The sequence below is a fragment of the Asanoa ishikariensis genome, from assembly GCF_900107455.1.
Classification (GTDB): Bacteria; Actinomycetota; Actinomycetes; order Mycobacteriales; family Micromonosporaceae; genus Asanoa; species Asanoa ishikariensis.
In genome coordinates, this window is the sequence record NZ_FNQB01000005.1 from 286,052 (window position 1) to 400,439 (window position 114,388).

The 114,388-nt window shown below is 70.4% G+C and carries 104 protein-coding genes, 1 tRNA gene and 5 pseudogenes (2 of these 110 cut by a window edge); 66 read left to right on the forward strand and 44 right to left on the reverse strand.

All coding sequences use genetic code 11. From position 1 onward, the window contains the following. From BLV39_RS38225 to BLV39_RS38235, 3 genes are all read right to left on the reverse strand, one after another. Positions 1-145, reverse strand: the 5' end (the start) of a protein-coding gene (locus tag BLV39_RS38225; RefSeq protein WP_143050064.1) for a hypothetical protein. Its footprint begins 1,718 nt before the window's first position; only the first 145 of its 1,863 coding nucleotides appear in the window; its start codon is at positions 143-145; the stop codon falls past the left edge of the window. Positions 146-179: 34 nt separating this feature from the next. Next, positions 180-653, reverse strand: a complete 474-nt coding sequence (locus tag BLV39_RS38230; RefSeq protein WP_176985297.1) for a peptidoglycan-binding domain-containing protein — start codon at positions 651-653, stop codon at positions 180-182. Between the two features lie 66 nt (positions 654-719). Continuing rightward, entirely contained in the window at positions 720-1,289 is a 570-nt protein-coding gene (locus BLV39_RS38235; protein ID WP_090803501.1) for a dihydrofolate reductase family protein, read from the reverse strand. A 172-nt stretch (positions 1,290-1,461) separates the two neighbouring features. Here BLV39_RS38235 and BLV39_RS38240 point away from each other — a divergent pair, with 172 nt between their 5' ends. Next, on the forward strand, positions 1,462-3,303 hold the full coding sequence (locus BLV39_RS38240; RefSeq protein ID WP_090803504.1) for a laminin G domain-containing metallophosphoesterase family protein: 1,842 nt from the start codon (positions 1,462-1,464) through the stop codon (positions 3,301-3,303). A gap of 42 nt (positions 3,304-3,345) precedes the next feature. Here BLV39_RS38240 and BLV39_RS38245 read toward each other — a convergent pair whose 3' ends face one another. Then, positions 3,346-4,779 carry an alpha-amylase gene (locus tag BLV39_RS38245; protein ID WP_090803507.1) on the reverse strand — a complete coding sequence of 478 codons (1,434 nt, stop codon included), beginning with the start codon at positions 4,777-4,779 and terminating at the stop codon, positions 3,346-3,348. A 102-nt stretch (positions 4,780-4,881) separates the two neighbouring features. Between BLV39_RS38245 and BLV39_RS38250 the strand changes: the two genes are divergently transcribed. Together BLV39_RS38250 and BLV39_RS38255 are read left to right on the forward strand one after the other, a co-directional pair. Continuing rightward, positions 4,882-5,415: a hypothetical protein gene (locus BLV39_RS38250; RefSeq protein ID WP_090803509.1), complete on the forward strand. Its 534-nt coding sequence runs from the start codon at positions 4,882-4,884 to the stop codon at positions 5,413-5,415. 4 nt (positions 5,416-5,419) lie between these two features. Further along, a complete protein-coding gene (locus tag BLV39_RS38255; protein ID WP_090803512.1) occupies positions 5,420-6,688 on the forward strand; it encodes an MFS transporter in 1,269 nt (422 codons plus the stop codon). On the opposite strand, the gene BLV39_RS38260 is transcribed toward BLV39_RS38255, so the two are convergent. Together BLV39_RS38260 and BLV39_RS43400 are read right to left on the reverse strand one after the other, a co-directional pair. Continuing rightward, positions 6,681-11,597 carry a carbohydrate-binding protein gene (locus tag BLV39_RS38260; RefSeq protein WP_176985298.1) on the reverse strand — a complete coding sequence of 1,639 codons (4,917 nt, stop codon included), beginning with the start codon at positions 11,595-11,597 and terminating at the stop codon, positions 6,681-6,683. The two genes, BLV39_RS38255 and BLV39_RS38260, sit on opposite strands and share 8 nt — an antisense overlap. 17 nt (positions 11,598-11,614) lie before the next feature. Beyond that, positions 11,615-12,307, reverse strand: coding sequence for a hypothetical protein (locus BLV39_RS43400; RefSeq protein ID WP_176985299.1), 693 nt, complete (start codon positions 12,305-12,307; stop codon positions 11,615-11,617). A 164-nt stretch (positions 12,308-12,471) separates the two neighbouring features. On the opposite strand from BLV39_RS43400, the gene BLV39_RS38265 reads away from it, so the two are divergent. The 3 genes from BLV39_RS38265 (at position 12,472) to BLV39_RS38275 (ending at position 16,343) form a co-directional block, all read left to right on the forward strand. After that, positions 12,472-13,851, forward strand: coding sequence for an O-antigen ligase family protein (locus BLV39_RS38265; protein WP_143050065.1), 1,380 nt, complete (start codon positions 12,472-12,474; stop codon positions 13,849-13,851). A 17-nt stretch (positions 13,852-13,868) separates the two neighbouring features. Further along, a complete protein-coding gene (locus BLV39_RS38270) occupies positions 13,869-14,258 on the forward strand; it encodes a hypothetical protein (RefSeq protein WP_090803520.1) in 390 nt (129 codons plus the stop codon). Between the two features lie 75 nt (positions 14,259-14,333). After that, positions 14,334-16,343, forward strand: a complete 2,010-nt coding sequence (locus tag BLV39_RS38275; protein WP_090803522.1) for a S9 family peptidase — start codon at positions 14,334-14,336, stop codon at positions 16,341-16,343. Positions 16,344-16,349: 6 nt separating this feature from the next. Here BLV39_RS38275 and BLV39_RS38280 read toward each other — a convergent pair whose 3' ends face one another. After that, positions 16,350-17,660 (reverse strand): NAD(P)/FAD-dependent oxidoreductase, encoded by a 1,311-nt coding sequence (locus BLV39_RS38280; protein WP_090804092.1) that lies wholly within the window; start codon positions 17,658-17,660, stop codon positions 16,350-16,352. Positions 17,661-17,767: 107 nt separating this feature from the next. After that, the gene (locus BLV39_RS38285; protein ID WP_090803524.1) at positions 17,768-18,241 is read right to left on the reverse strand and encodes a cyclophilin-like fold protein; all 474 of its coding nucleotides are present in this window, start codon (positions 18,239-18,241) and stop codon (positions 17,768-17,770) included. A gap of 101 nt (positions 18,242-18,342) precedes the next feature. On the opposite strand from BLV39_RS38285, the gene BLV39_RS38290 reads away from it, so the two are divergent. The 3 genes from BLV39_RS38290 to BLV39_RS38300 are packed head-to-tail and all read left to right on the forward strand — an operon-like array spanning position 18,343 to position 20,576. After that, positions 18,343-19,194 (forward strand): helix-turn-helix transcriptional regulator, encoded by an 852-nt coding sequence (locus tag BLV39_RS38290; RefSeq protein WP_090803526.1) that lies wholly within the window; start codon positions 18,343-18,345, stop codon positions 19,192-19,194. 26 nt (positions 19,195-19,220) lie between these two features. Next, positions 19,221-20,171: a quinone oxidoreductase family protein gene (locus tag BLV39_RS38295; RefSeq protein ID WP_090803528.1), complete on the forward strand. Its 951-nt coding sequence runs from the start codon at positions 19,221-19,223 to the stop codon at positions 20,169-20,171. A 48-nt stretch (positions 20,172-20,219) separates the two neighbouring features. Further along, positions 20,220-20,576, forward strand: a complete 357-nt coding sequence (locus tag BLV39_RS38300) for a PRC-barrel domain-containing protein (RefSeq protein ID WP_090803530.1) — start codon at positions 20,220-20,222, stop codon at positions 20,574-20,576. Positions 20,577-20,639: 63 nt separating this feature from the next. On the opposite strand, the gene BLV39_RS38305 is transcribed toward BLV39_RS38300, so the two are convergent. Further along, a complete protein-coding gene (locus BLV39_RS38305; RefSeq protein WP_090803532.1) occupies positions 20,640-22,442 on the reverse strand; it encodes a sigma-54-dependent Fis family transcriptional regulator in 1,803 nt (600 codons plus the stop codon). Positions 22,443-22,594: 152 nt separating this feature from the next. On the opposite strand from BLV39_RS38305, the gene BLV39_RS38310 reads away from it, so the two are divergent. Next, positions 22,595-22,831 (forward strand): hypothetical protein, encoded by a 237-nt coding sequence (locus BLV39_RS38310; protein WP_090803534.1) that lies wholly within the window; start codon positions 22,595-22,597, stop codon positions 22,829-22,831. 143 nt (positions 22,832-22,974) lie between these two features. Here BLV39_RS38310 and BLV39_RS38315 read toward each other — a convergent pair whose 3' ends face one another. Then, positions 22,975-24,117, reverse strand: coding sequence for an RNA-guided endonuclease InsQ/TnpB family protein (locus tag BLV39_RS38315; RefSeq protein ID WP_204082970.1), 1,143 nt, complete (start codon positions 24,115-24,117; stop codon positions 22,975-22,977). 159 nt (positions 24,118-24,276) lie between these two features. Here BLV39_RS38315 and BLV39_RS45210 point away from each other — a divergent pair. From BLV39_RS45210 to BLV39_RS38380, 14 genes and pseudogenes are all read left to right on the forward strand, one after another. Next, positions 24,277-24,361, forward strand: a pseudogene (locus BLV39_RS45210) (transposase); the annotation flags it as partial. A gap of 63 nt (positions 24,362-24,424) precedes the next feature. Beyond that, positions 24,425-26,077 (forward strand): ferritin family protein, encoded by a 1,653-nt coding sequence (locus tag BLV39_RS38320; protein WP_090804097.1) that lies wholly within the window; start codon positions 24,425-24,427, stop codon positions 26,075-26,077. A gap of 9 nt (positions 26,078-26,086) precedes the next feature. Next, a complete protein-coding gene (locus tag BLV39_RS38325) occupies positions 26,087-27,130 on the forward strand; it encodes an FAD-binding oxidoreductase (RefSeq protein ID WP_090803536.1) in 1,044 nt (347 codons plus the stop codon). Next, complete coding sequence (locus BLV39_RS38330) at positions 27,130-28,299, forward strand: ferritin family protein (RefSeq protein WP_090803538.1); 1,170 nt, start codon at positions 27,130-27,132, stop codon at positions 28,297-28,299. Before BLV39_RS38325 ends, BLV39_RS38330 begins: the two co-directional genes overlap by 1 nt. Beyond that, complete coding sequence (gene mimD, locus BLV39_RS38335) at positions 28,296-28,670, forward strand: propane 2-monooxygenase effector subunit MimD (protein ID WP_090803540.1); 375 nt, start codon at positions 28,296-28,298, stop codon at positions 28,668-28,670. Before BLV39_RS38330 ends, mimD begins: the two co-directional genes overlap by 4 nt. A gap of 5 nt (positions 28,671-28,675) precedes the next feature. Continuing rightward, positions 28,676-29,725: an amidohydrolase family protein gene (locus tag BLV39_RS38340; RefSeq protein WP_090803542.1), complete on the forward strand. Its 1,050-nt coding sequence runs from the start codon at positions 28,676-28,678 to the stop codon at positions 29,723-29,725. Beyond that, positions 29,722-30,414, forward strand: coding sequence for an iron-sulfur cluster assembly protein (locus tag BLV39_RS38345; RefSeq protein WP_090803544.1), 693 nt, complete (start codon positions 29,722-29,724; stop codon positions 30,412-30,414). Before BLV39_RS38340 ends, BLV39_RS38345 begins: the two co-directional genes overlap by 4 nt. Then, complete coding sequence (locus tag BLV39_RS38350) at positions 30,411-31,436, forward strand: NAD(P)-dependent alcohol dehydrogenase (protein ID WP_090803546.1); 1,026 nt, start codon at positions 30,411-30,413, stop codon at positions 31,434-31,436. Before BLV39_RS38345 ends, BLV39_RS38350 begins: the two co-directional genes overlap by 4 nt. A gap of 13 nt (positions 31,437-31,449) precedes the next feature. After that, positions 31,450-33,141: a chaperonin GroEL gene (gene groL, locus BLV39_RS38355; protein WP_090803549.1), complete on the forward strand. Its 1,692-nt coding sequence runs from the start codon at positions 31,450-31,452 to the stop codon at positions 33,139-33,141. A gap of 10 nt (positions 33,142-33,151) precedes the next feature. Further along, on the forward strand, positions 33,152-34,507 hold the full coding sequence (locus BLV39_RS38360; RefSeq protein ID WP_090803551.1) for an Nramp family divalent metal transporter: 1,356 nt from the start codon (positions 33,152-33,154) through the stop codon (positions 34,505-34,507). A gap of 23 nt (positions 34,508-34,530) precedes the next feature. After that, on the forward strand, positions 34,531-35,286 hold the full coding sequence (locus tag BLV39_RS38365) for a methyltransferase (RefSeq protein WP_090803554.1): 756 nt from the start codon (positions 34,531-34,533) through the stop codon (positions 35,284-35,286). Between the two features lie 139 nt (positions 35,287-35,425). After that, the gene (locus BLV39_RS38370) at positions 35,426-36,088 is read left to right on the forward strand and encodes a hypothetical protein (protein WP_090803556.1); all 663 of its coding nucleotides are present in this window, start codon (positions 35,426-35,428) and stop codon (positions 36,086-36,088) included. Between the two features lie 13 nt (positions 36,089-36,101). Further along, on the forward strand, positions 36,102-38,198 hold the full coding sequence (locus BLV39_RS38375) for a sensor histidine kinase (protein WP_090803558.1): 2,097 nt from the start codon (positions 36,102-36,104) through the stop codon (positions 38,196-38,198). A gap of 5 nt (positions 38,199-38,203) precedes the next feature. After that, entirely contained in the window at positions 38,204-38,860 is a 657-nt protein-coding gene (locus tag BLV39_RS38380) for a response regulator transcription factor (protein ID WP_090804100.1), read from the forward strand. On the opposite strand, the gene BLV39_RS38385 is transcribed toward BLV39_RS38380, so the two are convergent. Beyond that, a complete protein-coding gene (locus BLV39_RS38385; protein WP_090803561.1) occupies positions 38,857-39,093 on the reverse strand; it encodes a hypothetical protein in 237 nt (78 codons plus the stop codon). The genes BLV39_RS38380 and BLV39_RS38385 overlap by 4 nt on opposite strands. A 183-nt stretch (positions 39,094-39,276) precedes the next feature. Between BLV39_RS38385 and BLV39_RS38390 the strand changes: the two genes are divergently transcribed. The 3 genes from BLV39_RS38390 (at position 39,277) to BLV39_RS38400 (ending at position 42,442) form a co-directional block, all read left to right on the forward strand. Beyond that, complete coding sequence (locus BLV39_RS38390; protein ID WP_090803563.1) at positions 39,277-39,777, forward strand: RDD family protein; 501 nt, start codon at positions 39,277-39,279, stop codon at positions 39,775-39,777. A 31-nt stretch (positions 39,778-39,808) separates the two neighbouring features. Next, positions 39,809-40,513 carry a DUF4184 family protein gene (locus BLV39_RS38395; protein ID WP_090803565.1) on the forward strand — a complete coding sequence of 235 codons (705 nt, stop codon included), beginning with the start codon at positions 39,809-39,811 and terminating at the stop codon, positions 40,511-40,513. 102 nt (positions 40,514-40,615) lie between these two features. Continuing rightward, positions 40,616-42,442 (forward strand): ABC transporter ATP-binding protein, encoded by a 1,827-nt coding sequence (locus BLV39_RS38400; protein ID WP_090803569.1) that lies wholly within the window; start codon positions 40,616-40,618, stop codon positions 42,440-42,442. Here the strand turns inward: BLV39_RS38400 and BLV39_RS38405 are convergent. Together BLV39_RS38405 and BLV39_RS44920 are read right to left on the reverse strand one after the other, a co-directional pair. Then, positions 42,419-44,869: an excinuclease ABC subunit UvrA gene (locus BLV39_RS38405; protein WP_090803572.1), complete on the reverse strand. Its 2,451-nt coding sequence runs from the start codon at positions 44,867-44,869 to the stop codon at positions 42,419-42,421. The two genes, BLV39_RS38400 and BLV39_RS38405, sit on opposite strands and share 24 nt — an antisense overlap. Before the next feature lie 73 nt (positions 44,870-44,942). Further along, complete coding sequence (locus BLV39_RS44920) at positions 44,943-47,228, reverse strand: SDR family NAD(P)-dependent oxidoreductase (protein ID WP_090803574.1); 2,286 nt, start codon at positions 47,226-47,228, stop codon at positions 44,943-44,945. Positions 47,229-47,355: 127 nt separating this feature from the next. Between BLV39_RS44920 and BLV39_RS38415 the strand changes: the two genes are divergently transcribed. The 4 genes from BLV39_RS38415 to BLV39_RS38430 all read left to right on the forward strand — a co-directional run bounded on the left by BLV39_RS38415 (position 47,356) and on the right by BLV39_RS38430 (position 51,446). Further along, a complete protein-coding gene (locus BLV39_RS38415; RefSeq protein ID WP_090803577.1) occupies positions 47,356-48,609 on the forward strand; it encodes a prolyl oligopeptidase family serine peptidase in 1,254 nt (417 codons plus the stop codon). Between the two features lie 236 nt (positions 48,610-48,845). After that, positions 48,846-49,409 (forward strand): hypothetical protein, encoded by a 564-nt coding sequence (locus tag BLV39_RS38420; protein WP_143050067.1) that lies wholly within the window; start codon positions 48,846-48,848, stop codon positions 49,407-49,409. A gap of 60 nt (positions 49,410-49,469) precedes the next feature. Further along, positions 49,470-50,801, forward strand: coding sequence for a hypothetical protein (locus BLV39_RS38425; protein ID WP_090803582.1), 1,332 nt, complete (start codon positions 49,470-49,472; stop codon positions 50,799-50,801). A 78-nt stretch (positions 50,802-50,879) separates the two neighbouring features. Further along, a complete protein-coding gene (locus BLV39_RS38430; protein WP_090803584.1) occupies positions 50,880-51,446 on the forward strand; it encodes a dihydrofolate reductase family protein in 567 nt (188 codons plus the stop codon). Between the two features lie 62 nt (positions 51,447-51,508). On the opposite strand, the gene BLV39_RS38435 is transcribed toward BLV39_RS38430, so the two are convergent. Beyond that, positions 51,509-52,435 (reverse strand): ribokinase, encoded by a 927-nt coding sequence (locus BLV39_RS38435; protein ID WP_176985300.1) that lies wholly within the window; start codon positions 52,433-52,435, stop codon positions 51,509-51,511. A 131-nt stretch (positions 52,436-52,566) separates the two neighbouring features. Here BLV39_RS38435 and BLV39_RS38440 point away from each other — a divergent pair, with 131 nt between their 5' ends. The 8 genes from BLV39_RS38440 to BLV39_RS38475 all read left to right on the forward strand — a co-directional run bounded on the left by BLV39_RS38440 (position 52,567) and on the right by BLV39_RS38475 (position 62,120). Further along, the gene (locus BLV39_RS38440; RefSeq protein WP_090803588.1) at positions 52,567-53,586 is read left to right on the forward strand and encodes a LacI family DNA-binding transcriptional regulator; all 1,020 of its coding nucleotides are present in this window, start codon (positions 52,567-52,569) and stop codon (positions 53,584-53,586) included. A gap of 37 nt (positions 53,587-53,623) precedes the next feature. Then, positions 53,624-54,652 (forward strand): ABC transporter substrate-binding protein, encoded by a 1,029-nt coding sequence (locus BLV39_RS38445; RefSeq protein WP_176985301.1) that lies wholly within the window; start codon positions 53,624-53,626, stop codon positions 54,650-54,652. A 3-nt stretch (positions 54,653-54,655) separates the two neighbouring features. Continuing rightward, positions 54,656-55,222, forward strand: a complete 567-nt coding sequence (locus tag BLV39_RS38450) for an AAA family ATPase (RefSeq protein WP_090803594.1) — start codon at positions 54,656-54,658, stop codon at positions 55,220-55,222. Next, on the forward strand, positions 55,219-56,007 hold the full coding sequence (locus BLV39_RS38455; protein WP_090803597.1) for an ABC transporter ATP-binding protein: 789 nt from the start codon (positions 55,219-55,221) through the stop codon (positions 56,005-56,007). Before BLV39_RS38450 ends, BLV39_RS38455 begins: the two co-directional genes overlap by 4 nt. Further along, positions 56,004-57,569 (forward strand): ABC transporter permease, encoded by a 1,566-nt coding sequence (locus tag BLV39_RS38460; protein ID WP_090803600.1) that lies wholly within the window; start codon positions 56,004-56,006, stop codon positions 57,567-57,569. The genes BLV39_RS38455 and BLV39_RS38460 overlap by 4 nt, the downstream gene beginning before the upstream one ends. A gap of 135 nt (positions 57,570-57,704) precedes the next feature. After that, entirely contained in the window at positions 57,705-58,859 is a 1,155-nt protein-coding gene (locus BLV39_RS38465) for a DUF1996 domain-containing protein (RefSeq protein WP_143050068.1), read from the forward strand. Between the two features lie 554 nt (positions 58,860-59,413). Next, positions 59,414-61,663, forward strand: a complete 2,250-nt coding sequence (locus BLV39_RS38470) for a molybdopterin oxidoreductase family protein (protein WP_239084035.1) — start codon at positions 59,414-59,416, stop codon at positions 61,661-61,663. Position 61,664: 1 nt separating this feature from the next. Continuing rightward, positions 61,665-62,120: a hypothetical protein gene (locus BLV39_RS38475; RefSeq protein ID WP_090803608.1), complete on the forward strand. Its 456-nt coding sequence runs from the start codon at positions 61,665-61,667 to the stop codon at positions 62,118-62,120. 76 nt (positions 62,121-62,196) lie between these two features. On the opposite strand, the gene BLV39_RS38480 is transcribed toward BLV39_RS38475, so the two are convergent. Next, positions 62,197-62,961, reverse strand: coding sequence for an SDR family NAD(P)-dependent oxidoreductase (locus BLV39_RS38480; protein WP_090804103.1), 765 nt, complete (start codon positions 62,959-62,961; stop codon positions 62,197-62,199). A 12-nt stretch (positions 62,962-62,973) separates the two neighbouring features. After that, a complete protein-coding gene (locus BLV39_RS38485; RefSeq protein WP_090803610.1) occupies positions 62,974-63,978 on the reverse strand; it encodes an NADP-dependent oxidoreductase in 1,005 nt (334 codons plus the stop codon). Between the two features lie 180 nt (positions 63,979-64,158). Here BLV39_RS38485 and BLV39_RS38490 point away from each other — a divergent pair, with 180 nt between their 5' ends. Then, entirely contained in the window at positions 64,159-64,572 is a 414-nt protein-coding gene (locus BLV39_RS38490) for a winged helix-turn-helix transcriptional regulator (RefSeq protein ID WP_090803613.1), read from the forward strand. Here the strand turns inward: BLV39_RS38490 and BLV39_RS38495 are convergent. Next, the gene (locus BLV39_RS38495; protein ID WP_204082972.1) at positions 64,569-65,072 is read right to left on the reverse strand and encodes an HPP family protein; all 504 of its coding nucleotides are present in this window, start codon (positions 65,070-65,072) and stop codon (positions 64,569-64,571) included. The genes BLV39_RS38490 and BLV39_RS38495 overlap by 4 nt on opposite strands. 203 nt (positions 65,073-65,275) lie before the next feature. Between BLV39_RS38495 and BLV39_RS38500 the strand changes: the two genes are divergently transcribed. The 4 genes from BLV39_RS38500 (at position 65,276) to BLV39_RS38515 (ending at position 69,820) form a co-directional block, all read left to right on the forward strand. Beyond that, positions 65,276-67,303, forward strand: a complete 2,028-nt coding sequence (locus tag BLV39_RS38500; RefSeq protein WP_143050069.1) for a PBS lyase — start codon at positions 65,276-65,278, stop codon at positions 67,301-67,303. A 126-nt stretch (positions 67,304-67,429) separates the two neighbouring features. Next, a complete protein-coding gene (rpmF, locus tag BLV39_RS38505) occupies positions 67,430-67,609 on the forward strand; it encodes a 50S ribosomal protein L32 (RefSeq protein WP_090803619.1) in 180 nt (59 codons plus the stop codon). After that, the gene (locus BLV39_RS38510; protein WP_090803622.1) at positions 67,606-68,727 is read left to right on the forward strand and encodes a GTP-binding protein; all 1,122 of its coding nucleotides are present in this window, start codon (positions 67,606-67,608) and stop codon (positions 68,725-68,727) included. The genes rpmF and BLV39_RS38510 overlap by 4 nt, the downstream gene beginning before the upstream one ends. Beyond that, entirely contained in the window at positions 68,717-69,820 is a 1,104-nt protein-coding gene (locus BLV39_RS38515) for a GTP-binding protein (protein ID WP_143050070.1), read from the forward strand. The genes BLV39_RS38510 and BLV39_RS38515 overlap by 11 nt, the downstream gene beginning before the upstream one ends. Before the next feature lie 1,523 nt (positions 69,821-71,343). Here BLV39_RS38515 and BLV39_RS38520 read toward each other — a convergent pair. After that, complete coding sequence (locus BLV39_RS38520) at positions 71,344-71,604, reverse strand: hypothetical protein (RefSeq protein WP_143050071.1); 261 nt, start codon at positions 71,602-71,604, stop codon at positions 71,344-71,346. A gap of 180 nt (positions 71,605-71,784) precedes the next feature. Here BLV39_RS38520 and BLV39_RS38525 point away from each other — a divergent pair, with 180 nt between their 5' ends. Then, complete coding sequence (locus BLV39_RS38525; protein WP_090803630.1) at positions 71,785-72,015, forward strand: GntR family transcriptional regulator; 231 nt, start codon at positions 71,785-71,787, stop codon at positions 72,013-72,015. Positions 72,016-72,086: 71 nt separating this feature from the next. Here BLV39_RS38525 and BLV39_RS38530 read toward each other — a convergent pair whose 3' ends face one another. Further along, entirely contained in the window at positions 72,087-72,272 is a 186-nt protein-coding gene (locus BLV39_RS38530; protein ID WP_090803633.1) for a hypothetical protein, read from the reverse strand. Positions 72,273-72,281: 9 nt separating this feature from the next. After that, a complete protein-coding gene (locus BLV39_RS38535) occupies positions 72,282-73,013 on the reverse strand; it encodes a GntR family transcriptional regulator (RefSeq protein WP_090804106.1) in 732 nt (243 codons plus the stop codon). A gap of 129 nt (positions 73,014-73,142) precedes the next feature. Between BLV39_RS38535 and BLV39_RS38540 the strand changes: the two genes are divergently transcribed. From BLV39_RS38540 to BLV39_RS38565, 6 genes are read left to right on the forward strand one after another with little or no spacing between them, the layout of a single operon-like run. Then, complete coding sequence (locus tag BLV39_RS38540; RefSeq protein WP_090804109.1) at positions 73,143-74,147, forward strand: Gfo/Idh/MocA family protein; 1,005 nt, start codon at positions 73,143-73,145, stop codon at positions 74,145-74,147. Between the two features lie 54 nt (positions 74,148-74,201). Beyond that, positions 74,202-75,188 (forward strand): sugar ABC transporter substrate-binding protein, encoded by a 987-nt coding sequence (locus BLV39_RS38545; RefSeq protein ID WP_090803636.1) that lies wholly within the window; start codon positions 74,202-74,204, stop codon positions 75,186-75,188. Continuing rightward, entirely contained in the window at positions 75,185-76,225 is a 1,041-nt protein-coding gene (locus BLV39_RS38550) for an ABC transporter permease (RefSeq protein ID WP_090803637.1), read from the forward strand. The genes BLV39_RS38545 and BLV39_RS38550 overlap by 4 nt, the downstream gene beginning before the upstream one ends. After that, on the forward strand, positions 76,222-77,010 hold the full coding sequence (locus BLV39_RS38555; RefSeq protein WP_090803638.1) for an ATP-binding cassette domain-containing protein: 789 nt from the start codon (positions 76,222-76,224) through the stop codon (positions 77,008-77,010). Before BLV39_RS38550 ends, BLV39_RS38555 begins: the two co-directional genes overlap by 4 nt. Continuing rightward, positions 77,007-77,948, forward strand: coding sequence for a Gfo/Idh/MocA family protein (locus BLV39_RS38560; protein WP_090803641.1), 942 nt, complete (start codon positions 77,007-77,009; stop codon positions 77,946-77,948). The genes BLV39_RS38555 and BLV39_RS38560 overlap by 4 nt, the downstream gene beginning before the upstream one ends. Before the next feature lie 8 nt (positions 77,949-77,956). Further along, positions 77,957-78,532, forward strand: a complete 576-nt coding sequence (locus BLV39_RS38565; RefSeq protein ID WP_090803643.1) for an O-methyltransferase — start codon at positions 77,957-77,959, stop codon at positions 78,530-78,532. Here BLV39_RS38565 and BLV39_RS38570 read toward each other — a convergent pair. Beyond that, the gene (locus tag BLV39_RS38570) at positions 78,526-78,936 is read right to left on the reverse strand and encodes a RidA family protein (RefSeq protein ID WP_090803646.1); all 411 of its coding nucleotides are present in this window, start codon (positions 78,934-78,936) and stop codon (positions 78,526-78,528) included. The two genes, BLV39_RS38565 and BLV39_RS38570, sit on opposite strands and share 7 nt — an antisense overlap. 122 nt (positions 78,937-79,058) lie before the next feature. Between BLV39_RS38570 and BLV39_RS38575 the strand changes: the two genes are divergently transcribed. The 3 genes from BLV39_RS38575 to BLV39_RS38585 all read left to right on the forward strand — a co-directional run bounded on the left by BLV39_RS38575 (position 79,059) and on the right by BLV39_RS38585 (position 80,752). After that, positions 79,059-79,142: transfer RNA gene (locus BLV39_RS38575), tRNA-Leu, on the forward strand. Between the two features lie 114 nt (positions 79,143-79,256). After that, on the forward strand, positions 79,257-79,727 hold the full coding sequence (locus BLV39_RS38580; RefSeq protein WP_143050072.1) for a hypothetical protein: 471 nt from the start codon (positions 79,257-79,259) through the stop codon (positions 79,725-79,727). Beyond that, on the forward strand, positions 79,724-80,752 hold the full coding sequence (locus BLV39_RS38585; RefSeq protein WP_090803652.1) for a tyrosine-type recombinase/integrase: 1,029 nt from the start codon (positions 79,724-79,726) through the stop codon (positions 80,750-80,752). Before BLV39_RS38580 ends, BLV39_RS38585 begins: the two co-directional genes overlap by 4 nt. A 633-nt stretch (positions 80,753-81,385) precedes the next feature. On the opposite strand, the gene BLV39_RS38590 is transcribed toward BLV39_RS38585, so the two are convergent. From BLV39_RS38590 to BLV39_RS38600, 3 genes are all read right to left on the reverse strand, one after another. Continuing rightward, the gene (locus BLV39_RS38590) at positions 81,386-82,870 is read right to left on the reverse strand and encodes a PepSY-associated TM helix domain-containing protein (protein ID WP_090803654.1); all 1,485 of its coding nucleotides are present in this window, start codon (positions 82,868-82,870) and stop codon (positions 81,386-81,388) included. 78 nt (positions 82,871-82,948) lie between these two features. Continuing rightward, on the reverse strand, positions 82,949-84,889 hold the full coding sequence (locus tag BLV39_RS38595) for a bifunctional copper resistance protein CopD/cytochrome c oxidase assembly protein (protein WP_090804112.1): 1,941 nt from the start codon (positions 84,887-84,889) through the stop codon (positions 82,949-82,951). Positions 84,890-84,942: 53 nt separating this feature from the next. After that, positions 84,943-85,488, reverse strand: a complete 546-nt coding sequence (locus BLV39_RS38600) for a copper resistance CopC family protein (protein ID WP_090803656.1) — start codon at positions 85,486-85,488, stop codon at positions 84,943-84,945. Positions 85,489-85,623: 135 nt separating this feature from the next. Here BLV39_RS38600 and BLV39_RS38605 point away from each other — a divergent pair, with 135 nt between their 5' ends. Beyond that, a complete protein-coding gene (locus BLV39_RS38605) occupies positions 85,624-85,977 on the forward strand; it encodes a hypothetical protein (protein ID WP_143050073.1) in 354 nt (117 codons plus the stop codon). A 3-nt stretch (positions 85,978-85,980) separates the two neighbouring features. Here BLV39_RS38605 and BLV39_RS38610 read toward each other — a convergent pair whose 3' ends face one another. Next, positions 85,981-86,217, reverse strand: coding sequence for a hypothetical protein (locus tag BLV39_RS38610; protein WP_239084036.1), 237 nt, complete (start codon positions 86,215-86,217; stop codon positions 85,981-85,983). A gap of 233 nt (positions 86,218-86,450) precedes the next feature. Beyond that, positions 86,451-87,035, reverse strand: a complete 585-nt coding sequence (locus BLV39_RS38615) for a sigma-70 family RNA polymerase sigma factor (protein ID WP_090803663.1) — start codon at positions 87,033-87,035, stop codon at positions 86,451-86,453. Between the two features lie 46 nt (positions 87,036-87,081). On the opposite strand from BLV39_RS38615, the gene BLV39_RS38620 reads away from it, so the two are divergent. Next, positions 87,082-87,828 (forward strand): zf-HC2 domain-containing protein, encoded by a 747-nt coding sequence (locus BLV39_RS38620; protein WP_176985302.1) that lies wholly within the window; start codon positions 87,082-87,084, stop codon positions 87,826-87,828. 8 nt (positions 87,829-87,836) lie between these two features. Here BLV39_RS38620 and BLV39_RS38625 read toward each other — a convergent pair whose 3' ends face one another. Further along, positions 87,837-88,400, reverse strand: a complete 564-nt coding sequence (locus tag BLV39_RS38625; protein WP_176985303.1) for a copper resistance CopC family protein — start codon at positions 88,398-88,400, stop codon at positions 87,837-87,839. 159 nt (positions 88,401-88,559) lie between these two features. Here BLV39_RS38625 and BLV39_RS38630 point away from each other — a divergent pair, with 159 nt between their 5' ends. From BLV39_RS38630 to BLV39_RS38670, 9 genes and pseudogenes are all read left to right on the forward strand, one after another. Beyond that, positions 88,560-89,114, forward strand: a complete 555-nt coding sequence (locus tag BLV39_RS38630; protein WP_090804118.1) for a copper chaperone PCu(A)C — start codon at positions 88,560-88,562, stop codon at positions 89,112-89,114. Next, the gene (locus tag BLV39_RS38635; protein ID WP_090803671.1) at positions 89,111-90,352 is read left to right on the forward strand and encodes a Dyp-type peroxidase; all 1,242 of its coding nucleotides are present in this window, start codon (positions 89,111-89,113) and stop codon (positions 90,350-90,352) included. Before BLV39_RS38630 ends, BLV39_RS38635 begins: the two co-directional genes overlap by 4 nt. 333 nt (positions 90,353-90,685) lie before the next feature. Next, positions 90,686-91,318, forward strand: coding sequence for a metal ABC transporter ATP-binding protein (locus BLV39_RS38640; RefSeq protein ID WP_090803674.1), 633 nt, complete (start codon positions 90,686-90,688; stop codon positions 91,316-91,318). A gap of 4 nt (positions 91,319-91,322) precedes the next feature. Then, positions 91,323-92,204: a metal ABC transporter permease gene (locus BLV39_RS38645; protein ID WP_218137114.1), complete on the forward strand. Its 882-nt coding sequence runs from the start codon at positions 91,323-91,325 to the stop codon at positions 92,202-92,204. A 49-nt stretch (positions 92,205-92,253) separates the two neighbouring features. Continuing rightward, positions 92,254-92,916 (forward strand): metal ABC transporter substrate-binding protein, encoded by a 663-nt coding sequence (locus BLV39_RS38650; protein ID WP_218137115.1) that lies wholly within the window; start codon positions 92,254-92,256, stop codon positions 92,914-92,916. Between the two features lie 17 nt (positions 92,917-92,933). Further along, a pseudogene (locus tag BLV39_RS45005) lies at positions 92,934-93,959 on the forward strand (FAD-dependent monooxygenase); the annotation flags it as partial. 39 nt (positions 93,960-93,998) lie between these two features. After that, on the forward strand, positions 93,999-94,544 hold the full coding sequence (locus BLV39_RS45010; RefSeq protein ID WP_342342487.1) for an aromatic-ring hydroxylase C-terminal domain-containing protein: 546 nt from the start codon (positions 93,999-94,001) through the stop codon (positions 94,542-94,544). Positions 94,545-94,733: 189 nt separating this feature from the next. Beyond that, positions 94,734-95,333, forward strand: a complete 600-nt coding sequence (locus BLV39_RS38665; RefSeq protein WP_204082973.1) for a DsbA family protein — start codon at positions 94,734-94,736, stop codon at positions 95,331-95,333. Further along, a pseudogene (locus BLV39_RS38670) lies at positions 95,333-95,971 on the forward strand (vitamin K epoxide reductase family protein). The gene BLV39_RS38665 and the pseudogene BLV39_RS38670 overlap by 1 nt, the downstream one beginning before the upstream one ends. Here the strand turns inward: BLV39_RS38670 and BLV39_RS38675 are convergent. From BLV39_RS38675 to BLV39_RS38700, 6 genes are read right to left on the reverse strand one after another with little or no spacing between them, the layout of a single operon-like run. After that, positions 95,898-97,184 carry an MFS transporter gene (locus BLV39_RS38675; protein WP_090803680.1) on the reverse strand — a complete coding sequence of 429 codons (1,287 nt, stop codon included), beginning with the start codon at positions 97,182-97,184 and terminating at the stop codon, positions 95,898-95,900. The pseudogene BLV39_RS38670 and the gene BLV39_RS38675 overlap by 74 nt on opposite strands. Further along, entirely contained in the window at positions 97,165-97,848 is a 684-nt protein-coding gene (locus BLV39_RS38680; protein ID WP_239084037.1) for an ABC transporter ATP-binding protein, read from the reverse strand. The genes BLV39_RS38675 and BLV39_RS38680 overlap by 20 nt, the downstream gene beginning before the upstream one ends. Next, positions 97,845-98,765, reverse strand: coding sequence for an ABC transporter ATP-binding protein (locus BLV39_RS38685; protein ID WP_090803686.1), 921 nt, complete (start codon positions 98,763-98,765; stop codon positions 97,845-97,847). Before BLV39_RS38685 ends, BLV39_RS38680 begins: the two co-directional genes overlap by 4 nt. Next, the gene (locus BLV39_RS38690) at positions 98,762-99,625 is read right to left on the reverse strand and encodes an ABC transporter permease (protein WP_090803689.1); all 864 of its coding nucleotides are present in this window, start codon (positions 99,623-99,625) and stop codon (positions 98,762-98,764) included. Before BLV39_RS38690 ends, BLV39_RS38685 begins: the two co-directional genes overlap by 4 nt. Beyond that, positions 99,618-100,604 (reverse strand): ABC transporter permease, encoded by a 987-nt coding sequence (locus tag BLV39_RS38695; protein ID WP_090803692.1) that lies wholly within the window; start codon positions 100,602-100,604, stop codon positions 99,618-99,620. Before BLV39_RS38695 ends, BLV39_RS38690 begins: the two co-directional genes overlap by 8 nt. Further along, the gene (locus tag BLV39_RS38700) at positions 100,601-102,184 is read right to left on the reverse strand and encodes an ABC transporter substrate-binding protein (protein ID WP_090803695.1); all 1,584 of its coding nucleotides are present in this window, start codon (positions 102,182-102,184) and stop codon (positions 100,601-100,603) included. Before BLV39_RS38700 ends, BLV39_RS38695 begins: the two co-directional genes overlap by 4 nt. A gap of 264 nt (positions 102,185-102,448) precedes the next feature. Between BLV39_RS38700 and BLV39_RS38705 the strand changes: the two genes are divergently transcribed. Then, positions 102,449-103,015: a GNAT family N-acetyltransferase gene (locus tag BLV39_RS38705; protein ID WP_143050074.1), complete on the forward strand. Its 567-nt coding sequence runs from the start codon at positions 102,449-102,451 to the stop codon at positions 103,013-103,015. Positions 103,016-103,029: 14 nt separating this feature from the next. Here the strand turns inward: BLV39_RS38705 and BLV39_RS38710 are convergent, their stop codons facing one another. The 11 genes and pseudogenes from BLV39_RS38710 to BLV39_RS38765 form a co-directional block, all read right to left on the reverse strand. Then, on the reverse strand, positions 103,030-103,935 hold the full coding sequence (locus tag BLV39_RS38710) for a HoxN/HupN/NixA family nickel/cobalt transporter (protein ID WP_090803700.1): 906 nt from the start codon (positions 103,933-103,935) through the stop codon (positions 103,030-103,032). Between the two features lie 191 nt (positions 103,936-104,126). Then, positions 104,127-104,741 carry a superoxide dismutase gene (locus BLV39_RS38715; RefSeq protein ID WP_090803703.1) on the reverse strand — a complete coding sequence of 205 codons (615 nt, stop codon included), beginning with the start codon at positions 104,739-104,741 and terminating at the stop codon, positions 104,127-104,129. 90 nt (positions 104,742-104,831) lie between these two features. Continuing rightward, positions 104,832-105,848 (reverse strand): annotated as a pseudogene (nicT, locus tag BLV39_RS44570) (Nickel transporter NicT). Positions 105,849-106,724: 876 nt separating this feature from the next. After that, entirely contained in the window at positions 106,725-106,943 is a 219-nt protein-coding gene (locus BLV39_RS38730) for a sigma factor-like helix-turn-helix DNA-binding protein (protein ID WP_090804127.1), read from the reverse strand. A gap of 70 nt (positions 106,944-107,013) precedes the next feature. After that, positions 107,014-107,379 carry a hypothetical protein gene (locus tag BLV39_RS38735; RefSeq protein WP_090803706.1) on the reverse strand — a complete coding sequence of 122 codons (366 nt, stop codon included), beginning with the start codon at positions 107,377-107,379 and terminating at the stop codon, positions 107,014-107,016. A 60-nt stretch (positions 107,380-107,439) separates the two neighbouring features. After that, positions 107,440-108,246, reverse strand: a pseudogene (locus tag BLV39_RS38740) (ECF transporter S component); the annotation flags it as partial. Then, on the reverse strand, positions 108,243-109,856 hold the full coding sequence (locus tag BLV39_RS38745) for an ABC transporter ATP-binding protein (protein ID WP_090803708.1): 1,614 nt from the start codon (positions 109,854-109,856) through the stop codon (positions 108,243-108,245). The pseudogene BLV39_RS38740 and the gene BLV39_RS38745, both read right to left, overlap by 4 nt. Continuing rightward, positions 109,853-110,950, reverse strand: coding sequence for an energy-coupling factor transporter transmembrane component T (locus tag BLV39_RS38750; RefSeq protein WP_090803710.1), 1,098 nt, complete (start codon positions 110,948-110,950; stop codon positions 109,853-109,855). Before BLV39_RS38750 ends, BLV39_RS38745 begins: the two co-directional genes overlap by 4 nt. Continuing rightward, positions 110,950-111,864, reverse strand: coding sequence for a hypothetical protein (locus BLV39_RS44575; RefSeq protein WP_373315427.1), 915 nt, complete (start codon positions 111,862-111,864; stop codon positions 110,950-110,952). The genes BLV39_RS38750 and BLV39_RS44575 overlap by 1 nt, the downstream gene beginning before the upstream one ends. A gap of 2 nt (positions 111,865-111,866) precedes the next feature. Next, positions 111,867-112,730, reverse strand: a complete 864-nt coding sequence (locus BLV39_RS38760) for a hypothetical protein (protein ID WP_204082979.1) — start codon at positions 112,728-112,730, stop codon at positions 111,867-111,869. Further along, positions 112,727-114,388: the 3' portion of a hypothetical protein gene (locus tag BLV39_RS38765; protein WP_143050075.1), read on the reverse strand. 906 nt of this gene lie beyond the right edge of the window; only the last 1,662 of its 2,568 coding nucleotides appear in the window; the start codon falls outside the window, past its right edge; it ends in the stop codon at positions 112,727-112,729. Before BLV39_RS38765 ends, BLV39_RS38760 begins: the two co-directional genes overlap by 4 nt.

Consider the following 114,388-nt stretch of genomic DNA (forward strand, 5'->3'; position numbering starts at 1 on the left):
CGTCGAAGGTCAGGTAGCCCCGGCTGGTGATGCTGGCCCGCCAGACCAGGCTGGCGGCGATCAGCCCCGCGGCCAGCAGGTGCACAGGCACCCGCCGGCCTGAAGCGACCGACGGGTGCACTGTTGGCGCGGGGGTGCCTGACATGGAGGGCACCTTAGCGGCGCCGGGCGTGGGCCGACTAGTAGAGCCGGCCGCAGGTGCCCGCGCCCTCGTTGGTCGCGAGACCGTGGTGGTACAGGGTCCGGCGGCTCTGCTGACCGTACGACCCGTCGTCCTGGATGCCGTGCGACCGCTGCGCCTTCGCCAGGGCGTCGCGGGTCTTGGTGCCGAAGTCACCGTCGGCCACGAGTTGGGCGCCGATGATATTCCAGTAGCAGTTGTTCAGCGTCTCCTGGAGGATCCGCACCGCGGTGTTGTTGTAGTGGCCCACCTTCAGGGCGCAATCCAGCGTGTAGCCCGGTTCGCCCGTCTCGCGCCAGACCGGCACGCGGGCGGAGACGCTGCCGTAGATGTTGTACGCGTCGCGGTAGGCGAAGGAGTTGCAGGTCGGCAACGCCGCCTGCGCGGCGGCGGCCGGCGCGACCGCCACACCCAGGCCCACCGCGACGGCCAGCACCGCGCCGGACAGGCGCGATCGGAACAACCTTGACATATGAGTCCCCCTCAGCTCAGTTGATCGAGAGGACTCTATCGCAGGCATTCAGCTCCGGTGATCCCTTTACGCGGCGGTCCGATAGGTCGCGATGAGTACGCCTGTCGTGGTCGGGATCGCCTCGACGAGCTCCATTGTGGTTGGTGGCGCACCGAACAGCCTGGTGCCCGTGCCGAGCGTCAGTGGATGGATGGACAGCGTGAGCACGTCGACCAGGCCGGCCTCCAGGAGCGAGCGCACCAGGACGCCGCTGCCCAGCACCACGAGGTCGCCCTCGACCTCCTTCTTCAAGGCGGCCACGTCGCCGCTCAGCAGGGTCGAGTTCTGCCACTTGAGCGGTTCGGCCAGGGTGCGGGAGGCCACGTACTTCTGCCGGCGGTTGAGCACGTCGGTGTACGGGTTGCCATCGGTCCGATCGGCCCAGACGCCGTGGAAGTGCTCGTAGGTGCGCCGGCCGAGCAGCAGCGCGCCGTCGGCCCGCATCCCCTTGCCCATCGTCTCGGCCATGACCTGGTCCAGGTAGGGAACGGCCCAGCCACCGCTGGTGAACCCACCGCGCGTGTCCTCGTCGGGAGCGGCGGGTGCCTGCATCACCCCGTCGAGCGTCACGTTCTCGACCACGACAACCTTGCCCATGATTTCTCCTCTGCCTGGCTTACCTCTACCAGCTATACGAACGACCCATCCGCGGATCGACATCGTTTCGAGGTTCACGGTGTGTTCGGTCGGCGTTCGCACGCTCACGTGATCGTTGTTCGCGGTTTCCGCGCCTACTGGGCCTTGATCAACCGCGAACAAGGAGTGACCAATGGGAGAGACACCGAGCCGGCGTACGTTCCTGGCCGGGGCCGGTCTGGTGGGTGCCGGGCTGGTGGGCGCCGGCGCGCTCGTGCCGACGGCGGCCAGCGCGCACGGCGGCGGCAACCCTGGGCGTGTCGACCTCGAGCACCCGAGGTTCACGCTCGCCGTCATCCCCGACACCCAGTACCTCTTCGACACCGACCGGGGTGACTCGGCGCCGTTGACCGCGACGTTGCGCTGGATCCAGGACCACCAGGCCGACGAGAACATCGTCTTCACCGCCCACCTCGGCGACATCGTCGAGAACGCGCTGGCGTCCGAGCTGACCGACGCGGGCAAGGTCTTCGAGATCTTCGACAAGCGGCGTACGCCGTACAGCGTGCTCGCCGGCAACCACGACATCAACGCGAGCACGACCGACCAGCGCGGGCCCAGCCCGTACCTGGATGTCTTCGGTCCCAAGCGGTTCCGCCCGTTGGCCACCTACCGGGGTGCCACGCCGGACGGCTACAACACCTACCACGTGTTCCGGGCGGCCGGCCGCGAATGGCTGGTGTTCGCGCTGGACTGGCGGCCGTCCGACGCCACTCTGGCCTGGGCGAAGAACGTGCTCAAGGCGCACCCGCGTACCCCCGTCATCCTCACCACCCACGACCTCGCCTTCGCGGGCGACGCCGGTGCCGCGCAGCTCTCCGACCACGGCCGGCGGCTCTGGGACGGGCTGATCAACGAGAGCGACCAGATCTTCCTGACGCTGAACGGCCACTACTGGCCGCCGGCGTCGACCGTGCTGCCCAACGCCGCGGGTCGGGACGTGCACGTGCACATCACGAACTACCAGGACCGCTACTACGGCGGTGGCGCGATGCTCCGGCTCTACCACTTCGACCTGGCGCGCAACACGATCGACGTCGAGACGATCTCACCGTGGATCCTCGACCAGGAGCCGGAGAAGCGCAACGAGCTCGAGCAGCGGGAGCTCGAGCTGACCGACACGACCAACCGGTTCGGCATGCCGATCGACTTCGCGGAGCGGTTCGCCGGTTTCGCACCGGTCGCGCCCCGGCCGCCGCGCGGGCCGGCCGCCGTGCTGACCAAGGGCACGGTCGCGTACTGGCGGTTCGACCAGGGCCGCGCTGACGGCACCGCGGTGCCGGACGGTTTCCGGATCATGGACCTGTCCGGCCAGGGCAACCACCTGGAGCGGGTCACCTTCGCGGGCAGCGCGCCCGAGACGATGCGCTGGTCGGCCGAGCACCACGACGACCAGCCGGCGCACGCCAGCCTCTTCTTCGACGGTGGCAAGAAGCCGGCGCGCGGCGGCTACCTGCGCACGATCAACGGCGCCCGGATCAACGACGCGACGTTCGCGAACGGCTACACGATCGAGGCGTTCGTGAAGCTGCCTTCCGACGTCCGCTCGACGAACCACGCCTGGATGAGCATCGTCAGCCGATTCGGTGCGGGCGCCGACGCCGGCAAGACCGGCGACGACCCGGCCGAGCCGATCGCTACCCTGGGCATGTCGGACGGCATGGCGTTGCAGTGGGCGATGTACCCGCTCAACCGCGACGCGATGTCGACCAACTGGGGCCACGAGATGCGCTCGGGCGAGTGGTTCCACGTCGCGGTCGTCAACGACGGCCGCGTCACCACCCTCTACGTCGACGGCGCGGAGCTCTTGCGCAACCCGTCGACCCCGGCCAAGGGCATCGCCACCTCGCACGAGCCGTGGTTCGTCGGCGCGTACCACTACAACCGACTCGTGGAGAGCGGCTTCTACGGCTGGATCGGCGACGTCAGGATCGTCGACCGGGCACTGCCGGTCGACAAGTTCCTGCGCGCCTGACCGGGACAGGGGTTCGCGGTGCCGGCCGCGAACCCCGCCGGGTCACGGCAGTTTGGCGCCGATGTGCAGGGCCACCGCGTCGTGGGCGGCGACGTTGGCGGTGAACCAGCCGCCGCTGCCGACGGTGATGACCGGGCCGGTGCAGGTGCTGCCGGTGCGTTCGCCGTGGATGACGTCGCAGTAGCGGCCGGCGGGTAGGTCCGAGTCGTACGAGCGACCGTTGATCGCACCGTCCTCGTCGTTGATCGTCAGGTAGCCGGCCGTGCCGCGACCGAAGGCGATGTGGTTGTTGCCGTTGTCGTACCAGTTGACGACCGAGGTGCCGTTGACCGCGTTGCGGAACCCGACCATGTTGGCGATCACCTGCCAGCGGTGCTCGCAGCGCCAGCCGCCGGAGAAACACGTGGCGTTGTTCGTCAGGCCGGCGCTGTTCGACGGCGGGCCCTGGTCGCGGTTGCCGAACTCGTAGCTGGACATCACCGTGGGCGACCCGTACGGCCAGGCCAGCATGAACGCGTTGGCCAGGGCGTAGATGCCGTTGTCGCGGTACGTCAGCACCCCGGGGTCGTCGCGCTGCGTGTCGTGGTTGTCCGTGAACACCACTGCGGACGCGGAGGGCAGATAACCCCAGGCCACACCGAAGTCGCGCAGGTACGCGAGGCGCTCCGAGCGGAACATCCGGGCAAGGTCCTTGCCGTAGCGGAACTCGTGCACGTCGCCGTTGCCGGTGTACTCGCCCGGCGTGATCGGCTCGCCAGCCCCGAAGATGACCTCCTGGACCATGTAAGCGGAGCGGGACAGCCGGGACTTGATGTTGGCGATGTCGGCCGCCGGCATGTGCTTGCTCGCGTCCATCCGGAAGCCGTCCACGCCGAGGCTGAGCAGGTCGTTGAGGTACGCCGCCAGCCGGCCGCGCGCGTACGACGCGCCCGTGTCGAGGTCGGCCAGGTTGACCAGCTCGCAGTTCTGGACCTCGTACCGGTCACCGTAGTTGCGGATGTCGTCATTGCCGTTGCGCCCGCAGTGGTGGAAGTCCTGCGCCTGGTAGGTGCCCGGATAGTTGTAGTGGCTCCAGGCCGAGCCGGCCCAGCCCGGCCCCGTCTTGTCCTCGTTGGCCATGTGGTTGACGACGGCGTCGACGATCACCTTGACCCCGGCGGCGTGGCAGGTGCTGACCATGCTGGCGAACTGCGCCCGGGTGCCCTTGCGCGACTCGATCCGGTAGCTCACCGGCTGGTAGGCCACCCACCACTCCTGGCCGCGGACGTGCTCCTGCGGGGGAGAGACCTGGACGTAGCCGTAGCCGCGTGGCCCGAGGAAGCTCGTGCACTCGCTGGCGACCGAGACCCAGTTCCACTCGAACAGGTTCGCGATGACCTGCTTCGGGCCGGCGGGCGCCGCGCCGGCCGCCGTGGGCACGCCGAGCAGGGACGATGCCAGGACCAGAACCGCCGCCGTGTACGCCAAGCGTCTCATCGCCAACCTCCGCATATCGACAGCCGCCAGTGTGGGTGGTACGCGGGGCGGCCGCAACCGGGCTGGTGGCTAGGGTGGCGGGGACCCGAAACGGAGGACGTCATGCGATTGATCAGGTTCGCGACCCTCGTCGTCGTCGCGGCGCTGGTCGGCTGCTCGGACAACCCGTCGAGCACCGCACCGGCACCGAGCGCCAGCGCGCCGGCCTCGCCCGTGGCCGGGTGTGGGTTCCACCGCTTCGAGGACGCGGCGGCGGTCCTGAACGCCCCGATGAACCCGACGCCGAAGACCGACGACGTCGAGCCGGGCGCGAAAGACACGCGCTTTCTCTCGTGCGTGTGGTGGACCGCTGACGACAAGAACTACGCCAACGTGGGCTACCGGGAGGCCCTGACGCCGGCCGGTGCCGAGGACAACAAGGTCCAGTTCGCCAACCAGCAGACCGCGGACGCGGTGACGATCAATGGCCTCGGCGACGCCGCCTACTGGGACACCCCGAACGGCCAGATCCTGGTTTTCGTCGGCGAGAACCTGCTGCTGGTCACCACCGGCGTACGCGACGGGAAGGGCACCGAGCGTAGCCAGGCCGACACCACCAAGCTCGCCACCCTGGTGGTGTCACACCTCGGCGGCTGACCGGATGCGGTTCGCGGCGCTGCGCCAGCGCGACTTCGGGCTGCTCTGGTGGGCGGGGCTCATCTCGCTCACCGGCAACTGGGTGCTGTCCGTCGCCCTGCCGATCTACGTCCTGCAGCTCACCCGGTCGCCGGCCGCCGTCTCCCTGATCGTCGCGGCCGGTCTCGCCGGCAACCTGCTGTTCGGCGCGTTCGCCGGCGCCTACGTCGATCGGTGGGACCGCCGCCGCATCCTGGTCCTGGTCAACGTGCTCCAGGCGCTGCTGCTCACGCCGCTGCTGCTGGTCGACTCGGCGGACCGGGTCTGGATCGTGGTCGTCGTCGCGTTCGGCGAGCAGGCGCTCGAACAGTTCTCGAAACCGGCGGAGAACGCGCTGCTGCCGCGGCTGGTCACCGGCGAGGACCTGGCCGCCGCGAACGCGCTGAACGTGCTCAACAACAGCGTCGCCCGCCTCGTCGGGCCGGCACTCGGTGGTGTCGCCGCCGTGACGATCGGGCTCCACGGCGCCGCACTGCTTGACGCCGCGTCGTTCGCGTTGGCCGCGGCGCTGTGTGCGCTGATCCGGGGTCGTCACCGGGCCGACGCGATCGGGTCGCGCCATCTCGGGCGGGAGCTCGCCGAGGGCGTGCGCTATGTCGGCCGCAACCGCTACGTGCTGGCTGTCTTCCTCATCATCGCGATCTCGTCGGTCGGCGAGGGCATCATGGGCACGCTGTTCGTCTTCTACGTGGTCGACGGCCTGGGCGCCGGCGGGCGTGAGCTCGGCTGGCTGATGTCCGCGCAGGCGGTCGGGGGCATCCTCGGCAGCCTCGTCGCGGCGCGCGTCATCGCCCGGTTCCGGCCCACAGCGCTGATCATGACGAGCTGGGTCTTCTTCGGCCTGGTCGACGTGATCATCTTCAACTACCCACGCTGGGACACCACGGTGTGGCCGGTGGTCGCCCTGTTCGTGCTCGTCGGCATCCCGGTCGGCATCCACGTCAGTGCGATGTGGACACTCTTCCAACTCGAGACCCCGGACCGGCTGCGGGGGAGGGCCTTCAACGTCATTTGGATGGGAGCGGCGCTGGCCGGCATCCTCGGCACGGCGATCGCCGGCCCCTTCGGCGAACGCATCGGCGTGCTCAACCTGCTCACGATCCAGGGTGCGGGCTGCGTCGTCGCCGGCCTGCTCTTCCGTCTGGTGGCCGGCCGCGGACCGGCGTCGCTGCGTCCGGCCGAACCGGACCGGCCGGCGTCCACGGTGGACGCCGGCCGGAGCACGGTCAGCTGATCAGCTTCCAGGGCCCGTTCTTGTCACCGGGCGCCTGGTTGCGGCTGAACCACCTCGCCTCGTAGACCTTGCCCTGGTAGGTGGCGCGGTCGCCGGCCTCGTACACCGTGGTCGGGGTCCAGGCCGCCGGTCCGCCGTTGGCCGGGGGAGGGGCGATCTCCTCCCACGGGCCGTTCGGGTTGCCGGGCTGCTCGTGGCGGGTGTACCAGCGAGCCTTCCACTTCTTCCCGTCCTGCATGGCGATGTCACCGGCGTTGAACACGCGCGACGGCGTCCAGATCGCGACGCCTTCCTCGGTCATCGCCAGCTCCTGCCACGCCCCGTTCACGTCACCGGGCTTGTCACCCTTCGCGTACCAGGAGGCCACGAAGACCTTGCCCTGGTACGTGACCCGCTGGCCGTTGTTGTAGACCGTGGAGGCGCTCCACGCCGGCGGCAGGTTGACGGTCACCGTGACCGCGCCCTGGGCCGAGACCAACGAGTCGCTGCCGGAGTACGTTGCCGTCAGCGCGTGGGTGCCGCCGGCCAGGCCGACCGGCAGCGTGAACGTCGCCGCGCCGTTGGCCAGCGTGGCCGACCCTCGAACCGTGTCACCTTCGCGGAGCGTGACGGTCCCGGTCGCCGCGACCGGTGCCGCGTCGACCTTCACAGTCACCTTCGCCGCCGTACCCCAGGCGACCGGGGTGGAGGTGGCGGTGACGGTCGGGATGCCCTTGGCGGTGCGGAACACGGCCGGTTGGGCCACCGCCACACCACCGTCGGCGGTCCGAGCGTCCACGACCCACGCGTACGAGGTGGCGGGCGCCAAGCCCGTCCACTTCACCGACGCCGTGCCGTTCGCGGCGATCGAGTCCGTGCCGATGGCGCCGGCCGGCACGTACGCGGCGAGCGAGTCCGTGGCGAACGACGTCTTGCGGGTGGACAGGTCGACGGGGAGGGTCAGGTTGTCCTCCGCGCCGTTGTAGCGGGGCTTGGGCTGGCTGCCGTCGGCCCGCACGTCGTACTCGGTGGCGCCGAAGTTGTCGAGCAGCGGCGAGTACGTGTCGATGTGCATCTCGGCCCGGTCCACGTCGAACTGGAGCAGGCGCAGGAAGCTGGCACCGAACTGGAGCCGGTCGGTGGCCTTGTGGTCGGGCTTGCCGTCACCGTTGAGGTCGATGTTGCCGGCTGCGTCGGCCCGGCCGGGCCAGAGCTCGCCCGCGGACACCGTGTAGAACTGGTAGTCCGCCAGCAGCTCGACCACGTCGTGCGAGACCGTGACGCCGACCTTCGACTTCACGTTGGTGCCGACACCGTGCTCGTGGCCGGCGAGCACCAGGAACACGTTGGGGTTCGCCTCGACCACCATCTTGAACAGCGGCGAGCCGTCCGGCGCCGAGAAGGCCGCACCACGGCCGTCGGGGCTGGTCGACGGGCGCAGGTAGTCGTGGGAGAGCAGGACGCCGTTGCGGTCCTTGTAGCGCTTGAAGACCGAGTCGGCCCACCGGGCCTCGTCCGGCGTGACACCGTACGAGAGGCCGACCGCGACGAAGTCGAGGCCGCCGGCGGAGAACAGGACGTAGTTGTTCTGGTTGTCCTTGCCCGGCGTGACGCTGCCGTCGGCGTTGGTCACCTCGTCCCAGGCGTGGTACTCGGCGCCGGCCGGCCACGACGAAGCGACGCCGTAGTAGCGGTCCGCACCGAACGTCTTGCTGAAGCGGGACTCGGGGCCGGTCTCGGCACCTAGCTGGTTGTCGTGGTTGCCGGCGATGACCTGGTTGACGACGCCCCGGTCGTCGAGCACCCGCTGGTACTCGGAGGCGCGCTCGAACTCCCGCGAGACCTGCGCGTCGAGGCCGGGCCGCAGCAGCGAGCCGTCGGGGTTCTTCGCGAGCGGGTCGTAGTAGTCGTTCTCGATGATGTCGCCGGTGTGCGCGGTGTAGGCGATCTTGCGACCGGCCGCGTTGTCGGCGATCCACTGGGTCTGGTCACGGTAGGCGGCCGCGAAGATCGCCTGCTCCTCGGCGACCTGGATGTCGGACGGCTCGGCCTTGCCGTCGAAGTCGTCGTACGTGCCGCCGGCCGCGCCCTCGGTCACGTACTGGGTGTCGGTGAAGTGGGCGAGCGCGAAGTCGTACGAGTTGGGGTCCTCGAACCGGTCCTTGTCGTTCTGTGCCGAGGAGTCGCGCGGGGACAGGTCGTCGGCGAACGGGTCCTCGCCGGTGACCAGGACGTGCACGGTGCCACCGTCGCGGTAGCCGTCGGTGAGCCCGGCGGTCAGCACGGTGTTCTTGCCCGCGAGGCCGCGGGCGCTGGTCAGCACGTCCCACTTCGCGCGGTCCGGGTCCCAGACCCGCAGCGCGACGACGCGGGCGGGGTCGATGGTGCCTTCCCAGCGCAGCGTCGGCGTCTTCCGTTCGGCGGTGAGCGCCAGGTCGTACCGCTGGAAGACCACGTCGCGGCTGGAGGTGGTGTCGACCGTGCGGCCGTCGAGCGGCCGCAGCGAGGTGACGTCGACGCTGCCCTCGTGCTTGACGTCCAAGGTGGTCGGCACGGCGGCGGACACGCCCTGGTAGCCGGCGGTCGGTGCGACCACGTCGGCCTTGGTGAACGTGGCGGACAGCGCCACGCCGTCCTCACCGGGGATCTTCGCGGACAGGGTGGCCGACAGCGCGTTCGTGCCGGTGACCGCGGAGTCCAGGTCGACCGGCACGTCCGGGATGCTGGCGCTGCTGAACCGCACCTCGCGGGTGGCGGTGTTGCCGAGCGTGTCGGTCGCGGTGACGGCGAGCGTGTGCGCGCCCGCCGGCAGGCCGTGGCCGATCTGGTCGCCCTGCTTGACCGCCTTGCCGTCGAGGGTCAGGGTCGGCGTGCCGGCGACGCCGGTGGCGTCCTTGACCCGCACGTCGAGCGCGATCGTCGCGGTCAGCCGCTGGCCCTCGGCGGGCACGCTGCTCTGCACGACCGGGGCGGCGTTGTCGACGGTGAACGCGCGGGTGGCCGTCCGGTCGCCGCTGGTCGCCGCGACCGTGTGCTTGCCGTCCTCGAGGGTGGTGGTGTCCACGTCGGCCCGCAGGCCCTTCGCGGCGCCGTCGACCTCGAACAGGATCTCCTTGTGCAGCGTGCTGTTGTACGTGCTGCCACAGGTGCCGTCACCGATGAACGTGGTGACCTGCGAGCCCGGCGGGTACGACGACGACCCGATCGTCACGGTCGTCTGCGCGACGTGGCGGGTCAGCAGGGTGGCGGTGCCGCCGGCCGGCAGAAGCTCGTAGTCGCGCATCGTGAAGTCGTCGAAGTTGCCGGTCGGGCAGTCCGCCGCGACCGTGGTCGGGTTGATGCCGGCCACGAAGTCGATGACGTTGACGCCCGGCACGAGCCACTCGTTCGGGAAGGAGAGGAGGGCGGTCTCCTTCTCCCAGATGCCCATGGGCAGCGGGATGCCGTTGACCAGCACCTTGTTGTCGTAGCCACCGTCGCTGCCGTTGCCGCCGACGAACAGCCGCAGCCGCGCGTCACCGCCACTGCCGAGCGTGGCGATCGTGCGCGCGGTCTCCGCGCCGGCGATGGTGAAGGCGAACTCCGCGTCCTTGTTGGCACCGCAAGTGCCGTCGCCGAGCGCGAGCGTGGCGTCGACGGTCTCGGTCGCGATATCGGCGGTCACGTAGGACACGCGGTCGAGGTTCGCCGTGCCGGTGCTGGTCGCCAGGCCGACCGTACTCCGGGTGATCTTGAAGTCGTCGTGGTTGGCGCAGAGGGTGGCGCCGCTGCCGGAGTTGTAATCGCCGGTGACGACCCGGACGGTGTTCGCGCCCGGGCGCAGGAACCGGTTCGGCAGCTTGACGGTGACCGCCTCGGCGGCCGTCGCGCCGAAGTCGCCACCGAGGTCGACGCGGTTGCCATTGACCAGCAGGTAGTTGTGGTAGCGGGCCTCGATCGAGTTGCCGGCCGCGACGGTGAAGGTGAACGTCGAGGTGCCGGCGGCCAGCGTCTCCGCGTTGCGCGCGGGCTTGTCGTCCAGGGCGATCGCGTCGACGCCCGTGTCGCCGTCCCGCGGCGCGGCCGCGATGATCGGCTGGGTCTGCCGGACCAGGGCGCCCTCGGCGGGGGTGACCTTGGCCGAGCCGGCCGGCGGGTTGTTGACGGTGACCGTCACGCCGGTGCGTGCGCCGGACTCGGTGAACGCCTCGACGGTGTGGCTGCCGTTGGACAGCGACCGGGTGTCGAGGTCTACGCGCGCACCGCCGGTGCTGCCCGGCTCGCCCGAGAGCACGAACGTGAGCGTCTGGGTCAGCCGAGGCGTCGAGCTGCCGCACGTGCCGTCGCCGAAGCTGTAGCTGAACAGGTTCTGCTCGCCGTCGATGACCACGCCGAGCAGGCTCAGGCTGATCCCGCTCAGCGGGAAGTCGTCGAAGTTGGGGCAGCGCCCGCCCTCACCGTTGGGCAACTGCTCGTAGCCGACCGCGGCGGTGTTCGTCGAGTCGACCCAGTTCGCGCCGGCCTGGACGGTGACCGTGTTGGCGCCGGGGCGCAGCCACTCGCCGGGGAAGTCGAGCACGCCCGGGTTGCCGCCCGGGATGTCGGGGAAGTAGACGCGGTCGGCCTCGGTCGTGCGGCCGTTCACGGTGATGTAGTTGTGGTAGCGGGCCTCGGTGCCGTTGCCACCCATGTCGAAGGCGAGATGGGCGGTGCCGGCGGTCCGGGTCAGGTCCACCGCGTCGTCGTCGACCGTGATCCGGGCGACCGAGTCGTTCTCCGCGGTCGGCTCGGCCTTGACGGTGACGGTGCCGTCGAGTGCCTGGCCGTTGCGGAGGCTGAGGGTCGGTGCCCCGCCGGTGACCGGTGCCTCTTGGGCTCCGGCGTCGGCCGGCACGACCAGCGTGGCCGCGACGACGACCAACGCTATGGCCAGCGCGCGTGTTCGGCGCATCAAGTGACTGCTCTCCTTCAGGTGGTGAGTGGAATCGCGGCTCGTCGGCGCCGGTGGCGCAGCACGAGCAGCACGGCGACGGCCGCCGACAGGAGACCGCCGGCGACGGCGGCGATCTGGAGTGCGGCGCTGCGGCCGAGTCGGGCGTCGCCGCCCGCCCCGAGCGTCCATTCGTGTACGGACGCGTCGGCGGTGTAGATCGCGCGGGCGCCACCCGGACCGGTCGCGAGCGTCCGGTAGGCGGGGTCGAGGTCGGTGAGCGTCCCGACCGCGACGCTGACCACGCTGACCGGGCCGGAACAGGTGTAGTCGATCGAGGCACCGGCCCAGGCCAGGTCGTCCGGTGGGGTCACCACGCCGGTGCACGGCCGGCCGTCGCTGGCCACGGTGACCTGCTCGAGCAGGTAGGCCGCGAACTGCGGTGACGGCCCGAGCGCGGCCGCGTCCGAGTCCTGGTAGAACACCGCGCCGTCGAGCAGCACCCGTTCGCGGGGCAGCAGGCCGAGCGAGACGCCGAGCACGGTCAGGTCGTCGAGGCCGCCGACCTTCCAGTTGACCCGGACGACGTCCGGCCGGGCCGGATCTGACGTGATCGCCACCGTCTGCGGGTCACCGAACGGATGCGCGGCGGCCGGCGCGGGCGCTCCTAAGGCGACGACGGCGAACGCGGCGGCGCAGGCCAGGCCATTGGCAAGGCCACGGAAGGGCACAGGGCAGCGCTCCAGGTCGATCGGTTCAGTGCGGCGCCTGAGTCTGTGCAGCGCGGTGAAACGCACCGGCTCAGCGCAGTGATCACCGGGAGATGCCAACGTGAACAGTCGGGTGCAACCTTCCGGGCCGCTGCGGCGTGAAGGTGGCAACGGGGGGAAGTGCGATGGTCGTCACATCAAGGTCCACTTTGGACGGCATGGGCGCGGGCTGTGCCCTGCTGCTGGCCGCCGTGGCGGCCGGCGTCATCGCGCAAGGCGGCTTCTACCCGGGTGGGCGGCTCGCCGTGTGCGGGCTGGTCGTCACCGCGCTGGTGGTCGGGCGGACCCGGTTGGACCGCCGGGTCATTCCCTTCGCCCTGACCGCCGGCGCGCTGGCGGTGTGGACGGTCGTGCGCGGGTCAATGGCGGGCGGCTACTGGCCGGCTGTGCTCGGCACGGTCGGCACCCTGGCGGTCCTGGTGGCCGCGGTCGCGCTGGTCTTGCGGGCCGACCCTGTTCAGCGTGCGGCCCTGGTGCTCGGCCTAACCGGCGTCGGCGTGCTCGTCGCCGTGACCGGGTGGGTCGGGGTGGCGTTCCGCGTGCCGATCTGGGCGGTCGCGGTCGAGGGCCGGCTGTGGCGGGCTTCGTCGACGTTGACCTACCCCAACGCCGCCGCCGCGGTGCTGTGCGCGCTGGCCCTGCTGGCGCTGGCCGCGCTCGCGGCCCGCCCGGCGTCGGTGCCCCGCGCCCTGACCGCGTTCGTTCTGGTCACCGGCCTGGGCGCGACCCAGAGCCGGGCCGGCCTCATCGCGTTCGCGGTCGGTCTCGGCCTGCTCGCGTGGCTGCGTCGGCGGCTGTTCGCCGGGCCGTTGCTGGGCGCCGTCGTCGCGGTCGGCGCGCTGCTGCCGACGACGCCGGTCGGTGCCGCGCCCCGGCCGTGGCTCGCGGTCGCGGGCCTGGTCGCCGGTGCCCTGGTCGCGGTGTTGCGGCACCGGGCGGCGCTGGTCGCCCTGGCGGCCGGCATCGCGGCGGTGGCCGCACTGGCACCCGACCGGTGGGACGCGGTGCTGGCCAACCGGGGCACGTTCGCCTCTTGGGGCCGCAGCAACGCGATCTCCGCCGCGCTGGACCAGGTGGCCGCCCAGCCCTGGGCGGGCAGCGGACCCGGGCTGGCGCGGTTCGTCTGGCTCGACTCCGCCGGCGACGCGGTCGTCGCGCGTTTCGTCCACAACGAGTATCTCCAACTGGCGGTCGAACTGGGACTGGTCGGCGCCGCGCTGCTCGGCCTGGTGCTCGCCGCCGCTGCGGCGATCGTCACGCGCGGGGGCGGCGACGTGGCCTGGGCCGGTCCGGCCGCGGCGCTGGTCGGCTTCGCCGTGCACAGCGCCTTCGACTTCCTGTGGCAGCTCGCGGCATTGCCGCTGCTCGCCGGCCTGCTCGTCGGGCTGGCGAGCCAGCACACGGCCGACCGTCCCAAGACGGCGTCCGTCCACGGGGGAGGGGGAGCACCATCCATCACAGGGGAGGAAGAGAAGTGCCAGAAAGCAGAAGAGGGCGTCTCGTAGTCGCCGGGGCGATCGCGGTGGGCGCGGCACTCGCCGTCGCGGTGCCGGCCGGTGCCGCGGTGCAGGTGCAGTCCGAGTCACCGCCGCGCGGCGTCGCCAAGATTGTCAAGACGGCGAAGCTCAAGGCCAACGGTGCCGCGGGCGTCGTGACCTTCCAGGTCAACTGCGTTCCCCGCAAGACCTTCGACTCCTCGGTCATCGTCAGCCAGCGCGTCGGCGGCAAGGTGACCCGAGGGGAGACGTACGTCTTCAACACCCGCTGCGAGGCCGACGGCACCAACAAGCTGAAGGCGGCGGTCGTTCCCGGCCCGAAGCCGTTCAAGCCTGGCGTCGCGTTCGCGACCGTGCGGGTCGACTTCTACCCGGGCGGCGACACCGCGTCGCGCGAGATCACCTTCGTGAACTGAGATTGACCGTGTGCCCCCGGACGTCCGGGGGCACACGGCCGTACAGGCAGCCCAGGGCAGTGGTAAAAAGGCCGGATGAACACGGCTGACCCGTTCTTCGACCTCGAAGCTTTCGTGCGCCTGCCGAGGCTCGGTGGGCTGCGGCTGTCACCGGACGGGCGCCGGCTGGTCGTCGGCGTGGCTGCCCCGGACCGGAAGAACACCCGCTACAACACGGCGTTGTGGGAGCTCGATCCGGACGGGACGCGGCCGGCCCGGCGGCTGACCCGCAGCGGCAAGGGTGAGTCGGCCGCGGGGTTCACGCCGTCGGGCGACGTGCTGTTCACCTCGGCCCGCCCGGCGCCGGACGGCGACGACGAAGACGAGCCGCGGGCGGCGCTGTGGCTGCTACCAGCCGGTGGCGGCGACGCACGGGTGCTCGCGAACCCGGCCGGCGGCGTGAGCAACGTGGTCGTCAGCGCGAGCGGCACGGTGGTGGCGGGCTCGTCGATGCTGCCGTCGGTCGCCGATCCCGATGCCGACCAGGACCTGCGTAAGCGGCGCAAGGAGGCCGGGGTCTCGGCGATGCTGCACGAGGAGTTCCCGGTGCGGTTGTGGGACCACGACCTCGGCCCGGCCCGGTTGCGGCTGCTCACCGGGGAGCTCGGCGAGGCACTGGACCTTCGGGACCTGACCGGGCACGCCGGGCGAGCCCTCGACGAGGACGGCGCCTGGGACGTCGCGCCGAACGGGCGCACCGTGGTCGCCACGTGGGCGGTGGCCGAACGGTCCGGGTCGCAGCGGGTCACGCTGGTGGCCGTCGACGTCGCGACCGGGGAGCGCCGCGTGCTCGCCGACGACGCAGGGCACGAATACCACGCGCCTCGGGTGTCGCCGGACGGCTCGACCGTGGCGTTCGTCGTCCGCCACCGGTCCGGGCTGGAGGATCCCGGCGACATGTGGCTGGCCCTCGTGCCGCTGGCCGGTGGGCCGGTCCGGGCGCTGACCGCCGGTTGGGACCGCTGGCCGAACACGCCCCGGTGGACAGCGGACGGCGCCGCGCTGATCGTGGCGGCCGACGACCTCGGGCGTTCTCCACTGTGGAAGGTCGACGTCGCGACCGGCGAGGTCGCGCGGTTGACCCATGACGACGGTGCCTACACCGACATCCAGGTCGCGCCGGACGGGCGTTGGGTCTACGCGCTGCGCAGCACGATCGACAGCCCGCCGGCCCCGTTCCGGGTCGCGGTGGACGGCTCGGCCGAGCCGCAGCGGCTGCCCGGGCCGGACGGTGCCGACGTCCGCACACCCGGTCGGCTCGAGGAAGTCACCGCCACCGCCGCGGACGGCACCCCGTTGCGTGCCTGGCTGGCCCTGCCGGAGGCCGCGCAGCCCGTACCCCTGCTGCTCTGGATCCATGGTGGTCCGCTCTCCTCCTGGAACAGTTGGACCTGGCGCTGGAACCCGTGGGTCGCGGTGGCGCGCGGCTACGCGGTGCTGATGCCGGACCCGGCGCTGTCCACCGGCTACGGCCTCGACTTCATGAAGCGCGGTTGGGGAGCGTGGGGCGACGCGCCCTACACCGACCTGATGGCCATCACCGACGCCGCCGTCGCGCACGCGGGCGTCGACGCCGAGCGCACGGCCGCGATGGGTGGCTCGTTCGGCGGCTACATGTCCAACTGGATCGCCGGACACACGGACCGCTTCGACGCGATCGTCACGCACGCGTCGCTGTGGGCGCTCGACCAGATGATGACCACCACGGACCTGCCGTTCATCTGGGCGCGCGAGCTCACCGCGCAGCGCCTGGAGGCCAACTCACCGCACCGGTTCGTCGACGCCGTCACGACGCCGATGCTGGTGATCCACGGCGACAAGGACTATCGGGTGCCGATCGGCGAGGCCTTGCGCATGTGGTGGGACCTGCTGTCGCGGTCGAAGGACGAGGACGGGTCGAGCATCCACAAGTTCCTGTACTTCCCGGACGAGAACCACTGGATCCTCAAACCCGGCAACGCCATGATCTGGTACGAGACGGTGCTGGCGTTCCTCGCGCACCACCTGCGGGGCGAGCGGTGGCAGCGGCCGGAGCTGCTGGGCTGAGGCGCGCTAGCGGTTCTCGCCGCCGGTGACGAACGCGCGGCGGGGGTCCTGCACCGAGGCCAGGGAGACGATGTCGCGGCCGAACACCACGGCGGCCAGCCAGATCGCCAGCACCCGGACCTTGCGCTCCCAGGTCGGCACCGCCAGCACGTGGTAGCCGCGGTGCATCAGCCAGGCCGGCAGGCCCTTGATGACGATCCGCTTGTACTGGAAGATACCGCGGCCGAGCCCGAGCGTGGCGACGGTGCCGAGGCTGTGGTGCTTGTACTGCTTGGGCTCCCGGCCACGGATGCTGGCGACGATGTTGCTGGCCAGCAACTTGCCCTGGCGCACGGCGTGCTGCGCGTTCGGCACCGTCCAGGTGCCGGGCACGGCCAGGTCCGGGACCGCCGCGTCGTCGCCCGCGCCCCAGGCGTCGGCAACGGGGTCGGCCTCGGTGCCCACCCGCAGGTCGGCCCGCACGACGAGCATCCCGCGCTCGTTGACGGGCAGGTCGGTGTGGTTGCGCACCATCGAGGTCGCGGCGTTCCCGACGGTCCAGACGATCAGGTCGGAGTCGAACTCAGTGCCGTCGGAGAGCACGACGTGGCCGTCGACCGCGGACACGACCGTGGCGTTGAGGTGCACGTGCGCGCCGCGCTTCTCCAGCGAGCGCACCACCCAACGGCCGGGCTCGTCGGTGACCTCCGGCAGGATCCGGTCGCGGGCCTCGACGAGGTGGAAGGCGATCTCGGACTTCTTGATCTCGGGGTACGGCTTGCACAGCGCGGTGGCCAGGGACAGCAACTCGCCGAAGCCCTCGACGCCGGAGAACCCGCCGCCGACGAACGTCGCGGTGAGCAGCTTTTGCCGCTCCGGCCCGGGCTCGAGCGTGGCCGCCCGGTCGAAGCCGGTCAGCAGCCGGTCCCGGATGGCCACGGCCTCCTCGACGTGCTTCATGCCGATCGCCTCGTCGGCGACGCCGGGAACGCCGAGCTGGCGGGTCACCGCACCGGCGGTGACGGCGATGATGTCGTACGCGAGCGCGAACTCGTCACCCTCGGAGGGGCGGATGGTGGCCGTCTTGCGCGCGTGGTCGACCGAGACCACCGCACCCGAGATGATCCGGGTGCGGTGCAGGTGCCGGCGCTGCGACACCGCCGCGTGCCGGGCCTCGACGGATCCCGCGAGCACTTCGGGAAGAAACGGCTGATACGTCATGTACGGGCGAGGATCGACCAACACGACCCGGGCCTCGTCCTTTTTAAGCTTCTTCTCCAACTTCCAGGCGGTGTAGAAGCCCGCATAGCCACCGCCGACCACCAGAATCGTCCGCACCTGGTCCACCTCTCCTGGCGCTAAAGCTCTTCACCAGCTAAGACCGGATAGACGGCCGATCTGTGACGCGCGGTCGTGGTCAACATATGCGAAGAACGCGAACGGGATCAATCACGTCCCGGGGCGCGAAGCTCGATGCGGACCGTGACCGTTCGGCCCGCGTCGGCGAGGTCGGCCAGGCCGGTGTCGACGATGCCGAGGCGGACCAGACCCGGGTCGGGAACCCGCTGGTCCAGGTCGTCGTAGTAGATGGCGATCACGTCGGTGCGGGGCCAGAAGTAGAGCTCACCGGGCACGGGATCATGGGTCGGCCGGCCGCTCTCGACGGCGATCGTGCGCGGCAGCCGCCCGGACTTCGCCTGCCCCCACACGTCCCGCAGGTCCACGGTAGCGGGGAGCATCGCCGCGAACTGCCGCGCCTCGGGCGTGTCGGTCAACGTGGCGGTGGCGAGCCCGCCGGCGAACGACAGCGTGACCGGCACCGCTCCGGGGAAGCTCGAGGGGACCGGGACGGGCTCGCTGCGGGTCGTGCAGCCGGCCAGGACGAGGGCGATGGCAGCGGCGAAGACGGCGCGGTTCATGCATCCAGGACACCCGCGCCGCAGGGGCCGAGGAAGTCACCGGCGATGGGTGCACCGGTGGTACATCCCACGTCCGCGCGGGCCGTCGTACCGTCGTCGTCATGGACAACCGAGTCGAGGTCCGCGAGTTTCTGACCTCGCGCCGGGCCAAGGTCAGTCCCGGGCGGGCCGGCCTGCCGACCGCAGGTCAGCGACGGGTCCCGGGCCTGCGGCGCAGCGAGGTCGCCGCGCTGGCCGGCATGAGCGTGGAGTACTACGCGAAGCTCGAACGCGGCTCGCTCGCGGGCGTCTCGCCCGGTGTCCTCGACGCGATCGCCCGTGCCCTGCACCTCGACGACGCCGAACGCGACCACCTGCTCCGGCTGGCCCACCAGGCCAACGCCGTCCCGCGCCCGCGGCGCCGCCCCAGGCCGTCCGTGGTGCGACCCAGCCTGCAACGGATGCTGGACGCGATCACCACCGCGCCGGCGATCGTGGGCAACAACCGGATGGAACTGGTCGCCGCCAACCTGCTGGGGCGGGCCATGTACAGCGACCACTACACCGACCCGGGCCGCCCGCCGAACTTCGCCCTGTTCATCTTCCTCGACGCCCGTGCGCACCGCTTCTATCCCGACTGGGGCTTGGCCGCGGACATCTGCGTGGCCAACCTGCGCACGTCGGCGGGCAAGGATCCGCACGACAAGGGCATCCATGACCTGGTCGGCGAGCTGTCCACCCGCAGCGACGAGTTCCGGCGCCGGTGGGGAGCGCACAACGTACGTACCCACGGCACGGGGGTCAAGCGCTTCCACCACGACGCGGTCGGGGATCTCGACCTCGCCTACGACAGCATGGACCTGCGTGCGGAGCCCGACCTGGCCCTGACCGTCTACACGGCCGAACCCGGTTCGCCGACCGAGGACGCCCTGCGCCTGCTCGCCGCCTGGGCGGGGTTGCCGGCCTCGCGATAAACCAACCTGGGATACCGTGCGGAGCCATGCGGGCGGTGCAGTGTGTGCGTTTCGGTGGTCCTGAGGTGCTGCGGCTGGTCGAGGTTCCGGAGCCGGTGGCCGGGCCGGGGCAGTTGCTGGTCTCGGTGAGCGCGGCGGGAGTCAACTTCGCTGATACGGGTCGCATCGCCGGTTCGTACGGCCCTGCGCTCGACCTGCCCTTCGTGCCCGGGACCGAAGTGGTCGGCCGGACCGACGACGGCCGCCGGGTGGTCGCGCTGAGCTTCGGCGGCGGCGGCTTCGCCGAGCGGGCCGTGGTCAACTCGTCGGACGCGGTGCCGGTGCCCGACGGCGTCGAGGACGGTGCGGCGCTGGCGTTGCTGGTCCAGGGCCTGACCGCCTGGCACGTGCTGCGCAACAGCGCCCGGATGACCCCCGGCGAGACGGTGGTCGTCAACGCCGCGGCCGGCGGTGTCGGCTCGCTCGCCATCCAACTCGCCAAGCAGTCTGGCGCCGACCGGGTCATCGCGACGGCGTCCACAGAAGCCAAACGCGACCTGGCCCTGACGCTCGGAGCGGACGTGGCCGTGAGCGGGGAGGCCGACGGATACACCGAGCGGATCCTCGCCGCCAACGACGGCCGGCCGGTGGACATCGTCCTCGACTCGATCGGTGGCCGGGTGCTGAGCGCCGGCCTGGAGACCCTCGCCCCCTTCGGACGCCTGATCTCCTTCGGGAACGCCTCCCGCGAGGGCATCCCGCTGGTCGACCCGGACGCCTTGGCCGAGCGCAACGCCGCAGTGGCCGGCTTCTGGCTGCGCCCGCTGCTCGCCGTTCCCGGCACGTACGCGGAGCCGCTGGCCGAGATGTTCGCGCTGGTCTCATCCGGGGTCCTCAAGCCGTTGGTCGACGCCGCCTATCCCCCCGGCGAGGCCGGTCGCGCCTTCACCGACCTGCTGGCCCGCCGGACGACTGGCAAGATCACCCTCCGGCCGTAGCGCCGGTTTCGCCCTAAATGACGGGCTCTGGGCCATAGGATTGGCGGCATGTTCGAAGCGGCGGATATTCGAGAGTGGCGCGGCAGTGCGGTGCTTGACCCGGAGGGCAACAAGATCGGGACCTTCGACGCGGTCTACGTCGACACCGCCTCCGACGACCCCACCTTCGCCACCGTCACCATCGGGATGCCCACCCGCCACCGCGCGGTGCTCGTCCCACTGGCCGGCGCGGTTGTCGGGCCGGGCTACGTCAAGGTCAAGCACTTCCGTGACCAGGTGAAGAACGCGCCGGCGCTCGCCGACGGAGCCGAGCTCGCTGCCGACGACGAGCCGGACATCTTCACTCACTACGACCTGGAGTACCAGCCAGGCGCCACGGGCGAGCGCCGCCTCGCCCGCGGCTGACGGGCGTTAGCAAGGGACCCTTGTTATGCGGAAAGCGTTAACAAGGGGCCCTTCCTTCGCCGTTCAGCTCGTCGGCGTGACGATGCCGTACTCGTGGATCTTGCGGTAGATGGTGGCTCGGGACATCCCGAGTGAGCCCGCGGCTTTGATCTTGTTGCCGTCCCAGTCGATCAGGCTGCGGACGATCGCGTCCCGTTCCATCGCCTCCAGCGGGCTCAGCAGCCGGCGGCTCACCGTGCGGCATTCCGGCGGCAGGTCCGCCGGCAGGATCGCCCCGCTGCGCCGATGCTGCACGATGCGCCGCAGCACCTGGAAGAGCTGCTCGGTGTTGCCCGGCCACGACGACCGCACCAGCAGTTGCATCGCCTCCGGTGAGCAGACCAGCTTGCCGCCGGTGACCAGGCGCGACAGGAAGAACGGGACCAGGGCCTGCACGTCCTCGACATGATGGCGCAGCGGCGGCAGCTCGACCGTGCTCGGGAAGAACCGCAGCAGACCGGCCATCTCCCCGCCGTCGTGGCGCTGGCTCAACGTCACCGCGACCCACGGCGGCGGTGTGGCCGCGCGGGCCTCCTCCAGCAGCCGCGACAGCGACCGCAACCGTCCACTGCTGAGCCGGTCGACATGCTTGATCACCACAGCGCCGGCGCCGTCCAACAGCTCGCGCCGCGCGTCGGCCAGCCAGCCGCGCCGGCCCGCGCCGGACCCTTCGAGCACCGCGAAATGCACCCCCGGGCGCCGGTGCTGATGAACCGCGCGGACCACCGCGAGCTTCCCGACACCCGGCTCGCCCTCGACCGCCAGCCACTCGCCGGCGTCGTACCCGGACTGCACCTGATGACAGCCCCGCAGCCACAACGCACCCGACCCGACCAGGCCCGGAAGGAACATCCGGGGAGGCGTGACCGTTTCCGACCGCGGCCGCACCCCCGGCGACGACAGCTTCACGTGGACGACCCCGCCGGCCAGACGGCCTTCGCCGCGCACCGGTCGACAGTAGATTCGCGCCTTCACACCGCTGGGCAGGTCGACCACGACGGACGCGGTCGGCGTGCGGCTGGCCAGCGTCTCGGCCGCCTGGGCGAGCAGGATCGACTGCTCGGCCGGGTCGAGCACCTGACGGGCGTTGTCGTTCATCATCACGACGTCGTTGTTGAGGGCGAACACGATCCCAGCGGTACGCCGGCAGGTGCGCAGATACTCCTGGAGCAGCTCGAGCTCGCGGATGCCGCTGTCGGTCAGCAGCGCCTGCTGGATCTGCCCGGCCGTGGTCTTGGCCAGGATGAGCAGGAGCGGGTCGGCGTCCTTGCGCCAGCACGTGAGGTCGACCGCGCCGACGGTCTTGCCGGAGATCGGGTGATGGATCGGCACGCCGGCGCACGCGAGGTCCTCGAGGTTCTCCGCGTAGTGCTCATGGCCGAACACGTGCATCGCCCGGCCGCCCTCCAGCGCCGTCCCGATGCCGTTGGTGCCCACGTACTCCTCGGCGTAGCTGAACCCCGGCGACAGGTTGACCCGGTCCAGGTGCGAGTCGAGCGCCCGACCGGCGTCCATCCTGGTCAACACGAGCCCGGTCGGGTCGGTGAGGATGATGCTGATCGGCTGGCCGTCGAGGTGCTCGCGCAGATGCCGCAGCACGGGCAGCGCGCTGCGGGTCAGCGGCGTGTCGAGATCAGGGTCCCGCTGATAGGGCAGATCGATCCGGTCAGCGGCCACGTTCCAGCGCCTGGACCGCCACCACGAGGCCAGAATCGCGTCGCGCACCTGGTTGGGGTCCACGGCCTCAGCGGTCAGGAACTGTTCTCGGGTCTTCGCCAACTGTGGGGTGTCGCTGATCTTGTCTGGAAACGTCGAACCCGGCGCCATTGACGGCCCCCTGTTCGCCTCGACACGCGCCCCAGCGGGGGGATGGCCGGAGCACGCTCTGGTTACGTCCTGGTTACACCGTACGCGCACCGTCCATCTGGTCCGTCTCATGTTGAGACCGCAGAGCCGGGCGACAGGTGTGGACTGAGCCGATGGAGTCGACGCACGAGTCGTTCAATCCGTGGAGCGTCGTCAACGTGGTCTTCCACCACCTCGCGGCGCAGGGCCTGCACCCCATCCTGGGCGGCGCCGATCCGGGCGCGCCGGCCGCGGAACTGTTGCGTGCCATGGGCATCGAGCCCGCGCCCGAAGGGGACCGGCAGGTGGGCGAGAACGTCAAACGCCACCTCGCGGAGATCAGGGCGGCGATGTTCGAGGACGGCTCCTGACTCAATGTGAGACCGCAGCCGGCGCAGGCATGCGGTCTGATCCGTCGCATGACGCATAGCCACGCGACCCATAACGGTGAGGAGTGATCCTTAACGACTCCCACGGATGAATCCGCGGGATTTCCAGCTCAGACCGCACCCGATCAACCGCCCCGGAAGGAGGCAATCGAATGTCTGATGTCGTCGGCACTGGCACGGTTGCGTTCAGCCGTGGCGAGGATCGTCCTCGCGGCGTTGAGGTCGCGGTCGGCGGTGTGGCCGCAGGCCGCGCACTCGAAGATGCGGATACCCAGTCCGAGGCGTTCCTTGGTTCTCGTACCGCATTCGGAGCAGGTCATCGTGGTATAGGCGGGCGGCACCAGCACCACCTTCCGGCCCGCCCGCGTACCGCGGTAGATCAGTTCTCGTTTGCAGGCACCGATGGCGGCGTCTGCTGCTTTGCGGGCCATGCGGGTCTTGGCGAGGAATTTCGGTTTGAAGTCTTCGACCGCGATGAGTTCATGGCTGGCTACGACCTTCGCGGCCCATTGGCGGGCGTCGTGGGTGTTCTGCCGGGCAGCCTTCTTCTCCACCCGGGCCGATTGCCGCTTCGCGGTCAGGTAACCCTTGGACGGCGCTGCACCCTTGCATCGGCGGCGCCGTGCCATTCGGCGTTGGAGCTTGGCGCGTTCACCGGCGCACCGCTTGCGGTGGCCGAGGTGCGGCAGGTCGAAGTGGGCGTTGGTGGTGGCCGCCGTGGTCTTGACGCCCCAGTCGATTCCAATCGCCGACTCGGACGGCTCGCCCGGCAGGACAGCATCGCGCCTGACCACGAACGAGGCGTACCAGTGACCGAGGTTGTCGCGGTAAACCCGCACACTGGTTGGGTCGGACGGCAGGGCTCGGGACCAGACCACCGGGACAGCGATCTTGCCAGGCAGACACAGCCGGCCGTCCTTGACCCGCATGCCGCGGGCGGTGTACTCCAAGCTGGGCAGGGCGGTCTTGGCCTTCTTCGGCCTCGGCCTGCCGCAGCCGTTGACCTTGAACGAGGCGTCCAGGGCGGCCGCGTAGGTGCGCAGCGTCTGCTGCTGGGCTACCTGCGAACCCTTTCGGAGCCACGCATGCTTGCCGCGCGCTTCGGTGAGCAGCTTCGACAACTTGCACAGCGTCGGCCCACGCCGAGTCTTCTGCTGATGCACAGCCTCGTTCCACAAGAACCGGCACCTGCCCCATTCGGAGAGCAGCGCGGTCTCCGCCAGGCGGCCAGGGCGCAGACGGTAGGTGTAACGCACCGTCTCAATCACGCCAGACAGCCTATAAGGGTCGGGGCTCGAGAGGACGCCCGACCACGTGCACCTGCTGGCCGAATGTGAACCGCAATACGGCATCCACCCTCGTCACGCGGACTAAGGCGGTCGGGTCGAACCTTCTGCGACCGGCTCTGTCAGCTCAACTCCTCAAGGCCCAATGTGGACCAACTCGAAATTCGTCGCCACGGTCGGCGGCGCGACTCTGGAGGTCGTGAAGCGATATGTCGAGAACCAGCGCGTTGTTCACCGCATCCTCTTGCCACCCCGTGCCTGGAGCCAGGGGCTTCTCGGGAGCTATCCGATGAGTCGGCAGAGCGTGGCCAGGGCTCATCAGAAGATCCAGGAGTTGTCCTGGGAACCGATGTACCACGAGCCGGTGTCCCACTACGGAACCGACTACACCTTCCGCAAGGCGCAGAAGAAGGACCCGCTCAAGCAGGTCCTGCGGTCGTACTTCCCGATGCAGGAGGAGAAGGACCACCGGGTGTACGGCGCCTCCGACGGCGCGATCCGCGGCAACATGTTCCGCCAGGTGCAGGAGCGCTGGCTCGAATGGCAGAAGCTGTTCCTGTCGATCATCCCACTGCCGGAGATCTCGGCCGCCCGCGCGATGCCGCTGCTGTTCCGCACGGTGCCCAACCCGGAGCTGCACAACGGCCAGGCGATCCAGATGATCGACGAGGTCCGGCACTCGACGATCCAGCAGAACCTCAAGCGCCTGTACATGAACAACTACATCGACCCGGCCGGGTTCAACAGCAGCCTGCGCAACTTCCAGAACGACTACTGCGGCACCATCGGTCGCCAGTTCGCCGAGGGCTTCATCACCGGCGACGCGATCACCGCCGCCAGCATCTACCTGACGATCGTCGCCGAGACGGCGTTCACCAACACGTTGTTCGTCGCGATGCCGGCCGAGGCCGCCGCGAACGGCGACTACCTGCTGCCGACGGTGTTCCACTCCGTGCAGTCCGACGAGTCGCGGCACATCAGCAACGGGTACGCGACTTTGCTCATGGCCCTGGCCGACGAGGGCAACCACCAGCTCCTCGAACGCGACCTGCGGTATGCCTGGTGGAACAACCACCGCGTGGTCGACGCCGCGATCGGCACCTTCATCGAGTACGGCACGAAGGACCGCCGCAAGGACCGCGAGTCGTACGCCGAGATGTGGCGCCGGTGGATCTACGACGACTACTACCGCTCGTACCTGGTCCCGCTGGAAAAGTATGGTCTGGTCATTCCGCACGACCTCATCGAGGAAGCCTGGAACCAGATCTGGAACAAGGGCTACGTGCACGAGGTCGCCCAGTTCTTCGCGACCGGCTGGCTGGCCAACTACTGGCGCATCGACCCGATGACCGACAAGGACTTCGAGTGGTTCGAGTACAAGTACCCCGGCTGGTACGACCGGTACGGCAAGTGGTGGGAGCAGTACAACCGGCTCTCCACGCCTAACGGGCACCACCCGATCGTCGCCGAGGACGTCGACTACCAGTACCCGCACCGCTGCTGGGTCTGCATGGTCCCGTGCCTCGTCCGCGAGGACATGGTGATGGCCGAGGTCAACGGACAGTGGCGCACCTACTGCCACGAGGCCTGCCGGTGGACCGACGTCGAGGCGTTCCGACCGACCTACCAGGGCCGCCAGACGCCCAACATGGGACAGCTCATCGGCGCCCGCGAGTGGGAGACGCTCTACCACGGCTGGAACTGGGCCGACGTCGTCTCCGACATGGGCTTCGTCCGTGACGACGGCAAGACCCTGGTCGCGCAGCCGCACCTCAACCTCGACCCGTCGAAGATGTGGACGCTCGACCACCTGCGCCGGATGGACCCGCTGCTGAGCCCGAACGTGCTGCTCAACGAGATGACCGACGAGGAGCGCAACGCCTTCCACGCCGCCTACATCGCGGGCGGACCGGCCGGTCGCCCCGCCCGCACCGACAAGTAGTCGCCAACCATGGGCGAGAAGCATCGGGTCCGGTTCGAGCCCGTCGGCATCGAGATCGAGGTCGACGAGGAGCAGACCGTGCTGCGCTCCGCGTCCGAGCAGGGGCTGATGCTCATGCACGGGTGCAAGGAGGGTCAGTGCGCGGCCTGCAAGTCGTTCGTGCTCGACGGCGACGACATCGAGCTCGACCGGTACTCGACCTTCGCCCTGCCCGACTACGAGAAGGAGGAGGGCTTCACGCTCCTGTGCCGGGCGCACGTCTACGAGGACGTCACGATCGAGCTGCTCAACTTCGACGAGGAGATGATCCGCTCCGGGCTGCCGATCCAGAACGCCGTGGCGGAGGTCGTGTCGATCGACCACGTGACACACGACCTCCGGCACCTGGTGCTCCGGCTGATCGAGCCGGCGGACATCACGTTCTTCCCCGGCCAGTACGTGGACATCGCCGTGCCCGGCACCGAGCACACCCGCTCGTTCTCGATGGCGAACACCTCCAGCCGCGAGGGCGGACGGCTGGAGTTCGTCATCAAGGTCTACCCGGACGGGCTCTTCTCGTCGTTCCTCGACGGCCGGCTGGCCGTCGGGGACCGGCTCGACCTGACCGGACCTTTCGGGGTCTTCACGCTCCGCGAGGGGCATGACGAGGACGTCGTCTTCGTCGGCGGCGGTGCCGGGTTGGCACCGATCCTGGCGTTGTTGCGCTCGATGGCCGAGCGCGGGATCGACCGCCGGGCGGTCTTCTACTACGGAGCCCGGCGCCGCCGCGATCTCTGCTTCGTCGCCGAGTTGGAGGCGCTCGAAGAGAAACTGCCCAACTTCCGCTTCGTGCCGGCCCTGTCCGAGCCCGAGGACGGCGACGGCTGGGACGGCGAGGTAGGCCTGATCACCGACGTGGTCAAGCGGCACGAGGCGGATCTGCGCCGCGCGCACGCGTACCTCTGCGGGCCACCACCCATGGTCGAGGCGGCGATGCCGTTGCTCGGCCAGCTCGGCGTGCCCGAGAAGCACATCTACTACGACAAGTTCACGACGACAGGTGGGGAGGACTGATGACGTCCGCGACGGAACGTAGCGTTCCCAAGCCCGTCTTCACCGACGCCGAGGCCGGCGCGAAGGAGTTCCCGGACTCGACCGCGCGCCGATTCAACTACTACACCCCGCAGAAGCGTAAGCAGACCCACTACGAGGACGTGACCGTAGAGGTCCAGCCCGACCCGCGGCACTACCTGGCGCAGGGCTGGCTGTACGGGTTCTCCGACGGTCGCGGCGGCTACCCGCTGGACTGGACCGCGCTCAAGGCCTGGGGTTCCGACCGGCCCGAGCCCACCCGCGGTCCCGGCTCCGGCGGCAAGGGCTACGACTGGCCGGCGCACGGCTGGCACGAGTTCCGCGACCCGAACGAGGAGTGGGAGCTCTCGCTCTACCGCTACAACGCCAACGTCGTGCGCCAGGTCGGCCAGAACGTCGAGGCCGCCCGTCGGTCGAAGGCCTTCGAGCAGTGGAACCCCAACTGGGTGCGGTTCGTCGAGCGGCACGTCGGCGCGTGGATGCACGTCGACCACGGCCTGGGGCTCTATCTGTTCGCCAACGCCAACCGGCGGGCTCCGACCAACATGCACAACAACGCGATCTCTGTGAACAGCATGCACAGGATCCGTGCCGCGCAGGACCTGGCGCTGTACGGGCTCACGCTCAGCGAGGAGATCGCGGACTTCGACGGCTCGGCGCACCTGGACGCCTGGAACTCGGACCCGGCGTGGCAGGGCGTACGCCAGGCGGCCGAGCGCCTGACCGCGGTCGACGACTGGTGCGAGGCGATCTTCGCGGCCAACGTCATCTTCGAGCCGCTCGTCGGTGAGCTGTTCCGCAGCCACCTCGTGCAGCACGCCGCACCGCGCAACGGCGACTTCGTCACGCCGACGATCGTCGGCGCCGAGGAGTACGACTTCTCGGAGCGCGACCTGCGCTACACGAAGGCGATGTTCGAGCTGCTGACCGCCGACCGCGAGTTCGCGGAGCACAACACGCGGATCCTGCACGGCTGGCTCGCCGACTGGGTGCCGGTCTCGATCGCCGCGGCCCGGGCGCTGCAGCCGCTGTGGTCGCAGCCCGACGCCAAGCCGCCGCGCTTCGAGGACGCGCTCGACAGCGCCAAGAGCCGGTTCAGCGGCATCGTCACCGACCTCGGCCTCGAGACACCGAAGGAGCTGGCCCAGTGACGCAGTTCAAGCTTTCGGAGAGCCCGTTCAAGTCGGACAACACGGCGTCGAACATGTGCGGCGTCACGCTGATGAACAACCAGGTCGGCGTCGTGGTGGCCGAGGTCATGAAGACCAAGGAGAACGTACGCGTGACTCCGCTGCCGTCGATGATCCGGGTCGACGCGACCAATCGCATGGACTTCGTCTACGACGAGATCTCCGAGGCGCTCGGTGAGGAGCCGGGCTTCTTCGACGCGGCCGAGTTCGAGGAGAGCATGTCGACGCACTACGGCCGAATGATCCACGAGGACGACCGGACCATCATGTTCGCCAACCCCGAGGACGCCGCCGAGTACATCGGCTTCGACCTCACGGCCGGTGGGAGGTAACCGCCTTGTACGAGAAGGACGGGGAGAAGTACTTCGTCGTCGACAGCCACATGCACTACTGGCAGGCGGGTCCGGAGACCTGGGTGCCCGGCGCCGAGAAATACGCCAAGGGCTGGATCGAGTGCTTCCACGCGTATCAGGGCCTCGGGCCGGCCGAGACGCACTGGCCGATCGAGAAGTTCATGTCGTACACGGAAGACGACCTCATGAAGGACGTCTTCGAGGACGGCTACGTGGACGTCGCGGTGTTCCAGCCGACGTACCTGACCGAGTGGTACCAGGACGGCTTCAACACCACCGAGCGCAACGCGGCGCTGGGCGAGAAGCACCCGGGCAAGTTCATCGCCAACACGCGGTGGGACCCGCGCGAGGGTGAGGACGGGCTCAAGAAGCTCGCCGAGAACGTCGAGCGCTACGGCTCCAAGGGCGTCAAGCTCTACACGGCCGAGTGGCGTGAGGGATCGCGCGGCTGGACGCTGAAGGACCCGGCCGCGTACAAGTATCTCGAGGCCTGCCGGGACCTCGGGATCGTCAACATCCACGTCCACAAGGGACCCACGATCTGGCCCCTGGACAAGGACGCCTTCGACGTCTCCGACATCGACCACGCCGCGACCGACTTCCCCGAGCTCAACTTCATCGTCGAGCACGTCGGTCTGCCGCGCATCGAGGACTTCTGCTTCATGGCGACCCAGGAGCCCAACGTGTACGCGGGCCTGTCGGTCGTCATCGGCGGCCTCATGCACGCCCGGCCGAAGTTCTTCGCGAAGGTGATGGGCGAGCTGCTGTTCTGGGTCGGCGAGGACAAGATGACCTTCGGCAGCGACTACGGCATCTGGGAACCCAAGTGGCAGATCGAGGGGTTCGTCGACTGGGACTATCCGAGCGACGAGTTCTCCGACTACCCCCGGGTCACCACCGCCACCAAGAAGAAGATCCTCGGGCTCAACGCCGCGAAGCTGTACGGCATCGAGGTGCCCGCGGAGTTCCAGCTCGACAGCGGCGAGGGGACCCCTGCGGCCCGAGAGGACGCCGCCCTGGTCGAGTCGCAATGACCACCACCGTCGGATCGCGCACCCTCCTCGACGCGCTCGAGGGGGTGCGCGACCCTGAGCTCGACGAGCCGATCACCACGCTCGGGTTCGTCGCGTCCGCGTCGCTGTCCGAGGACGGCGACGCGGCGGTGCATCTGCGCCTGCCGACGTACTTCTGCGCGCCCAACTTCGCGTACCTGATGGTGGCCGACGCCTACGACGCGGTGTCCACCGTGGACGGGGTGCGGCGGGCGGAGGTGGTGCTGGACGACCACTTCGCGGCCGACGCGATCAACGAAGGGGTTGCCGCGCGGGCGGGGTTCGTCGCCTCCTTCCAGGGCGAGGCGGCGGGCGAGCTCGACGAACTGCGGGTCAGCTTCCTCCGCAAAGCAGTGTTGGCCGGCACCGATCTGGTGTGCCGGCCACTCGTCGATGCGGGCTCGTCTCCGGCGGCGCTCGCGGCCATGACGTTGGGCGAGGTGCCGAGGTCGCCGGCCCTCGACCGGCTGCGCCGCCGCCGGACCGAGCTCGGCCTGCCCGCCGGCGACGACGCGGCGCTGCTGATCGACCCCGCCTCCGGGGCCACGGTCGGCGACGCGGCGGTGCCGCTGCACCTGCGGAAGGCCCGGCTGACCCGCACCAGCCTGGACGCCAACACCGGCATCTGCCGCGGGATGCTGCGGCACCGCTACGGAGTGGAGGATCGATGAAAGCCGTACGGCTGAAGGCTTACCACGAGCTGCCGGTGGTCGAGGAGGTGCCGGACCCGACCGTCAAAGGCCCGTTCGACGTGCTCGTGCGGGTCGGCGGCGCCGGCGTCTGCCGGACCGACCTGCACATCATCGAGGAACAGTGGGCCGGCGCGATGGGTGTCGCGCTGCCCTACACGCTCGGCCACGAGAACGCCGGCTGGGTGCAGGAGGTCGGCTCGGCGGTGTCCAGCGTCGCCGTCGGCGACACGGTGATCCTGCACCCGACGCCGACCTGCGGGCTGTGCCGGGCCTGTCGGGCCGGCGACGACATGCACTGCGTCAACAGCTCGTTCCCGGGCCTGTCCGGTGACGGTGGGATGGCCGAGCTGCTGCTGACCTCCGAGCGGGCGTGCGTGAAGCTCGACTCCGCGACCCGGCCGCAGGACGTGGCCGCGCTCGCCGACGCCGGCATCACCGCCTATCACGCGGTCCGCAAGGCCGTGCCGCTGCTCTACCCGGGCACCTCGGCCGTCGTCATCGGCGCCGGCGGGCTCGGGCACATCGGCATCCAGTGCCTGGCCGCGCTGACCGCCACGAAGATCATTGTGGTCGACCGCAACCCCGAAGCGCTCAAACTGGCCGAGCAGATCGGCGCCAACGAGACGGTGGTGGCTGACGGCTCGCATGTCGCCGCGGTGCAGGACCTGACCGGCGGGCGCGGCGCCGACGTCGTGTTCGACTTCGTCGCCGAGCAGGGTGCCGAGCAGGATGCCTTCGCGATGACCGCGCGGGCCGGTTCCTACTTCGTCATCGGGTACGGCGGCACCGTGCACATCCCGACCCTGGACATCATCTCCACCGAGCGGAACATCGTCGGCAACATCGTCGGCACCTACAACGACCTCGCCGAGCTCATGGTGCTCGCGCAGGCCGGCCGGGTCACCCTGCACACCCGCACGTACCCGCTGGATGCCGCGGTCGACGCGATCCAGGACCTCGATGCCGGCCGGGTCCGCGGCCGGGCCATTCTCGTGCCCTAAGGAGAGTCCCCCGATGGCCAAGGAACTGCGCTTCGGCGCTGAAGCGCGCACCCTCCTCCTCAACGGCGTCGACAAGTTGGCCGAGGCGGTCAAGTCGACGCTCGGCCCCAAGGGCCGCAACGTGATCCTGGAGAAGATCACCGGTTCCCCGGTCGTCACCAACGACGGCGTGACCATCGCACGGGAGATCCACCTCAAGGACCAGTTCGAGAACATGGGCGCCCAGCTCGTCAAGGAAGCCGCGATCAAGACCAACGACATCGTCGGCGACGGTACGACGACAGCCACGGTGCTCGCACAGGCGATCGTGCACGAGGGCATGACGGCCATCGGGGCGGGCGCGAACCCGGTGTTGTTGAAGCGGGGCGTGGATCTGGCCGTCGACCGGCTCGTCGAGCACCTGCGCGAGGTCAGCCGTCCGGTGTCCACACAGGAGGAGCTGTCGCGCGTCGCGGCCATCTCCGCCAACGACGACGACGCGGTCGGCTCGGTCATCGCGGCCGCGCTGCACACCGTCGGCGACACCGGCACCGTCACCGTCGAGGAGTCACCCCGGCACGGCATGAGCGTCGACTTCGTCGAAGGGTTCGAGTTCGACAACGGCTACCTCTCGCCGTACATGGTGACCAACCCGGCGAGTTTGGAGGCGATTGTCAACGACCCGTACATCCTGCTGTGCAGCGAGAAGATCACCAAGGTCCAGCAGCTCATGCCGATCCTCGACAAGATCATGCGGGCACCGAGGCCGCTGGTCATCGTCGCGGAGAACGTCGAGGGCACGGCCCTGTCGATGCTGGCGCACAACCACGTCAACGGCGTCTTCCAGTGCGTCGCGGTGCGGGCGCCCGGGTTCGGTGACCGGCGCCTGCACAAACTGGAGGACATCGCCGCGATCACCGGCGGCGCCGTCTACAGCCGGCACTCCGGCTTCACCCTGGAGACGATGACGATCGACCAGCTCGGCCGGGCCTCCCAGGTGCGGGTCAACGCCGAGCGCACGGCGATCATCGACGGCGGCGGGTCGGCGGAAGCGGTCGAGTTCCGGCTGACGCAGATGCGGGCCGAGCTGGAACGGGCGACGTTCGGCGCCGACGAGGACGTGCTGACCGAGCGGATCGGCGCGCTGTCCGGCAAGGTCGCGGTCATCAAGGTCGGCGCACCGACCAACGCCGAGCTCAAGGAGCTCCAGCACCGGGTCGAGGACGCGCTGTCGGCGACCCGGGCCGCGATGGCCGAGGGGATCGTCGCGGGCGGCGGCGCCGCGCTCCTGCACGCTCAGGGCACCCTGGAGGGCCTGGACCTCAAGGACGACTACGCCACGGGCGTCGAGATCGTGCGGCGGGCACTGACCGAGCCGGCGTTCCTCATCGCGGCCAACGCCGGTTACTCCGGCCACGAGGTCGTCGAGCGGATGTCGCAGCTCGGGCCCGACGAAGGCTTCGACGCACTCGAAGGCCGGTTCGGCAACATGATCGAGATGGGCATCGTCGACCCGCTGCGGGTAGCCCGCTCGGCCCTCCAGAACGGCGCCTCGGTCGCCGGGCTGCTGCTGACCACCAACACGCTGGTCGCCGAGGAACAGACACCGTGGGGCGGCAGCGCGGCGCTGATGACCGAGTTCGGGCCGCTCGACGAGGGACTGCGGCAACCGTCACCGGACTCGAGCACACCGCAGTCGCTGGGCCTCGGCCCGTCGGTCGGTTAGGACCGCACCGATGGGTCCGGTCAGGGGCGACGGCGTGCCGGCCGTCGCCCCGGCGCCCTCCGTGCCCGAGCCGGGCGCGGGGCAAGCCCTCGCCGGCGGCGCTGCGGTCCTGTCCGCGCCGGACACGGAGTCGGCGTTGCGGCAGCTTCGGTCGCGAGGCCGGCTGCGTGGGGTGGTGGCGCTGCTCGGGCCGGCGTTCGTCGCGGCGGTCGCCTACGTCGACCCGGGCAACTTCGCGACCAACTTCACCGCGGGCGCCAAGTTCGGCTACACGCTCGTCTGGGTCATCGTCGTCGCGAACCTGATGGCGATGCTCGTGCAGTACCTGTCGGCCAAGGCCGGCGTGGCCACCGGCCGCGACCTGCCCGAGCTCTGCCGTGAACACCTGCCCAAACCGGTCTCCCGAGGCCTGTGGGTGCAGGCGGAGATCATCGCGATGGCCACCGACCTGGCCGAGTTCGTCGGCGCCGCCGTGGGCCTCTACCTGCTCTTCGGCGTGCCCCTGTTCGCCGCCGGCCTGATCACCGCGGTCATCGCCTTCGCCATCCTGGCGCTGGAGCAGCGCGGCTACCGCCGCTTCGAGCTAGCGATCGTCGCGCTGCTCGGCATCGTCTTCCTCGGCTTCCTGTACGACCTGGTCGTCGTCGGCGCCCAACCCGCCGAGTTCGCCGCGGGCCTGGTGCCCCACCTGGCCGGAGGCGACAGCCTGCTGCTGATCTGCGGCATCATCGGCGCGACCGTCATGCCGCACGTGGTCTACCTGCACTCGGCCCTGACGAAGTCCCGGGTCGCCTGCCGGGACGACGGCGAACGCCGCGAGCTGCTGCGCTTCCAACGCCTCGACGTGATCGTCGGCCTCGGCGCGGCCGGCCTGATCAACCTGTCGATGCTGGTGATCGCGGCATCCCTGTTCAACGGTCGCGGCCGCTCCGACATCGACTCGATCGAGGCGGCGCACGCCGGCCTGGGTCAGATGGTGGGCGGCGGCGCGGCGCTGGCGTTCGCGGTGGCGTTGCTGGCCTCCGGCCTGTCGTCGTCGAGCGTCGGCACGTACGCCGGTCAGATCGTCATGCAGGGCTTCATCCGCCGGCAGATCCCGCTGTTCCTGAGGCGTGCGGTCACGATGGCGCCGGCCCTGGTCGTGCTCGGCCTCGGCCTGCCTGCCACCGACAGCCTGGTGATCTCCCAGGTGGTCCTGTCGTTCGGCATCCCGTTCGCCCTGGTCCCGTTGCTCCTGCTGACCCGCCGCCGCGACATCATGGGCACGTTCGTCAACAACCGCCTGACCAACGTGGCGGCCGGGACGATCGCCGCGCTGATCATCGCGCTCAACCTTTTCCTGCTCTACGACACCTTCCTGGGCTGATCCAGTTCGTAAACTTCAATGCCATGAACAGCTTCGGGTGGTACGGCGCGTTGGTCGCGCTGGAGTTCGGCCTCGCCGCCGCGACCGCCGTCGCCCTCCTGTGGATAAAGGCGCCGTACGGCCGGTACCTACGCGGAGGTTGGGGCCCGACGGTGCCCGCCCGGGTGGGGTGGGTCGTGATGGAGTCGCCCGCGGTTGTGGTCTTCATCGCTGTGTTCCTCTTCGGGTCGCACCGCACGGACCTCGTCGCGCTGGTGCTGCTTGCGATGTGGCTGTGCCACTACGTGTACCGGGACGTCCTCTACCCCGCGTTGATGCGGCCGGGTGGCCGGATGCCGTGGCTGGTCGTGGCGCTCGCGATGGCGTTCAACGTGCTCAACGCGACCGTCAACGCCTGGTGGATAGCCGACCTCGGCGGTTACGCCGATAGCTGGCTCACCGACCCGCGCTTCCTCGCCGGTGCGGTGCTGTTCTTCGCCGGGTTGGCCGTGCACGCACGCTCGGACCGCACCCTGCGCCGGCTGCGTGCGCCGGGGGAGACCGGCTATCGCATTCCCTATGGCGGCGCCTTCCGCTGGGTCAGCAGCCCGAACTATTCCGGCGAGATCGTGCAGTGGTTCGGGTGGGCGTTGGCGACCTGGTCCCCGGCGGGGTTGGCGTTCGCCGTCTACACGACCGCCAACCTGGCGCCGAGGGCGATCGACCACCACGCCTGGTACCACGAGCGCTTCCCCGACTACCCGACCGACCGACGGGCACTCGTACCCCATCTGCTGTAGCGGTCGACGCGGTAGGTAGCCCGGTCATCGGGCCTTCGCCGGGACCGGCAGGTTCGGACTTGGCGTCCCTGGTGCCTGGGACGCCGGGATCGGGAGGGTTGGACCGGACAGCTTCCGACCAACCCTCCCGGAGAGCCCGATGACGCGACAGCTCGACACCACCCCGCCGACGGCGCCACCCATGACCGTGCGCTCGCTGCGCCGGCCCGCCTGGCTCCTCGTCCTGTCTCCTCTACTGTTCGTCGCCTGGCTGGCGGCGCTGGTGCCGGTGATGTCGGCGACCGGCGTCACGAACGCGGCGGATATCCCGCCCGACCAGCTGGGGACGGTGCGCTGGGGATGGGCGATCGCTTGGCCCTTGTACGCCATGGCCGTCCTGGTCGGCGCCGCGGCGATGGCGCTGATCAACGGCCGCCTGCGGTCGACGTCGGGTCGGGCCCTGGCGACCGCCTCCCAGGTGGCGGTCGCCGGCTCGGCGATCACCGTCGTCGGCCACTTGGCGCTCATCGAACTGGCCGGCGGCTTCAGCGAGCCACGGCTGGGCGACAACGACCTGTTCGCCGCGTCGCAGGTGCTCAGCTACGCGACGATCTGGTGCGCGACCGTGGCGGTCGTCCTGTCAGGACTCGCACTTCGGAGCGGTGGCGTGCTGCGCCGCACCGGTCTCACCATCGCCATCGTCGCCGCGGTGCTGCTTCTGCTCGACGTCGCCACGCGTGGACTCCCGCCGTTCATGGTGGCCGTTTTCTGGCTCGTCGTGGGAATCGGGCTGCTGCGTCGCCGCGTACCGTCGGCAGCGTGAAGGGTCCACGACGGTGACCGCCGACGTGTCCGGCGCACCGGCAGCGACCGGATCGGCGGCGGAGGTGGCCGGCACGCGCGCGCTGCGTGCCGGCCGCGTCGTGGTGTCGATCGCCTGCGCGACGTTGCTCGTGCTCTTCGCCGTCGGAGTTGCCCTCTGGGTCGCCGACGCCGATCGCGTGCCGGAGCTGTGGACGGCGCCGGCGGGCTGGACCGCCGACGGAATCCGCGGGGTGCTCGACGGCTGGGGCGTTCCCGTCACCGGGCTTGTGGCGTACTTCGTCGGGCTCGAGGTCATGTTGGTGGCGGTCAGCGCGGCAGCGGCGTACGTCGTCCTGCGTGGCCCGCTGTCCTGGTTCCGGCTGTACCTCGCCTGGGTGCTGGTGCTGTTCGCGACGGCCGGCGGCGGTGTCCCGCTCGTGGTCGGTGCGCTCTATCCGGCCACCGCAGCCGTGGCCGAGGGTCTTCCGGGGCTGGCGTGGATGTCGCTGTTCCCGTTGGCGTACGTGTTCCCGGACGGCCGGTTCGTGCCGCCATGGAGCCGCTGGCTCGCCGCCGGCTGGGCGGTGTGGTTGGCGGGGGTCCTCGTCACCGGCTCGTCCGGCGAGAGTCCGATCGAGGTCGGCACCCTCCTGCTGCTCTTCGCGAGCTGCGTCGCCGCCCAGGTTTACCGCTACGCGCGGGTGTCCGGTCCGGTGCAGCGGGTCCAGACCCGTTGGGTGCTCTACGCGTTGGCCCTTCGGTTGCTCTACAACGTGGTGCTGCTGCTGACGCCGGTCGGTGCCGTGCAGGCTGAGCGGACGCCGCGCGGGCTCGCGACGTACGCCGTGCTGATGCTGGTGAGCTATCTCGTCGCAGCCGCGCTGCCCGCGGCGATCGCCATCGCGATCATTCGGCACCGCCTCTTCGACATCGACGTCGTTATCAATCGCACTCTCGTATGGACGGTTCTGACCGGGTTCGTCGTCGGCGCCTACACGGCGGTTGTCGGCGGAGTGGGCGCCCTGTGGCGCGGCGGCGGGCTGACTCTGCCGCTGGTCGCCACCGGACTCGTGGCGGTCGCGTTCAGCCCGGTGCGGGAGCGGGTGCAACGGCGCGTCGACCGACTGGTCTACGGCGAACGGCACGACCCGTACGGTGTACTTTCCGCGCTGGGGCGGCGGCTGGCGGTCATCATGGCGCCGCACGCGGTGGCTGACTCCATTGTGGAGACGATCGCGCGAGCACTCAAAGCGCCTTATGTCGCGCTGACCGCCGAGCCCGACGGCGAGGTCGTGGCTTCGGTCGGGATATTGGTGTCTGATGTGGAGCTCTTTGTGCTTCGGCATCGGGGTGTGACGCTGGGCCACCTCGTCCTGAGCGCCGGCGATCGGCTCACCAGCACCGACCGGCGGTTGCTCGCTGATCTCGCCGACCACTGCGGCGCGGCGCTGTTCGCCGACCGTGAGTCCGCCCGCACCCGGCGCCTCGCGACCGACCTTCAGCTCGCCCGGCAACGTCTCGTCAACGCCCGTGAGGAGGAGCGGAGGCGGATCCGCCGCGACCTGCACGACTCGCTCGGCCCGGCACTGGGCGGGCAGGCACTGACGATCGACACCGCCCGCGCGCTGCTGGCCAGCGACCCGAGCGCCGCCGATCGCCTGCTGCGCGACCTCAAGGACCAGACCCAGGAGAACCTGGCCGAGGTGCGGCGGTTGGCGCGCCGGCTCCGACCGCCGGTGCTGGACGAACTCGGCCTGACCACGGCGCTCCGGCACGTCGGCGACCGCTACGGGCACGACGGGCTCGTGGTCGATGTCGACGTCCCGGAACTACCGGAGCTGCCTGCGGCGGTCGAGGTGGCCGCCTACCGGATCGCCCACGAGGCAATCACCAACGTGGTCCGGCACGCCGACGCCCGGGCATGCCTCCTGCGCCTCGCGGTCGCCGGTGCGACGCTGTGCGTGGAGGTCCGCGACGACGGGTGCGGCATCGCCGCGGATGTGCCGGCCGGCGTCGGAACGGCGTCGATGCGCGAGCGGGCCGAAGAGCTCGGCGGCACGCTGGAGATCACCGACGCGGTCCCGGGCACGCTGGTCCGGGCCCGGCTGCCGCTGCCGACGACGGAGTGACCACGATGGATCTGATCCGCATCTTGCTCGCTGACGACCATCCGGTGTTCCGCTACGGCATTCGCGCCGTGTTGACCTCCGACCCGCGCTCGGACCTGGTCGGGGAGGCCGGCACCGGCGACGAGGCGGTGGCGAAGGCTCTCGACCTGGCTCCGGACGTGGTGCTTATGGACCTGACCATGCCTGGCCTCAACGGCGTCGAGGCGACGCGGCGCATCATGGCGGCCCGGCCGCGGACCAACGTCCTGGTGGTGACGATGTTCGACGACAGCGCCTCCGTCCTCGCGGCGGTCCGGGCCGGGGCACGCGGCTATCTGGTCAAGGGCGCGGATCGGGACGAGGTCCTGCGCGCCGTCCACGCTGCGGCCGCCGGCGAGGCGATCTTCAGCCCAGCCGCCGCCCAGCACCTGGCGGCGCACCTGACCGCACCCGCGGCCACGCCGGCGCGGCCCTCCTTTCACGGGCTGACCGGGCGCGAGCACGAGATCCTGGTGCTGATGGCATCGGGGCTGACCAACACGGCGATCGCGGAGCGCTTCCGGCTGAGCCCCAAGACGGTCCGCAACTACGTTTCGACGATCATCGCCAAGCTCGACGCCGCGACCCGCGCCGAGGCCATCGCGCGCGCCCGCGCGGCCGGCATAGCCGAGCCGCAGCGCTAGCCTGCGGCAGCCACGATCATCATGACCAGGCCGGCCGCGGTCACGGCCACGCTGATGACCAGGAACGCCGGGTTGTGGGTGCTCCACCAGCGGATGCGGGGCTGGACGCAGCCCGGCACCTCCTCGATGCGCACGACCCGCAGGGCGAACACGTTCAGGGTCGCCGTCAGGATGCCGAGCGCGCCGAGCCCGGCCACCGTCTCGGCGGCCTGCGCGAACGTCGTCGGCTCCATCACCGCATCACACCGCGTGTCGGCATCGTCTTGTGTCTCATCCTGAGACACCGAGACGCGTTTGTCTCGGCCCACACCCGATCGGGGGATCGTCCACCGACATCGGCTCGATCAGCCTCGCCGGCCGGTACGGTGTCGCGGCGCCCACTGTTGGTGACCGCCAGGACGAAGGACCCGAAACCGATGACCGAACCCCCCGCCGGCTACCGGCCACCGCCGTCCTATGGGGAGCAGGTGTCCGCGCCGTCCTACCCACCGCACCAGGCCACCCGCGCCGATCTGCAGCCGTACGCCGCGCCACTGCCGTACCCGCAGCAGTCGTACCCGATGGCCGGTCAGCTCGTCTCTCCCGGCGGCCGCCTCGGCGCGGCACTGCTCGACGCACTGTTGATGCTGGTCACGCTGTACATCGGCTGGCTCGTCTGGTCGGTGGTCACCTGGTCGGAAGGTCAGACGCCCGGCAAGAAGCTGCTCGGGCACGTGACCGCCGACGCCAACACCGGCCACCCGCTCGACTGGGGCCAGATGGCCATGCGCGAGGTCTGCGTCAAGGGCCTGGTCGGCTGGCTGCTCGGCATGCTCACCTGCGGCGTGTACGGCCTGGTCGACTCCTTCATGGTCTTCGGCGACCGGCAGCGCACCCTCCACGACAAGATGTCGAACTCGGTCGTCCGGCACGTGTGATGCGCGGGGTGGCTACCCTGCGCCGGTGCCGATGACCTTCCCGTCCCATCCCGCCGGCATCCTGCCGCTCAAACTGTGGCGCCCGCGGTGGTGGGACGGCGTCGCCCTCGTGCTCGGCTCGACGACACCCGATCTCGCGTACCTGCTGGACGGCTCCGGGCTGCCCGTCTGGCCCTTCTCCCACCAGCTCGTCGGGCTGGTCTTCTGGTGCCTCCCGCTGACCCTGCTCGGCTGCGCGCTGGTCCGCCGCGCCGCGCCCGTGGTCGCCGCCCAACTCCCGGCGGGTGGGCGGTTCGCCCTGCGTGACTACGGCGCGCTGCGGTTCTCCGGCCACCCGTGGCACGTCACGGCGGGCTCGGCGCTGGTCGGTGCGGCCAGTCATCTCGTCCTCGACGCCGGCGAGCAACGGTTTCCGGCCCTGGAGTACCCGGGGTACCTGGTCGGCGCGATCGTGATGGTCTGGCTCGCGCTCGTCATCGGCCGGCAAAGGCTCGTGCGGCGCTGGCACGGCGACCCGCCAGCGGCAGCCCGCCGCCCGGCGCTCTTCTGGACGGTCACCGCGGTGGTGGCCCTGCCGGGCATCGCGCTCACCCCGTTCCTGCCGGCCGCGTTCCTCTTGCACACCAGCGGCGTGCGGGTCCTGACCGCACTCGCGGTCGGCCTGTTGGCGGCCGCCCTGGTGACCACCGCGACCGACGACCGCAAATGGGAAGCGGCGCCCGGCAATCTCACCTAACCTCGCCAGAAGCGCCGACACCTGACACGAAGAGGAGAACGGCCATGCCCGCAGCCGGCGGATTCCACGGTTCCCCGTCCTCCACCGCCGGAAAGGCCCTTCGTGTTAGGTCTGTTCGAGAACTCTGTTGATCCCTTCCCGACCGACGACGCCACCCGCCCGCCAGTCAGCACCGTTCGCCGTTTCCTGCTGACGGAGTTCCGGCCGTTGCGGCCGGTCGTCGCCGCCTCCGTGACCCTCACGCTGCTGTGCGCGGCGATCGAGGTGTGGCTCATCTGGTACGCCGGATCGCTCGTCGACACCCTCGCCGCCGGAAACCCCCAGACGCTCTGGGCCGAGCACGGCACCGAGCTCGTCACCGTCGTCGTGTTGGTGCTGCTGGTCCGGCCGGTCATCAACCTCGTCGGCGAGGCGCTGGACGACATCTCCTTCCGCGCCAACGCCCGACCGCTGGCCCGCTGGCGGGCGCACCGGCACGTGTCCCGCCAATCCGTCGGCTGGTTCCGCGACGACCTCGCCGGCCGCATCGCCACCTGGGTCCGCGACGGTGGGGACGCCGCCAGCACCGCCGCGTACGCCGTCGTGCACACGCTCGTGTTCGTCCTCGCGTACATCGCCGGCTCGGTGTGGCTGATGTCCGCGATCGACGTGCGCCTGCTGCTGCCACTGGGCGGCTGGATCGTCGCGTACGCGTTGCTCATGCGCTGGGCGGTGCCGCGTTACCGGCGGGCGTCGGAACGCTTGCAGGAGGCGGAGTCGGCGCTGACCGGCCTGCTGGTCGACGCGTACGCCAACGTCGACACCCTCGCGTTGCTCGGTGGCCCCCACGCCCGCACCGCGCACGACCGGCAGGTGTTCGCCCGGGCCCGGCGCGCGCACCTGGACGTGCAGCGGGTCGAGGTGACCGTCAACGCCAGCATGATGGCGCTCGGCAGCGCGCTGCTGTGCGGCCTTGTCGGCTACGGGATCGTGCTCTGGCGCGCCGGTGCCGCACCCGTGGGCCTGGTCGCCGCCGCGCTGGCCCTCAGCTTCCGCATCACCGCGATGGCGGAGTGGCTGCTGGACGCGGTGTCGTCGCTGTTCGGCTCCGCCGGTGTGCTGCGGCGGGCGCTGCGGACCGTCGCGGCTCCGCTCACGGTGGCGGACAAACCGGAGGCGACGGATCTGCGGGTACGCGGGGGCGCCATCAGTTTCGTCGACGTCGACCACCACTACGGCCGCGGTGCCGGTGGCCTCGACCGGCTGAGTCTGGACGTCGCGGCCGGCGAGCGAGTGGGCATCGTGGGCCGGTCGGGTGCCGGAAAGTCCACATTGGTGGGTCTGCTGCTGCGGTTCCACGACGCGGAGTCCGGCACGATCACGATCGACGGCACCGACATCACGGACGTGACGCAGGAGAGCCTGCGCGGCCAGATCGCGATGGTCGGCCAGGAGGCGACCCTGCTGCACCGCTCGGTCCGGGAGAACATCGCCGGGCCGGGTGCCGTCGACGACCCGCGGGTGCAGGAGGCGTTGCGCCGGGCGTCGGCCGACGGTTTCGTCGCCGCGCTGCGGGACGCGGGCGGCCGCACCGGCCTCGACGCCCAGGTCGGCGAGCGCGGCGTGCGCCTGTCCGGCGGTCAGCGGCAGCGGATCGCGCTGGCCCGGGCGTTCTACCGGGACGCGCCGATCCTGGTGCTGGACGAAGCGACGTCGGCCCTCGACTCCGAGGCCGAGGCCGCCATCCACGAGACGCTGGGCGAGGTGATGAGCGGGCGCACGGTCATCGCGATCGCGCACCGGCTCTCCACGATCGCGCACCTGGACCGGATCGTGGTCCTCGACGCGGGCCGGATCGTCGAGCAGGGCACCCACGCCGCGTTGCTCGCACAGGGCAGCCTCTACGCGGACCTCTGGTCGCGGCAGTCAGGCGACTTTCTGCCCGTCTAGATGGGAGGCCAGCCACGGGCCGGTGACGCTGTGCGCGTCGGCGGCGACCTCGGCCGGCGTGCCACGGGCGATGATCCGCCCGCCGTCCGGGCCGCCGCTCGGACCCATGTCGATCACGTGGTCGGCCGCGGCCAGGATGTCCAGGTCGTGGTCGATCGCGACGATCGTCGCGCCGTCCGCGAGGAGCCGGTCGAAGACGCCGACGAGGGTACGGATGTCCACCGGGTGCAGCCCCGTCGACGGCTCGTCCAGCACGTACAACACGTCGTGCTGGCTGCTGCGCAGGCGGGCCGCGATGCGCAGCCGCTGCGACTCCCCGCCGGACAGGGACGGCGTCGGCTCACCCAGGCGCAGATAGCCCAGCCCGACGTCGACGATGGGCCGCAGCGGGCGCGCGATCGTCGGCACGTCGGCGTAGCGGTCCAACGCCTCCCGCACCGTCAACCCGAGCACGTCGGAGATCGTGAGCCCGCCCACCCGCACGGCCAAGGTCTCCGGGTTGAACCGCGCCCCGTGGCAGGTGGGGCAGTCGACGTTGATATCGGGCAGGTACTGCACGTCCAGGTCGATCGACCCGATCCCGCGGCAGGTCGGGCACTGGCCCGCCTTGGTGTTGAACGAGAAGTGGCCGGCCGACAGGCCGGAGTCGGCGGCGAAGTAGGCGCGGATGGCGTCGAAGGCACCCGAGTAGGTGCTCGGCGTGGACCGGGCGTTCAGGCCGATCGGCGTCGCGTCGATCTCCACCACCTGCCGGATCGAGCCGAGCGTCAACGACTTGACGTGCTCCGGCAGCGCCTTGCCGGCCAACTGTGCGCGGGCCGCCGGGATCAGGCTGTCCAGCACGAGCGCGGTCTTGCCCGCGCCGGACGGGCCGGCCAGGGCGGTCAACCGGTTGACGGGGAAGCCGGCGGTCACGTTGCGCAGGTTGAAGAGCCGCCGCACGGCGATCGTGGCGCGCTCGCGGGGCAGCGGCCGGGGCGGGCGGTCGACCGCAGGGCCGCCGGACAGGAACGGCCCGACGATGGACTTGCGGCTGCGCTGGATCTGGTCGGGCGTACCCTCGGCGACGATCGCACCGCCCAGTCGACCCGCGCCGGGGCCGAGCTCGATGACCCAGTCGGCGCTGCGGATCAGGTCGAGGTCGTGCTCGACGATCACGACGGTGTTGCCGTTGCCCGCCAACGCGGCGATCGTCTTACGCAGACCCTCCACATTGCTCGGATGCAGGCCGACCGACGGCTCGTCCAGGACGTACAACATGCCCGTGGTGTTGGCCCGCACCGTCGAGGTCAGCTCGATCCGCTGCCGCTCACCGGTCGACAACGTGGCGCCGGCCCGGTCCAGCCCCAGATAGCCCAGGCCCAGGTCGAGCAGGGGACCGATCGCGCCGAGCAACTCGCCGATCAGCCCGGTGGTCAGCCGGTCGAGCTCAGGTGGCATCAACGGCGGCAGGTCGTGCGCGAACGCGACCAGGTGGTCCAGATCGAGAGCACTGATCTCGGCCAGGTTGCGGCCGTTGAGCGTGGACCGCAACGCCTCCGGTCGCAGCCGGGCGCCGTGGCAGACGGGGCACGTGTGCGAGACGAGGTACCTGCTCTTCTCCGACTTCTGGGCGGCGGTGATCGCGTTGTCGTAGGTGACGTTGAGCCGCACCGTGCGCCTGTTGTGTCCCGAGAGGACCACTGGCTGCTTGACCTGCTCGCCGTGCAGCACGAAGTTCTTCTCCTTGCGGGTCAGCTTGTTGTACGGCACGTCGAGCCGGACCCCGAGCTCACCGGCGGCGTACATGGACAGCCGGCGGCCACCGACGTTCCACGGCAGGACGGCCCCTTCCGCGATCGTCTTGGTCTGGTCCGGGACCAGCGTGTCCGGGTCGACGTCGTACCGGGTCCCGATGCCGTCGCAGCCCGGGCAGGCGCCGATCGAGTTGAACGCGAACGACTCGGCGCCCGGTGCCTCGAACCGCACGCCGTCGACCGGGCACTGGATCTCCATCGCCTGCGTGGCAACCGACGGCGGCACGGGGTGGCCGTTCGGGCAGCGGTGCGTGCCGAGCCTCGACATGATCAGCCGCAGCACGTTGAGCACCTCGCTCATCGTGCCGACCGTGCTGCGCGGCCCCGGCACGGGCGGGCGTTGCCGCAACGCGAGCGCGGGCGGCAGGTGGTCGATCCGGTCCGCGTCCGGCCGTTGGTCCTGAGTGAGCCGGCGCCGGCTGTACGTGCTCAGGCCCTCCAGAAAGCGGTGCAGTCCCTCGGCGTAGAGGGTGCCCATCGCCAGCGACGTCTTGCCCGAACCGGACACCCCGGCGATGACGACGGTCCGCCAGAGGGGCACGTCGATGTCGAGGTCGCGCAGAGTGTTGTGCCGGACGCCGCGGGCCTGGATGGCCCGGGGGAGCGTGTCCGGCAGGGCTGCCAGCTTCATATCCTCCGGTCTAGTCGCAATCGGCCGGGCGCACAGGTGAATCGACGAGTCTTCCGGGCGACGACGCGCTGGGTCACCCGCTTCGGGTGGGTTTGCCGGTGGCGGAGCGGGGGATCGACGTGACGATGACGATGTCACGGGGCAGTTCGGCGCGGGTGAGGCGGTGCCGCAGCCACTCGCGGAGGTCGGCCTCGGTCACCGTGCGGCCCGGGTGCGCCTCGACGGTGGCCAGCAGCCGCTGACCGAACTCCTCGTCGGTCATCGGCCGCAGCACGACGTCCGCGACATCGGGGTGGCCGGCGATGACGTCGGCGACGGGGCCGGGGTACACGTTCTGTCCACCTGAGACGATCATGTCGTCGGTCCGGCCGTCCAGCAGGAGTCGGCCCGCCGGGTCGAGGTGGCCGAGATCGCCGGTGGCGAGCCAGGCTCCGTTCGGCTGCCATCCGCTGATCCGCACCTCGCCGACGTTGCCGGGTGGCAGGGGCGCGCCGGTGGGGTCGACGATCCGCAGTCGTACGCCGCGTGGTGGCCGCCCGACGGTGCCGGGCGCGGCTCGCAGGTCGGCGGGAGTGGCCATCGACGCCCAGCCCGCCTCTGTCGTGGCGTACATGTTGAATACGCGGTCGCCGAAGAGTTCGCGCAGGCGGTCGCTGAGGTGGGCCGGGAGAAGGGCGGCGCCGCTGATCACCGCCCGCAGTTCGGGGAGGCCGGTCACGGGTAGGTCGCACATGCGCCGCAACTGGGTGGGCACTGCGACGAGCAGCCGGGCGCGATGCTCCTGGACCGCGTCGAGGATGCCCTGCGGGTCGCGGCCGCTGATCAGCACGACCGGCGCGCCGAGGGTCAGGCCGGCCAAGAGGTACGTCAGCCCGAACCCGTGGTGGACCGGTGCGGCAACGGCGATCGGTTCCCCGGGGCGCACCGGTGTGAGCCGCAGGTGGGTGACGACCGGGCCGAGGAGCATGCGCGCCGTCAGCGGCCGGGACACGCTGCGCGGGGTGCCGGTGGTGCCGGAGGTGAGCACCGACATGCGGCCCTTGCCGCGGCGCCCCGGCATCGCCGGGTCGCCGGCCAGCAGGGCCGATACCGGCACGGAGGGCACCGGGCATCCTGGCGCGTCCGACTCGGTCACCAGCGCCACCAGGCGTTCCCGGGTCACCAGGTCGGTCAGCCGGTCGGCTGGCAGATCCGGGGGCAGCAGCACCACGTCGGCGCCGGCGCGGGCCAGGCCGGCGGCCGCCGCGACGAAGCCGCGATGGTCGCCGCAGGCCAGACCGATCCGCTCGCCGGGCCGCACGCCGAGGGTCGCCGCTGCCGCCGCGCACCGGTCGGCGGCCGCGTGCAGGTCCGCGTACGTGGCCGGTCCGTCCTGATCGATCACGGCTACCGCCGTCGGTGGCCCGGCGGCGATCGCGGTGGCGAGCGTGCGCCCGTGGCGGTGGCCGGCCCACGCCAACCGCACCAACCGGCCCGGCCGCAGCAGACCCACGCCGGCCAGGACCCGCACCGGTTCGGTCAGCGCCAGCACCCGCAGCCCCGCGGCCAGCGCCCACTCCACCGTGCGGGGCAGTGCGGCCGCCGCCATCGAGCCGAGCCGTGCCCACCACGGCCACCAGGTCCGCGGGCGGGCGACGGAGCGGCACACGATGCCCGCCGCCTCGGCCGCCGACATCACGGGCGCACGCTGGTAGCGCGGTGCGAGCATCCGCGTACGCACCAGATCGCAGTACACCGTGCTGACGGTGACGCCGTCGTGGCGAAGCTCGGCGGCGGCGGTGCGCAGCCAGGTGTCGAAGGCAGCCTTCGAGGCGTGGTACGCCGACCAGTGCGGGGCGTTGACGGCCAGTCCGGCGGTCGACACGTTCACGACGTGCACACCGCCGGTGGCCCGCATGCCGGCCAGCAACACCAGCAGCAACTGCGCCGGACCCAGGTAGTTCAGGTTGATCGTGCGTTCGAGGTCGTGGAACCGGTCGGCGGTGTCCGCCACCGCACGACGGATCGACCGCCCGGCGTTGTTGACCACCACATCGATCCGGCGGTACCGCGTCAGCACCTCCTGCGCCAGCGCCGCGGCCTCGGCGGGCACGGACAGGTCAGCGGGGTGCACGTAGGCCACGCCGCCACCGGCCACGATCTCGTCGCGGACCTGCTCCAGCCGCGCCGCCGTGCGCGCCACCAGGAGCACCACGGCGCCCGCTTCGGCCAGCCGGAGGGCGGTCGCCGCGCCGATCCCCTCGGACGCGCCGGTCACCAGGACGGTGCGACCGGCGACCGCCGCCCGCAGCCGATCAGTGCTCACCCCACGTCCGGTGACACCCGCCGCGATCCGTACCCCATGCATGATCCTGCCCATCGCACGATTGTGGCGGCAGCGGCGCTACTGGCAGTGATGGTTGCCGATGAAGGCTTCCGCGAGATCACCCGACTGTGATAGACCGACTTCATTGCGTTACTCGTCGAACCCGACCGAAGGAGCCGACATGGGTACGCCGTTGCGCCGTCGCACGATCCTGGCCGCCGGCGCGGGTGCCGCCGCCGGACTGTCCCTGCCCGCCCTTTCCGCAGACGCGGCCACGGCCACCAGTGTGAAGTTCACGCTCAACGCGGTGGTGCTCGACGGCGGCGAGCAGGTCACCTCGGTCACCCTAGACACTTCCCGGCTGGGCCACGTTGACCCGGCCTCGGTTTCGGTTGCCACCTTCAGCGTGCACGCCAAGGCGACCAGCCCGATTCCGATCGCCGCCGGTGACCAGATCTTCAGCCAGTACGACCTCGACCGCACCGTGACCGCCGCCCGGGTCGACCGCCGGGGCGACATCGTGCTCGAGCTGAGCCACGGTGAGGGCCAGGTCGGCGGCGGCACCCTGGGCTACATCCTGAGCCGGGGCCGCAACGTGCGGCTCGACCTCGTCTACACCATCACCCAGAACACGCCCATCGGCGTGCGCGGTCGCCGGCCGGTCGTGATCTCGTCGTTCGTCCAGGGGCGACTGGCCAACCCTGAGGTGGACGCATTCAGCTACCACACGTCCGGGTCGGGCATGAAGTACCGACTGTTCTCGCCGGCTGACTGTCGCGGCCGGCGCCCGCTCGTCTTGTGGTTGCACGGTGGGGGAGAGGGCGCGTCGCTGCCGGACAACTACTACGACAACGAGACCACGTTGCGGGCCAACCGCGGCGCGCTGGGCTTCGCCACACCGGAGGCCCAACGGATCTTCTCCGGCGCGTACGTGGTGGCGCCGCAGAGCACGTCGTTCTGGCTCGAGGACGGGCCGCGGTTCGCCCCGCTCATCCAGGAGATCGTCCGCGAGGTCTCGCGGCGCCACGACGTCGACCGCGACCGGATCTATGTCGTCGGATGCAGCAACGGCGGCTACATGAGCTTGAAGATGACCACTGTCTACCCCGACGCGTTCGCCGCGTCCGTGCCGATCTGTGGCGTGGTCACGTCCCTGCAGCCGGGCGGGCCGACGATGGTCACCGACGCCGAGCTCGTCGCGATCGACACCCCGACCTGGCTGGTCGCCTCGCGCGACGACACCACGGTGCCGCCGGAGCCCAACACCGTGCACGCGCACGACCTGATCCCCGGCTCGATCATGTCGCTCTACGACACCGTGACCTGGGACGGCTACCGGTTCCCCGGCCACTGGTCCTGGATCTACGTCGCCCGCAACGACCCGCGCGACGACGGGACGCGCATCTGGCAGTGGATGGCGCGGCAACGCCGGTGAGGGTTGCGGCTTGCTGATCACGTCGTGGAGGCTGACGGGCGTGGATGTCACGGGGGACGATCTCGGGTCGACCGTTGGGTTCGTGCCGGACGTGCGGTCGGCCCGGTTGGGGATCGCCAGTGACGGGCTGCTGCTCGTCGGGCTGCTTCCCGCGGCCGCCGTTTTCCTGGTCCGACGTCGCCACGCTCCACTACGAGTGCAAGATTGTGACAGTGCCGGTCGCGGGTGGGCCTCTGGTGACGACGGAGGAGCGGTTCGGGTTCGATCTGGTCGACGGGCCACAGTGGAGCATGGTGCTGCACGGTGGTGGTGTCTCGACTGAGCTCCTTCGGATGGGCCGGCCGCAGGAGGTCAGCGAAGCGATCCTGGCCGGCGTCGGCGACAGCCAGATCGGGCCGGCCAACCAGGCGATCGACGCCGGTGAGACAGTGGCGTTCGGTCCGCTGTCCGTGACCGCAGACGGGCTGGTCACGCCGGGCGGTCTGGTCGCATGGCCGGATCTGGTGTGGGTGCGGCTCGATGACTGGTCGACGACGCTGTTCTACAACCCGAACACCCAACGGGTGAAGCGGTTCGTCCGCATCTTCTTCGAGATCCGCGCCGTCGCGGACAGCGCGGGCCGCCCGCCGAGGCCGAGCCGCTTCGACCTGCCGCACGTGCCGGACATCGACGTCGTGCGCCGGGTCGCCGTGCCGGAGGGCGAGCGGCTGGAGAACGCCGAGATCACCGGTGGTGACTGGCAGATCCCGAACCTGCCCACACTGCTGCGCCTGCTCCGCGCGCGGGAGAAGCTGGCGTGACCGTCTTCCTGGACGAGCCGGCACCGCCGCGGTCGCCGGTCGAGCTGCTCGATCCCCACCGTGCGCTCATCCGTTCGCACGGACGCGACGACGAGCTGGCGCGCTGGTGCGAGGCGCCAGGACTCGGGATCGTCCGGGCTGCTGGACGCGGCACCGGGCGTCGGCGCCACCCGGCTGGCGGTGGAACTGGTCAGGACGATGCGCGCTCGTGGCTGGGCGGCCGGCTTCCTGCGTGCCGAGCCCGACCAGCGGGCGCTCGCCGAGCTGGCCGCCGGGCCCGATCCCGTACTCGTGGTGGTGGACGACGCGCACCTCCGTGGTGCGGATGTCGCCGCGCTCGGGTCGTTGTTCAGCCGGGAGCAGCAGGCCCGAGTCCTGCTCGTCGGGCAGGGTCTGCGGGATGCGTTGGCAGCGCCGTTCGAAACTCTGGGCTATCCCTACCTCACGGAGTCGCCGGAACTGACCGCCGTGGCGTCCGCCGAATCGGTGTGGCGTGACGCGGTCGCCGCGCTGGCGCCACGACTGCCCGAGGTCGCCGCCAGCGTTCCATGGGCGTTCGAGCCGCCGCGCACGTCGCCGGTGTTCGTCGATCGCGGCGGGGTGCCCGCGACGCAGCTCGCCGCGCTGGACGCGCTGCTCGGGGGCACCCTCCTGAGGTGGGAGTCGTGGCACTGGTTCCAGCGCGGCCTCGAACTCGGCCTGTTCTTCACGGACGCGTCCGCGTGCGCGCCGTTGGGCGTACAGGCGGCGATCTGGGGTGCCGACACTCGCGACGAGGCGTTGCGGCTGGGGCCGCACGCCGACTGGCCGGCGGCGCTCTATCCCGGCCCGGGGCGCTTCTGGCGGTTTCCCCGTGCGCTCGCCACCCATCTCGCCGCGCTGGACCGGTCTGACGAGCGGGGCCGGCTCGACGTCCCGGTCGCCATGTACAGCAGCCAGCTGTCGATCCGGCTCAGCGATCTCGGCCACTCACAGGAAGCCGCGCGGGCGTCCGGTGCCGCGGTCGACCTCATCCGTCCACACACGACCAACGACGCCGGCCTGACCGTGGAGTTGGCCCGGATGCTGCGCAACCACGCCGCTGATCTGGTCGCCGCCAGCGAGTGCGAGGCCGCCGTGCGGGTCGTCGACGAGGCGGTCGACCTGCACCGCCGGCTGGTGCTGGACGGCTTCGGCGGCTCCGACGTGCGCTGGGGCCTGGCCGCCGTGCTGTTCACCCGGGCCGAGGCCGTTCGTGACCTCGGCCGACCCGCGGACGGCTATGCGAGCGTCCACGAGGCCCTCGCCGTCGTCGAGCGGGTGGCGTCGGAGGCGCCGGACGTCGCCGCCGCCTGGCGTGCCCGGGCGGCCGGCCTGCTGGCAGCACACATCGATACCACCTCGGCCGGCTGAACCTGTCGAAACCCCGGCGCCGGCTCCGACGTTGCTGTGGAGGCGCTGGAGGGCGGCGCCGGGCGAAGGAGACGAGCGATGAGCAAGATCGTGCTGGACGTGTCGGTGTCGCTGGACGGCTTCAGCACCGGCCCCAACGTCCGTCCGGACGAACCGATGGGCGAGGGCGGTGAGCGCCTGCACGAGTGGATGGCCGGGACGGTGCCGGCGGACGCCAACGCCCGTGACGCGATCAACGACGGCGTCGGTGCGACCCTCATCGGTCGACACACTTTCGACCTGGGCCTGGGTCTATGGGGCGGCACACCATGGCCGGGCATCCCCAGCTTCGTGGTCACCCACCGGCCCCAGGAGGACCTGCACGGCGACAACGGAGGAGTGTTCGCCTTCGACGACAGTCTGGAGTCCGCGGCCCGACGCGCCAAAGAGGCCGCAGGCGACAAACACGTCCTGGTGATGGGCGCGGACATCGCCGGTCAGCTACTCAAGGCCGACCTGCTCGACGAGGTCCACCTACACCTGGTCCCCATCCTCCTGGGCAACGGGACGCCACTGTTCCGAGGCGAGCCAGGCGACCTGATCCCAGAGGGCAACCCAGTCACGGGGTCGGTAACCCACCTACGTTTCAAGCCGTCGCCCAAGTGAGCTCGGCAGCCCCTGCGGGCGAGGCGAGCTGATCCCGGAGGGCACGGCGACCCACCTGCACCTCAGGCCGTTGCCCAACTGAGGGCCGCTTCGAGTTCGGCTGCTTGCGGGAACGACGACTGGGTGCCCGCGCGGGCGACGCTGGACGTCGCGCACGCGCAGCCCAGCCGAGCCGCGGCAGCCGGAGGAAGGCCGGCGGCCAGCCCGTAGGAGAAGGCGCCGACGAAGGCGTCCCCCGCGCCGGTCGTGTCGACCGCGGTCGTCGTCGGCGGGGCGATGCGGACGACCGACCCGGATCCGTCCAGGACCGCCGCCCCGGCTTCGCCGAGGGTGGCGACGACGTTGACGCCGAAGCGGCGGGCCAACTCCGCGATGGCCGCGTCGGTCGGGGCGGACCCCGCCAGCGACTCGAACTCGACCTCGTTCGGCATGAGCCAGTCCGTGACCGACAGCAGGTCGGCGCTGATCTCGGCCGCCGGCGCGGGGTTCAGCACCGTGAGCGCCCCGCGTTCCTTGGCCGCGCGGAAGCCCGCCGCCGTCACGTCCTGCGGCACCTCGAACTGCCCGACGACGACGTCGACCCGCGGGATGGACTCGACCGCGCGGATCGCTTGGCTCGACGTCAGGTGGGCGTTGGCTCCCGAGACACAGACGATGCGGTTGTCTCCGCCGGCCTCCACCCAGATCGGTGCCACCCCGCTGCTCGCCGAGGACGTCCGCGTCACGTAGGTGGTGTCGATTCCAGCCGTGTGGAAGTTGTCGATGGTCATGTCGCCGAAGACGTCTGTGCCGAGGCAGGCGACCATCCACACGTCGGCGCCCAGGCGTCCGGCCATCACGGCCTGGTTGGCGCCCTTGCCGCCGAAACCGAGGGCGAAGCGGTCGCCGATCAGTGTTTCGCCCGTGTCCGGAATGCGCGGCATGTAGGAGATCATGTCCATCATCGTGCTGCCGATGACCACGATGCGTGCCGGTCCGAGACTGCTCATGCTGTGCGGCTCCATGCGGGGAGGGACGACAACGGCCGCCTCCAAGATCTCTGCTTGACGGGATGCTCGCACGGATCTACGGTCCAGTGCAATCGATACCAGGGTTCGATTCCAGGGGGCTGTGACCTGCTATGTCCGAGGCGACGATCGGTGACGTGGCGCGGCGGGCCGGCGTCTCCACGACGACGGTCTCGCGGTTCCTCGCCGGGCAGTCGGTCCGTGCGGAGGAGTCGATCCGCGCCGCCGTCCAGGACCTCGCCTACCGCCCGAGCCCGGCGGCACGCAGCCTGCGCTCCGGTCGTACCCGGTCGATCGCGGTCGTCGTCCCTGACGTCACCAACCCGTTCTTCGCCGCCGTGGTGAAGGGCGCCGAAGCGGTGGCCCGGCAGGACGAATACCACCTGTTCCTCTCCAACACGGACGAAAACGTCGACCGGGAAGCCGCCGTCCTCGCGGACCTGGTCGGCCGCGTCGACGGGGCGATCCTGGCGCCGACGGTCGAGTCGGACGAGGCTCCGCTGCGCGCGCAACAGGCCGGCCTGCCGATCGTCTTCCTCGACCGCGAGATCGGCGGCACCGGCAGCGACCTGTTCGACTCGGTCCTGGTCGACAACGCCGGCGGCAGCCGGCGCGCGGCCGAGCATCTCCTGGACCTGGGCCACAGACGGATCGCCATCGTCAACGGCACCGTCAACTCGACCCCGGGCCGGCAACGCCGCGAGGCCTTCCTCGAAACCCTGCAAAAAGTCGAAACCGTGCACGTGTACGAGGAGGTCGGCGACTTCCGCGAACAGGGCGGCTACCAGGCCGTTATGCGGCTCCTCGCCCTCGAACACCCGCCGACAGCCCTGTTCGTGACGAACAACCTGATGACGGTCGGTGCGCTGCGTGCCCTGCACGACCTCGGCATCCGCGTGCCCGACCAACTCTCCATCATCGGCTTCGACGACCTCGACCTCGCGGCGCTGCTGATGCCGCCGCTGACCGTCGTGTCCAGGCCGATGGAGGAGCAGGGCGCGCTGGCCATGCGGCTGCTGCTGCGCCGGCTGAGCGAGAGCGGCGACGTGACGGCACGCCGCATCGTGCTCGAGACCAACCTCCTGGTCCGCGGATCAACCGGGCCGACCCCCACGCACCGACGTACGACCTGATTGGACACTGATGACGACTCGCCGTGATTTCCTTTCCGTGACCGCGAAGCTCCTCGGTGGCGGCGCACTCGTGGCCGTGTCCGGCGGGGCACTGGCCGCCTGCTCCAGCGACGACGACGCCAGCGCGGCAGGCTCCAAAGGCCCAAGCCCGGTCACCTTCCAGCTCGGCTGGCTCGCCAACGTCGAGAACATGGGCATCTACGTCGCCGACGACGGCGGTTACTACACCAAGGAAGGCCTGAAGACCACGGTCGTCCCGGGCGGCCCGTCGGTGTCCGTCGGCCCCCTGATCGCCAGCGGCAAGGCGTTCGTCGGCCTCGACTCGGTCGACACCATCGCCCGGGCGCGCAAGGAAGGCGCCCCGCTCAAGGTCGTGGGCGCCACCCTGCAGAAGAACCCCTCCGCCGTGGTGTCCCTGGCGAAGAACCCCATCCGTACCCCGCAGGATCTGGTCGGCAAGCGCCTCGGCGTGCAGCAGTCCGGCACCGAGATCTACAACGCGTTCTTCAAGGCCAACGGCGTCGACCCCAAGTCGGTCACCTACGTGCCGGTGCAGTTCGACCCGGCCCCGCTCGTCAACGGCGAGGTCGACGCGTTCGCGTCCTTCCTGACCTCCCAGCCCATCCAGCTCAAGCGCCAGGGAATCGAGACGGAAGCCTTCCTCCTCGCGGACTTCGGGTACGGGCTGTGGGCCGACGCGTTCGTCGTCAGTGAGCAGACGCTCGCCGACAAGGAGTCGCGGGCGCGGCTGGTCAACCTGATGCGGGCCAGCGTCAAGGGCTGGCAGGACGCCGTGGCGGACCCCGCCCGGGGCGTCAAGCTCGCGGTCGAGAAGTACGGCAAGAGCCTCCAGCTCAACGCCGACGAGCAGCTCCTGACCGCGCAGTCCTTCGTCCCGCTCATCGCCACGCCGGAGACGAAGACCAACGGCCTGCTCACGATGTCGAAGGACGGCATCGAGGCGAACATCAAGACGATGGCGGCGGTGGGCATCACCGCGACCGCCGACGAGTTGTTCGACACGACGATCCTGGCGGAGGTCTTCGCCGGAAAGCCGACGGTGTAAGGCATGGCAACCGAAGGATTCGACCCCTGGACCCAGGTCCGCACCCTGCACGACCTGCCGGCCGACGAGGTCATCTCCGCCTTCCAGAAGGCGATCCGGCGCGGCGAGCTGGAGGAGGCGATCCTGCTCGCGTACGAGATGTACGTGACCAGCGCCGAGCTGGAGGAGTGCCTCTGGCACCGGCTGCAGGTCATCTCGGTGGAAGACGTCGGCTCGGGGTCCTTTGTGGAGCCCGTCATCGTCGATTCGGTCTACCGCATGCACGAGCGCGTCCCGCGCCCGCGCGGCGACCGTTTCCTGTTCGCCGTCCACGCCATCCGCCTGCTCGCCGGCAGCACCAAGGACCGCACGTCCGACGAGCTCGCCAACTGGGCGGCGCGCGTTATCGACGAGCGGCTTCCCCAGATCCCCGACCACGCCCTGGACATGCACACCCGCCGGGGCCAGGAGCTGGGCCGCGACCTGCTGCACTTCCTGCAAGAAGGCGCGCTCGTGCACAACGAGCTCCCGGGCCGCGACACCACGTACCGCGACTGGCTGGTCGCCCAGGCCACGGCGGAACGGGAATGACCACGGTGGTGGCGCCCACCCAAGGCTTCGTCGCCGCAGGCGTGACGAAGTCGTTCCGGATGGGCCGCTCCAGCGTGCTGGCGCTCAACGAGGTCGACCTGACGACCACCAACGGGTCGTTCACCGCCCTGCTCGGCCCGTCCGGCTGCGGGAAGTCGACCCTGCTGCGCATCTTCGCGGGGCTGGAGAGCGCCACCTCCGGTGAGGTGCTCGTGCACGGTCAGGACCCGGACCGGCTGCGCCGCGAGCACCGCGTCGGCGTCGCCTTCCAGGACTCCGCGCTGCTGCCGTGGCGCAGCGTCGAGGCCAACATCCGGCTCCCGCACCAGATCGCCGGCCGCAAGGCCGACCCGGTCGAGATCCGCGACCTGATCAAACTGGTCGGGCTCGACGGATTCGAGAAGGCCCGGCCGGCCCAACTCTCCGGTGGCATGCGGCAACGCGTCGCCATCGCCCGTACGCTGGCGATCAATCCCGAGGTCCTGATGCTCGACGAGCCGTTCGGCGCGCTCGACGAGATGACCCGGCAGCGACTCAATCTCGAGCTCCAGCGCATCTGGATGGAGCGCGCGACGACGACGCTGCTGGTGACCCACTCGATCGCGGAGGCCGTCTTCCTGTCCGACCGGGTCGTCGTGATGGCGCAGCGCCCCGGCCGGGTCCTCGCGACCGTCGACATCGACCTGCCGCGGCCACGTACCCCCGAGATCCTGCGCAGTCCCGAGTTCCACGCGCTCTGCGACCGGCTCGGCGAGCTGCTCTTCACCCAGGAACCGCCACAGTGAAACGCGTCGCACCCGCAGTCATCGGGCTGGGCCTCCTGGTCGGCGCCTGGTTCGCGCTCTCGGCCTTCCTCTCCGATCTGCGCGTCATCCCGTCGCCCGACGACGTGCTCGTCCAGCTCTGGCAGGACCGCTCCGCCCACCTGTCGAACACCGCGGTCACGCTGCGGGAGGCGATGGTCGGCTACCTGTGGGGCAACCTGGCCGCGATCCTGCTCGCGGTGCTGTTCGTCCGCGTGCCGGCTGTGGAACGGGTGCTGCTGCGCCTTGCCATCGCCAGCTACTGCGTGCCGCTGGTGGCCATCGCGCCGATCCTCGTCGTCGTGCTGCCCGGCGACGCGCCGAAGGAAGCCCTCGCGGCGCTGTCGGTCTTCTTCACCACCCTCGTCGCCACCGTCGTCGGCCTTCGGTCGAGCGACGCGACGGCGGTGAACATCGTGCACGCGTACGGCGGCTCGGCCTGGCAGACCCTATGGCTGGTGCGGATCCGCGCGGCGCTGCCGAGCCTGTTCGCGGGCCTGCGCATCGCCGCACCCGCCGCACTGCTCGGCGCCATCATCGGCGAGTACCTCGGTGCGAGCCGCGGCCTCGGTGTCGCGCTCGTGCAGGCCCAGTCGTCGTTCGAGGTCGCCCGCACGTGGGGGATCGCATTGGTGATCTCGGCCGTCGCCGGCCTGCTGTACGCGGTCACGGCGCTCGTCGCCCGCCTGGCGACACCGTGGGCGGGCCGTCTCCTTGACGTGGGCGTGGGGGAGACCGCCGCGCCACGGGCCAACCGCCTGCTCCGCGCGCTGGAAACCACCGGTTTCCTGGTGCTTACCGTGGCCGTCACGATCGCCGGTTGGTACGCGCTGCTGCGCCTGTTCGACCTGAACGGCTACTTCGCCAAGACACCGGCCGACGTCTTCGCGTACGTCGTCTCGGACCCGGAGGCCGGCGCACACCGCGACGAGCTCTTCGCGGCCCTGAAGGTCACGCTGGTGGACGCGGCGGTCGGCTACCTCGTCGGCACGGTGGTGGCCGTACTCATGGCGATCGTCGTCGTGACCGTCCGCGCGGTCGAGCAGACGATGATGCCGGTGGCGATCGTGCTGCGCTCGGTCCCGCTGGTGGCCATGGCACCACTGATCGCACTCGTCTTCGGCCGCGGCCTGCTGGGCGTGACGGTGATCGTCGCCCTGGTCGTCTTCTTCCCGACTCTGGTCAACCTCTCCGTCGGACTGCGGGCCGCGCCCACGCCGGCGTGCGAGGTGGTCACCTCGATGGGCGGCACACCGTTCCACACGGTGACCAAGGTCCGCATCCAGTACGCACTGCCGGCGCTGTTCGCCTCGGCCCGGATCGCGGTGCCGGCAGCGATCGGCGGCGCCACGCTGGCCGAGTGGCTGGCGACCGGCAAGGGGCTCGGTAGCCTGCTCGTCGTCGCGTACAGCGGCTCGCGGTTCGGCACTCTCTGGGCCGGCGCCGTGCTCGTGGTCGTCGTCTCGGTCGGCCTGTACGCGTTGATCGGCGCCGTCGAACGTCCGGTCCTGCGCCGATACACACCCCAGTATTCGACCCGCTGATTCTCTTGTTCGAGACGAAAAAAGTGTTATCCGTCCAGGCGTTTTAAGGAACTCTTAGATAGCTTTCGGGTACGGGAGCGGAGCGCCTAACCTACCGACGACCTTGGCTTTCTTTGCTTTTGGGAAGTGAACGCGTTGTCGATCGTACGCAACAAGTGGGGCATCACCGCCGGACTCGCCGCCGCCGTGCTGGTGGTCGGGGCCGCGGCCGTGTACCTGTCCGGTGGTGACACCGAGCCGGTCCCGACGAACGTCAGCAACGCCGCCGGATACGTCGGTGCGGAGTCGTCCTCGTCCCCGTCGTCGCCATCCGCGCCCGGGCAGCCCTCGGCCACCGCCAGCGCTCGCGCGGGCGCGGGTGTCAAGCCGTCGACTCCGGCCGACGAACCGCCTCCGGTTCCGAAGTCCGGCTGGATCCCGATCGACCGCGCGGCGTGGAAGGCACAGGTCGACGCGTACAACGCGCTCAAGATTGATCCGGTCCCGGCCGGGGTGGGCAACCTGGCGGAGTTCCGCGCGGACTGCACCTACAGCCACCGACTGCCGGACGACCCGATCGTCGCGCCGGGCCTGCCGGGTGCCTCACACATGCACTCGTTCGTGGGCAACAAGGCCGTCAAGGCGAGCACGGTCGCGTCGGACCTGACGAAGTTCACGGCCACCACGTGCAAGCCGGTCAAGGACCACTCGGCGTACTGGGTGCCGACCCTCTACGACAACGCGACCAACAAGCCGGTAGAGACCACGGGCTTCCGGGTGTACTACCGCGCGCTGTCGAAGGACTCGACGGGCCAGATGCCGATGCCCAGCGGGCTACGCATGATCAGCGGCGACGCCAAGAAGAAAACGCCGACCCCACGCGGCGCGCGCGGCCAGTTCTACTGCGCCTTCTACGGCCCAGGCGACCTGGACGGCATCGCCCGCAGCAAGAACGGCAACTGGCCCATCTGCGGCGGCGACGCCACGCTGCACTTCATGCTGGGGTTCCCGGACTGCTGGGACGGCAAGCACCTGGACAGCCCGAACCACAAGGACCACGTGGCGTACGGCTCCGGCAACGGGTGCCCCCGCAGCCACCCGGTGAAGATCCCCGCGATCACCTTCGACATCCAGTACGGGGCGAAGGGCACGTCGGCGGGCTACTACCTGTCCTCGGACAAGGAAGGCAAAAGCGCCTCCTCGATGCACGGCGACGCGTTCGTGATGTGGGACGTGGCGACGATGAACAAGCGCACGAAGAACTGCGTCTTCCAACGCCGCACGTGCGACAACAACGGCTACCAGAAGTAAGCCGAACCTCGAACGCTGAAAGGTCACGAGCGTTTCAGGATGACCCCGCGGATGACGGACTCGGTCTCGGCGGCGCGTTCGTTGCCGCTGGCCCAGGGGCCGCGTAGCGCTAATCGGGGCTTGTTTTGACGGCGGGGTTCATGATGACGTCGATGTGGCGTATATCGAGATCGGCGATCGGCGATCGGCGATCGGCGATCGTCGGCCGTGCGGACCCGGCGGAGCTGGCCCGCGGTGGGCTGGGCGCGGTGTCCGGTGCCGTCGCCGGATGGTTGGTATTCGAACCTATGCCCGTTCAGGCTCGGCGTGGGGTTTCGCCGTCGGCGGAGTCGCATCGCTTGCGGCGCGCGGCCGCCATCGGCACCGCCAGACGCGCTTCAGCAAAGGGTCGTCTTCGGGATGTTGATTGCTCAGAAGTGCGGGTACGAGCCCGGTATGGTCTTGCAGATGAGGCGCGACGCGCTGGCCCGAGTGCTGGGTCGGCGCTAGTGGCTGACCGGATCTCGGACCCGTGGGGTGCGCGTACACCTTATGGACCCGGGGCTGACTGGCCGGTGCGGGTCGATGTCCAGCTCGCCGACGGCTTGGCCGAGGGTGACGTCGACCGGTGGGTGCCAGCGGCGTCGCTGTTGCATTCCAACGGCGACGCGATGGACATCGCGGTCAAGGACGGGCGGATCGCCGGGGTACGCGGGCGCGCCGTCGACCGGGTCAACCGAGGGCGGCTGGGTCCTAAGGACCTGTTCGGCTGGCAGGCGAACAACAGCCCGGACCGGCTTACCCGACCGCTGGTCCGTGAGGGTGGCCGGCTGGTCGAGACGGACTGGGACACGGCCATGGGCCGGATCGTCGAGAAGTCCCAGGAGCTGCTGGCCGGGCCAGGTGGCTGGGGCAGGTTCGGGTTCTACACGACCGGACAGTTCTTCCTGGAGGAGTTCTACGCGCTCGCCGTCATCGGCAAGGCCGGCATCGGCACGCCGCACATGGACGGCAACACCCGGCTGTGCACGGCGACCGCGGCGGCTTCGTTGAAGGCGACTTTTGGCACGGACGGGCAGCCCGGCTCCTACACCGATGTCGACCACTGCGACGCGATCGCCCTGTGGGGCCACAACGTGGCCGCCACCCAAACGGTGCTGTGGAGCCGGATGCTCGACCGCCGACACGGCACCGACCCGCCGGCGATGCTGGCCGTCGATCCGCGCCGCACCCCGGTCGCCCGCGAGGCCGACGTGCATCTCGCCGTCCGGCCCGGCACCAATGTCGCTCTGCTCAACGGGCTGCTGCGCGAGATCATCCGCAACGGGTGGTACGACGAGTCGTACGTCGCCGCTCACACCATCGGCTTCGAGGCCCTGGCGGAGACCGTCGGCGGCTATACGCCTGAGCGGGTGGCGGAGATCTGCGACGTGACCGCCACCGATGTCCGCCGCGCTGCCGAGCTGCTCGGCTGCGCACGCCGGCTGCTGTCCACCGTGCTGCAGGGCTTCTATCAATCTAACCAGGCCACCGCCGCGGCCTGCCAGGTCAACAACCTGCACCTGCTTCGCGCGATGATCGGCCGCCCGGGCGCCGGCGTGCTGCAGATGAACGGGCAACCCACCGCGGAGAACAATCGCGAGTGCGGCGCCGACGGCGACCTGCCGGGCTTCCGCAACTGGGCCAACCCGGAGCACGTCGAGCAGCTCGCCCGGCTGTGGAACGTGGACCAGCGGATCATCCCCGCCTGGTCACCACCCACCCACGCCATGCAGATCTTCCGGTACGCCGAGCAGGGCTCGATCCGGTTCCTCTGGGTCAGCGCCACAAACCCGACGGTCACCCTGCCGGACCTGGCCCGGATCCGCCGGATTCTCAACCAGGAGGGTCTGTTCCTGGTGGTGCAGGACCTGTTCCTGACCGAGACCGCGCGGTACGCCGACGTGGTGCTCCCGGCGGCCACGTGGGGCGAGAAGACCGGCGCGTTCACCAACGCCGACCGCACCGTGCACCTGTCGGAAAAGGCGGTCGACCCGCCCGGTGAGGCCCGACCCGACCTCGACATCCTCCTCGACTACGCCCGCCGGATGAACTTCCGCGACCGGGACGGCCAGCCCTTGCTGCCATGGCATACGCCCGAGGAGGTCTTCGACGCCTGGCGAGAGTGCACCCGCGGCCGTCCCTGCGATTACTCCGGCCTGTCGCACGCGAAGCTGCGCGACGGCGGCGTGCAGTGGCCGTGCACCGACGACGCCCCAGGCGGCACCGAGCGGCTCTACACCGACGGCGTGTTCCACACCGACCCGGACTACTGCGAGACGTACGGCCAGGATCTGCTCACCGGGGCCGAGTTCACCGGCGACGAGTACCGCGCGAAACGACCGGCCGGGCGGGCGTTCCTGCACGCGGCCGCCTATCAGCCGTCGCCCGAGGTGCCCGGGCCGGAGTATCCGCTCCAGCTCGTCACCGGACGCAGCCTCTACCATTTCCACACCCGCACCAAGACCGCCCGCGCGCCCGAGCTCCACGCGGCCGCCCCGGACGTCTGGGTCGAGCTGCACCCGTCCGACGCCGCAGTGGCCGGAATCGGCGAGGGAGACCGCGTCCGGGTCGAGTCGGCGCGCGGTGCCGTCACGGCGCCGGCCCGGCTCAGCGGCGTACGCCCCGGTGTGGTGTTCCTGCCGTTCCACTATGGCTGGTGGGACAGGGGCGACGAGCCCGACGGGCGGGCGGCCAACGAGCTGACCCTGACCGCGTGGGACCCGGTCTCCAAGCAACCGCTGTTCAAGAGCGCCGCGGTGCGGGTCGCTCGGACGGAGAACTGAGATGCACGTGGCCCACTATCTCGGCCTGCTCCACCGAGCCGAGGCCAACCTCGCTGACGCCTACCGGCAGGTCGGCGCAGCCCACGCCGAGGAAGCCGACGTGCACCACCTGACCGGCAGGCTGGCCGCGCAGTGTGACCAGCACGTCGAGCGGCTGGCGCCGTTCGTCGAGCGGTACGCGCAGGAGGCCCCGCAGGAGCCAGAGCGGCTGCACGCGGAGCTGTTCGCCGGGGCCCGCGGCGGTGGCCTCGGCGTGCTCCGCGACCTGCACGACCTCTACCTGATGGCGTCTTACGCCGACATCACCTGGACCGTCCTCGGCCAAGCGGCCGCTGGGCTGCGCGACGACGACCTCGCGACCGCCGTCGCGGAATGCGAACAGGACACGTCGATCCAGCTGTCCTGGTTGCGTACCCGGATGAAGGCAGCCGCACCGCAGGCACTCGTGGTGGCGTAGAGGCGCGGGTCAGTGCAGATGTCAGAGGCGAGTCTTCGCTAGAACAGCCACCCCAACCCCGCGCGTGCGACTGTCCTTAGGCCGCGGTCATGCCACCGTCGATCGCTAATGCGGCTCCGGTGATGAACCTGGCTTCGTCGCTGAGTAGGAATGCCACGAACGCGGCGATCTCCTCCGGTTGCGCGATCCGCCCGACCGGGTGCAGTGCGCCGGCGGCGCGGATGCTGTCGGCCGGGTTGGCGCCCATGGCGCCGCGCAGTAGCGGGGTGTCGACGCCTCCGGTGATGAGCGCGTTGATTCGTACGCCGGCCGTGGCCGTGTCGAGTGCCGCCGATCGGGTCAGGCCGACGACGCCGTGTTTGGCGGCGCTGTAGGAGGCCATTCCGACCGCGCCTGTGACGCCAAGGTTGGAGGCGTTGTTGACGATCGCGCCGCCGCCGGCGGATTGTAGGGCGGGAATTTGGTACTTGAGTCCGAAGAAGACACTGTTGAGATTGAGGGCCAGGTCGGCGCTCCAGGCGTCCTCGGTGATGTCGGCGACGGGGCCGTACGCGGTGGCCGCACCCACGTTGTTGAACGCGCCGTCGATCCGGCCGTAGTGCTCGACAGCCGTGCTCACCAACCGCTCCACCTCCGCCCCGACGGTGACATCGGTAGGCACGAAGAGCACATCCCGGCCCTCACCGTGCAGCGTGGCGGCCAGGGCCTCACCTGCTTCGCGGCCGCGTGCCGCCAGGACGACCTTCGCGCCTTCGGCGCTGACCCGCTCCGCGACGGCGCGGCCGATGCCGGAGGTGGCCCCGGTGATCAGAATGACTTTGTCGTGAAAGCGTGTGGACATCATTGTTCCTCTTCAGTTTGCGGAATGCGGGTGGTCGAACGTGAGGACGAGCCGCCCCCGGACGCCGCCGGCCTCAAGTCGGCGGTGGGCTTCGTGGGCCTCGGCGGCGGGAAGCGCCTTCGCGACCCGCGGCGTGAGCGCACCGGACTCGGCGTGGCTGCGGATCTCGTCGAGCTTGTCCGTCCGGCCGGCGTAGTCGGGCACGAACGGCGATAGCAGGGTGATCCCGCGATCGCTCACCGAGTCGTAGCCGCCGGGCTCCTCGGCCTGGCGGAACCGGACCAGCGTGCCGCCGTCCCGGACGGCGTCGATCAACCGCGGCCCGAACAGCGCCACGTCCGCGACGGCGTCCACGCCATCGGGATAGCGCGCCCGGATGCGGTCGACGACGTCGGGACCGCGGGCCACGACCTCGGCCGCACCGAACTCGCGGACGAGGGCTTCGTCGGCCGGGGCGGCGTCGGCGATCACGGTGATCCCGGCGCTGCTGGCCAGTTGGACCAGGTAGCTGCCGAGCGTTCCGGCGGCGCCGATCACCGCGAGGGTCGAGCCGGGCGCGAGGCCCAGCTGGTCGAGTGTCAAGAGTGCGGTCAGTCCGTTCATCGGCAGCGTGGAGGCGGCCTCATGGCCGACGCCCTCCGGCGCACGGACCACCCAGCTGGCCGGCAGCACCACGTACTCCACGTAGCTGCCGCCGCTGTACGCGAGGGTGCCATCGGGGGCGGGGGTCAGCGGCAGGAGCATCGCCATCACCGGGTCGCCGACGGACAGGTCGGTCTTCGTCCCCGGGCCGATCTCGTCGACCACGCCGGCCACGTCCATTCCAGGCACGTACGGCCCAGGCGTCCCGGACATCGCCCACGCGAGCCCGCCGGACCGAATCAGCGTGTCCGACGGGCTCACGGCGGCCGCGTGCACACGGACCCGCACCGTTCCGCGATCGGCGTGCGGTTCCGGCAGTTCGAGGACCCGCAGGACGTCCGGTCCGCCGAACTCATATAGGCCAACAGCTCGCATGGCTGGTACCCCTCCGTAGTGGTGTCCATCACGTACCTAGTATTTGATCCGTACTGCCTCCCCGAGTGTGCGGACTACCCGCGGCATCGACAAGAGAGCACTTCAAGGTGCCTAGGTATCAGCGGAGGTACCGTGCGGATGGCTTCTCGACACGGTGGTATCTCTCGTATACTCCTTGCCATGGCCCTTCCGATCACATCCGTGTCCGACGACGCGGCACAGGAACTGTGCGGGCGAGGGCGCGAGCTGGTTCGAGACGTACTCGAACGGATCGGCGACAAGTGGTCCGTGGTCATCATTTGCCAGCTGGGCCACTCCACGAAGCGGTTCAACGAGCTTCGGCGACTGAGCGAGCCCATCACCCAACGCATGCTCAGCGCCACCCTGCGCGGGCTGGAACGGGACGGCCTGGTGACCAGGACTGTCCAGGACACCAAGCCGCTGCGGGTCGACTATGCCCTGACGCCGCGCGGCATCAGCCTGCTCGGCGTCGCGCAAAGCCTCGCTGGTTGGGCCGTCGACAACGCCGCCGGCATCCAGGACTCGAGGACGGCCTTCGAAGCGCGGGAGGCGAGTCAACCGTCCGCTCGTTAGCGCGCCGACCATAGGGGCATGTCGGTACCCGTCACCCGGTTGAACAGCCAGTCCACCGCGGTCACCAGCACCACCGCTCCGGCCGCGATCAACAGCTGGGTCGGGGTCGTGAGCAGGCCGAGACTGACGATCAGAGTGGTGGCGCCGGCCGGCGGATGAGAAGCCCGCAGGACAAGAAGCACCAGCGTCGTCACGGCCAACGACGCGGCAGCGGCCCCGATCCGGGGACCAGTCACGCCGCCCTCCAGCACCGACGGGCGGTCGGTCAACCCGCACGCGACGAGAAAGCCGTACCCGGCCAACAGCGCCACGGCATGCCCGATCAGCGTGTTCCGCGGCGACGACTCCGGCGCCTTGGGACTCTCCAGGTGGAGCATGATCGCGGGCCCGAGGCTCGGAAACAACCATGGCTGATGGGTGAGTGCAGCCACCCCACCGGCAATCGCGATCGCCACCGCACTACCGACGAACACACGAGTCGGCCCGCGCAGGTCCGACACTCCACTGCCTCCTACCAGGCGCGGACACTTGGCACCACTATCCCCTTCTGGACGCCTTCCCGAGCTCGGTTCGACGATCTACGTGAGCGCCGACCCCGGCTGAGGGGAGTGCCGTCCCAACGATCGCGTGACGCGGACCCGTCCGCGGTGGTGGCAGGCTACGGCCGGCGTCGAATGTCGGGGGTGTCCGGCATGATCCTCGCGTGACGGCGACTGGGGATCTGCTCGCAGGGGTGGACGAGGTGCGATGGGGCCGGATGCGGCACGCGTACGGTCCGGCGGTGGAGGTGCCCGATCTTCTGCGCGGTCTGGCCGCGGCCGACCCTGCGGCTCGGGAGACCGCACTTGACGCGATGTACGGGAGCATCCACCACCAGGGCGACGTGTACGCCTGCACGGTCGCGGTGATCCCGTTCCTGCTGCGGATCGTCGCGGACGTCGGCCGGCCAGGCCGCGGCGAGATCGTCGAGCTACTCGCGAGCATCGGCGGCGCGGACGATCCCGAGCCTCGACCCGGGCTCTACGGGCAGGCGAGGCAAGCGGTCTCCGAGGCCTACCCGCTGTGGACGGCACTGGTCCACGATCCCGACCCACGGGTCCGTGCCGTCGTGCCGGCCGTGCTGTCCGTCTGCGCCGAGCAGGCGACCGATCGCTTCGGCCTCTTGAGGGACCGGTTCGCGGTGGAAGAGGACCCGCAGGTGCGGACCGCGATCGTTGACGGCGCTGCGAAAGTCGCCGAGACACCGGCGATCGGCGGGTGGCTCGCCGACCTGCTCGCCGACGACGACGAGGACGTGCAGGTGCGGGTGACCGCGCTCGCCGCGCTGACGCGGCTTGGTGTGCCGACGGTGCGAGCACGCACCGCGCTGGACCTGCTCAAGGCCGTGTACACGCGGGGAACGCCGGTGGTGGAGCCAGCCGGATTCACGACCGACACCCTCATCGGCTCGGTGCGCCGTCGGCGCGAGAACGCGGCCGTCGGGCGCCAGGCCCCGCAGGCGGAGCAGTTGGTGCGCGCGGTCAGCGACGGTCTGGGCGACCGGGTGGAGGACCGCGTCACCCTGCTGTCCACGCTGCTGGCCTCGCCGCACTGGGAATGCCGGTTCGACGCCATGTTCCCGGCGGGCAACCTCATCGACGGATGGCGTGGGTCCTTCGCTCCGCTCGTGGCTCTGGTCGGTGACCGGCTGCGCGACGACCACCCGGGGCTGCGGTCGAGGGCTACGCAGGTGCTGGAGGACCTGGGCGAGCTGGCCCGCCCCGCGGCCGACTCCCTGTTCGGCGCTCTCTCACTGTCCCCTCGCGAGGCGCATCACTCGGCGATGGACAGCGACTTGCCGTGGGTGGTGGAGTGGGCGCACGGCATGCCCACGGTCGGCTCGGCCCTGAAGGCGTTGGCCGGCACCGGTGACCCTCGGGCGTTGCCGATGCTGCAATGGGCGCTCGAACGTCGCCGGCTGCCACGCGATGTCGGACAGCTCGTCGGCGGCTACGGTGCGCGGGCCAGCCACCTGCTGCCGATCATCCGCCGCCGCCTTCGCAGACTTCGCGACGACGAGCGGCGCGACAACCTCGCGTACGCGGTCGGCGCTATGGGCCCGGCCGCGGCGGAAGCCGTGCCCGACCTGATGAAGCTGCCGGCGAGCTCGGCAGTCGTCCGGGCCCTCGCGGCCATCGGCCCGGCCGCGGCCCCGGCCATGGGCTGGCTACGCGAGCAGGCCGCAGCCTCCGACGGGTCGGTCGCCGCGACCACTGCCGAAGCGCTGTATGCCGTCGGCGGTGACGTCGCCGCGGCGTTGGCCGTGTACGACAGGCTCCTCGGCGGGGATCAATACGATCAGCGCGCCGCTGCGGACGGACTCGGCCGGTTGGGAACCCACGCCGCCTCGCACGCGGGCCAACTCCGCAAGCTTCTGCGTCGCAAAGACGCCTACGGCTGGCTCCGGCTGGCCGCGGCCCGTGCGCTGTGGCACGTCGCCGGCGAGACGTCGACCGTAACACCGGTGCTCGAGCTTGTCTGGGATGCCAACCCACACACCCGCACAGGGATCGCGCAGGTGTGGTCGGACATGGGACCCGCCGCCGACGACGCCAGGCCGCTGCTGATCGCCGAGCTCGCCCGCGTACGCCGGCACAACGCTGGCGGGCCGGGTTCCAGCTCGGCTCAGGTCGTCGACGACGAGCACCTTCTCCGTGCGTGCCGGGCCGCGTTGACGGCCATCGGCGGGTAACAGGGAAGCACCGGAAACGCGCCGGTGACGTCACAGACGTTGGACATGCGGCCGACTTTACAATGAAAACCGTTTTCAACAAGATGGGAGGGTCACGTTCCCGAACCGATCGGCGAGGTACCTGCAATGGCTGTGCCCAAGCGGCGTCTGTCGCGCTCCAACACCCGTCACCGTCGCGCGCAGTGGAAGGCGGCCCTACCGACCGTCGTCGACTGCCCCTGCACGCGTCGCGAGAAGGTGCAGCCGCACCGGGCCTGCACACACTGCGGGCTCTACCGCGGTCGCCAGGTCATGGCGCCCAAGTGACGACCCCCGCGCGCCGGCTCCCGGTCACCGTTCTCTCCGGCTTTCTCGGCGCCGGCAAGACGACGCTGCTCAACCATGTCCTGGCCAACCGGGACGGCCAGCGCGTGGCGGTCATCGTCAACGACATGAGCGAGGTCAACATCGACGCGACGCTGGTACGTGACGGCGGGCAGTTGTCCCGCACCGGGGAGCGCCTGGTCGAGATGACCAACGGTTGCATCTGCTGCACCCTGCGCGACGACCTGCTCGACGAGGTGGCCCGCCTCGCACGCGACGGTCGCTTCGACTATCTGCTCATCGAGTCCAGCGGGATCTCCGAGCCGATGCCGGTGGCCGCCACCTTCGCGTTCGGCGTCGATGACGAACACGTGCTGGCGGGCGGGCTGTCGGCCTATGCGGACGACGACCGTACCGTCGCCGATTTGCTCGTCGATCAGATCGAGTTCGCCGATGTCATCGTCGTGAACAAGACCGACCTCGTGGCCACCGACGAACTCGCGCGCGTCGAGGCGTTGATCACCCGGCTCAACCCGCGAGCCCGCCAGATCCGCGCGGCGTTCGGCCGGGTGCCGCCGGAGGCCCTCCTGCACACCGGCCGCTTCGACATGGCTGCGGCCGAGTTGGCCCCCGGCTGGATCGCCGAGCTCAACGGCGAGCACATACCCGAGACCATCGAGTACGGCATCAACAGCGTGGTGTTCCGCGCCCACGAGCCGTTTCACCCGCAGCGGCTCTGGGACCTGCTCGAGACCGCTGTCATCCGGTACGGCGTGCTGCGGTCCAAGGGTTTCCTCTGGCTGGCCACCCGTCCGGACGTCCAGGCGCTGTGGTCGCAGGCCGGCCCGAACGCCCAGTGCGAACCGGCCGCGATCCCGGTCGCCGCGTCCGGCGAGTGGCCTCAGGATCCCGCCGAACGCGCCGAACTGGAGCGTGACTGGCACCCGATCTTCGGCGATCGCCGCCAAGAGCTCGTCTTCATCGGTGTCGACCTGCCGTTCGACGAGTTGCTCGAGGGCCTGCGCCGGTGCCTGCTGACCCCAGCGGAGCTCGCCGGGGGAGAGGATTCGTGGCGCGCCTTGCCGGACCCCTTTCCGCGATGGGACGACCGTGGCATCTGAGAGCGGGCCGCTGGTGGTCATGGTGTTCGGGTTTCGGCCCGACATCTGCGCCGCCGTGGCCGAGACATTGCGGGACCGCGAGGGGCCCACCCGAGTGGTGCACTACGAGACGTTCGGGCGGGCCGGTCATGGCGCCCTCCCGGAGGCGGTGGTTCGCGACCTACGCACCCTGGCTCACCGCCCGGACGATCCTGACGTGATCGCCGTCCTGCCACAGTCCTGCGAGCCCGACCAGCTCCGCGCCGCCTGGTCGGCGTCGAGCGACGGTGGGGCCGCCCGGCTCGGCACGATGGTCACCGCCGTCGCGGCCGACTGGCTGCTCGACGGGCTGACCAACGACGACTCGCTGCGGTCCGTCGACCTGCAGCACGGCGCCGACGACGACCGGTCGATCGGCGACCTGGTGGCGCGGCAGATCGAGCAGGCCGACGTGGTGGTCACCGCCGACAAACCGGCCGACGCATGGGAGTACGAGCAGGTGCGCGTCCTGCTGCATCGCATCGCGCCGTGGCCGGGCCACCTCGACGCCGACGACGGTCGCCTTTCCGCCCTGCTCGTCCGGCCGGGCCACCATCGCGTCCCGCCGTCGCCGACCACCCGGGGGCTGAGCGGCATGGTGGTCGGCGTCCACGAACCGCTGCCCGAGCACGGCGTGACGTCCTGCGTGTTTCGGGCCCGCCGCCCGTTCCACCCCGGCCGGCTCCACGACGCCCTCGACGACCTCACCGACCAGGTGCTGCGCTCCCGCGGCCATTTCTGGCTCGCCAGCCGACCCGACCTGGTCCTGTCCTGGGAATCCACGGCCACTGTCACTATCGGCCCGGTCAGCGGCTGGCTGGCCGACCTGCCGGACGGGCACTGGCGCGACGTCGACCCGCAGCGCCGCCTCTTCGCCGCCTTCGACTGGGATCCGTACTACGAGGACCGACACCACCACCTGGCATTCGTCGGCCTCGACATGGACCCGGTCGGCATACACCGCACGCTCACCCGCTGCCTGCTCACCGACGAAGAACTGTCCTGCGGCGAGGACGGCTGGCGGCGACTTCACGACCCGTTCGAACGGGCGTACCCGGCATCAGCCCAGACCTGACCGCGGCCGCGCAAGATCGATACCTGCTCTTTCGACCATCCCGCCCGGCCGTTCATCGTCTCGTTTCTAGGCGCACGTAGCGTGAGGCGACTTGGAGGGTCGATGGCTATCGGGCAGCGTCCACGCGGACCGCGTCTCGTTCTGGTCGCCAGCGTATTCGCGGTCGGGCTCGCGTTCATCTGCAGCTGATCCGCGTATTCGCCCTCGACGAATAGACCTTGCGCGATCGGATCGGTCTCGAGAGCCAGTCGCCGACCGGCGACGGATGCGGTGTGACGTTCGACGAGATCCGCTTCGTAATCGAACGCCTCACCGACCTCCGTGACGGCTCATGAATCAGACGGTCTTGGTCAGTCCACCGTCGGTTCTAACAGCGCCCAACACGTGTCCCCGCGAGGTGAGACAACTCAACAGACGCGGATCGGGGTAGCCGACGGGCTCCTCATCGCCGAGCGGTTACTCCGTCTTCCCAGAGCGGTATGCGGCTGTTTGGGCTGCGTGGGTTCGCCGGTGGCATGCCATTGCAGCCCAGGGGCCCCCACGTCAGCGCCGAGCGTCCAGACGCCACGACCCAACAGCCCAACAGCCCAACAGCCCAACAGCCCAACAGCCCAACAGCCCAACAGCCCAACAGCCCAACAGCCCAACAGCGCCGCGCCCTGTGGCACCCAACGGCGCGACGCCACAACCCAACAGCACGACGGCGTGACCCAACAGCACGACGGTGCGACCGCACACCCCATGTTGGGGAAACCAATGTGTGATGGCGCGCCGCGGGCGTGACCCAACAGCCCTTTGCTGTGAGGTAACCGTTGAGTACCTCGCTCGCAAATTCGGTCGTTGGCGACCCAACAGGGAACCCTTTGGACCGACATTGGACCGTGCAGCAGGCTTGTGTCGGCCGCGCAGGGACCCGCTGACGAGTTGAGCTGCCTTAGCTGGAATCGATCACCCCAGCGCCCCAAAGACACTCATATCGCTAGCTGCTCGACCGAAACTAGGGAAGTACCTCCTCATCGCACGTAAGGCTTCACCCTGGCGGTTGATCGGGCAACCGTCTGAGCGTGCGCCAGCAATGAGGGCCTTGGGACGGGTCGGCCTGGACCCGATCCTGTTGTCGGCCCTGAGCCCGGCCCAGACTCCGCGTCGCCAGGCCGGGGCTGGGCCGGGTCCACCCTGCCCAACACCCCAGGTAGACCTAGTTTATGTCGAGCCGCCCAGTAGCCCGACAGCTCCTTGAGCAGGAGCTCCCCCCGGCAACTCACCGCTTTCGTTCATTGCCTACAGCCGCCGTCCCCCCGCGCAGCCGGATTTAGCTGATATCTCGGACCGCGTTGACGCGAGTGACGCCCGCCGCCCGAGTCGCTCGATCTCGAAGGTGGCCGAGCAGAGATCGTGAACGGCCCAGGCGTAAAGGGGGCCTCGACCGTGAAGGTCGAGGCCCCGGAGGGTCTGTACCGTGCACTCCAGCCGGGTGCCAACTCGGGAATCGAGTGCATGGCCAGACCGTGGCCACTGTTTGATCAAGCGGACAGCAGTTTGCCGAGAACCTGGTTGAGCATCTCGGCTTGTGCTCCCGAAACAGTGATGACGGTCGTCACGTCGTCGTCCGTCAAAGCCAGCTGGACCAGCGTCATGGCATGTGCATCGAGCCTGAGCAGTGTTGCCTCAATGCCTACGAGGTCGTTGGCGTTGCCGGCCGACACTGGTTGCGATACATGCATGCCGGCCGTGTGACAGTCTGCGCGTTCGCACCATGGTGGGTGCTCGGCCAGTCGCTCCACTGTCCGTCCTCCCTGGTCTGTCGGGGCAGCGAAGCGCCGCTAGACGGTATGAGCGTGGGTCCGCCATTGTCGCTTCGACACGGGATGAGCTTACGATGACCTGTACATCCTGTACAGCCTGTCTATTGAACAAACACCATAGACAGGTTGGCCCGGATGGACAAGTGACAGCATCGGGGCGTGATCGACGAGTGGGCGCCAGAGCCGTTCTTTGAACAGCTCGCCAACGTGCTCCGTTCAAAGATCAATTCGGGGGAGTGGCCGCCCGGTCACAAGCTCCCATCCGAGACCACCTTGCAGCAAACGTACGGAGTAGCGCGAGGAACCGTTCGTGCCGCCCTGGACGTGCTCCGCGAAGAGGGTCTCGTGGTGACATTCGTCGGACGCGGGACGTTCGTCAGCCCCAAATAGAGACGACCAACTGACGCGGTGGCGGGTATTACCCCGCCGCGCCTCGGCGGCGCGGATGACGTCCGGGGCGGTCAGCGTGAACGGAGCCGGCGGGCGGCGACCACGACCAGCCCGGTGGCCAGCGCCGTCACCACGAGCATCACCACGAAGCCGCTCCAGCGGCCGGGCGCGCTCAGGCCGTTCTGGAAGCCGGTCACCGTCATGGCGACCGAGGCCAGCCACACCAGGGCGACCAGGGCGAGCAGCGCGCGGTTCATCGCGGCAGCCTAACGCTCGTCGATGGTGACGTCGATGGTGTAGTCCCGCGCGCGGTAGCTGTGATCCCCGTATTCCACGGCGACCCCGGCCGCGTCGAAGGCGCTGCGGGTCATCGTCAGCACAGGCTCGGTCGCCTTGAGCCCGAGGTGTCGCCGCTCGAACGCGGTCGGGGTGCGGGCGCCGATCTCCTGGTGCGCGACCACCGCCCGCACGCCGCGCGCCCGCAGCAGTGGATAGAGGCCGTGGGAGGTGAGCTCCTCGCGGGTCACGCCGGCCGAGCGGGGCGGCAGCCAGTTGCGCAGCAGCGCCAGCGGCTGGTCGCCGGCGAGCCGCAGCCGCACGATCGAGAGCAGGTCGACGTCGGGCGGCAGGTCCAGCTCCGCCGCGATGCGTTCGTCTCGCACGAGCTCGTGTCCGAGCACGACGGTGCTCGGGTGACGGCCGGCGAGGTCGTCGTACAGGCTGGTCAGGCCGGCCCGCCGGTGGACCTTGCGGTTGGCGACCGTCGTGCCCAGCCCGCGCCGGCGCAGCAGCAGGCCCTGGCTGACGAGCTCCGCGATGGCGCGCCGGACGGTCGGTCGGGACAGGTCGAGGCGGGCGGCGAGGGCGATCTCGTTCTCGAACGGGTCGCCGGGCTGCAGGCGCCCGTCGTCGATCGCCGCACGGAGCTGTTCGGCGAGCTGGTGGTAGAGCGGCACCGGCGACGAACGGTCGATCGTCACGGCCACCTGTAGGGCCATGAACCGCACTTTACCTCGCCACATCGATTGACCTGACGTAAAAATGTTGGAACAAATGCTTGACCGTCATATCGACCAAAGTGCACGCTACCCCCAGTCCTCGACGGAGCGACGGAACAGGTGAACGCGATGCGCATCGGCCTGGTAGGGGTAGGAAGGATCGGCGCCTTCCACGCCCGCACGCTGGCGTCACTCGACGCCGTCGACGAGCTCGTGGTCACCGACGCGGATGTGGACGCCGCCCGCTCGCTGGGTGCCGAGCTCGGCGTCGCGGTTGCCGACGACACCACCGCCCTGCTCGCCGCCGGCATCGACGGCCTGGTGATCGCGGCCGCCACCCCCGCGCACGCCGCGCTGCTGTCCGAAGGGGTCGCCGCCGGCATACCCACCTTCTGCGAGAAGCCGGTCGCCGCCACCCTCACCGAGACCCTCGCGTTGACGACTCTGGTCGAGCGGTCGGGCGTACCCGTGCAGATCGGCTTTCAACGTCGGTTCGACGCCGGCTACCGGCGGGTCCAGGCGGCGGTGCGCGCCGGCGAGCTCGGCTTCGTCCACACCATCCGGGCCAACACCCACGACCAGGCGCCGCCGGCCGCGACCTACATCGCCACCTCGGGCGGCATCTTCCGCGACTGCTCGGTGCACGACTTCGACGTCGTACGCTTCGTCACCGGACACGAGGTGGCCACCGCGTACGCCACGGGCGCCAACCAGGGCGCCGACTTCTTCACGGCGGCCGGCGACGTCGACACCGGCGGCGCCCTGCTCACCCTCGATGACGGCACCATCGTGCTGGTCTCCGCGACCCGCTACAACGGCGCCGGCCACGACGTCCGCCTCGAAGTGCTCGGTGAGAAAGGCTCACTCGGCGTGGGCCTGGACCACTCACTCGCCCTCGACTCGGCCGAGTCCGGCGTCAACTTCCCGGCCGGCCCCCGGCACTGGTCCTTCATGGACCGTTTCCAACCCGCGTACCGGGCCGAGTTGGCGGCGTTCGTCGACGTCGCCCGCGGCGCCGCACCGTCACCGTGCACCGTCCGCGACGCCCTGGAGGCCTTCCGGGTGGCCGAGGCGTGCGAGCTGTCCCGGGCGACCGGCCGCCCGATCGCCCTCGCGGACATCACAGGCGCATGAACCCAATCCGTACCCGCCCCGACGACGCGGCGGATGGAGAGAGGCAGACCCGAAATGACGCACAAACTCCGGACGTCCTTGCTGGCGATCGGTGCCGCGGCCGCGCTCACCCTGGCGGCATGCAGTTCCAGCGGCGGCAAGCAGGAGACCGCTGAGGCACCCGCCGCCGGCGCCGCCACCACACCGCGAATGACCGTCGCGTTCATCACCCACTCCGGTCCCGGCGACACGTTCTGGGACCTGGTCCGCAAGGGCGCCGAGGACGCGGCCAAGAAGGACAATGTGGAGCTTCAGTACCAGGCCGACCCGGACGGTCCCGGCCAGGCCAACCTGGTGCAGTCCGCGATCGACAAGAAGGTCGACGGCATCGCGGTGACGCTGGCCAAGCCCGACGCGATGAAGGCCAACGTCACCAAGGCCGCGCAGGCCGGCATCCCGGTGGTCGCCCTCAACGGCGGCATCGACGCTTGGCAAGGCATGGGCGTGCTCGGCTACTTCGGCCAGGACGAGAAGATCGCTGGCCGGGCAGCCGGGCAGAAGATCACCGCAGACGGCGGGAAGAAGGCCCTCTGTGTCATCCACGAGCAGGGCAACGTCGGCCTCGAGGCGCGCTGCGACGGCGCCAAGGAGAGCTTCCCGAACACCGAGAAGGTGTACGTGACGGGCACGGACATGCCCGGCGTCCAGGCGGCGATCACCTCGAAGCTCCAGCAGGACAAGGCCATCGACCGGGTGCTGACCATGGGCGCGCCGTTCGCGCTGGCCGCCGTGCAGTCGGTCAAGGACAGCGGCAGCCAGGCCAAGGTGGTCACGTTCGACACCAACAAGGAGCTCGTCGGCGCCATCAAGGCCGGCACGGTGCAGTGGGCCGTCGACCAGCAGCCGTACCTCCAGGGCTATCTCGCCGTCGACAGCCTCTGGCTCTACAAGACCAACGGCAACACGATCGGCGGCGGCCAGGCGACACTGACCGGGCCGGCGTTCATCGACAGCGGCAACGTGGCGTCCGTCGAGCAGTACGCCAACAACGGCAAGCGGTGACCACGACAGCCCCGCTGGCGACCCAGGACGACCGGGTCGCCAGCCGGCCGCTCGCGGCCCGCCTGCTCAGCCGGCCCGAGGTCGGCTCGCTGGTCGCCGCGGTCGTCATCTTCCTGCTCTTCATGGCCGTCGCCGAGCCGTTCCGCAACGTGGCCAACATCGGGACGATCCTCTATGGAGCGTCGACGATCGGCATCATGGCCGTACCCGTTGCCCTGCTCATGATCGGCGGCGAGTTCGACCTGTCGGCCGGCGTCGCGGTGACCACCGCGGGCCTGTCCGGGGCGCTGCTCGCCTGGAACTTCGGCCTCAACGTCTGGGTCGGCGTGCTGCTCTCGCTGGTCCTCGCGGTCGCGATCGGGGCGTTCAACGGCTGGCTGCTGTTGCGCACCGGCCTGCCGAGCTTCCTGGTCACCCTCGGCACGTTCTTCATCCTCCAGGGCGTCAACCTCGGCGTGACCCGACTCGCGACCGGCAACGTGGCCAGCGCCGGCATCAGCGACATGGACGGCTTCGCCAGCGCCCACGCCGTCTTCGCGTCGCAGGTCACGATCGGCCCGATCAACTTCAAGATCACCATCTTGTACTGGCTGGTGCTGACTCTGATCGGTGCGTACGTGCTGCTGCGTACCCGAATCGGGAACTGGATCTTCGCGGTAGGCGGCGACGCGGCCGCGGCCCGGGCCGTCGGCGTGCCGGTCCGCTCGACGAAGGTCGGGCTGTTCATGGCTGTGGGCTTCTGTGCCTGGCTGTCGGGCATGCACCTGCTGTTCCAGTTCAACACGGTGCAGTCGGGCGAGGGCGTCGGCAAGGAGTTCATCTTCATCATCGCGGCGGTCATCGGCGGCTGCCTGCTCACGGGCGGCTACGGCTCGGTGGTCGGCGCGTCGATCGGCGCGCTCATCTTCGGGATGGCCCAGCTCGGCATCAACTACGCCGGCTGGAACCCGGACTGGTTCCGCACCTTCCTCGGCGTGATGCTGTTGCTGGCGACGATCGTCAACCTGTACGTCAAGAGGCGGGCGGACCTGCGATGACCATCCTCGAGCTGGAGAACGTGGGCAAGAGCTACGGCAACGTGCATGCCCTGCGCGGGGTCAGCCTGTCGGTGCGGCAGGGCGAGGTCACCTGCGTACTGGGCGACAACGGCGCCGGCAAGTCGACGTTGATCAAGATCGTATCGGGCCTGCACGCCCACACCTCCGGGTCCGTGCTGCTAGACGGTCAATCCGTCCACTTCGGATCACCACGGGACGCGCAGTCTCAGGGCATCGCAACCGTCTATCAGGATTTGGCGCTGGCGCCGCTGATGTCGGTGTGGCGCAACTTCTTTCTCGGCAACGAACTGCGCAAGGGCTTCCTGAAGACGCTCGACATCGCCGCGATGAAGCGGATCTGCGCTTCCGAGCTGTCGAAGATGGGCGTCTCGGTTCCTGACCTGGACCGGCCGGTGGCGTCGTTGTCCGGCGGGCAGCGGCAGTGTGTGGCGATCGCGCGAGCCATCTACTTCGGAGCCCGGGTCATCATCCTCGACGAGCCGACGGCCGCGTTGGGGGTGAAGCAGTCCGGGGTGGTGCTGCGCTACGTGGTGAAGGCCCGCGACGCCGGCCTCGGCGTCATCTTCATCACCCACAACCCGCACCACGCCTATCTGGTCGGCAACCACTTCGTCATCCTGAAGCTGGGCCGGGTCGTGCTGGACGCGCACCGCGACGAGCTGACCCTGGACCGACTGGCGGCGGAGATGGCCGGCGGCGACGAGTTGGCGGAGCTCAGCCACGAACTGCGCGGCGTGGCGGTGCCGCCGGACACTGCTTCGTGAGCGGTCCGCTGCGCGTCGGAGTGGTCGGCGTCGGTGTCATGGGCGCCGACCACGCGCGTCGGCTCACCTCCCGAGTTACCGGCGCGGTGTTGGCGGGCGTTTCTGACCCCTTTCCGGGGCGGGCGGGGGCCGTTCTGCCGGGCGTGCGGGTGTTCTCGTCGGCGCTCTCGCTGATCGGTTCTGCCGACGTGGACGCGGTGCTGATCGCTTCACCTGGCGCGGCCCATGAGGAGCAGGTGCTGGCCTGCCTGGCGGCTGGGAAGTGGGTGCTGTGCGAGAAGCCGTTGACGTTGACGGTGGCGTCGGCGCAACGCCTGGTCGCGGCCGAGGCTGCCCTGCCACGCCCGCTGGCCCAGGTGGGCTTCATGCGGCGCTTCGACCCGGCGTACACGCGGCTCCATGGGTTGTTGCCGTCGTTGGGCCGGCTCCTGCTGCTGCACAACATCCACCGCAACGTGTCGGCCCCGGCGTCGTTCACGTCCGAGATGATCGTGCGGGACTCGCTGGTGCACGAGGTGGACATCTGCCGGTGGCTGTTCGCGGACGAGATCGCGTCGGTGAGCGTGCTGTCGCCTGCTGCTTCGGGGCTGGCTCCCTCAGGCGTGCAGGACCCGCAGGTGGCCATCTTCCGGATGGCGGGCGGCGGCATCGCGACGACTGAGGTGTTCGTCAACAGCCAGGTGGGGTACGAGGTGCGCTGCGAGGCGGTAGGTGAGACGGATTCGGCATTCGTGCCCGCCTCGCCGGCGCCGGACTTTCTGGTGCGCTTCGCACCGGCGTACGACATCGAGGTCCAGGCTTGGGTCTCGGCCTGTTCGCATGGTTTCGTAGGTGGACCAGGCCTCCAGGATGGACTCGCGGCCACCGCGGCGAGCGAGGCAGGCGTACGGTCGTTGCGGAACGGCGGCACGCCGGTCGCCGTCCGTGACTTCTCCTGAGGTGCGCGATGGACGAGCCGATGCAGGCCCTACTCGCTGAGCTTTACGCCGACGGCGTGCACCACGACGCCGCAGAGCCCGACCGTTTCCTGCGCCGCCGCAACCTTGAACCGGACACCGCCGCACTGCTGGCGCAGCTCGTCCGCCTCGTCGGCGCGCGGCGAGTGGTCGAGATCGGCACGTCCAACGGGTACTCGACGATCTGGCTCGCCCTGGCGGCGCGCGATGTCGGTGGTCGGGTGGTCAGCGTCGACACGCAGGAGTGGCCCGGGCTGCGGCAGAACCTGCGTCGCGCGGGCGTGTCGGTGGATCTCCGCCTGCTCGAGGCCGGCGCCTATCTGGCGGACCTACCGTCAGGGAGCGTCGACATGCTGTTCCTGGACGCGGAGCGGGTGGAGTACGCGAGCTGGTGGCCACACCCGCTGCGGGTGCTGCGCCCCGGGGGAGTGCTGGCGGTCGACAACGTCCTGTCCCACCCGTCGGAGGTAGCCGATTTTCTGGCGCTGGTGGCTGGAGATCCGCGGTGCCGGTCAGCGACGGTCCCGGTGGGGAAGGGCTTGTCGGTTACGTGGCGGGGTCACTGATCTTTGGTTAGTGCCGCGGTGACGTCGAGCTCGATCAGCTGGCCGGGGAAGCCGAGCCGGGAGACGCCGAGCAGGGTGCTGGCAGAGGTGAAGGCGGGGGCGAGCGGAGAGTCGAGCAGGCGACGCCAAACGTCCCCGAGGCTACGGTCGGCGTCGTCGGTCACGTAGATCACGGTCCGGACGACGTCTTCGGGGGTCGCGTTAACGCTAGCGAGAGCGGCTCGGGTGTTGGCGACGACCTGGTCGACCTGCGCGAACACGTCACCGCCCCCGACGAGATCGCCGGCTTCGTCGAGCGGACACTGACCAGCGAGGTAAGCAGTCCGCCCGGCGTCGACGACAGTGACATGGTGATAACCGGGCGTATGGTGCAAACCCTCAGGATTCAACCGGATGATCGTCATGCCAGGCAGTCTCCGCCGGTACGGGAGTGACACGCGAGCGGTTTTGCCCCCCGAGTCGCCGCCCCCAACCTGTCGTGTACAGTTTCGCCCGTGCGTCCCGGTAAACTGGGTGCACGCAGCAAGTCCGGGTGGCGGAATGGCAGACGCGCTAGCTTGAGGTGCTAGTGCCCGTATAGGGCGTGGGGGTTCAAGTCCCCCCTCGGACACAGATTTTCCGCGCTGGTGCGCAAATTCAGGTGTGCGTGTTCAGAGATCTCTGAACACGCACTTTTGCTTGTGACGATGCCGTCGATCGATGCCAGGCGGCGGGGGTGGCCGTCGTGACCGCCTCGTTGGTGCCCGCCGTCCTGCCCCGCACACCGGGGTCGGCCGCCACCGCCGGAAGACATTCTCTGCGGCTGGGTCCGTTGCCGTTGCCGGTGTTGGGCCCGGACGGCACCCGGTTAGCCGACACCGTCTACGCGTTGACCGCGGTGGACAGGAGCGGGCGGATCGGCGCCCGCGGCATCCTGGCCGAGCTCGGCTGGCTGCCGGGGACCCGGCTGGCCGTCAGCGAGCGCGCTGGGGTGATCACCCTCCGAGTCGCGGGTGAGGGCCGCTCCCGGGTGGACCGCCGCGGCTACCTCATCCTTGCCCTCACGGTGCGCCGCTGGTGCCGGCTGGCCACTGGGGATCAGCTGCTGCTGGTCGCCGATCGCCGCACCGCGGTGGTGACGGGATACCCGCTGCCGGTCCTTGACCGGCTGCTGGACGCCGCGTCTGCCGCCGGCCACGGGGGTGCTCAGAAATGAGCCAGAGTTTTGGACGGGACGCGGACCTGGCGGCGGCCCGGCTGCTGCTGGAACGGATGGGCATCTCTCTCGATGAGCTGACGGCGGGGCGGGGGACCGATCGGGCGTTGCCGACGTTCGCCGAGTACGTGCCGGTGGTCGCGGCGGCGGTTTCCCCGGGCACCCGCAAGGCGTACAGCTCGTACTGGAAACGGGTCGTGGAGCATTGGGGCGACCGGCGCCTCGACGAGCCGACACCGACCGAGATCGAAGCGCTCCGCGGCCGGATCCAGGCCGGGGTCGTCGCCCGCCGCAACGGGCGGGGCGGCCGGTCGGCGGCCGAGCATCTGGTGGCCGCGCTGCGCTGCCTGTATCGGCGGGCCGAGGCGGACGGCCTGATCCGCGAATCGCAGAACCCGGCACGGAAGGTCGCGAAGCCTCGCCGGCTGCCCAGCACCCGCCGCGCCGTCGGTGACGCCCGCCTCGCGGAGATCAACGCGGTGGCGGCCATCTCCGGCGACGACCCCGTCTTGGACTGCCTGCTGCTGCGCCTGCACACCGAGACCGCCTGCCGCCGCGGCGGCGCACTCGCGCTCCGCCCACGCGACCTGGACCCGCAGCTGTGCCTGATCTACCTACGGGAAAAGGGCGGCACGACCCGATGGCAGCCCGTCTCCCCGACCCTCATGCGGCACCTGCTCGCCCACCACGGCGAGCGCGGCGACGGTGACGCGAACGGCAGTCTGCTGCGCTACCGCAACGGGCGGCCGTTGACCTCCCGCCGCTACGACCACCTGTGGCACCGCATCGGCAGCCGCCTGCCCTGGGTCCGCACCCAACAAATCAGCACGCACTGGTTGCGGCACACCACCTTGACCTGGGTCGAGCGCAACTACGGTCAGGCCGTCGCCCGCGCCTTCGCCGGCCATACCGACGGCGGGAACAGCGGATCGACAGCCTCCTACGTCAAAGCAAGCCTTGACGAAGTGGCAATGGCCTTGACCGGGCTGACCGGGGAGACACATCCACTGATCAACGCCGGGTGACCTATCCGGACAGCCGTACCCTGGCCACGCCCACAGTGATGAGGTCGCTGCTGTCGCGGCCGGTTCCAGATTTGGCGGGCGCGCTGCTTCTGCCAGCTGTAGTGGCCGAGATCGGGCGGTGGCCGAGATGTTCGCCGACCGTGACCGCAACTCGGCTGCGGTCGGGCGTTCGGATCCTCGTCGGGCCCGCCCAGTGACCTGCGACGGAAGGTCGTGCCGACGTCTAGCGCCGGCACGACCTCACGACCTTCCGCCGGTGTCGCGCTGGTTGGGGAGGATTGGCCGAGCCCGAGCCGTAGCTAGTTCGGGGTTTCGACCAGTCCGCATCGAAGATGGCGGACCCAACGTGACACAATCCGAACCGCGTACCCGCAGCTCAGGGCCCGTTTGTGGCCGTCGCACCTGTGCGAAATCGGCGGTTGTAGCGGGTCATGGCGCAGGTTCGAACCCTCGGCGGGTCACGCCAAACATGGGAACGGCATCCGATCGACGCTGATGACCGTGACGGGCGTGGCCGGTCTGGTTCTCGGCCTGGTCGCCTTGATCTTCGCCGTGCTGGCCTGGCGGCGCTCCGGCACCCGCGCCAGCTGAATGCACGCCGGCCGCCCCCGATCATAGGGGCGGCCGGCGTCTTCATCGGGTCAGGGTTGTGCCGGCGCGCGGCGCGGGCGAGGTCGGTATCACCTGGCGGGTGCGGCCACGGCGCACGGCACCGATGATGAGGTCGACGACCAGGAACGCGGCGAGGCTGATGCCCAGCATCGGCAACGCCCAGCCGACCCCTGCGGCGATCAGCAGGATCACGACGGCGACCGCGGGGTGAGCCTGCCGCCATGCTCCCCGGGCCGGTGGTGCGCCGAGCGGCGCGGTCCGGTCGGCGCGGGTGGGTCGGCGTTGCCACCACATGCGGTAGCCCCAGACGATCACACAGAGCAGACCCAGGGCGAGCGCGGCCAGCAGAAGCTGGTTGACCAGCCCGAACAGGTAGCCCATGTGCAGGGATACACCCCAGCTGGACAGCTTCTGCATGAGTGGCCATTCCGCGAAGTAGGTCCTGCCCACGACCGTGCCGGCCACCGGGTCGACGGCGGCGCTGTCCTGCCTCATGGGGAAGGCCATGTCGTTCTGCGCTACCACCCACGCGGCGCCGGGCTCGGCCGGCGGGCTGACCTGGATCGGGCCGGTCAGGCCGGCGTCCCGCGCGATGATCGTGACCTGGTCCACGTCGGTGATGGTGATGTCGCCGCTGGATGGTGCGGCGCCCCCGTGGTGGCCGCCGCCCGTAGACCCGCCGGGCAAGGCGGTGTCCAGCGTCGGCCGTGGGCCACCCCACGCTTCCTGCAGGATATCGAAGTTGGCGCCGGCATAGCGGGACCAGGTCAGGCCGGTCGCGGACAGCGCGAGCAGCCCGGTGACGAGCCAGACGCCGGTGGCGGCGTGCCAGCCGCGGGTGCGCCGGACACCTTTCTTGGCGGCGAGGTCGGGCAGGACGGTACGGCGCAGTTTGCGTCGTCCGGTCCACTGGCGACGTAGCCACAGGAAGAGCCCGCCGAGGGCGACCAGCCACAACCAGCTCGCGGCCAGCTCGGAGTAGTGCCGGCCGACCACGCCGAGGTGCAGGTTGCGGTGCATGTCGTCGAGCCAGGTCTGCAGCGGCGTCGACCCGAACCAGGTGGTCAGCGTGCCGCGCACCTCGTTGGTGTACGGGCTCACGTACACCGTGTGCTGCTTCTCGCCCAGCTCCGCAAGGTTGAACACCACCTTGGTGGTGTCGCTGGCCTTGACGGGTGGGATCACCGTGGCGAGGTCTCCGTCGGGGTGGGCCTGTCGGGCGGCGGTGACCTGCTCGGCCAGTGGCCGGGCGGTCCCGGTCGGGTCCACGTGCAGCTCGTGGGCGTACACGATCTTGTCGAATTGTGGGCTGAAGACGAATGCCAGTCCGGTCAGCGCGGCCACCACGAGGAAGGGCGCGATGAGGATTCCGGCGTAGAAGTGCAGGCGGAGCACCAGCGGGCCGATGGTTCGCTGGCGTTTGGCCGCGGCGGCGCCGGCGCGGCCCGGATCGGTCGCCGAGGACTTCGGCGTGCCCGGTTCGGTGAGCTCGGTGGTCGTGGACAAGGGGCCTCCAAGGTGGCGTGGCGCCGGCTGGCGCGCCACCGTGTTGGTCGGCGGTGGAGGTCAATCAGTTCCCGCCATCTATTTCGTGGGGCTGCGCCGCTCGTCGGCGGCGACCTTGGCGAGCCATTCGTTGTACGCGTCGTGGGCATCCGGGGGTCCGCCGGCCTCGGCCCGGTCGGCCGCGCGGTCGACGCGCCGCTGCTCGCGCTTGTCGGCGCGGATCCATTGCCGGAAGACGGCGCCGACCACCAGCACGGTGGGCAGCTCCCCGAACGACCAGGCGATGCCGCCGGCGACGTACTGGTCGTCGGCCGGGGTCGGCCCCCACGATCGCGGTAGCGCGGTGAACCAGTTGCCGGCGATCAGGTCGCTGGCCTGCATGATGGCCAGGCCGAGGAAGCCGTGCAGCACCATCGAGATCAGCACGAGGACCATCCGGACGAATGGCGACGGCCGGCTCCGTGGGGCTGGGTCGATCCCGACCACCACCCAGAAGAACAGGTATCCGGCGAGCAGGAAGTGGGCGACCATCAGCAGGTGGGCCGCGTGTGAGCGCAGGGCGAGCTCGAACAGGTCGGTGAAGTAGAACGCGTACATGCTCACGACGTAGACGCCGAGCGCGACGAGCGGCTGGGTGAGCAGGCGCGCCGTACGGGAGTGGACGGCTGACAGCAGCCACTCCCGTGGTCCGGGCCAGGTCGGGTCGGTCGCCGCGGGCAGCGCGCGCAGTCCGAGGGTCACCGGAGCGCCGAGCACCAGCAGCACGGGAGCGACCATCGCGAGCAGCAGATGCTCGACCATGTGGACCGAGAACAGCACCGGTGCGTACCGGGCGATGCCGCCGCAGGTCGCGACGGCGATGACCGCGCAGCCGACGAGGAAGGCGGCGGTCCGGCTGGCGGGCCAGGTGTCGCCGCGGCGGGTCAACCGGCGCACTCCGGCCAGGTAGGTGCCGGCCAGGGCGAGGACGGCGGCCAGCAGGAGCGGGTCGACCAGCCAGCGGGTCGCCAGGGTTCCGATCGACAGAGCTGGCGGCATCGAGAAGCCGAGCAGCGAGGTGGCGACGTCCTCGGACTCGGGACCGACCGGTGCCGGTGTGCGTGACAGCGCGACGGCCGCACCGATTGCGGCGCCCAGGACGAGCAGCTCGACTGCGGCGACACGGAGGAAGGCCCGCCGGTCGCCGGCCCGAAGCCGGGGCAGCGTCGCGCGGCGGTGCTGCCACCCGGCCCAACCGGCGAACGCGAGCAGTTCGACTTTGATCAGCACGAACTGCCCGTACCAGGTGCCGAGCAGGTCCCCCCAGGAAGGGAGGCGGACCGCGGCCGACAGCACCCCGGAGGCGCCGACGGCGGCCAGGCACCAGGCCGCCAGCGTGGAGAACCGGGCGACGGCTCGAGCCAGGTCTTCGGTGTCGGCGCGGGCGACGGTCGCCAGCGCCAGGAGCCCGCCGACCCAGAGCGTCACCGGCACGACGTGCAGGAGCTGGCTGGAGACCGCGAGCTGGTGGTTGTCGGCGGACGCGGCGTGGCCGGTGAAGATGGCCGGGGTGACCGCCAGCAGGGCGAGCACCAGGGCGGTCAGGGCGCCGGCCGGGCGCAGGGCGAGGGTGCAGGCCGAAAACACCGCCACGGCGAGCAGCGCCGAGGCGGCCAGGGCGCGGCCGAGGTCGACCGAGCTGATGAAGGTCAGGATCGAGGTGCGCGACACGGTCTCCCCGACGGGCCGGCCGAGGAGGTCGGAGATGGTGAGGCACAGCAGCGCGACCGACGAGACGGCCCAGGCCAGTGCCAGCCAGCGGGCGGCGCGCACCTGCCGGTAGCCGACCGGTGACAGCAGTCCCTCCCGTCGCGGCGCCAGCACGGTGGCCCCGAGCAGCAGCCCGATGGTCGCCACGGCGAAGACCTGGGTACCCAGGCGGGCGACCGGCAGCATCCACTCGGTGAACGGGCCGGGGTCGGGCAGGCCGGGCAGGGCGCGGTCGTCCACGCCGCCGCCGTACGCCAGCAGCACGAGCATCGTCGCGGCGGCGACGCCGAGCCCGGCGACGGCGACCGGCCACCTGCGGACCGTCAACGCGCCCGGACCCGGTTGCGCCGGAGGGCCCACCCGCCGGCGACCGCCAAAAGCGTCGCGGCAACGGCTGCGACCACCACGGCGACAGGCAGGTGTGACGCAGACGCCGACGGGGCGGCAACCGGTGCGTCGCTCGGTGAGGCGGCGTTGGTGGGTGGACCGACCGAGAAGGTGAGAGCGCCCTGCACGGGGTGGCCGTCCGGAGACACCACGCGGTACGCGACCGTGTAGCCACCGTCGGGCAGGTCGCCTTCGAGGTCGAGGCTGGCGGACATGCCCGACACCGTCGGGAGCTTGGCTGGCATGGGCTCACGGTGGCCGTCGGTGACGACGATCTGCGTGTATCGCGGGTCCAGGCGTTGCGCGAAGGTGAGCACGACCTGCCTCGGCGGTGCGGATAGATTCGCGCCGTCGGTCGGGGTGGATGTGGTGAGCTCGTTGTGCGCCCACGCCGGGGCGGCGGGCAGGACCACTGCCAGAGCGAGCGTGACCAGGCCACCGATCAAGGCGGCGGTGCGGGCAGGGCGGTGCGACGAAGGCATGGGAGACGACTTCCGTTGACGATTCCTCTCCTACTAGTCGTCGTAGTCGTCTGGGTGGTTCCAGTGGGATTCCTGGAACTAACTGAGGTGCGGCGACGACTGATCACCCGGAGTCTCCGCACGAAAGGGGTGTTGATGGAACTGCCGAACCTTGCCGAGTACGGGCAGCACCGGGATGTCGCTGAGGCCGAGTTCGAGGGTGTGCCCGTGCCGGGCTTGTCGGCGACGTTCTACCGACGGCCGGTGGGCGAGCGGCTCGCCACTGTCGGGCACTACACGTACCAGGGCCGCGACCTGCTGATGGCGTGGGGCTTCGTGGACGAGGCGCGCTGCCGGTTCTCGTCCGTTGTCGACGCCGACGGCGGTTGGCAGCCGCCGACACCGGGCTGCCCGGACGTGGCGGTACGCCGCGCCGACGGCGACCGCGGGCCGGTGCTCGGATTCACCGTCCGCGGTGCCGACGGGCGCTGGGTCGACGGCGTGAACTAGCGGTCAGCCGGTCTCGGCGACGTGGTCGGGGGCGGGAGTGCGTGACGCGCGTCGCACCGACCACAGCGAGAACGCGGTCAGGGCCAGCGCGGCGAGCATCGCCGTCAGGTGCAGGGCTGGGTTGGCGATCGGGGTGAAGCCGATCACCGCGACGGGGACCTGGACCACGGCGACCAGGGCGATGAGCACGCCACGGCGCCCGGCACCCCAGAAGTAGGCGGTCCACACCGGGGCGGTCACGACCAGGAGGGTCAGCCCATCGAGTACGGCGTGCAGGAACGCGTTGTGGACGTTGTTGTGTGCGAACGCTTGAGCCGGGCTGGCGATCAGCAGAACGGCTGTGGCGAGTGCGGCGATGGCGGCGGCGCGACGCGTGGCGGACCTCCCACGGTGACCATGTCGACACTGTGAGTGGTAACACTAGGTGGCGAACGGGGTGATGAGAACCGGGCTGGCGGCATGTGCGAATCGCGTCAGCTCGTCGACCGCAGCTGTCCCCGGCCGTTGGCGTTCATCGCCTCGACGAGGTCCTCGCGCGCCCGGGCGACGCGGGAGCGGATGGTTCCGACCGGGCAGCCGCAGACCTCGGCGGCCTCGGCATAGCTGAGTCCGGCGATCTGGGTCGCCACGAACGCCTCGCGACGCTCGGCGCTCAACCCTTGCATGAGGGCGGTCAGGGCCACGCCGACCTCGAAGCCCGCAGGGCGCTCGCGCAGCGTGGCGGCCTCGGCCGCGATCCGCCAGTCCTGGGTGGCGGCGATCCGGGGTCGCCTGGTGATCGACCGGACGTGGTCGACGCAGACCCGGCGGGCGATGGCCAGCAGCCACGTCGTGGCCGACGAGCGGCCGTCGAACGACGGCAGGGACCGCATCGCGCGCAGGTACGTCTCCTGGGTGAGGTCGTCGACGTCGCCCTGAGCCGAGAGGTGCCCGATGAACCGCCGCACCGTGTGCTGGGTCGCCTCCACGAACGCGGCCGCCGCGGCACGATCACCCGTTCCCGCGGCCAGGGCGCGCTCCGTGATCAGGTCGGCGAGCTCCGGATCAGCCTCAGGCATGGGCATCAGGCTAGCGTCCGCCGGAGCGCGCGGGAACCGGCGGGCCGTGCCCGGCGACTATCAGGGTGTGGGATGCGAGCGGTATCGCGAGGCTCTCTCCGCAGGTCTCGACGGGGAAGCGGCACCGGACGACGCCCAAGGCATCGATCAGCATCTGTATGTCTGCCCATCTTGCCGGTCATGGCTGGACGCCGCCGCAGCGGTCACCCGGATCGCCCGGACCTCTGCCGTGCCCGCTGGTGGCATGCCGGTTCCGGTGTTCGAGCCGCCTGCCGTGCGATGTTTCGGGGTGCCGTGGCTGCTCCGCGTCGGTTTGGCCGGCGTCGGCTTCGCGCAGTTCCTCCTTGGCGCGGCGCAGACAGCCGGCATCGGGCGGGCCGCGCACCTGGACCACGTCGGCGCGCCGGGCTCGGGGCATTTGTGGCACGAGTCGGCCGCGTGGAACCTGGCGCTCGGTGCTGGGTTCTTGTTCGTGGCCATTCGCCGGACTCGGCCCGCCGGCCTGCTTCCGACGCTCACGACGTTCGTCGCGGTGCTGGGGTTGCTGTCGCTGGGTGACATCGCCGACGGCAGGGTGGGTGCCGGCCGGTTGGCCAGCCACGCATTCCTCCTCGCCGGCTACCTGCTGACGATCGCTCTGTCGCGGCCGGCACTGGACCCCGGTCGGCCGCCAAGCGGTCGAAGGCACGGATGGAGTGTCCTGAGCCCGCGCGCGGAGGCGTTCTCGGCTGCGATGGTGGCCGAGGGCAGGTCGGCCGTGACCGCCGAGGTTCGCGAAGAACCGGCCGCGTAAGCGTGGCGTCAGGAGGCCGCCCGACGGCGCCGCCACCATGCCAGCCCGCCGCCGAACACGATCACGGCGGCGACCACGGCGATGATCCAACCGAGCGGACCGGACCCGCGGCCGGACGAGGTCCGTGACACCGGGACCGGGGACGCCGCCGTCGGCTCGGCCGTCGCCGGAGTTGGCGAGGGTGTTGCGGCTGCGACGTTCGGGCTCGGGCTTGTCGCGACGGGCGGGGCGACCTTGTTGGTGAAGGAGAACGTCCCCTGGATGGGATGGCCGTCGGACGACACCGTCCGCCACCGCACCGTGATGGTGCCGACCGGCAGCGGCCGCACCGCCTGGGTGACCGTGCGGTCCACCGCGCTGGCCGCGCCGTCGCTATAGGAGACCTCGTCCGGCCCGGCAACCACCACAGTGGTCCCGGCCTTCTTGATCAGCCCGCTGAACTTCAGGGTCACGTCCGTGACCGCCTTGCGCACGGTGGCCTTCGCCGCTGGTGTCGACCCCGTCAACTTCGTGTGCGCGAACGCCGGCGACGCCGGCAACCACACCGTCGCTGCCACGACGACAGCAGCCACGACAGCCAGTGAACGGGAACGGGACATAGGGAAGCCTCCTCGAGTGACGCTCCACACGGTAGCCCCGGTCGATGCAGCCGGACGAGCCGGAACTTCTTCGGAAGCCCTGACGACCAATCCTCTGACGCACCGATGAGCGACGACCGGAGGAACCACGGCATGAGCATTTCCACGACAGCGCGCGGTCTCGCGCTCGCGGCGACCGCGGCGCTCGCGTTGCTCGCGACGGCCTGTGGTTCCGCGGCCGAGCCGGCCAGCACCAGCACGCCGCCCCCACCGTCCGCGTCGGTCCCGGCCGACCCCATCGCCGTGCGCGACATATGGGTCAAGACAGCGGACAAGGGCATGACGGCCGCGTTCGGCACGCTACTCAACACCGGCGGCAGCGAGCTTCGGATCGTCAAGGCCACCTCCACCGCCTCGCCGATGATGGAGCTCCACGAGGTCGCCGAGGTCGACGGCAAGATGGAGATGCGGCCCAAGGAGGGCGGGTTCACGATCCCGGCCGGAGGCAGTCACGAGCTCAAGCCGGGCGGCGACCACCTGATGATGATGGACGTCAAGGCGCCAGTTAAGGCCGGCGACGAGGTCACGTTCACCCTGACCCTCGACGACGGCAAGACCTTCGAGTTCACCGCGGTGGCCAAGGACTTCGCGGGCGGCAACGAGAGCTACAACCCGGGCTCCAGCGCCAGCCCGATGACCATGGGCTGATGGGTACGCCCGACCGGCCGCTGTCCCGGCGGCGCCTGCTCGGCGGCGGTGCTTTGGCCGTCGGCGGGGGTGTCGTCGGGGCCGGCCTCACGGCCGGGGCGCACGCCTTCGCCGCCACCGATGCCCAGCCAGCCACACCAGCGGCGCCAGCCGTTCAAGTCCTCGGAACCCAGACCGTTCCCTTCTACGGCGCGCACCAGGCCGGAGTCGACACCCCGGCCCAGGCGCATGCCGCGTTCCTCTCCTTCGACCTGCGTCCAGGCGTCGACCGAGCCGCCCTGGGGCGGATGATGCGGCTGCTCACCGACGACGCCGCCCGCCTCACCCAGGGCCGCCCGGCCCTGGCCGACACCGAGCCGGAGCTGGCCGCCATGCCGGCCCGGCTGACGGTCACGTTCGGATTCGGCCCGAAGCTGTTCGCCGCAGCCGGCCTCGACTCGCATCGACCGACCTCGCTGGCACCGTTGCCCGCGTTCCCGATCGACAAGCTCCAGCCACAGTGGACCGGCGGGGACCTGCTCATCCAGATCTGCGCCGACGAGCCGCTCACCGTCACCCACACCCAACGCATGCTCATCAAGGACACGCGCGCCTTCGGCAGCATCCGCTGGACCCAGCGCGGCTTCCGGCGCAGCCGCGGCATGGAGGACGACGGCGTCACCCAACGCAATGTCATGGGTCAGCTCGACGGCACGCGCAACCCCAAGCTCGGCACGCCCGTGTTCGACGGAGCCGTCTGGGTTGACAGTGGACCGACCTGGCTGCACGGCGGCACGACCGTCGTCGTGCGGCGGATCCGGGCCGAGCTCGAGACCTGGGACGCCGCCGACCCCACCGCCAAGGAGTTCGCCGTCGGTCGCCGCCTGTCCGACGGCGCGCCACTCACCGGCGTCGACGAGCACGATCAGCCCGACCTGGCCAAGACCAACGAGCTCGGCTTCACCGTCATATCCGAGTCGGCGCACATCGCCCGCGCCCACGTCACGTCCGACCGGCAGCGGATCTTCCGGCGCCCGTACAACTATGACGAAGCGCCAGGACCGGACGGGAACTCAGACGCCGGGCTGATCTTCGCCGCCTACCAGCGCGACATCGGCACCCAGTTTCTCCCCATCCAGCGCAACCTCGCCGAGAACGACCTCCTCAACGACTGGATCACGCCGATCGGCTCGGCTGTCTTCGCCGTCCCACCGGGTTGTCGTGAGGATGGATGGGTGGGCCAATCCCTGCTGGGCTGACCCGAGCGAAGGCGGACGGGAACCGGACCCCGTTCGCGGACGACTGAATAGTGTGCGGGGCTATCCTCCGGGTCCCGCTCAGAACGCCCGGCGGAGCCCGCTGTCGCGGGTTGATCTGTCGTCACGAGTGGGCACGCGGTGCTGGTCGTCAGTCAGGGCCGCGCTGCCGCAGGGCACACGTGGTCGACGGCCGGGGGCGAGTGGGGCGGCCGACGGCGCGGCCGCCCCACTCGCCGTTCCGGACCAGTCTGCGGTCGGCGGGAACCGGATGCTCAAGATTCACGACTACCAGTTCATGAAGCGTGTCGGGTGTGGACAGGCACTGGTGTCCGGGTGACCGCCACGACCGTTTCCTTCGCCTCGGTTACCTGCAGGTTCGGTCGACGGACGGTGGTCGACGAGGTCGACCTCACCGTCGCCGCCGGGGAACACCTCGCGCTGACCGGCGCGAACGGGTCCGGCAAGACAACGCTCCTGCGTGCCGCGCTCGGCCTGCATCCCATCGCGTCTGGCGTGGTGGCGGTAGGTGGTGTCCCCGCTGATGGTCCTGGTGCTCTGGCGCGGCGACGCCGAGAGGTGGCGTGGATGCCGCAGCGGCTCGCGCCGGGCCGGTTCCCGCTGCTCGCCGGTGAGCTGCTCGACAGCGGCGGCGATCCCGTGGCAGCCCGCGACGCCGCTGGCCGCCTCGATGTCGGGAGCCTGCGCGACCGCCCGTTGGACACCCTCTCCGGTGGGCAGCTGCAGCGCGTGTTCCTGGCTCGCGCGCTGGGCGCCGTTGCCGCCGGTGCCCGCGTGCTCTTCGCCGACGAACCGACGGCGGCGCTCGACTTCGCCGGACAGGAGCAGGTCGCCGCGTTGCTGGCTGCACTGCCGGTCACGATGGTCGTGATCTCCCACGACCGGACCACGACCCGCGCGTGCGATCGCGTCGCCGAGATGGCCGCCGGCCGCCTACGGCTGGTGTGAGGGCGTGGACCAGTTCATGACGCTGCTCGAGCTACCCGCCGTACAACGGTCGGCGGCGGGCCTCGCGATCGCGGCGGTGGTCCTGCCGATCGTCGGTGTCTTCATCATCGGACTCGACATCATCGCGGTCCGTTTCGCGATCATGCACGTGGCGTTGCTCGGCATCGCTGTCGGCCTGTTGACCGGGCTCGACCCGACGCTGTGCGGGCTGGCCGCCTGCGCGATCGCCGGCGCCGGCGTGGCGCCGCTGGCTCGACGTCCCGCCGGCCTGTCGGGAGCCATGGGCCTGCTGATGACCTTCGCGATCGCCGCCGCCCTGCTCGTGCTGTCGGTCTCCGGCGTCAACGCGACCGGTGCGTTCGAGCTGCTCTGGGGTTCCATCCTGGCCGTCCGCGCGGTCGACCTGTGGATCCTCGCGGCGCTGGCCGTCGCGGTCCACGTGCTTTTCTGGCGCTGGCGTCGGCAGCTCGCGCTGCTGCTGTTCGACCGGGAGCTGGCGCTCTGCTCGGGCGTCGCGGCCGGTCCGCTGATGCTGGCGCTACTCGCGGTCGTGGCGGTCGCGATCGGGGCGTCGATCCGCCTGACCGGTGCCCTGCTCGTCGACGCGTTGACGATCCTGCCGGCTCTCGCGGCCCGCAACCTCGGCCGATCGCTGACCTCGATGGCGCTGTGGGCGGTCGCCTTCGGCGTCGTCGGCAACGCGGTCGGCTTCTCTCTCGCGCTCGCGCTCGACCAGCCGCCGGGCCCCGTGCTGGTGCTGGTCTGCGGCGGGCTGACCCTGGCCACCTATCTCATACCCGAAGGAGCGATCGATGCGTTGGTCCCGAGCCGCCGCCGCAGTGGTGACGACTCTCGTTCTCTTGACAGCCGGATGCTCCAGCACTGACGCGAGCCCAACGACGGCCGGGTCGCCACCGGCCGGTGACGAGCTCACTGTGGTCGCGTCGACCAGCTGGGCCGGCGCCCTCGCCAAGGCCGCCGGCGCGTCCGCCGTCACGGTCATCGCGCCGGCCAACGTCCAGCATCCGCCGGACTACGATGCGAAACCCAGTGACCTGGCCGCGGTGGCCGGCGCCGACTACATCCTCTACGCGGAGTTCGACGGCTTCGCCGCCAAGATCAAAGAAGCGACCGGAGGCACTGGAGAGCTCGTACCGGTCGAGCTCGAGAACACGCCGGCGAAGATCCGTGCGGAGGTGACCCGACTCGGCGCGATGTTCGGCACGGAATCCGCGGCGACGACCTGGCTGTCCAGTTTCGACACTGAATATGCGGCGCTCTCGTCGGGTGTGAAGGCGAAGGTGCCCACCACACCACCCGTGGTCGTCTCGCACCTCTTCATGGGCTACTGGGGCGAGTTCGCCGGATTACAGGTGCAGGCAACGTACGGACCTGAGCCGATCACACCGGGACAGCTCGCCGAGCTCACCGCGAAGAAGCCGACCATCGTCCTCGCCAACTCACACATTCCCGGGGCCAACCCGGAGATTCCCGGTGCCAAACGGGTCGACATCGTCAACTTTCCCGCCGATGACCTCGATCTGCTGGGCGTGTTCCGGACCAACGCACAGCGGCTGACCGCCGCGGTCGCGGGTTGAGCATCGCCGTGCCCGGTGTGCTGGTCGTCGGAGGCGGCCCGGTCGGCCTGAGCATCGCGCTCCGGCTCGCTCAACTCGCCGTCCCGGTCACCCTGGTCGAGCGGCACACCGGCACGGCCACCTTTCCGAAAGGGCGTGCGCTGAGCGTGCGCAGTATGGAGATCTACCGATCGTGGGGCATCGAAGCGGACGTGACCGCCGCCGGCCTACCTCGCGACCAGCTCGCGTTCTACGCCGGACGGTCGCTGGTCGACCCGGTCGGCACCCGGATGGTCGCCAACCCGGCGTCGCGGCCGCTGCCCAGCCCCACGTACACCCTGCTGTGCTCCCAGGACCGCCTCGAACCCCTGCTGCGCGAAGCGGCGTCGCGGAGGACAACCGCACGCATCCGTTTCTGAGTCGAGTTGGTCGCGCTGACCACCGAAGCGGAGCGGCCGATCGCCACCTTGCGTGATCGCCGCACCGGCGAGGTGGAGCAACTGCGACCCGACTGGGTCGTCGGCGCCGACGGTGCCCACAGCACCGTCCGCGACGCGCTCGGCATCGCCATGACAGGGCCGACCGATGTCTCGCACAACGTCAACATCCTCTTCGAAGCGGACCTTGCCGCTCACCTCACCGACCGGCTCAGCGCGGTCTACACCGTCCAACGGCCGGAGCTGCACGGCACGTTCCTCGCCGTCGACAGCGACCGGCGATGGCTGTTCAATCTCGTGGTCGACGGCGGCCCGCCCGCCGATCTCGACAACCGGGCGGCGGCCGACCTGATCCGATCAGCGGCGGGGCTGGCGGACCTGCACCTGACCATCGTGGCGCAACAAGTCTGGCGTGCGGCGGCTCGAATCGCCGACCGCTTCCAGGCCGGTCGGGTGCTCCTCGCGGGCGACGCCGCACACGTCACCACGCCTTACGGCGGCTTCGGTCTCAACTGCGGCATCGCCGACGCGGACAACCTCGCCTGGAAGCTCGCGGCCGTCTACCACGGACGGGCATGGCCGGCACTGCTGGACACCTACGCGGCAGAGCGAAGACCGGTCGCCGAGCTCAGCGTCGCGGAAAGCCACACCCGCCTCGTCGACGCCATGGCGGCGCACCGGACGGGCGCCGCACCGACCGCGAGACCCAGCGAGGGTCTGGTGCTCGGCTACCACTACACCTCGGCCGCCGTCATCGCGGACTCCTCGCCGGCGCCCCCCGGCGACCCGGTCGCTGATTACGAGCCGGTCGGTCGTCCGGGCCACCGGCTGCCGCACCTATGGCTCGGCCAGCCGCAGCGAACCTCCACACTGGACCTTCTGGATCCGCTTGAGCTGACCGTGCTGGCCGGACGAGACGCCGACTGGTGCCCGGCATGGCCGGTGACCCGCCGGATCGGCACGGCCGACTTGCCCGACCCCGACGACGCGTTCCTGGACCTGTGCGGAATCGGACCGAACGGCGCGGTCCTGGTTCGGCCCGACGGCCACATCGCGTGGCGAGCGCCGGCCCGCCCGGCGGACGGCGCGGACGCACTCGTGGACGCGGCCGGCCGGATCCTGTCCGCCACACCAAGCGCACGACCGACGTCCCCGGCCAGGAATGTTCCCCCTGGCGGGAACCGCGACCACCCCGCGGACGACCGAATCTAGCGACGGCATCGGTTGCCGCGCACAGCTCTCCCGACGCAGAAGGCCAGGCATGTCGAGAAGAACGCCCCACTCGCCGGCAATCAACGGCGCCAAGTCCCCTCAGGTCAAGCCCGTCGACAAGTCAGTAGCGGCGCTGCGCCGGCGCGGCCTCAGCACCAACGCCAAGCTCACCATCGGCTTGCTCACGTCGTGCTCGTCGGTCTGGTCGGCTTGTTCGTCTATGTCGAAAGCGCCGGTGACAATCCCTCCGGGAGCGCCGACCTGGTCACCGCCGACAGTCACCGATTGTCGGAAGCCAGCGACGGCAGGGTCACGCTCGTCGAGTTCCTCGACTTCGAGTGCCCATCCTGCGGCCAGGCATTCCCCGCCGTCGAGCAACTACGCGAGGAATACGACGGCCGCATCACGTACGTTGTCCGCAACTTCCCGCTGCCCATGCACCGCAACGCCGAGAACGCGGCCAAGGCCGCCGAGGCCGCGGGACTGCAAGGGAAGTTCGAGGAGATGTACCTACAGCTGTTCCGGAACCAGCAGTCGTGGGGCGGCGGGCAGGACGACCGTGCGGAGACGTTCGTGGACTACGCGCGACAACTCGGCCTCGACGTCGAACGGTTCACATCCGACCTTGCCGGGGCCGAGGTCGAGCGGCGTGTCCGAACCGATGTCGCGGCGGGCGAGGCGGCCAGAGTGATTGGCACGCCGACCTTCTTCCTCAACGGTGAGCGGATCTCGGCTCCGCCCAGCTACCAGGCCCTCAAGGACGCCGTCGACAATGCCTTGGCCGGTTAATGGCGGTCACCGGGACTACGGCGCCCCGGTCCGCGCCGATCGACGACCCGGTCCGGTCACACACCATCGACTGTGTCCTGACGGTGGGAGGCCTGCTCGGCCTCGCGGCGGCTGCCACGTTGACGGTCGAGAAAGATGTACCTGCTGGCCGATCCGTCGTACCGGCCGAGCTGCAGCATCAATCCGATCCTGTCGTGCGGCTCGGTGATGACCACCGCGCAGGCCGAGGCCTTCGGTTTCCCCAACCCGGTGATCGGGATGGTCGCCTTTCCGGTAGTGGTGGCACTCGGACTGGCCGTGCTTACGGGGATCCGGCTCAACCGCCTTTCTGGCTGGGGCTCCAGGCAGGCGCCGCCTTCGGCGTGGTGTTCGTGCACTGGCTGATCTTCCAGAGCCTCTAGCGCATCGGTGCGCTGTGTCCGTACTGCATGGTCTTCTGGGTCGTGACGATCGCTATCTTCTGGTACGTCACCCTGCACAACCTGCGGACCGACAATCTGCCATCACCCCGCACGCTTCTGCCCCTCATCAGCTTCGCCGTTCGTAGCCACACGTTTGTTCTGCTCATGTGGTACCTGACGATCGTGGCGCTGATCGGTGTCCGGTTCTGGTCCTACTGGCGGACGTTGCTGACGTGACCGGCGAACCAGCGCTGCCCACCATCGTGGGGTGTCGCTGTGCCCAGCGGATGGCGGGCGGCGCCAACAGCCCGGTCAGCGCGAACATCGCGCCGGCGACGTACCAGCCGGGTGTGCCCCAGGTGATGCAGAGGGCGATCAGCAGAGCGGGTCCGAACGCGTCGGCTAGGCCGGCGCCGAGGCCGAACACACCCAGATACTGGCCGGTGGCGTGGATCGGGGCCAAGGCGAAGGAGATCTCGAATCCGGCGGCGGCGTGCCAGAGCTCGCCGATCGTGTGGATGACCGCCGCGACGAGCAGGAGTGTCACGGCCGCCCAGGCGGGCGTGGCTCTGGTGACGGCGATCAGCGAGCAGGAGGCGAGGAAGGCGATTCCGGAGCGCCGATATGCCCGTCCGCCGGCGGCTGGGGAGTCGATGCCGCGGCTGGCGCGGACCTGGAAGGCGACCACCATGAGGGTCCCGACGAGCATGGTCCCGGAAACGATCCACGCCGGTGCGGTCGTCGCCGTCACCACCCACAGCGGGATGAGGACGGTGAGCACCTTGAACTGGATCGCCATGACGCCGTCGATCGCGGTCAGCACCAGGTAGGGCCAGTCGCTGAGGGCCAGCCAGCGCGGGCCGGGAACGGTCGGCTCCGGAGCGACCGCGGGCAGGGCGACCAGGATGACGGCGGAGATGACGAACGCGATCGCGTTGCCCAGAACCATGAGGTGGTACGCGGTCAGCGTGCCGACCTGGACGGCCCAACCGGCGCCCAGGGCGCCGAGCGAGATACCGACGTTGGTCACGCTGCGCAGGTAGGCGCGGAACTCCTGCGGTCGGTCGCCGCCGTAGTGGCGGATGAGTGGGCTGCGGGCGGCCAGGCCGGCCGCTTTCGCGCCGGCAGCGGCGCAGACCGCGACGACGAACGGCCAGAATTCGTGTACGAGCACGAACGCGGCGGTGGCGAGGGCCTGGACGGCGAGGGTGACGGCGTACACGCCGCGGGCGCCGTGCCGGTCGGCGAGGTGCCCGGCGCCGATCCCGACGGCCAGCGCCAGGGAGCCAGCGATCGCGAGTCCGGCACCCACCTGGGTCGCGGGCAGATGCAGTGCCTGGGTGAAGTAGAGGACTCCGGCGGTCAGGTAAAGGCCGCTGCCGACGGTGTAGACGAAGTTGGACGCGGCGAGCAGGCGCTCGGGCCCGCTTTCAGGCAGCAGTCGCGGCATGGCGGCGTTCCTGGGTCTGTAGATCCACGACGCGGTCGGCCCATCGGGTGAGCAGCGCGTGGTCGTGGCTGACGACGAGGATGCCCGCACCGGTCTCGCGTTGGTAGTCGGTGAGGACCCCGGCGACGTGGGCCTGGGTCGAGGCGTCGAGCATCGCTGTCGCCTCGTCGCAGAGCAGGTAGCTCGGGCGGTGGGCGAGCGCGCGGGCCAGGCAGGCGCGTTGGAGCTGGCCGTCGCTGACCGCGTGCGGGCGACGGATGAGCAGGTCGGCAGTCAGCCCGACCAGGTCGGCCAACTCGGTGACCCGCTCGCGGACCGCCGCGTCCGGATGGCCGGTGGCGCGCAGCGGCTCGGAGATGATGTCGTCGAGCCGCAGCCGTGGGTCGGTGGCCTCGCGGGGGCTCTGGAACAGCACGCCGATCCGTGTCCGCAGCGCTGCGGGCACCCGGTGCCGGGCACCGGCGACCCAAGTGCCGTCGATGCTGACATGCCCGGCGTCAGCGCCCTGCACCAGGGCGAGCACCCGCACCAGCGTGGATTTCCCGCCGCCGGACGGCCCGCGCAGTCCGACCGTCTCCCCGGATCCGATGTGGAGAGACACTCGGTCGAGCACCCGCTGTCGGCTGTAGGAGACGGTGACGTCGTGTGCCGCGAGCGAGGTCACGCCGCGACCTCCTGTTCCACGAGCGGATGGTGGCACCGGGCTGTGCCGGAAAGGTCCGGCATGGTCGCGCAGGCGTCGGTCGCGCGGGTGCAACGCGGCGCGAAGGCGCAGCCCGCCGGGAGCGCGGTGAGCATGGGCGGATGCCCGGGTACGGCGCGGAAGGCGCGGTCGGGCAGGGCGTCGAGCAGACCGGCGGTGTACGGGTGTGCGGGCGCGGCGAACAACGCGTCAGCGGGTTGCTCCTCGACGATCCGGCTGGCGTACATGACGGCCACCCGGTCGGCGACCCGTTGCGCGGCGGTGAGGTCGTGGGTGATCAGGATGACGGTGTTGCCGGTGTCGCAGCGTCGGCGCAGCAGGTCGAGAGTGTGATCGACCAGCGGCCGGTCCAGGCCGGTGGTGGGTTCGTCGGCGATCAGCAGGGACGGGTCCGGCGCCAGCGCGAGCGCGGTGCACAGCCGTTGTGCCATGCCTCCGGACAACTCGTGTGGATAGCGGTCGAGATCCGCTGGGTCGAACCCGACGGCGGCGGCAATACCGTCGGCGTCTGACCGCGGGCGGCCGTGCGCCCGAAGGGTCTCCTCGAGCAGTCGCCGTCCGGTGCGCACGGGGTTGAGCGCGGTGGCCGGGCTCTGCGGCACGAGCCCCACTCGCCGGCCCCGCACACCGGAAACGCGGCCAGTCAGCAGCTCGGTGTTCCCGTCGAGAACGGCGCGCCCGGAGACGGTGGCGTTGCGGGGCAGCAGGCCGAGCAGCGTGTGCGCGAGCACCGACTTGCCGCAACCGGACTCGCCGACGACGGCGAGCAACTCTCCAGGTTGGACGGTCAGGGACAGGTCGGTGACGGCGTGTACGACGGCGCCGCGCAGCCGGAACCGGACGGTGAGCCCGTCGGTCGAAAGGCGTGGCGTGGTCACAGTTGCAGCTCCGCTCGTACCCGTGGATCGAGGTATTCGCGCCACCGCACGGCCAGGGCGGCGATGGCGAGGGTGACCACGACGATGACCGCCCCCGGGGCGATGCTGGCCCACCAGGCGCCGGTCAGCAGCGAGCCCTGACCGTCGTTGATCATGTTGCCGAGCGAGGCCAGGTGTGGCGGCAGGCCCAGGCCGAGGAAGGACAGTGCGGTCTCGTGCCAGACGGCGTGCGGGATCATCAGCGTGGTCGCCAGGGCCAGGCGCGGCAGTACGTGCGGCAGCAGGTGGCGGGTGAGGATGCGACGGCGCCCGGCTCCGCCGCTGATCGCGGCGTCGATGAACGGCCGGTTGCGCAGGCTCAGCAGCTCGGAGCGGACGATCCGGGCGGTGGACAACCAGTGCGTGACCCCGATCGAGGCGATGACGGCGCCGAGACTAGGGCGCAGCATCGCCACGATGAAGATGCCGAGCAGCAGGTGCGGCAGGGCCGCGACGGTGTCGACGACGCGCATGAGCAGCCGGTCGACCGGACCACCCAGCGTGCCGGCGATGCCGCCGACGATCCCGCCGATCACGGTGGCGACCAAGGCGGCGACCGCGCCGACCAGCAGGGAGACCCGCAGGCCGTACAGAGCCCGCAGGGAGACGTCGCGCCCGAGGTCGTCGGTGCCGGCCGGGTGGGCCCACGACGGTGGCAGGCGGGTCTGGTCGAGGGCGACGGCGCTCTGGTCGAGGGGCCAGAGCGCCGGCGCCAACAGGCAGGCGAGGATCGCGACCGCCAGCACGGAGGCGGCTACCAAAGTGCCCGTCTGGCCTGGCCGCAGGCGGAGAACGCGACGGCGCGGAAGGGCGTCAAGCATCGAGACGGATCCTCGGGTCGGCGGCGGCATAGGCGAGGTCCGTCGCGAGGTTGGCGGTCAGGACGGCGGCCGTGGTGAGCAGGGTGATCGCGGCCAGCAGCGGGAAGTCGCTGCCGAGCGCGGCCTGGACGGTGACGCCGCCGAGCCCGGGCAGGGAGAACACGGTCTCGACGAGGATCGCGCCGCCGACGAGCTCCGGCAGGTGCGTGCCGATCAGCGTGAGGAACGGCAGCAGCGCGGTGCGCAGCGCATGTCCGAATAGGATGGTGCGACCGGGTAGGCCGCGGGCGCGGGCGGCGAGGACGTGGTCGTCGCGGAGGCTGTCGGCGACGCCGTCGCGGACGAACAGCACGAACCACGGCGCCTGCGAGATGGCCAGCACCAAGACGGGCAGCACCAGGTGGTGGGCCACGTCGCCGAAGCCGGTGCCGCTCGCGGTGACATCGGTCAGACCGCCTGCTGGCAGCCAGCCCAGCGCGAGGGCGAACACGGCTATCGAGGCCAGGCCGATCCAGAACACGGGCATGGCTTCGACGGCGTACGCCGCGGCACGCAGCGTCCGGTCGAAGATCCCGTTGCGGCGGTACGCGGCCAGCGCACCGAGCAGCAGACTGGCCAGCAGGACGATGGCCAGGGCGAGGGAGACGACCAGCAGCGTCCACCCGGCCCGGGCGGCGATCACTGACGCGACCGGCTCGTGCCGGCTGGTCGACCAGCCCAGGTCGCCGCGCAGCAGGTTGCCGATCCACCGCAAGTACTGCACGGGCAGCGGGTCGTCGACACCCCAGTTGGCGCGGATCTGCGCCAGCACCTCCGGGTTGGCGGTGAACGCGGCCGAGCCCGCGTACTGCTTCGCGGGATCGATCGGGGATGCGGCGCCCAGAGCGAACATGCCGATGCTGGTGAGCACCAGGATCGGGACGGCGACGAGCAGCCGGCGCCGGACGACCCGTCCGGCGCCGGCGAAGCGACGACTCACTTACGCTTCCAGGTGTTGATGTTCCACCAGATGCTGTTGGCGACGTCGTGCTCGTGCGCCTCGACCCGCGGCTGGACGCCGTTCACGGCGTCCTTCACGACGTACGTGTGCTTCAGGTAGGCCAGGAACAACCAGGGCAGGTCGGTAGCGAGCTGCTTCTGGAACGAGCTGTACGCGGCCTTGCGGGCGGCCGGGTCGGCGAGGTCCCGCCCGTCCTGCAACGCCTTGTCGACGACCGGGGACTTGTAGTGGCCGGGATTGAAGTAGCCCTGCCCGGCGAACTGGGAGCTGAACAGCTTGTAGGAGGTGAAGTCCGGGTCGTACGGCGTGCCGAACCCCATCAGCAGGGCGTCCTGGCTGATCCGGGTGTCGATCGCGTCCCAGGTCAGGCCTTCGGGCTTGATCTCGATGCCGACCTTCTTCGCGTCGGCGGTGACCGCGAGCGCGAGCTCCTTGCGCAGGCTGTCGGTGGCCGGGTACATCAGGGTGAACGCGGCCCGCTGGCCACCCTTGGCCCGGATCCCGTCGCCACCGGCGGCCCAGCCACCGGCGTCAAGCGCGGCAGTTGCCGCAACCGCATCCGCTGCGGGCCGGCCCGCGGCGGCGGGCTCGGCGAACTCCGAGGTCGGCGGCACCGGCCCGTACGCCGGCTCACCGGCACCCCCGAGGACGCCTCCGATCATCGCGGTGCGGTCGACGGCGGCGTTGAGCGCCTTGCGGACCGCCAGGTCGCCGGTCACAGGATTGCCCATCGGCAGCATCACGCCGCGGTAGTCGGCGCTGTCGACCCGGTGCACCTGATAACCGCCCACGGAGTCGAACCCGGCGGCCAGCTTCGGCGCGAGCTCGGCAGCGTCGAACTCACCGGCGCGCATCCGCTGCGCGCGGACGTTGTCGTCGGCGACGAACGCGACGACCACCTTCGCGTTGGCGGGCTTGCCGCCGAAGTACGTGTCGTTGGCCGCGAGGACGAGCTTGTCGCCGGGCGTCCAGGACTCGACCTTGTACGGGCCGGTGCCGATCGGCTTGCGGTTGAAGTCGGCCTGGTTGACGTCCGTGCCCTGCAGGGCCGCCGCCGGGACGATGCCGAGCGCGAGCCGCTGGAGGAACGGCGCGTACGCGTACTTGAGCGTGAACACGACCGTCTTCGGGTCCGGCGCGGTGACCGAGGCGAGCATCTCCAGGTCAGAGCGGATCACCGAATCGACCTTCGGATCCAGGATCGCCTGGTACGTGAACACGACGTCCGCGGAGGTCAGCGGGCTGCCGTCGTGGAACGCGATCCCATCGCGCAGCGTCGCGGTGACGGTCTTCCCGTCGGGCGACACGGTCGGCAGCGCGGCGGCCAGGCCGGGCACGAGGGCGTTGCCGGCGTCGCGGGCGACGAGCCCGTCGAAGATCAGCGAGGCGCCGTCGACGCCGTAGTTGAGCACGGGGTTCAGGGTGTCCGGCTCGCCGGCGGTGGCGACGACGAACGTCCTGTCGGCGGAGGCGGCGGCGCCGCTGGTGGTCGGGCTCGTCGAGCATGCGGCGAGCGCGAGGGCGCAGGCGACGAGGACGGCGGGGACACGGCGGATCACAGGGCACTCCGGGGTTCGAGGGGCGTGCGGTGCTCCTGCATCATCATGGTTGTTGCAAAGTCTTGGCAATAACGGGATAGTGAACGTCGTGGAACGACCCGATCGGCCGGCGTGCCGCTCACGCCGATCGCCTGCTCAGGGGACCTGCAAGGTTGGGTCGCTCCACGTCGACTGCCCGGCCGTCGGACTCCGCGGCCGGGTTGGGCGGCGCCCACCGCGATGGTCCTCAACCTTGTGGGCGCCGCCATTTTTCTGGCGGGCGTCATGACCAGCCGTTCGGCAGCGATCGAGACAGTGCCGGCGGAACGGTTCCTCGGCATGGCCGAAGACCTGACGCCGGTGTACGCCGCAGCGTTCTCCCGACCGCCGTGGAACGAGCGCAGCGACGCGTTCGCCGCCTTCAGCGCCCGTTTGCCGAACGAGGCGAGCCGCCCGGGCTTCACCGCCGCGGTGACGCGGAGCCTGTCCGGTGCGCTGACCGGTTTCGCCTACGGCTACCCGACGCCGACACCGTTCCCGACCGGCCGGTCCTATAACAAGGCCAGCGCCGCGCTCGGCGCCGGAGCAACCGAGCTGTGCGGGCGTTTCGAAGTCCTCGAGCTCGCCGTGCGCCCGGAGGCCGAAGGCGTCGGGAACGGCCGGACCTTGCTCGACTCGATCGTCGGCGGACGCTCGGCCTGGCTGCTGACCTCCGCGAACGCGACCCGCGCTGTCGGCTTCTACCGGCGCCGCGGCTGGCGCCCTCTCGGGCAGGCCGACGGCGCGATCGTCTTCGCGAGCCCTCCGCGCAGCCCAGCCACGTCACGCCACCACAGCAAGGCCCGATCCTGAGTCTCGACGCCCCGTCAAACGGTCGTGAGATGGACGGCCGCGATGGTGACCAGGCCGGCGCCGAAGATGGTGACGGCGCTGGCGGCCAGGATCGGGGTGAACCGGCTGGCGAGCTTGAGCGCGCTGATGGAACGCGCGCTGCGGCTGATGACGGTGCTGCCGGCGACGGCGAGCACGCCGACTCCGAAAAGCACGACGGCCATGCCGATCCCGAACGTGACGACCAGCAACAGGGCGAAAGCGCCACGGCCGAGAAACAGTCCGCTGGCCAGAACCAGGAACGCGGCCGGTGACGGCGTGAGGCCGCCCGAGACGCCCAGCAGCAGTAGGCCGGGACGCTTCGACGGCTCGTGATGGTGATCGTGAGTGTGGCCGTGGGTGTGCCCATGCTCATGGCCATGCGAGTGGTCGTGATCGTGGGTGTGCCCGCGCAGGTGCCGGCGCAGCATCCAGATGCCGGTGGCGATCACGAACGCTCCGGCCGCGACCTGGAGCCAGGTCGTGAGCTGTTCCATCCGCACGACGTCGGACAGCGACAGGAACGTCCAGGCGACCCCGATGACCAGCACTGAAATGGTGTGCATGACCGCGACGGACCCGCCGAGCCACGCGGCGTCGCGGATGCGTCCCCTGGAGCCAGCCAGGTAGGCGGCGGCCAAGGTCTTGCCGTGGCCGGGCGTGACGGCGTGCCAGGCGCCGGCGAGGAAAGCGATGACGAACGCCGCCGCCGGCACGCCGGGAGTCTGGATCAGGTCCTGAAGGCGGTCCGACACGGAGGTGGCCGACAGCGCGACCAAGCCGGCGCGGGTGGTGTCGAGGCTGATGGCGACCGTCTGGGGATCGCCGAACGGGTGCGCCGACGCCGGCCCCGGGGCGAGCGCGGCCCCGGTGACAGCTGCCCCGACGACGGTCAACGCCATCACGGCACGGCTACAGGGGGAGATCACGGGAACACACTCCGGGGCGCGGACCTTACGAACGGCCCAGTGTCTCCACCGGCCCTGACCTGCGCAGGCACTCGAAGGTGATCTTCAAAGGTCGTCGACGTGAACATCCGGGCGCCGGCCGTAGCGGGGCGGCGGATGGCGGTCCGCCACCCCGCTACGGGGCATCAGGCCGGCTTGTTCCCGGCCTTCGCCGCGGCGTACCGGGCAGCCACGTCCGGCCAGTTGACGACCTCCCACATGGCCTTGACGAAGTCCGGGCGTACGTTGCGGTACTGCAGGTAGTACGCGTGCTCCCAGGCGTCGAAGGCGAGCAGGGGCACGGAGGTCTGCGCGACGTTGCCGTGGTGGTCGTAGACCTGCTCGACGATCAGGCGACCGGAGAGGGGCTCGTAGGACAGCACGCCCCAGCCGGAGCCCTGTACCAGGGTGGTGGCCGCGGACAGTTGGCCGTGGAAGCCCTCGAACGAGCCGAAGAACTCGTTGATCGCCTCGCCGAGGTCGCCGTCGGGGCGGTCGCCGCCGTCCGGGGTCATGTTGGCCCAGTACAGCGAGTGCAGCACGTGGCCGGACAGGTTGAACGCGAGCGTCTTCTCCAGGCCGACGATGCTGGCGAAGTTCCCGGCGTCGCGCGCCTCCTCGATGCGTTCGAGGGCGTCGTTGGCGCCCTTGACGTACGCGGCGTGGTGCTTGTCGTGGTGCAGTTCGAGGATCTGCCCGTTGATGTGCGGCTCGAGCGCCGCGTAGTCGTAGGGCAGGTCCGGCAACGTGTAAACAGCCATCTGGTGTTGTCCTCCAAGCGATGGATCGCCACTGCTGCAACTCTTACGCTGTTGCCAGCAATGTGCAACAACCCTACGTGGAGGGTTTGCTCAGGACTCCGACGGCCTTGACGCCACGTTCGCCGACCAGCGTTCCTCGACCCGCGCGAAGCGCCAGATCGCGATCGCGACCAGCCAGGACACGACGAACAGGCCGACGATGGCGTACCCGGCGTAGTCGAGCGGGATCGAGGCGATCGCGGCGATCGGGCCGTGGGTGATGTGCGCCTGGTCGGCGATCACCCCGATGAGCTCGATCGTGCCGATGATCAGCGCCACCGCGACCGAGATCGAGGTGATGGTGATGTTGTAGAAGACCTTGCGGACCGGCTTGGCGAAGGCCCACCCGTACGCGGCGTTCATGAACACACCGTCGGCCGCGTCCATCAGGCACATGCCGGCGGCGAACAGGATCGGCAGCACGAGGATGGCGTAGAACGGCAGGTTGAACGCCGCGGCCCCACCGGCCAGCACCAGCAGTCCGACCTCGGTCGCGGTGTCGAAACCGATGCCGAACAGCACGCCGATCGGATAGATGTGTCACGGCTTGCGGACCGAGCGGGTCAGGCCGCCGAGGAAACGGTTCATGAACCCGCGCTTGTTGAGCTGGTCTTCAAGTTCCTGCTCGTCGTAGGTGCCGCGGCGCATCTCGCGGAACACCTTGATGATCGCGAGGAGTACGACGAGGTTGAGGATGCCGAGGATCCACAGGAAGACACCGGAGACCGACGCGCCGATGACGCCGGTGATGGAGTGGAGGTTCTACCCATCGTCCTCGACCTGCCCGGCGAGTGCCCGCACGCCGATCGAGAGAAGGAGCGCCAGCGAGAAGACGATCGTGGAGTGGCCGAGCGAGAACCAGAATCCGACCGACAGCGGCTTGCGGTCGTTGCCGGTCGCGGCGTTGTCGGCCATGAGCTTGCGGGTGGTGTTGTCGACGGCGGCGATGTGGTCCGCGTCGAACGCGTGGCGTAGGCCGAACGTGTAGGCGAGCACGCCCAACCCGACCGTGAAGACCGGGTTGTCACCGCCCAACGAGAAGTGCTTCGGTGCGACCAGACCGGCCATCCCGCCGAGCGAACACCAGTCCCGGCGGGTCAGGCTGCGACGGAACCGGGTTACTCCTGAGACGTGCGCCGCCTCTTCCTTTGCTGGCCGTAGCGGACCCTTCTCGACCTGGGAGAACCGGGTCGGACGCTACGCCGGGCCAGCCTTACTGCACAGAGTTGGCAACAACACAACATCGGCGCCAGTGCCTGCCGGCACTTCGCGTGGGGTCGACGAGGCCGGCTACAACCCGGCCGGCTGGGCGCCAGAAGAATCAGCTGCGAAGTCTCAGCTGGTGATCAATGCGGCCACGGTGTTTCCGTCGGTGGCGGTGCGCCCGGTTGTGCGCTGGTAGCGCCGCACGATGTGATGGTGCCGCGTGTGTTGACCGAGCCGCCGTTCGGCGCGCATGAGCGCGTTGCGACGCGGGGGTGGGAATGCCGCCGCGAGAGCCGAGAGCAGCGTTCGTGGATCGACCCGTGCGTAGCGATGCCTCGTAGATGGCCTGGGCGTCCAACCCGAGGGGTGGGCTCAGCTGAGCGCATCGCCGCCTCGCCTTCGCCGCGCCGAAGGGAAGTAGCGGTTCCCGTGCGGGCGGTTGGTCCAGCAGTCCCGGCCCGGAAACGGCTAGCAGCCGATCGAGGTCGACGCCGAGCGTGGCAAGGGCCTCCCGGTCGGCTGCTGCGCCCGCGCCGGCCGGGGCCGCGAGGCTAACGGCTTCCCCGATCGCCGCGGCCGTCGCGCCATGCTCGGTGAGCACGGTAGAGACATCGCAGCCGGCCGTGGTGAGGGCGAGTAGCAGGTGTTCGCCGCCGACCCGGTAATGCCCGAGGTCCCGAGCGTGGGTCATCGCGCGGCTCAGAACGCGGCGGAGCTCGGGCTGATCGCCTCGGAACATCAGTCCTCCATGCCGCGGTGGTATTTGCGGTGCACGGTTTGTTTGGTGACGCCAAGCCGCGTGGCGATGTCCTGCCACGACCATCCCGCTCGTCGTGCCGCCGCGACGTGCTCGGCCTCGACCTGCTCCAGCAACCGGCGCAGTCGGGCAACGGCGCGCAGCCCGGCGTCGGGGTCTGTGCCGCGGGTGGCGTCTTCGAGATCAGCACCAGCCGACATGTTCGTCAGCATATGCTGACGCCGCGTGAGGCGTCAACATATGCTGACGGAGTCCAGGGTCTTGCTCGCGTCAATGCGATCCGGGCGCCTGGACGACGGAGAGCTCCAATATGGCGGGCAACGGGGCGACGCCCGGGCCACCGGCGTCGACCCAGGCGACGATATCGTCGGTCACTACGTCGTTGACTACCAGTCCGAACCAGACCGGCCGGGCACCCCGGCGGCGAGCATCAGCGGTCGGGTGTACCACGACGACGTTGGACTGCGCGCACGCGTCCAGGCAGTCACTGACGCGCACGCGGTGAGGCGCGGGTAGGGCGTTCCGGAGACGGTCGAGCTGCGCGTCGTGGTCGACGTCGGGGTGTTTGGTGGCGCTGCCGCAGCAGCAGTCGCGACATACGGTGACAAGACACGCGTTGGCGGATGGCTCTACGATCGTCGGCTCCTCGAACGGCGGTGACTGTGAAACGTAAGTGATGGCGCCGGAAGCACATCACGCGGCGAAGGTGCCGATCTCGCCGTACGAAGCCTTGCGGGCCGCGCGGCGAAGGACCGTCAGGATCGCGGGGCCCAGGACCACGATGGCGATCGTGTTCGTGATCGCACGTCCGGTGTCCCAGCCCGCGGTGGAGGTGAGCACGGTGAAGACGACGAACCGGTGCAGGTTGTCGAGGACCGGTGCGCCGGGAACGTAGGAGATGTGTCCGCTGTAGTAGTCGACCTCGGCGCCGGTGATGAAGGGCCAGAACCAGAGGTTCATCACGAACCCGAAGACGTACGCGACGAGGATGCCGTACCCGACGAGCATGGCGATCTCGGCCTTGCCGGTGACGCGTTTTGGCAGGAGGCCGGCGCCCATGCCGATCCAGGCGGAGGCGAGCATCTGGAACGGGAGCCACGGGCCGACGCCGGCGGTCAGCAACGCGGACGCGAACAGCGACGTGCAGCCGAGGACGAAGCCGAAGCCGGGGCCGAAGACGCGGCCGGCCAGGACGAGCATGAAGAAGACGGTCTCGATGCCGGCGGTGCCGGCGCCGAGTGGGCGCAGGGCGGCGTTGACCGCGGACAGGACGCCGAGCATGGCGAGGGCTTTGGAGTCCATGCCGCCTTCGGTGAGCTCGGCCAGGACGACGACGATGAGGATCGGCAGGATGCCGATGAACACGAACGGGGCATCCGGGCCGTGTTGCATGCTCTGCGGCTCGACGCGGACCAGCAGTGGCCAGACGAACATCATGAGCCCGGCCAGCGACGCCAGGGTGAGCACCGCCGCCGAGCGTGGTCGGACCCGGATCGCGTTCACCGGACCTCCTGGTGCAACGCGGCGGCCACCTCGGAGACGGTCAGCCAGTCCGGGCCGATGATTTTGGCGACCTGGGTCGCGAAGGCCGGCGATCCGCCGAGCACGTCGACGGTCGGGCCGTCGGAGACGACCTCGCCCTCGGCGAGGACGACGACCCGGTCGGCGACGGTGGCCACGAACTCGACGTCGTGGGTGGCGACGACGACGGCCCTGCCCTGGTCGGTGAGGTAGGCGATCTGCCGGCCGAGCGCGGCCTTGGCGTTGTAATCGAGGCCCCGGGTGGGTTCGTCGAGCAGCAGCACCGGTGGGGCGGCGGTCAGCTGGATCGCCAGGACGAGGGCGAGCCGTTGTCCCTCGGACAGGTCGCGCGGGTGCTGGTCGGGGTCGATGCCGGGCGCGAGCTCGTCAAGCAGGAAGCGGCAGGTGCCAGGTGTGGCGTCGGACTCGCGGTCGGCGGCGGCGCATTCCTGTGCCACGGATTCGAGGTAGAGCAGGTCGCCGGCGGACTGGGGCACCATGCCGACCAGGCGTCGGGCACGGGCGCTGGGAAGGTCGACGGGGTCGACGCCGTCGACCCGGACCGTACCGCCCTGTCGTGGCCCAGATCCTTGGACGGCCCAGAGCAGCGAGGACTTGCCGGAGCCGTTGCGACCCATCATGGCCAGGACCGTGCCGCTGCGCAGGTCGAGGTCGACGCCGCGGACGGCGACGGTGGCGCCGTAGCGGACGACGATGCCGGTGGCGGTCAGCGTCGCGGGCTCCGTGCCGGCCGGCGCCGGTCGTCGGGGCGCCGGGCCGGCGGCGAGGTCGCGGCGGATCGGCTCGGCGAGTCGGCGGGCGTCGCGCACCGACAGCGGCAGCGGTGACCACCCGGCGACGCGGCCCAGTTCGACGATCGGCGGTGCGATGGGCATACCGGCGAGGACGCCGGCGGGTTCTCCATCCACGATGGATCCGTCGCCGGGTAGGTAGAGGAATCGGTCTGCGAACGGAACGACTCGTTCGAGGCGGTGCTCGGCCATGAGGACCGTGGTGCCGAGGTCTTGGACGAGCCGGGCGAGGGTGGCGAGCACGTCTTCGGCGGCGATGGGGTCCAGGGCCGAGGTGGGCTCGTCGAGCACGAGCACCTTGGGGTGCATGGTGAGCACGGCCCCGATGGCGACGCGTTGTTGCTGGCCGCCGGAGAGCGTCCGCAGGGGGCGTCGGCGCAGCTCGGCGATGCCGAGCAGGTCGAGGGTCTCCTCCACGCGGCGGCGCATCACCTGTGGTGCGACACCGAGCTGTTCCATGCCGTACGCGAGCTCGTCCTCGACGGTGTCGGTGACGAACCCGGCGAGCGGGTCCTGGCCGACCATGCCGACGAGGTGGGCGAACTCGCGCGGTGGTCGGGAGCGGGTGCTGACGCCGTCGACGGTGGCTGTGCCGGCGAGGTGTCCGCCGGCGAAGTGCGGCACGAGGCCGTTGACGGTGCCGAGCAGCGTCGACTTGCCGCTGCCGGTGCGGCCGGCGAGCAACACGAGCTCGCCTTCGCGGATCGTCAGCGTCACGTCCGACAGGACCGGTCGCGGGGCGCCGCGGTACCAGAAGCTGACGTGATCGAGGGTGATCATGCTGGTGCCTTTTCGAGCTCGAGTGGCGGCGGGGCGAGCAGGGCCGGCGTGACGCCGATCAGCACCCCGATCAGCGGGGGCCAGGACAGCAGCGGCCAGGACAGGGTGATCAGCGACGGGTTGAGGTTGGTCGGGTCGACGCGGGAGGTCCCGAACATGACCACGGCGACGGCGACGCCGCTGGCGGCGACCACGATCTCGGCGAGGAGCCAGCGATCGGGGCGGTAGCGGGTACGGTGCACGCGCCGCCCGGCCGCGCGGAAGCCGAGCACGGCGATCACGAGACCGGCGACCAGGACAGGCGTGGCCAGGTAGCGCGGGGTAGAGCCGTCGAGGGTCGCGTAGACACCGACGCAGACGCCGAGCAACCCGACGATCATCAGCACGCCGGTGGCGGCGCGGGCCCGAGTGGTGGCGACACCGGCGCGGCCGTACCCCCGCGAGTCCATCGAGGCGGCCAGCAGCAGGGAGCGGTCCAGGGCGTCGGCGAGGATCGGGATCACGATTCCGCGCAGCGCGCGAACGCCTTTCCCAGTGCCGCCGCGCAGTTTGCGGGCGCGACGGACCCGCAGCACGCTCTCGGCCAACTGCGGAAACACCGACAGCGCGACGGTGACTGCCGTGCCCACCTCGTACAACGCGGCGGGCATGGCTTTGAGCAGCCGCTTCGGGTTCGCGAGGGCGTTGGCGGCGCCGAGGCAGACCACCATCGTGGCCAGCCGCAGGCCGTCGTAGAAGCCGCCGAGGACCGACTCGGCCGAGACCGCGCCGAACAGTCGGATCCCGGCGGCCCAGGCGGGCAGCGGGATCTCGGGGAGCCGCAGGATGATCGTCGAGCCTTCGGCCCCGCCGAAGATGATCCTGAACAGGACCCGCATGGTGACGATGAACCCGGCCAGGACCAGATAAAGGCGGAAGGCCAGCGCCCAGGGTGCCTCGCCGCGACGGGCGATCACGACCAGGCTGGCCACCGCAACGATCAAGCCGAGCAGCCACGGGTTGGTGGTCCGGCTCGCGGCGGTGGCCAGGCCCAGCGCCCACACCCACCAGGCGGCGGGGTGCAGGTCGCGGGGAAGAAACCAGGTGCTGCCCATCAGGCCTTGCGCGCCCTGCGGCGCTGCCGGGCGATCCACCAGCTCGCCGCCGCCAGCAGGACGACGGCGGCGCCGGCCACCCAGGGTGCGTACGGGCTGGCGCCGGACTGGCGGCGGAGCACTTTGTTGACGTCCTCAGCCTGCTCGCCGCCGGTGAAGGCGACGCTGAGGGCGGGGTTCGCCGCGGTCGGGCTGGCGCTGTTGCGCGGGCGCGGCAGTGGAAGAGCGGCGCTCGTGGCAGGTGCAGGCGGCGGCTCGGCGGCCGGGGGGTCGCCGTCACCGCCGCCGTTGTCCGCGCCGGGCGGCGTGTTCGGCTGGGGCTGCTGCTGCTCGTTCGGGTCGTTCGTGGTCGGCTTCGGTTCCTCGGTGGCGTTGCATGTGCGGCCCTCGGCGCCAGGACGGACGGCGGCGATCCTCGGCTGTGGGTTGGTCTTGGCCGTCTTGTTGAGGGAGAACGACCAGCCTTCGAAGCCGCCGGGGATGAAGTCGCGGTTCTTGATTCCCCACTGGCTATAGACCCAGGGGCAGTTGTTGCCGGCGTGCCAGTAGGACCAGTAGGCCGAGCCGGGCGGCGTGTCGATGCACAGCTCCCGGTAGTTCTGCTTGCCCTGCGCGGGGACGATCTCGACCGCCGAGGGTCGGTTCTCGACGCGGCAGATGAAGCCTTCGCCCCACCGCTGAACGCCGGCGATCTGGAACCCGGCGCCCTTGAGCGCGTCGAGCCCGGTGCCCCGGCTGGCGCTGGGGAAGCAGCGCACGATGGTGGTGCCGCCCAGGTCCTGGAAGTCGACCACGACGGTCACGCCGGTCGCCGACGGGCAGAACCCGGGCTTGCCCTTGCTCTGGTCGATGGCGTACGCGGGCGAAGCGACCGCCGTCAGGACGACGGCGGCCGCAGCCGCGATGAACCTCATCCTCATTGGACGGTGAGCTGGGCGGTCGCGTATACCGTCCCTTGAGGACCAACCGCGCGCACTGTGTAGGTGCAGGTGCCCGGGGCGGTCGGGGTGATCGTGCGGGTGCCGCCCGGCACCGCGAGCGCACCGGACCAGGAGCCGCCCCCGGTGGTCGGGGCGACCGCGTACGCGGTGACACTGGTGGAGTTCGTCGACGTCCAGGTCGATGACGTGCTCTGACCGAGGGTGATCTTCCGGTCGAGATCGTTGACCGACAGCCCGACAGTGGGTGCGCTGGGGCTGACAGCGGGGTTGCGGGGCGTGACCCGCGGAACCGGGTTCGTCGACGCGCTGCGGTTGAGGGAGAACGACCAGCCCTCGAAGCCACCGGGTACGACGTTGCGGTTCAGCGCGCCGAAGCTGCTGTAGGTCCACGTCGTGCCGGCGCCGTCGGCGTGCCAGTACGACCAGTACGCGTTGGCCGGCGGGGTTACGACGCAGGCTTCCTTGTACGTCGGGTTGCCCGTGCGTGGGATCGACTCGGTCGAAGACGGCCGGTTCTCCAGCCGGCAGACGAAACCGAGGCCCCACTGCGCGGTCCCGGTCACGCCGATGCCGGCGTCCTGCAACGCCTTGATGCCGGTGCGGGCGGTGCCCGGGCTGGCGTTCGGCGAGCAGCGGGTGATCGTGGGAGCGGCCACGCCGCCGTTGCCGTTGAGCTCCTGGAAGTCGATGACGACCGTGACACCGGTCAGGGCGTCGGCGCCGGTGCAGATGCCGTTGTAGCCCCTGGTCGGGTCGACGGCGCCGGCCGGTGTTGGTGCGGCGGCGATCAGGCCGACCAGCAGGGAGGCGGCGGAGGCGAGGGACAGGATTCGTTTCATGGCGCGACCACCTTGTGGGTTGAGTGCCGACGGACGAGAGAACGACGCACGAGCAGAAGGCCGAGCGCGATCAGGAAGCCGAGTCCGAACAGGGTCAGCGCGAGCCACAACGGCACACCGTTGTCGCGGTCGGCAGCGGCGACCGTTTGCTGGTCGGTGGTCGGCAGCGGCAGGCGGATCGCCATCACGACCGGGGAGCCGGTCGCCGCCGTCCAGGACCGCCCGGCAACGCCGGGTGCGGCGGCGACGCTGGTGCCCAGGTCGCTGGTCGGTCCGCCGTTGGGCAGGCCGCCGTCGGTGCGGGCCAGCGCGGACAGGGCACGCGTGATCGCGTTGGTGTCCAGGCCGACCGCCTGCCGACCGGCGGCTACGGCGGCGGACAGCGCCGGGTCGATCGCGCCGGCCGCGTCACGGATGACATCGGTGGTGCCGGCTGCCAGTGCGGTCGCGGCTCGCGTCAGCGACTGGGTGCGAGCTGGCGGCCATCCCGCCGGTCCGCCCGCGACCGGCGACGGGTCGGCGGTGCCGTCTTCGCTCGGTGCTCGTATGCCGTTGAGCGCGACGATCGCCGCCGCCGTGGCGGGGCGCTCACCGGCGGCGCAGGCGCCGGAGCCGAGCTCGGCCGGGAAGGTGCCGTCCGCGCATTGGCTGGACACGAGCGTGTCGACGGCCGCGCCGCTGTCTTCGGGCGTGCCGGCGATCGTCGCGAGGGTGCCCCAGGCGTGGCGGCGCACCGATTGTTTGGTGTCGGCGAAGGCGCCGGTGTCGGTGAAGTGGCCGTTGTCGCCGCGCAACGCGGCCAGGTCGGCGTCGAGAGCCGCGACGGTGGTGGCCGGCACCGCGCTGTCCGTCTGTCCGAACCGCGCGATGATCACGAGCTTGGCCAGGGGCTCGGCGTACGCGGCGGCTTCCTTCTCGTACGGCGCGCCGTGGGCGTACGCGTCGATCGACTCGTGCCGCAGCAGGAACTGGGTGGCCCGGCGGACGGCGGCGGGTTGCTCGCCGAGCACCCGCAGGGCCAGGACGAGGTCGGCGGTGGCGTCGTAGTCGACGAACGTCTTGCCGTTCTCGGTCACCTCGACGTGGTCGCCGCCAGCGAGCCGGCCGGCGAGGTAGCGGGCGAGCCGCCCACCGGGTGTGCCCGTCGCGACCTGCGGGGTCGACCCGGCCGTCGGGGTCGTTCGGGGCGTGATGCTGGGGCGGGGACGCGGCGGCGGGGTGGTGCGGGTCGGCCGCGGCGTCGGGGTGCGACTCGGCCGCGGCGTCGCCGTGCGCGTCGGTGTCGGGGTCATGGTGGCCGTGGGGGTCGGTGAAGCCGTCGGCGTGGGTGTGGGCGTCGCGGTGGGGATGGGAGTCGGGGTGTCGGTCGGCTCGGGGTCGGTGGGGACGTTGCCTAGGGCCAGGTCGAGGAAGCTGACCTGGGAGAGGCCGAGCGAGGCCTGGGCGCTGGCCCGGATCCAGGTGTCCAGACCCACGATCCCGCTGGTACGCGCCGCCGTGTAGTCCTCCGGCGTGTACGCGATCGCGCCGATGTCGCCGCCGAGCGCGTTGCCGGCATCGGCAGCGGTGGCCTGGGCACTTGCTAGGTAGGCCGCGCCGTCACCGACGGCGTTGTCCGCGCCGCCAGCGTCGGCGAGTGCCTGCACGATCAGGCCGGT

What these genes read in the sequence shown, in the direction of transcription:
- BLV39_RS38690 (WP_090803689.1), bottom strand. Translation starts at nt 99,625, where the DNA reads ATGCTTGACGCCCTTCCGCGCCGTCGCGTTCTCCGCCTGCGGCCAGGC.
- BLV39_RS38310 (WP_090803534.1), top strand. Translation starts at nt 22,595, where the DNA reads ATGGAGTCGACGCACGAGTCGTTCAATCCGTGGAGCGTCGTCAACGTG.
- BLV39_RS38395 (WP_090803565.1), top strand. Translation starts at nt 39,809, where the DNA reads ATGACCTTCCCGTCCCATCCCGCCGGCATCCTGCCGCTCAAACTGTGG.
- BLV39_RS38710 (WP_090803700.1), bottom strand. Translation starts at nt 103,935, where the DNA reads ATGGCGTTGACCGTCGTCGGGGCAGCTGTCACCGGGGCCGCGCTCGCC.
- BLV39_RS38440 (WP_090803588.1), top strand. Translation starts at nt 52,567, where the DNA reads ATGTCCGAGGCGACGATCGGTGACGTGGCGCGGCGGGCCGGCGTCTCC.
- BLV39_RS38485 (WP_090803610.1), bottom strand. Translation starts at nt 63,978, where the DNA reads ATGCGAGCTGTTGGCCTATATGAGTTCGGCGGACCGGACGTCCTGCGG.
- BLV39_RS44920 (WP_090803574.1), bottom strand. Translation starts at nt 47,228, where the DNA reads ATGGGCAGGATCATGCATGGGGTACGGATCGCGGCGGGTGTCACCGGA.
- BLV39_RS38275 (WP_090803522.1), top strand. Translation starts at nt 14,334, where the DNA reads ATGAACACGGCTGACCCGTTCTTCGACCTCGAAGCTTTCGTGCGCCTG.
- BLV39_RS38595 (WP_090804112.1), bottom strand. Translation starts at nt 84,889, where the DNA reads ATGCTCGTGCTGCTGGCGTACGGCGGCGGCGTGGACGACCGCGCCCTG.
- BLV39_RS38305 (WP_090803532.1), bottom strand. Translation starts at nt 22,442, where the DNA reads ATGGCGCCGGGTTCGACGTTTCCAGACAAGATCAGCGACACCCCACAG.
- BLV39_RS38475 (WP_090803608.1), top strand. Translation starts at nt 61,665, where the DNA reads ATGCACGTGGCCCACTATCTCGGCCTGCTCCACCGAGCCGAGGCCAAC.
- BLV39_RS38385 (WP_090803561.1), bottom strand. Translation starts at nt 39,093, where the DNA reads ATGGAGCCGACGACGTTCGCGCAGGCCGCCGAGACGGTGGCCGGGCTC.
- BLV39_RS38350 (WP_090803546.1), top strand. Translation starts at nt 30,411, where the DNA reads ATGAAAGCCGTACGGCTGAAGGCTTACCACGAGCTGCCGGTGGTCGAG.
- BLV39_RS38705 (WP_143050074.1), top strand. Translation starts at nt 102,449, where the DNA reads ATGACCAGCCGTTCGGCAGCGATCGAGACAGTGCCGGCGGAACGGTTC.
- BLV39_RS38330 (WP_090803538.1), top strand. Translation starts at nt 27,130, where the DNA reads ATGACGTCCGCGACGGAACGTAGCGTTCCCAAGCCCGTCTTCACCGAC.
- BLV39_RS38600 (WP_090803656.1), bottom strand. Translation starts at nt 85,488, where the DNA reads ATGCCTTCGTCGCACCGCCCTGCCCGCACCGCCGCCTTGATCGGTGGC.
- BLV39_RS38450 (WP_090803594.1), top strand. Translation starts at nt 54,656, where the DNA reads ATGGCAACCGAAGGATTCGACCCCTGGACCCAGGTCCGCACCCTGCAC.
- BLV39_RS38285 (WP_090803524.1), bottom strand. Translation starts at nt 18,241, where the DNA reads ATGAACCGCGCCGTCTTCGCCGCTGCCATCGCCCTCGTCCTGGCCGGC.
- BLV39_RS38715 (WP_090803703.1), bottom strand. Translation starts at nt 104,741, where the DNA reads ATGGCTGTTTACACGTTGCCGGACCTGCCCTACGACTACGCGGCGCTC.
- BLV39_RS38230 (WP_176985297.1), bottom strand. Translation starts at nt 653, where the DNA reads ATGTCAAGGTTGTTCCGATCGCGCCTGTCCGGCGCGGTGCTGGCCGTC.
- BLV39_RS38325 (WP_090803536.1), top strand. Translation starts at nt 26,087, where the DNA reads ATGGGCGAGAAGCATCGGGTCCGGTTCGAGCCCGTCGGCATCGAGATC.
- BLV39_RS38530 (WP_090803633.1), bottom strand. Translation starts at nt 72,272, where the DNA reads ATGAACCGCGCGCTGCTCGCCCTGGTCGCCCTGGTGTGGCTGGCCTCG.
- BLV39_RS38415 (WP_090803577.1), top strand. Translation starts at nt 47,356, where the DNA reads ATGGGTACGCCGTTGCGCCGTCGCACGATCCTGGCCGCCGGCGCGGGT.
- BLV39_RS38750 (WP_090803710.1), bottom strand. Translation starts at nt 110,950, where the DNA reads ATGGGCAGCACCTGGTTTCTTCCCCGCGACCTGCACCCCGCCGCCTGG.
- BLV39_RS38435 (WP_176985300.1), bottom strand. Translation starts at nt 52,435, where the DNA reads ATGAGCAGTCTCGGACCGGCACGCATCGTGGTCATCGGCAGCACGATG.
- BLV39_RS38235 (WP_090803501.1), bottom strand. Translation starts at nt 1,289, where the DNA reads ATGGGCAAGGTTGTCGTGGTCGAGAACGTGACGCTCGACGGGGTGATG.
- rpmF (WP_090803619.1), top strand. Translation starts at nt 67,430, where the DNA reads ATGGCTGTGCCCAAGCGGCGTCTGTCGCGCTCCAACACCCGTCACCGT.
- BLV39_RS38390 (WP_090803563.1), top strand. Translation starts at nt 39,277, where the DNA reads ATGACCGAACCCCCCGCCGGCTACCGGCCACCGCCGTCCTATGGGGAG.
- BLV39_RS38250 (WP_090803509.1), top strand. Translation starts at nt 4,882, where the DNA reads ATGCGATTGATCAGGTTCGCGACCCTCGTCGTCGTCGCGGCGCTGGTC.
- BLV39_RS38370 (WP_090803556.1), top strand. Translation starts at nt 35,426, where the DNA reads ATGACGCGACAGCTCGACACCACCCCGCCGACGGCGCCACCCATGACC.
- BLV39_RS38490 (WP_090803613.1), top strand. Translation starts at nt 64,159, where the DNA reads ATGGCCCTTCCGATCACATCCGTGTCCGACGACGCGGCACAGGAACTG.
- BLV39_RS38240 (WP_090803504.1), top strand. Translation starts at nt 1,462, where the DNA reads ATGGGAGAGACACCGAGCCGGCGTACGTTCCTGGCCGGGGCCGGTCTG.
- BLV39_RS38540 (WP_090804109.1), top strand. Translation starts at nt 73,143, where the DNA reads ATGCGCATCGGCCTGGTAGGGGTAGGAAGGATCGGCGCCTTCCACGCC.
- BLV39_RS38245 (WP_090803507.1), bottom strand. Translation starts at nt 4,779, where the DNA reads ATGAGACGCTTGGCGTACACGGCGGCGGTTCTGGTCCTGGCATCGTCC.
- BLV39_RS38295 (WP_090803528.1), top strand. Translation starts at nt 19,221, where the DNA reads ATGCGGGCGGTGCAGTGTGTGCGTTTCGGTGGTCCTGAGGTGCTGCGG.
- BLV39_RS38265 (WP_143050065.1), top strand. Translation starts at nt 12,472, where the DNA reads ATGGTCGTCACATCAAGGTCCACTTTGGACGGCATGGGCGCGGGCTGT.
- BLV39_RS38380 (WP_090804100.1), top strand. Translation starts at nt 38,204, where the DNA reads ATGGATCTGATCCGCATCTTGCTCGCTGACGACCATCCGGTGTTCCGC.
- BLV39_RS38455 (WP_090803597.1), top strand. Translation starts at nt 55,219, where the DNA reads ATGACCACGGTGGTGGCGCCCACCCAAGGCTTCGTCGCCGCAGGCGTG.
- BLV39_RS38345 (WP_090803544.1), top strand. Translation starts at nt 29,722, where the DNA reads ATGACCACCACCGTCGGATCGCGCACCCTCCTCGACGCGCTCGAGGGG.
- BLV39_RS38555 (WP_090803638.1), top strand. Translation starts at nt 76,222, where the DNA reads ATGACCATCCTCGAGCTGGAGAACGTGGGCAAGAGCTACGGCAACGTG.
- BLV39_RS38260 (WP_176985298.1), bottom strand. Translation starts at nt 11,597, where the DNA reads ATGCGCCGAACACGCGCGCTGGCCATAGCGTTGGTCGTCGTCGCGGCC.
- BLV39_RS38730 (WP_090804127.1), bottom strand. Translation starts at nt 106,943, where the DNA reads ATGTCGGCTGGTGCTGATCTCGAAGACGCCACCCGCGGCACAGACCCC.
- BLV39_RS38585 (WP_090803652.1), top strand. Translation starts at nt 79,724, where the DNA reads ATGAGCCAGAGTTTTGGACGGGACGCGGACCTGGCGGCGGCCCGGCTG.
- BLV39_RS38255 (WP_090803512.1), top strand. Translation starts at nt 5,420, where the DNA reads ATGCGGTTCGCGGCGCTGCGCCAGCGCGACTTCGGGCTGCTCTGGTGG.
- BLV39_RS38405 (WP_090803572.1), bottom strand. Translation starts at nt 44,869, where the DNA reads ATGAAGCTGGCAGCCCTGCCGGACACGCTCCCCCGGGCCATCCAGGCC.
- BLV39_RS38760 (WP_204082979.1), bottom strand. Translation starts at nt 112,730, where the DNA reads ATGAAACGAATCCTGTCCCTCGCCTCCGCCGCCTCCCTGCTGGTCGGC.
- BLV39_RS38565 (WP_090803643.1), top strand. Translation starts at nt 77,957, where the DNA reads ATGGACGAGCCGATGCAGGCCCTACTCGCTGAGCTTTACGCCGACGGC.
- BLV39_RS38675 (WP_090803680.1), bottom strand. Translation starts at nt 97,184, where the DNA reads ATGCCGCGACTGCTGCCTGAAAGCGGGCCCGAGCGCCTGCTCGCCGCG.
- BLV39_RS38365 (WP_090803554.1), top strand. Translation starts at nt 34,531, where the DNA reads ATGAACAGCTTCGGGTGGTACGGCGCGTTGGTCGCGCTGGAGTTCGGC.
- groL (WP_090803549.1), top strand. Translation starts at nt 31,450, where the DNA reads ATGGCCAAGGAACTGCGCTTCGGCGCTGAAGCGCGCACCCTCCTCCTC.
- BLV39_RS38745 (WP_090803708.1), bottom strand. Translation starts at nt 109,856, where the DNA reads ATGATCACCCTCGATCACGTCAGCTTCTGGTACCGCGGCGCCCCGCGA.
- BLV39_RS38615 (WP_090803663.1), bottom strand. Translation starts at nt 87,035, where the DNA reads ATGCCTGAGGCTGATCCGGAGCTCGCCGACCTGATCACGGAGCGCGCC.
- BLV39_RS38300 (WP_090803530.1), top strand. Translation starts at nt 20,220, where the DNA reads ATGTTCGAAGCGGCGGATATTCGAGAGTGGCGCGGCAGTGCGGTGCTT.
- BLV39_RS38320 (WP_090804097.1), top strand. Translation starts at nt 24,425, where the DNA reads ATGAGTCGGCAGAGCGTGGCCAGGGCTCATCAGAAGATCCAGGAGTTG.
- BLV39_RS38605 (WP_143050073.1), top strand. Translation starts at nt 85,624, where the DNA reads ATGGAACTGCCGAACCTTGCCGAGTACGGGCAGCACCGGGATGTCGCT.
- BLV39_RS38360 (WP_090803551.1), top strand. Translation starts at nt 33,152, where the DNA reads ATGGGTCCGGTCAGGGGCGACGGCGTGCCGGCCGTCGCCCCGGCGCCC.
- BLV39_RS38480 (WP_090804103.1), bottom strand. Translation starts at nt 62,961, where the DNA reads ATGTCCACACGCTTTCACGACAAAGTCATTCTGATCACCGGGGCCACC.
- BLV39_RS38630 (WP_090804118.1), top strand. Translation starts at nt 88,560, where the DNA reads ATGAGCATTTCCACGACAGCGCGCGGTCTCGCGCTCGCGGCGACCGCG.
- BLV39_RS38290 (WP_090803526.1), top strand. Translation starts at nt 18,343, where the DNA reads ATGGACAACCGAGTCGAGGTCCGCGAGTTTCTGACCTCGCGCCGGGCC.
- BLV39_RS38430 (WP_090803584.1), top strand. Translation starts at nt 50,880, where the DNA reads ATGAGCAAGATCGTGCTGGACGTGTCGGTGTCGCTGGACGGCTTCAGC.
- BLV39_RS38545 (WP_090803636.1), top strand. Translation starts at nt 74,202, where the DNA reads ATGACGCACAAACTCCGGACGTCCTTGCTGGCGATCGGTGCCGCGGCC.
- BLV39_RS45010 (WP_342342487.1), top strand. Translation starts at nt 93,999, where the DNA reads ATGGCGGCGCACCGGACGGGCGCCGCACCGACCGCGAGACCCAGCGAG.
- BLV39_RS44575 (WP_373315427.1), bottom strand. Translation starts at nt 111,864, where the DNA reads ATGAGGTTCATCGCGGCTGCGGCCGCCGTCGTCCTGACGGCGGTCGCT.
- BLV39_RS38535 (WP_090804106.1), bottom strand. Translation starts at nt 73,013, where the DNA reads ATGGCCCTACAGGTGGCCGTGACGATCGACCGTTCGTCGCCGGTGCCG.
- BLV39_RS38570 (WP_090803646.1), bottom strand. Translation starts at nt 78,936, where the DNA reads ATGACGATCATCCGGTTGAATCCTGAGGGTTTGCACCATACGCCCGGT.